The organism is Kocuria sp. CPCC 205263 (genome assembly GCF_040981075.1).
Lineage (GTDB): Bacteria > Actinomycetota > Actinomycetes > Actinomycetales > Micrococcaceae > Kocuria > Kocuria rosea.
This window is the reverse complement of the sequence record NZ_JAVKPV010000005.1, coordinates 1-111,969: the sequence shown is the minus strand read 5'-3', so window position 1 is coordinate 111,969 and position 111,969 is coordinate 1. Positions and strand designations below refer to the sequence as shown.

Here is a 111,969-nt window from a genome sequence, read left to right as displayed (position 1 = left end):
CCACCCGCCGACCGCGACGGCGTCGGGCAGCGCCGCGAGCGCCCGCCGGAAGTCGGCGACCCGCTGGGCGTGCCCGACGCCGGTGCGGGGCAGCGCGGAGCGCCAGCGCACGATGTCCGCGCCGACGAGCTGGGCGGGCCGCAGGGGCATGCCCATGAGGGTCGAGGCGTCGGAGAGGGCCAGGCGGATGAGCTGGTCGTCGGGCAGGGCCACCTCCGGGGGCACGGCGGTGGCGTCGGGCTGGGCGCGCCCGTAGGAGAGCCGCAGCACGTGCCGGCCGGGGCCGGCCGCCTGCCGGACCCAGTCCCACTTGGCGCTCGCGTGGGTGAGGGCCTTGGCGCGCACGCCGCGGGCGTCCTCGCTCACGAGCAGGCCGGTGCCCCGGGGGGCGCCGTCGAGGCGCGGCTCGTCGACCACGAGCGTGGCCAGCGCCACCTGGGGCCCGGACCCGGGGGCGAACCGCTGGAGCCCCTCCTCGTGGCTGGCGAGGAGCCGGACGGCGGTCGTGCCGTCGGTGGCCATCACGAGCAGCTCCCCGCGCGCCACGGCGGTCTTGTGGCCGAAGCGCGGCTGGCGCTGGATGACCATCCAGCCCTCTCGCCGGGGGTCGCGGTCGAGGGCGATGACGTCGTAGCCGGTGACGAGCTTCACGCCCGCCCGCTCGAGGTCGTGCACGAGGGTCTCGGACAGCGCGTTCATGCCGCCGCGCAGCCCGGCCACGTTCGCGCCCGCGGGCGCGGCGCGGCGCAGGGCGCCTGCCGCGGCGCCGAGGGACCCGTGCTCGCGCAGGGCCCGCCGCAGGCCGGGGGCGACGGCGTCGACGTCGAGGTCGTCGGGGTGGGCGGAGTGCACGCCCGTGGCGAACGGCGCGACGAGCCGGTCCAGCACCCGCTCCCCCATCCGCGCCCGGACGAGGCCGCCGAGGGAGCGCTCGGTCATGCCGAAGAAGGCCGGCAGCCGGCGGTCGAGGCTCGCGCGCAGCATGCCGGCCCGGCCGAGGGCCGCCCGCAGCCGGGGGGCGGTCGGGTCGGCGGGGATGCCCAGGATCCCGGAGTCAGGGGCGGGCACGGCGCCCTCCGGCAGGAACAGCCACGAGCCGGAGCGGTTGGGGTGCACCACGCGCTCGCCGAGGCCGAGCTCGTCCAGGAGGTCGGGGACCGCCCGGGAGCGGGTCGCGAAGGACTCGGCGCCCGAGTCCAGGACGAGGCCCGCCACCTGGTGGGCGCCGACGGCTCCCCCGAGGTGGTCCTCGGCCTCGACCAGGGTGACGCGCAGCCCGCGGGCCGCCAGGTCGCGGGCGGCCACGAGCCCGGAGATGCCGCCGCCCACCACGAGGGCGGATCGGGGCGGGGTCCGGCGGGCGGGCCGGCCGTCCTGCTCCGCGCTCACGGCCTGCCGCCGCGCGGGGTCTGCTCCAGCGGCTGGTCGTGGACGAAGGACACGAGGTCCGTCAGCACCTGCGGGTCGGTGCCCGGCGGGACGCCGTGACCGAGGTTCACCACGTGCCCGGGCGCCGTGGCCCCACCGGCCAGCACCTCGCGCACGTGCTCGGCGAGCACGGGCCAGGGGGCGGTGAGCAGGGCCGGGTCGATGTTGCCCTGCAGCACGGTGGACCCGCCGAGCCGCCGGTCGGCCTCGGCCAGCGGGATCCGGTAGTCCACGCCCACCGCGTCCGCGCCGGCGTCCCGCATCGCGGCGAGCAGCTCACCGGTGCCGGTGCCGAAGTGGATCCGGGGCACGGCGAGGTCCTCGACGGCGCGCAGCGCGGCCGCCGAGTGCTCCACCACGTGCGCGGAGTAGTCGGCCAGGGACAGGGAGCCCGCCCAGGAGTCGAAGAGCTGCACGGCGGAGGCGCCGGCCTCGACCTGGGCGCGCAGGAACGCGCCCGAGGTCCGGGCCGCCCACTCGGCGAGCGCCCGCCAGGCCGCCGGGTCGGCGTGCATCATCGTGCGCGGCAGCAGGTGGTCCCGGGAGGGCCCGCCCTCGACCATGTAGGCGGCCACGGTGAACGGTGCCCCGGCGAAGCCGATGAGCGGGGTCGCCCCGAGCTCCGCCACGGTGCGGGCGACGGCCTCGCGGATCGGGTCGAGGGAGCCCTCGGCGAGCTCGGGCAGGGCGGCGACGTCGGCGGCCGTGCGCACGGGGCGCTCCAGGACGGGGCCGCGGCCCGGGACGATCTCGACGTCCACGCCGGCCACGCGCACGGGCACGACGATGTCGGAGAAGAAGATGGCGGCGTCGACGTCGTGCCGGCGCACCGGCTGGAGCGTGATCTCGGCGGCCATCGCGGGGTCCAGGCAGGCGTCGAGCATGGCGGTGCCCTGGCGCAGGGACCGGTACTCCGGCAGCGACCGGCCCGCCTGCCGCATGAACCACACCGGGCGGCGGTCGGGCGCGCGGCCCGTGAGGGACTGCAGCAGCGGGGCGTCCAGCGTGCCGGGGGCCCGCAGCGGATGGCCCTGCGGCAGCGCCCCGAGCGATCCGGTCAGGCGCCGGAACGCCGCCGAGGGGTGGGTGCCGCCCGTGGGGTGCCCGGGAACGGCTGCGGTCGACGTGTCCGGCGTGCTCGCCGTCTCAGGGGTGGTAGGCATAGTGCTCCCATTGTGCCAAGGAACACCGACGTCGTTTACCGACGCAGCGTCACCGGGGTCCGGGAGGGACCGGTCGGTGACGGACGTGAGCGGCCTCTCGGACGTCACCGAGGCGCGGATCCGCGGTGACCGTCTAGTATGAATGCACTGTGGTCCTCTTCGCTCTCGTCGCCTCCCATCAGAACGTCGATCTGAACACCGTTGCGCGTCTCAGCACCGGTGCGCTCGGGCTGTCCGAGGAGATGGTCCGCGGCGGCCCGCTCCGGGGCGCCGTGACCCTCTCGACGTGCAACCGGCTCGAGATCTACGGGGAGCTCGAGGACACGCCGGGCGTCCCGTCCGGGGCGGCGCTGGACCGGGTCCTGGCCGAGCTCGCCGAGCAGATCGGCTCCCGCGCCGGGCTCGACCCCGAGTTCGTGGCCGACTCCCTGCGGGCCTTCACCGACTCCGGCGCCGCACGCCACCTCTTCACCGTGGTCTCCGGGCTGGAGTCCGCCGTGGTGGGCGAGCGCGAGATCACCGGGCAGGTCCGGCGCGCCCTCAACGACGCCCAGCAGGCGGGGACAGTCTCCGGCAAGCTCCAGCGGCTGTTCGAGGCGGCCGCCCGCACCGCCCGCAAGGTGGGCACGCAGACGGCCCTGGGCGAACGCGGCCGATCCATCGTCTCCGTGGCCCTGGACCTCGCCGACGACGTCACGTCCGGCACCTGGACGTCGCGCCGGGCCCTCGTGTTCGGCACGGGCGCCTACGCGGGGGCGACCATGGCGGCCCTGCGCGACCGCGGCTGCGCGGACATCGAGGTGTACTCGGCGTCGGGCCGGGCGGAGCAGTTCACCGAGAACCGCGGCGGCACCCCGGTGGGGACCGCGGAGCTGGCCGCGGCCCTGGAACGCGCCGACGTCGTGATCGGCTGCAGCGGCGGCTCCGCCCCCATGGGCGCCGCCGCGTTCCCCGCCGGGTCCCGCACCGTGGTCGACCTGGCCCTGACCCGCGACTTCGACCCCGCCGTGGCGGACCTGCCCGGCGTCGAGCTCATCACCCTCGAGTCGGTGCGCGTAGCCGCCCCGGACGAGACCCGGGAGTCCGTCGACGCCGCGAGCGGGATCGTCGAGCGCGCCGCCCAGGAGTTCGCCGCGAGCCAGGAGGCCCGGGACATGGACGCCGCGATCGTCGCCCTGCGCAAGCACACCATGGCCGTCCTGGACGCCGAGCTCGAGAAGGTCACCTCCCACCACGGATGCACGGCCGCCCAGGAGCAGATCGAGCTCGCGATGCGGCGCATGGTCCGCTCCCTGCTGCACACCCCCACCGTCCGCGCGCGCGAGCTCGCCGCGCAGGGCCGGCAGGACGAGTACATCACCGGCCTGGCGGCGCTGTACGGCATCGAGGTCCCCGCGCCCGCCGCGGAGGAGAGCGCACCACCGGCGGCCGGGGCGCCGCCGGAGGCCGCCACCCGGTCCCAGGCCGCGGGGTAGGGCAGCATTCGTTCGGCCGGCGCCGCCGGCCGGTTGAGGAGGAACGGTTCATGACTGAGACCAGGAGAGGCCGCCCGGCGCGCCTCCCGCGCGAGGCCCGCCGGCGGCAGCTGCTCGAGACGGCGCTGACCGTGTTCTCCTCGAACGGCTACCACGGGTCGTCCATGGACGACATCGCCGACGCCGCCCAGGTGAGCAAGCCCGTCCTCTACCAGCACTTCCCCGGCAAGCGCGAGCTGTACCTCGCCCTCGTGGACCACTACCTGCAGGAGCTCTCGCTCGGGCTCGTCACGGCCCTGCAGGGCAGCGACGTCAACCGCGAGCGGGTCGAGTCCATGCTGGACGTCTACTTCGGCTTCGTCGAGGCCAATCCGGAGGCCCACCGGCTGATCTTCGAATCCGACCTGCTGGCGGACCCGGAGGTCGCGGAGCGCTTCGAGAGCTTCCACCTCGCCGTGGCGGACTCGATCGCCGGGGTCCTCGGGCCCAACGCGGGGCTGAGCCACCCGCACGCCGTGCTCGTCTCCCGTTCCCTCACCGGCATGGCGCAGACCGCCGCGGTGCACTGGATCCGCAACCCGGGCACCGGCGGCCGGGCCGAGGCCCAGCGCCAGATCTTCCGTTTAGCTTGGGGCGGAATCTCGATCATCGACGAGGACTGGCAGTAGCGCCCTCCTAGACTGGCCGGGACGCATCCCGCAGCCCCGACCAGGAGGAACCATGGAAATCAAGATCGGTGTTCAGCACGTCGCCCGGGAGATCGTCGTCGACTCCGCGCTCGAGGCGCCGGAGGCCGTGGAGCTGATCACCGCGGCCATGTCCTCCGGGTCCCCCCTGACCCTGACGGACACCAAGGGCAACGTGACGGTCGTCCCCGCGGGCGTCATCGGCTACGCCGCCGTCGGCGCGGAGCAGAAGCGGGCGGTCGGCTTCACCCCCTTCACCAAGGACGACTGAGACCCCGTCCGCCCGGCACGGCGGACCCGGCCCGGCGACCGCACGGAGCGTGCACGGTCGTCGGGCTACACTGTTGAGTGCACTGGATGACCGGTCGTACCCGCGATCCCACGAACGACAGACACCTACTCGCCCCCGCTCCCCGCGAACAGGCCCCCACGGCGGCCTCGCGCAGGACCGGACCCGGGCGCCACGCTCCCGTGGCCCGCCCGGTCGAGGCGGCGCACGCTCACGATCGGCTTCCACCCAACGCACGCCCCCCGGCGCCCGCCAGCACGGCGGCCCGGAGGCCGGACCCCGAGGTCCCCTCCCTTCAGCGGGCGTGCCCGAACGAAGGAAACCGACTGTGACCGACCACATCACCGACACCGCACCGGACGCCGCCGCGCCCGACGACGGGACCGTCCTCGACGGCACCCCCGAGGTGGTCGTCGAGACCACCGAGCACCCCGAGCCGCTGCCCCAGGACTTCGCCGAGTTCGGGGTGCGCCAGGACATCGTGGACTCCCTCGCCGCCGAGGGCATCGTCCACCCCTTCCCGATCCAGGCCATGACCCTGCCGGTGGCGCTGTCCGGGCAGGACATCATCGGGCAGGCCAAGACCGGCACGGGCAAGACCCTCGGCTTCGGCATCCCCGTGGTCCAGCGCGTCGTGGGCCGCGGCGACGCGGGGTGGGACCAGCTGAAGAAGCCGGGCGCCCCGCAGGCGCTCATCGTGGTGCCCACCCGCGAGCTCGCCGTCCAGGTCGGCCACGACCTGGCCACCGCCGCGCGGACCCGCGACGCCCGGGTGGCCACCATCTACGGCGGCCGCGCCTACGAGCCCCAGATCGAGCAGCTGCAGGCGGGCGTCGAGGTCGTCGTCGGCACCCCCGGCCGGCTCATCGACCTCAACCGGCAGCGCCACCTCGACCTGTCCGCCGTGCGGGCCGTGGTGCTCGACGAGGCCGACGAGATGCTCGACCTCGGCTTCCTGCCCGACGTCGAGAAGCTGCTCTCGGCCGTGCCCGAGGTCCGGCAGACGATGCTCTTCTCCGCGACGATGCCCGGGCCCGTGGTGGCCATGGCCCGCCGCTACATGACCAAGCCCATGCACATCCGGGCCGCCGCGCCGGACGAGGGCGCCACCAAGAAGGACATCCGCCAGGTGGTCTACCGGGCGCACCACCTCGACAAGGACGAGGTCGTGGCCCGGATCCTGCAGGCCGAGGGCCGGGGGCGCACGATCGTGTTCACCAAGACCAAGCGGGCCGCCGCCAAGCTCGCGGACGAGCTGATCACCCGCGGCTTCGCCGCCGCCCCGCTGCACGGCGACCTGGGCCAGGGCGCCCGCGAGCAGGCGCTGCGCGCGTTCCGCAACAACAAGGTCGACGTGCTCGTGGCCACGGACGTCGCCGCCCGCGGCATCGACGTCGAGGACGTCACGCACGTCATCAACTTCCAGTGCCCCGAGGACGAGAAGACCTACCTGCACCGCACCGGCCGCACCGGCCGCGCGGGCAACAAGGGCACGGCCGTGACGTTCGTGGACTGGGACGACATCCCGCGCTGGCGGCTGATCGACAAGGCCCTGGAGCTCGGCATCCCCGAGCCCCGCGAGACCTACTCCTCCTCCGAGCACCTGTACGAGGAGCTGAGCATCCCGAAGGGCACCAAGGGCCGGCTCCCCCGCTCCAGGCGCACCCACGAGGGGCTCGGCGCCGAGGTCCTCGAGGACCTCGGCGAGCCCGGCGGGCGCAAGAGCGGCCCGCGCGGCGAGGGCCGGGACGGGCGCTCGCGCGACCGCGGCGCCGGCCGCGGCGAGGGGCGCGGCTCCGGTCGCGGCGACCGCGGCGGCTCCGGCCGCGGTGAGGGGCGCGGCGGTCGCGGCCGCCGCGACGACGCCGCGACGTCGTCCGCTCCGCGCGAGGACGCCCGGGCGCCCCGGGCGGCGACGCGCGAGACGGCTCCCGAGGCGCCCCGGGAGACCTCGGTGGAGCGCACCTCGGACGGCACCACCCGGCGCCGCCGGCGCCGCCGCAGCAGCGCGGCGGCGCCGGAGCAGAGCGGCACCGCCGGCGAGTGAGCCCCTTCGCCTTCGACGCCGAGGGCCCCGACGCGGTGGTCGCCGCGGAGAACCTGGATCTCCTGCGGCGGCTGCCCGGCGGGGCCTTCCGCATGATCTACGTGGACCCGCCCTTCAACACGGGCCGCACCCAGCGGCGGCGGGAGTCCACGGTGACCCCGGCCGCCGCCGGGGAGGGCGACCGCACCGGCTTCGCCGGCCGCTCCTACACGACCGTGCTGGGGGCCCTGCGCAGCTACGACGACGCGTTCGCCGACTACTGGGGGTTCCTGGAGCCCCGTCTGCGGGAGGCGTGGCGGGTGCTCGCCGACGACGGGACGCTGTACCTACACCTGGACTACCGGGAGGTGCACTACGCGAAGGTGATGCTGGACGCGATCTTCGGGCGGGAGTGCTTCCTCAACGAGATCATCTGGGCCTACGACTACGGCGGGCGCTCCCGCCGCCGCTGGCCCGCCAAGCACGACAACGTCCTGGTGTACGTCAAGGACCCAGAGCGGTACCTGTTCGACAGCGCCGAGGTCGACCGGGAGCCGTACATGGCCCCGGGCCTGGTGACCCCGGAGAAGGTGCGGCTGGGCAAGCTGCCCACGGACGTGTGGTGGCACACCATCGTCTCCCCCACCGGCCGGGAGAAGACCGGCTACCCCACGCAGAAGCCCGTGGGCCTGGTGCGGCGGATGGTTGCCGCGAGCTCCGCCCCCGGGGACTGGGTCCTGGACTTCTTCGCCGGCTCCGGGACGCTCGGCGCCGCCGCCGGGCAGCTGGATCGGCGGTTCGTGTGCGTGGACCGCAACCCGGAGGCGATCGAGGTCATGCGCGCCCGACTGCCGGGCGCGGCCGTGTGGGACTGAGCACGGGCTCGCCCGGCGGCGGCGGGAGCCTCAGGGATAGCGCACGGGGACGCCGGAGCTGGCCTGCTCCTCGATCCGCACGAGCGACTGGACGGACGTCAGGTTCTCCCCCAGCCGGTTGGGCTTGCCGGCCCCGTGGTAGTCGCTCGAGCCCGTGACCACCAGGTCGTGCTCGGAGGCCATCCGGACGAGCCGGGCCCGGGCGTCGTCGGGGTTGTCCCGGTGCGCGACCTCGAGCCCGCCGAGTCCGGCGTCGATCATGGCCTCGAAGACCTCCGGGCCGACCACCCGGCCGCGGGCCGCGGCGAGCGGGTGGGCGAACACGGGCACGCCGCCGGCGGCCCGGACGAGGCGCACCGCGTGCACCGGGTCCGGGGCGTAGTGGGGGACGTAGTAGCGGGAGCGGCTGTGCAGCACCGACGCGAAGGCGGCGGTGCGGTTCTCCACGACCCCCACGGTGACGAGCGCGTCGGCGATGTGCGGGCGGCCGACGGTCGCGCCCTCGCGCACGTGGTCCAGGACCACGTCCCAGTCGATCGGGTAGTCCTCGGACAGCAGCTCGACCATGCGCTCGGCCCGGGTGCGCCGCGAGCAGCGGGAGGACTCGATCTCGGCGAGCAGCCGCGGCTCCCGCGGGTCGTGCAGGTAGCTCAGCAGGTGCACGGAGATCCCGTCGTCGGTGGTGCAGGAGATCTCCATACCCGGGACGAAGGCGACCCCGAGCGCCACCGCGGCGTCCCCGGCCGCCTGCCACCCGGACGTGGTGTCGTGGTCGGTGAGGGCGAAGACGTCCAGGCCCGCCGCGTGCGCCGCGCGGGCCACGTCCGCAGGGCTCTCCGTGCCGTCGGAGTCGGACGAGTGGGTGTGCAGGTCGATCTTCACCCGCTCCACGATACCGGTCCGGGCCGGACGGCCCGCCGCCTCCCGTGGCACGATGAGACCGACGACGCGAGGAAAGGAATCATGACAGAGCACAGCACCACACCCCAGGACGCGACGCAGCCGCTCTCGGACCGGGTCGAGAACCGGTCCCAGCGCCCCGACTCCGCCGCCTTCCAGCAGTTCATGGCGTCCCAGTGGGCGGAGGCGGAGCCCACCGAGGTGGAGCGGGCCCCGGTCGCGGACTTCGCCGCCGAGCGGCGCAGGCGGATCTCCGAGCGGTTCCCCGGCGAGCGGCTCGTGCTCCCCGCCGGGCCGCTCAAGGTCCGCTCCAACGACACCGACTACCGCTTCCGGCCGCACTCCGCGTTCGCGCACCTCACGGGTCTGGGCGTGGACCACGAGCCCGACGCCGTGCTGGTGCTCGAGCCCGTCCAGGAGGGCGCCGGCGACGACGGGGGCCACCACGAGGCCACCCTGTACTTCCGCCCCATGGCCGGCCGGGACTCGAAGGAGTTCTACGCCGACGCCAAGAACGGCGAGTTCTGGGTGGGCCCCCGCCCCACCCTCGAGGAGCTGGGCGCCGCCTACGGGCTGCGCACCCGGGACCTCGGGGGCCTCGAGGACGCGGTCACCAAGAACGCCGGGCCCACCGCCCTGGGCGGCCTGCGGGTCCGGCTCGTGCGCGAGGTGGACCTGAACGTCGACGCCCTGGTGGACACCTCCCGGATCAACACCGGTGTGGACCTCGAGTCCTCGGACGCCCTCGACGGCGAGCTCGCCGAGGCGCTCTCGGAGCTGCGGCTCGTCAAGGACGCCCACGAGGTTGGGCAGCTGCGAGAGGCCGTGGACGCGACCATCGCGGGCTTCACCGACATCGTGCACGTGCTTCCGGCCGCCGCGGGCCACCGCCACCGCGGCGAGCGCATGGTCGAGGGCGCCTTCTTCGCCCGCGCCCGCACGGACGGCAACGATCTTGGCTACGACACCATCGCGGCGTGCGGCAACAACGCCACGGTCCTGCACTGGATCCGCAACACCGGGAGGGTGATCCCCGGGGAGCTGATCCTCGTGGACGCGGGCGTGGAGGCAGACTCCCTCTACACCGCGGACATCACCCGCACCCTGCCGGTGAACGGCCGCTACTCGGAGGTGCAGCGGCGGATCTACCAGGCGGTCCTGGACGCCGCCGACGCCGCGTTCGACGCCGCGGTGCCCGGCAACCGGTTCCGGGACGTGCACGCCGCCGCCATGGAGGTCCTGGCCCGGCGGCTGGAGAGCTGGGGCCTGCTGCCCGTGCCCGCCGAGGTCTCGCTCTCCGCTGCCGGCCAGCACCACCGGCGGTGGATGCCCCACGGCACGAGCCACCACCTGGGCCTCGACGTGCACGACTGCGCGCAGGCCAAGCGGGAGCTGTACGTGGACGGGGTCATCGAGCCCGGCATGGTGTTCACCATCGAGCCCGGCCTCTACTTCAAGGCGGAGGACCTCGCGGTGCCGGAGGAGTACCGCGGGATCGGCGTGCGGATCGAGGACGACGTCCTGATCACCGAGGACGGCAACGTCAACCTCTCGTCCGGGCTGCCCCGCACCCCGGACGAGGTCGAGGCGTGGATGACCGGTCTGTGGCACGCCCGGGAGGGCGTCGACCCCAGCTGAGCCGGCGGCCGCCGGCCGTCAGCGGGAGGCGTCGGTGGACGTGCTCCCGCCGGTCGTCGGCCCGGACCGCTCCGTGGCCGCGTCCTGACCGGAGGTGCCCTGTCCGGCGGCGTCCCCGTCAGGCTCCTCGGCGGGGAGCCTGATGCCGTACTGGGGCCGGCCGTCGGGCAGGTCCTGGAACATCGCGGAGCGGCCGGGCGCGTCGGCCTGCTCGCCCTGGCCCGTCCCGGGGACCGCCGGCGCGGGACCCGCGGTGCCGCCGGCCGGCTCCGGGGCGGCGCCGTGGGAGGGCCGCTGCCACGGGGCCCCCGCCGGGGGCCGCCCCGGCGTCCCGGGCTGCGGGGGGCCCTGCCGCATCCCCTGCGGGGGGCCCTGCTGCTGGCCCTGCTGCGGAGCGGGCCGCGGCGCGGTCCGCGGCAGGCTCTGCAGCCCGCGCAGCCCCTGGAGCACCTGTTGGGCGCGCTGGGCCACCTCGGGGGCGGCCACGACGTCGTAGGACGTGGCGACGATCTGGTTGGTCGAGGTGAAGTCCCGCTTCCCGCGCTGCATGGCGTAGGTGATGGTGGCGAGCAGCATCCAGAAGGCCCCGCCCATCAGCACCGACACGAGCAGCGTGGACAGCCACTGCTCCCCGCCCAGCAGCGACAGGATCATCCCGAGGAACGCGCCGAAGACCATGCCGTTGAGCGCGCCCTGGCCCGCGACCTTCGGATAGCTCAGCCGGCCGGTCACCTGCTCCACGGACTTCAGGTCGTTGCCGACGATCGCGATCCGGTCCACCTCGAACTGCTCGTCCGCCAGGTGGTCCACGGCCTTCTGCGCGTCGGCGTACGTGGCGTAGCGCCCGATCACCTCCCCGCGGGGCAGACCGCGGACGGCGGGACTGGCGGGGGGCAGGGACCGTGGCGAGCTCATGCCCCCATTCTCCCCCATCCGCTCCCCCCGCCGCGCCCCGACCAGGGCCGCGCCCCGGGAGGGGGCCCGGTGAGCCGGTGGGTAGTCTTGTACGGTGAGCAGCCACATCGACAAGATCTTCATCGCGCGCCTGATCGGCCTCGACGTGTTCGACCCCCTGGGGGACCGTCTGGGGCGGTTGCGCGACGTCGTCGTGCTCATGCGCGGCAGCTCCCGGTACGGCCGCTCCTCCCGCCGGCCCCTCGTGGTCGGCCTCGTGGTGGAGGTCCTCGGCAAGAAGCGGGTGTTCGTGCCGATGACCCGCGTGACCAGCATCGACGCGGAGAAGATCATCAGCACGGGGCTCGTGAACCTGCGCCGCTTCGAGCAGCGCGGCGCGGAGACCCTCGCCGTCGGCGAGGTCTTCGACCGGACCGTGGTGCTGCGCGACGGATCCGGCTCCGCCACGGTCGAGGACATGGCGATGGAGCGCAAGCGCAACACCGGGGACTGGCTGATCACCCAGCTCTTCGTGCGCCGCACCGGCACGGGCGGGGGCCTGATGCGCCGCCGCAACGAGACGCTGATCATCGACTGGGAGGACGCGGGGGACCCCTCCGCCGCGGGCCACCAGCCGGCCACCCAGTGGGTCGCCTCCCACGAGGAGCAGCAGCCCGCCGACCTCGCGGACGAGCTCCACGACATGTCGGCCAAGCGCATGCTCGAGATCGCCCACGAGCTCCAGGACGACCGGCTCGCCGACGTCCTCGAGGAGCTCCCGGAGGAGGACCAGGTCTACATCCTCACCAACATGGAGCCGGACCGCGCGGCCACGGTGCTCGAGGAGATGGAGCCCGACGACGCCGCCGACCTGCTCAACGAGCTGCCCGAGGCCCAGGCCGAGGAGCTGCTCGCGCGGATGCAGCCCGAGGACGCCGAGGACGTCCGGCGCCTGCTGGAGTACGAGGAGGGCACGGCCGGCTCGCTCATGACCCCCGTGCCGATCATCCTGCCGCCGGAGGCCACGGTGGCCGAGGCGCTCGCGCACATCCGCCAGGAGGAGCTCAGCCCCGCGGTGGCGGCGGCCGTGATCGTCTCCCGCCCCCCGCTGGAGACGCCCACCGGCAAGTACCTCGGCATGGTGCACACCCAGAAGCTGCTGCGGTATCCCCCGCCCGAGGCGGTGGGCAACCTCATCGACCGCTCGTTCGAGCCGGTCTCCGACCTCGCCTCCCTGCAGGACGTCGCGCGCGAGCTCGCGACCTACGACCTCACGATCATCCCGGTGGTCAACGACCACGACCGGGTGGTCGGGGCGATCACGATCGACGACGTCCTCGACGCCCTGCTGCCCGAGGACTGGCGCACCGCCGACGACGGGACCCCGATCCGGAAGGTGGGCAAGCGGTATGAGTGAGCGCGAGCCCCGGCGCCCCCGCGTCGGCACCCGCGGCAACGCCCTCGACCAGCCGCGCGAGCACCGGCCCGGACTGCTGGACCGGTTCCGGCCGAACCCCGACGCCTTCGGGCGGATGACCGAGGGCTTCGCCCGGTTCATGGGCACCCCGCAGTTCCTGCTGTGGATGACGGTGTTCGTGGCCCTGTGGCTGGGCTGGAACACCATCGCCCCCCGGGAGCTGCAGTTCGACTCGAAGGACCTCAACTTCACGCTGCTCACGCTGATGCTCTCGCTGCAGGCCTCCTACGCGGCGCCCCTGCTGCTGCTGGCGCAGAACCGGCAGGACGACCGGGACCGGGTGACCCAGGAGGAGGACCGCCGCCGGGCGCAGCAGAACCTCGCCGACACCGAGTACCTGACCCGGGAGATCGCCTCGCTGCGGATCGCACTGCGCGACGTCGCCACCCGCGACTTCGTGCGCTCGGAGCTGCGCTCGGTGCTCGAGGAGATCCTGGACTCCCAGGACGACGCCCCGGACGCCGACGAGCCGGGGGCCCCGCCGCGGCGGGGCCTCCGCCGCAGGAGCAGGAACCCCGACCGCCCCACCGCCCCCGAGACCCGAGGGATCCCCCGTGCCTGAGCCCCGCCCCGACGACGTCCTCGCCCCCGAGACCCTCGACCCCGCCCTGCGCGCGGCGCTCGACCGCGTACTCGACCCCGAGCTGCGCCGGCCCGTGACCGAGCTGGGGATGATCCGCTCCGCCCGCCTCGACGACGCCGGCCACGCCGCGGTGCACGTGCTGCTGACGATCAGCGGCTGCCCCCTCCGCTCGACCATCGAGCGGGACGTCCGGGACGCCGTGGGGACCGTGGCCGGGGTGCGCTCCGTGGACGTCGAGATCGGGGTGATGACCCCCGAGCAGCGCACCGCGCTGAAGGACCGGGTGGGCCACACCCGGACCGTCCCCTTCAACGACCCGTCCTCCCTAACGCGGGTGCACGCGGTGACCAGCGGCAAGGGCGGTGTCGGCAAGTCGACAGTCACCGTGAACCTCGCCGCCGCGCTCGCCGCGCGCGGCCGGTCGGTGGGCATCGTGGACGCCGACGTCCACGGGTTCTCCGTGCCCGGGCTGCTCGGCATCGACCGGGCGCCCACGCAGGTGGGGGACATGATCCTGCCCCCCGTCGTGGACGTCCCCGAGGAGGCGCGGGAGGACTCCGGGCGCCCCGGGGCGCTCAAGGTCATCTCGATCGGGATGTTCGTGGACCCGGACCAGCCGGTGGCCTGGCGCGGGCCGATGCTGCACCGCGCCGTGGAGCAGTTCCTGACGGACGTGCACTTCGGCGACCTGGACCACCTGTTCCTCGACCTCCCGCCGGGCACGGGCGACATCGCGATCTCCGTGGCCCAGCTGCTGCCCTCCGCGGAGGTGCTCGTGGTCTCCACGCCCCAGCAGGCGGCGATCGAGGTCGCCGAGCGCTCCGGGGCGCTTGCGGTGCAGACCGGCCAGAGGGTGGCCGGGGTGGTGGAGAACATGGCGGGCATGCCGATGCCGGACGGCAGCGTGCTCGAGCTCTTCGGCGCCGGCGGGGGCACCCGGATCTCGGAGTCCCTGACCCGGCGGCTGGGCTACGACGTGCCGCTGCTGGGCGCCGTGCCCCTTGACGTCGCCCTGCGCGAGGGCGGGGACGCCGGCCGTCCGGTGGTGTGGTCCGCGCCGGGCTCGCCCGCAGCGGTCGCCCTGCGCGCGGTCGCCGACGCGATGGGCGCCCGCCCGCGCGGGCTCGCCGGACGGCCGCTGGGCCTGGGGCCGCGCTGACGCACCGCCGGCCCCGCGGGTGCGGGGGCCGGCTCAGGTGGCCTCGGTGTCGAAGGGGGCCCGTTCGCCGGGGGCCAGGCGGGTCAGCACCGGGCCGGGGCGTGGCCGGGGTGCGGCGGGCGCCGCCGGCTCGTCGTCCTCCAGGAGGGCCTGGCGCACGATGGTGCGGGGGTCGTACTGGCGGGGGTCGAGCCTGCGCCAGTCGACGTCGGCGATCTCCGGCCCGAGGGTCTCCTTGAGCTCCTCGGTGGCGCCGGTCGCGTAGCGCTTGGCGGCCTTGACCAGCTCCTTGAGCTTCTCCGCGTACTCCGGCAGCCGCTCCGGCCCGATGATGAACAGGGCCAGGAGCACCAGGATGATCGCTTCGCCGCCGTTGATGCCGAGCACAGGAAGTTATTTTACCAGTCCGGGCGCCGGTGGCCGGTCAGCCGAAGATCTCGCGCAGGCCGACCAGCACCGTCTCGACGACGCCGGGGTCCCTCGGGGACGGCTCCACCACGCGCCCCCGCTCATCGGCCACGACGAGACCCACGGTGTGGGCCATCGCGGACGGTCCGGAGTCCCCCGAGACGGTGTAGACGACCTCGTCCCCGACGAGCACCGCCCGCCACGGCGGCCCGGCGTCCACCCACAGCGGCACGCCCTCCACGGCGACGCGCTCGAGGCCCTCGGCGCTCACGGGCAGCCCGGTCAGCCCGTCCATGGGGTTCTCGCGGTCGACCCCCCCGCGCTGCTCCACCACGACGACCTCGTCCTCGCCGCGGTGCAGCCTGACGGCCACGACCGGGTGCCCGGACAGGGTGCCGCGGGTCATCGAGCCCACCCGGTAGCCGTCCGCGGCCAGGGTGGGCAGCGTCCAGCCCTCCGTGCGCAGCAGGTCCGCGGACACCTCGTCCGCGTGCAGCACCCCGTGCGTGCCGTGCCACGCCGAGACCGGCACCCGTTCCTCGGCGCTGTGCGCGGACTGCATCACGACCGTGCGCCCGACCGCGTAGCCGGAGCCCAGGACGAGGGTGAGCACCGCGCTCACGGTGGCCGCGGCCACGGGCACCGCGCTGCTGGGGCGGGCCGGCGCGGTGCGGTCCGGGCGGGGCATCGGTCCTCCTCGTGCGGTGGTCGGGGCGGCGCGGTCCGGGTGGGCCCGTGCCGCCCCGTGCCGCGGTCGGCGTCGGGAGCGGGTGCACGGACAGCTCCGTGAGGAGGCCTGCGAACAGGTCCGTGGAAGACGTCGTGATCGTCTCCATGATCGACCGGGAAGCTGGATGCCGACTGGACGGTGGCCGGACGGACGGGCCCAGCCGGTAGGATGGCGCGCATCCACTACAGCGACGAAGGGCGGACCATGGGCGCGGACAAGACGACGAGCTGGTCGTACGCCGAGGCGTTCGCCGCCGAGGACGAGCTCGCCTACCGCGCCCGGGAGCGGTCCCTCGCCCTGCGCATCCCCCCGGTGACCCCGGGGACGGCCGCCGCCCTGACGGTGCTCGCCGCGGCGGCCCGGCCCGCCACCGTGGTCGAGGTGGGCACGGGGGCCGGGGTGTCCGGTCTCGCGCTGCTGCGCGGTCTGCCCGGCACGTCCGTGCTGACCACGATCGACACCGACATCCGGGCGCTGCGCGCGGCCCGCGACACGTTCCGGGAGGCCGGTATCCCGACGAGCCGGACCCGCACGATCCCCGGCCGCGCGTCCCTCGTGATGCCCCGGCTGAGCGCCGGCGCCTACGACCTCGTGTTCCTCGACGCCGACCCCGAGGGGACCCTCGATTACGCCGAGGAGGCCGTCCGGCTGCTGCGCCCGGGCGGGATGCTCGTGGTCAACGACGCCCTGTCCCAGGACAAGGTGGCGCAGCCGGCCAACCGCGAAGAGAACACCCGGACGATGCGGGCCGTGCACCGGCTGTTCCGGGAGGACGAGCGCTTCAGCACCGCCCTGCTGACGACCGGCTCCGGGCTGCTGCTGGCCGTCCGCCGCTGACCGGCCGGGTCCGGCCGACGGTCCCGCGGACGGCGGGGGCCCGGCACCACGTGGTGCCGGGCCCCCGCCGTCCGCGCCGGTGGTCATTCGGTGACGCCGGCCAGGCACTCCTTGAGCTCCGCGGCCTCGGCCGGCTTCAGCTCGACCACCAGCCGTCCGCCGCCCTCGAGCGGCACCCGCATGATCAGGCTCCGTCCCTCCTTGGTGACCTCCATCGGTCCGTCACCGGTTCTCGGCTTCATGGCCGCCATGTGGGAACTCCTCTTCCTCGATTGGTGTGGCTCCCATCCTATCCGAGCCGCGACCGTGGACCCGGACCACCCCGGCGCCCGGGGGTCCGCGTCGGCGTGGCCGGCGCGGGGTGCGGACGGGATCAGGGCGGGTAGTCCCCGCCCCCGGGCAGCTGCTTCCAGTGCCACAGCCAGCCGACCCAGACGAGCTGGAACAGCGCGCCTGACACCACGCAGGCCACCCGGTAGGCGCGCGAGTCCGAGACCGCGGCCAGCGGCAGGGCGAGGGGGAAGAGCGGCAGCAGCAGCCGGAAGGTGCTGCTCTGGGGGTGCAGGAAGAGGAGCAGGTACACGGCGTAGCTCGCCAGCCACACGCGCGTGAGCAGGTCCAGCCGCTCCCGCACCACGCGGGTGCGCAGCAGCACCGTCCCGCCCGCGACCAGCAGCACGGGCGCGGCGAGCCCGAGCATGGGGCCGAACAGCCCGGCGGCGGCCTCGAACCAGGGCACCACCGGCTCCAGCCCTCCCCCGCCCCGCCACGCCGTCTCGGTGTCGGTGTACGCGGTCGGCTCGCCCGTCACGGCCCACGCGATCGCCGGCCAGGCGAGGGCCGCGCCGCACGCCAGGACCGCGAGGCCGAGCAGCCCGTCGACGGCGTCCGCCGTGCGGCGCAGCTCCCCGGCCCGGTGCCGGCGCACGGAGCGCACGAACCACGTGATCCCGAGGGCCGCCGCGAAGGGGACCCCCGCCGGGCGCGTCAGGCACATCAGGAGCACCACGGGGGCGGCCGTCAGGTGGTTCCCCCGGGCCACCAGCAGCAGGGCGCCCGCGAGCAGCAGCAGGTGCAGCGACTCGGCGTAGGGGACCTGCAGCACCGGCGCGACCGGGCTGAACGCGACGAACGCGACACCCCACAGGGCGGTGGCCGGAGGGGCGAGCCGGAGGAACAGCCGGTGGACGAGCAGGACGGCGCCCAGGCTCGCGGCCAGGGACACGGCCGACGCGGCTGCGTCCCATCCCGCGCCGGTGACCGCCGAGACCGCCCGCACGACCAGCGGGAAGACCGGGTAGAACGCCCAGGCGTTCTCCTGCACCTGCCCGGCCGCGTCCCGGGGCAGGGACGCGGGATAGCCCTCCCGGGCGATGCGCTCGTACCAGTCCGAGTCCCAGGTCCCGGTGAACTCGAGGTAGCCCAGGGCGCCGTCCCCCCACGGACCGGGGCCCTGCTGCCGGCCCACCGTGGTGAACACGGCCCAGGCCCAGAGCCGGGAGGCAGCCCAGACCAGCAGGGCCTGCGCCCACCAGGGGGCCCGGGCCCACCGGAGGGCCACGGCCGTCCGGCCGCTCACGCCCCCGGCACCGGGCGGGACGGCGGGTCCTCCGGCGGCGGCAGCCGGTCCGCGAGGTGGGCCAGCACGGCGTGGACCTCCGCGGGGTCGTAGCCGCGGCGCCGGACGGAGAACGCGATCCGCTCCACGTCCTCCGCCGTCGGGTGCTCGGGCAGCACGAGCGGCGCGCCAGGGGCGCGCGCCACGGCGATCCCGTCCCGGGCGGGCACGACCCGCTCGGCGAGGCGGTCGCGGCCGAGGACCACGACGCCCACGACCGTGAGCAGCAGCACGAGCCCGGACAGCACCACGAGGATCTCGGTCATGCCCTCCAGGCTATGCGCCGCCGGGCGGACCGGGGCGCCGCAACATTTCTACGGACGGGTAAGCAATTAACACGATTGCAACGTGTTCGGCATCACGCAGAACGAATCTGGGATATCTTTCCGGTATGTCACACGCCACTCCGCCGGCCGCCGCTCCGGCCTCCTCCACCGCGGGGACGGCCGAGGTCCTGGTCCGCATGTCGCACGTCAACAAGCACTTCGGGGACCTGCACGTGCTCCGGGACATCAACCTGGAGGTGAAGCGCGGCGAGGTGGTGGTCGTGATCGGCCCCTCCGGCTCCGGCAAGTCCACCCTGTGCCGAGCCATCAACCGGCTCGAGAGCATCGACGACGGCGAGATCCTCATCGACGGGAAGCGGCTGCCCGAGGAGGGCAAGGCCCTCGCGAAGCTGCGCGCCGACGTCGGCATGGTCTTCCAGTCCTTCAACCTCTTCGCCCACAAGTCGGTCCTGCAGAACGTGACCCTGGGGCCCGTCAAGGTGCGGGGCAGGTCGGCGGCCGAGGCGAAGAAGCAGGCCATGGAGCTGCTGACCCGGGTGGGGGTCGACAACCAGGCCGAGAAGCTGCCCGCGCAGCTCTCCGGCGGCCAGCAGCAGCGCGTCGCCATCGCCCGCGCCCTGGCCATGGAGCCGAAGGTGATGCTCTTCGACGAGCCCACCTCCGCGCTGGACCCCGAGATGATCAACGAGGTCCTCGACACCATGGTGGCCCTCGCGAAGCAGGGCATGACAATGATCGTGGTCACCCACGAGATGGGCTTCGCCCGCAAGGCCGCCGACCGCGTGGTGTTCATGGCCGACGGCATGATCGTCGAGGAGAACACCCCCGAGGAGTTCTTCACGAACCCCCGCTCCGAGCGCGCCCAGGACTTCCTCGGCAAGATCCTCGGCCACTGACCGTCCCCCGTCCCTCCGACCCACGCCACCATCTCCACAGCAAGGAGCACACCATGCGCAGCAGCAAGCCCCTCGGACTGGCCGCGATGGCCGCGGCCGCGGCCCTGACCCTCACCGCGTGCGGAGGTGGCGACGACGGCGGGTCCGGTGCGGAAGGCGAGGGCGGCGGCTCGGGCGAGTCCGTGCGGATCGGCATCAAGTTCGACCAGCCGGGCCTCGGCTTCCGCGACGGCAGCGAGTACACCGGCTTCGACGTCGACGTCGCGAAGTACGTCGCCACCGAGCTCGGCTACTCCGAGGACCAGATCGAGTGGGTGGAGTCCCCTTCCGCCAACCGCGAGAACATGCTCGCCAACGACCAGGTGGACATGATCTTCGCGACCTACTCGATCACCGAGGAGCGCGACCAGACCGTGGACTTCGCCGGCCCCTACTTCGTGGCCGGGCAGGACCTGCTGGTGACCGCCGACGAGTCCACGATCGCCGGCCCGGAGGACCTCGAGGGCAAGAACCTGTGCTCGGTGACGGGCTCCACCTCGGCCGCGAACATCCAGGAGGAGGTCCCCGGGGTGAACCTCGTCGAGCAGCCCGGCTACGCCGACTGCCTCACGGCGCTCGAGTCCGGCCAGGTGGACGCCGTGACCACCGACGACATCATCCTCGCGGGCCTCGCCTCGACCGACGCCAACCAGGGCAAGTTCAAGGTGGTCGGCAACACCTTCTCCGAGGAGCGCTACGGCGTGGGCCTGCCCGACGGCTCCGACCAGTGCGAGGCGGTCAACGAGGCCATCACCAAGATGATCGACGAGGGCGCCTGGGAGGAGGCCGTCACGGCCAACACCGAGGGCGCCGACTACACCTACAACGCCGAGCTCAACCCGCCGGAGCCCGAGCCCTGCGGCGAGTGACCCCGGACGCGTGAGCACCCCGTGGCCGGCCGGCGACCGGCCGGCCACGGGACCGCGACCGCGCAGCACGCCGACCGATCCGCGACGAAGGGGCCTTCCGTGACCCAGGACCTGCCCGATCCCCGGGAGCTCCCGTGAACGACTACCTGACCGACTTCGCCAGTCTGTTCGCCCAGTACGACGTGCCGGGCGCGTTCTGGGTCAACCTGCAGCTGACCTTCTGGGCCGCGATCGGCTCGGCGGTCCTCGGCGCCCTGGTCGCCCTGATGCGCATCTCCCCCATCGCGTCCCTGCGGCTGCTCGGCACCACGTACGTGAACCTGTTCCGCAACACGCCGCTGACGATCATCCTCGTGTTCCTGGTCCTGGGCGTGTGGAGCCAGCTCGGCATCAACCTCTCCTCGGACTTCAACCGGAACTTCTTCCTCTACGCCGTGATCGGCCTGAGCCTCTACCACGCGGCCTTCGTCTGCGAGGCCATCCGCTCCGGCGTCAACACGGTGCCGGCCGGGCAGGCCGAGGCGGCCCGGGCCATCGGGCTGAGCTTCCTGCCCGCGGCCCGGCTGATCGTCTTCCCGCAGGCGCTGCGCGGGGCGATCACCCCGCTCGGCAACACCCTGATCGCCCTGACGAAGAACACGACGGTGGCCGCGGCCGCGTCGGTCACCGAGATCTCCTCCCTGATGAAGACCATGATCGAGTTCCGCCCGGACGTGATCATCGCGATCTTCCTGGTGGTGGCGCTCGGCTTCGTCCTCATCGTCGTCCCGGTGGGCCTGCTGACCACCTGGGCCTCCCGGAAGCTGGCGGTGAAGCGCTGATGGCCAAGACCCAGAACGTCCTCTTCGACGTGCAGGGGCCGCGTGCCCGCCGGCTCACGCTGCTCTTCAACGTGGCAGGAGTCCTGCTGATCGCCGCGCTCGCCTGGGTCGTGCTCGGCGCGCTCGCCGAGCAGGGCCAGCTCGACGCCGACCGGTGGACCCCGCTGCTCACCGCCCGGGCCTGGGAGAACTTCCTGCTCCCGGGGCTATGGGAGACCCTGCGGGCCGCGCTGCTGGCGGTGGCCCTCTCGATCGCCTTCGGCCTGGTCTTCGGTCTCGGCCGACTCTCCCAGCTGGCCCCGGTGCGCTTCGTCTGCACCGTGGTGGTCGAGTTCTTCCGGGCCGTGCCCGTGCTGGTGATGATGATCTTCTTCTACCTGGGCATCGGCCGCGCCGGCCTGGTGGAGCCCGCCAACGTGCCGTTCTGGGCCGTGGTGCTGGGCCTCATGTTCTACAACGGGTCGGTCATCGCCGAGCTCATCCGCTCCGGCGTGCACCAGCTGCCCAAGGGCCAGCGCGAGGCGGGCCTGGTCATCGGGCTCACGCCCTCCCGCTCCCTGCGGATGATCGAGCTCCCCCAGGCCCTCACGGCGATGCTGCCCTCGATGGTCAGTCAGTTCGTGGTGATCCTCAAGGACACCGCGCTGGGCTACATCATCACCTACCCGGAGCTGCTCGCGAGCGCCCGCCGCCTGGGCTCCGGGGACGGCAACATCCTGCAGACGCTGTTCGTGGTGGCGCTGGTCTTCGTGCTCATCAACTACCTGCTGACCCTGCTGGCCGCGTGGCTGTCGCGGTTCCTCAGCTTCCGCACCGCGGGCCGGACCAAGCCGGCCGAGGGGCCCATGGCCGCCGAGGAGACGACCGTCTGACGCCGCTCAGGCCGTGAGCCACGCGGCCAGGGCCCGGCAGCACTCCCGGACCGCGGCGGCGCTCACGTGCTCGTCGTCCGTGTGGGCCAGCAGGGCGTCGCCGGGACCGAAGTTCACGGCGGGCACGCCCATCTGCGAGAAGCGGGCCACGTCCGTCCAGCCGTACTTGGGCTTGGGCTCCTGGCCCACCGCGGCCACGAACGCGGCGGCCGCGGGACGGTCCAGGCCGGGGCGCGCCGCCGGGGAGAGGTCCGTGACCTCGATCTCGTAGCCGGCGAACACCTCCCGCACGTGCGCCACGGCGTCCTCGGGGCTCTTGTCCGGGGCGAAGCGGTAGTTGATCTCCACGTGGGCGGTGTCCGGGACCACGTTGCCGGCCACGCCGCCGCCGATCCGGATCGCGTTGAGCCCCTCGCGGTACTCGAGCCCCTCCACCGCCACGGTCCGCGGCTCGTAGGCCGCCAAACGGGCGAGGACATCGGCCTGCTTGTGGATCGCGTTCTCCCCGATCCAGGACCGCCCCGAGTGGGCGGCACGGCCGGTGGTGGTGATGCGGAAGCGCATCGTGCCGTTGCACCCGCCCTCCACGGTCCCGTCGGTGGGCTCGAGCAGCACCGCGAAGTCCGCCTCGAGCAGCTCGGGGGCGTGGCGCTGGAGCCGGCCCAGCCCGCTCGCGTCGGCGTCGACCTCCTCGTGGTCGTAGAAGACGTAGCCGATGTCCCGGTTCGGCGCCGTCAGGGCCGCGGCCAGGACGAGCTGGACGGCCACGCCGCCCTTCATGTCGGTGGCGCCCCGGCCGTAGAGCACCCGGTCGCCGTCGGCCCCCGTCCACGTGGAGGGCACGGTCCCCCGGGCGCCGGGCGCGGTCGGCAGGGGCACGGTGTCGAGGTGGCCGGCGAGCACCACCCGCTCGGCGCGGCCGAGGTCGGTGCGCGCCACCACGGCGTCCCCGTCCCGGTGCACGGTGAGGTGCGGGAGCCGGCGCAGCGCGGCCTCGACGGCGTCGGCGAGGTGGCCCTCCGAGCCCGAGACGGACGCGATGTCGATGAGGGCGGCCGTCAGGTCGGCGGGGTCCGCGGCGAGGTTCAGCTCCGGTGCGATCATGGCTGCCAGCATAACGGGGCGGCCGCAGCCGCCCGTCGGCCCCGCCCCGGCGTCCCCCGTAGGATGGAGGCCATGACTTCTTCCACCTCTCGTCCCGCCTCCGGACTCGGCCTGGCCACCGTCGTGGCCTCGGGCCCCAAGGAGGGCACCGTCCTCGACGTCTGGTACCCCACCCCGTCCCTCTCCGACGCGGTCGACACCTCCCTCGACGCGGACCTGCGGCTCGCGGCCACCGCCGACCCCGACCGCAACGTCCGCAGCGAGATCGTCGAGACCTCGATCGACCTCGACGCCGCGCCCGCCGACGCCGCGGACGCCTACCTGCGCCTGCACCTGCTCTCCCACCGCCTCGTGCGCCCCAACACCCTGAACCTCGACGGCGTGTTCGGTCTGCTCGCCAACGTCGCCTGGACGGACCGCGGGCCCGTGCTCGCCGAGGAGCTGACCTTCGCGCTGCTCCGGATGAAGGCCTCCGGCGGGCACGTGACCGTGCACAGCGTGGACAAGTTCCCGCGGATGGTGGACTACGTGGTCCCCGCGGGCGTGCGGATCGGCGACGCCAGCCGGATCCGGCTCGGCGCCCACCTCGCCGAGGGCACCACGGTGATGCACGAGGGCTTCGTCAACTTCAACGCCGGCACCCTGGGCCAGTCCATGGTCGAGGGCAGGATCAGCGCCGGCGTGGTCGTGGGCGACGCCACGGACGTGGGCGGGGGCGCCTCCATCATGGGCACCCTCTCCGGCGGCGGCAAGGAGCGGATCACCGTGGGCGAGCGCGTGCTGCTCGGCGCCAACTCCGGTGTCGGCATCTCCCTCGGCGACGACTGCGTGGTCGAGGCCGGCCTCTACGTCACCGCCGGCACCCGGGTGAGCGTGCACTCCGACGGCGAGCGGTCCACGGCCAAGGCCTCGGAGCTCTCGGGCCTGTCCAACCTGCTGTTCCGCCGCAACTCCCTCACCGGTGCCGTCGAGGTGCTTCCCCGCGCCGGCGGGACCGTGGAGCTCAACGCGGCGCTGCACGCCAACTGAGCGCGGCGGGCCCCGACCCGCCGCCCGACGCCGCGCAGGACGGGCCCGCCCCGCCCTGCGCGGCGTCGCCCGTCCACCCACCCCTGACCGCCCGTCGCCCCCGCCCGTCGCCCCCGCCCGTCGCCCCCGTCCGTCCTCCCGTCCGTCCAGGAGCGCCCGTGTCCTCCCCCGTCCCCGGCCGCCGCAGCAGGTCGCTGCGGCTGCCGCTGTTCGTGCTCCTGCTCGTCGGCGCCGTGCTCGCGGCGGGGGTCCTCGTGGCCGTCGAGCTGCGCGCGGGGCGACCCTCGGCAGGGGAGCCCCGGTGCGTGGTCGCGAGCACGGACGGGGACGGGCAGCGGCAGCGGCACGCCCTGTCCGCGGAGCAGTCCGCCAACGCCGCCCTGATCACCGCGGAGTCCGTGGCGCGCGGCACCGACCCGTACGCGGCGGTCGTGGCCCTGGCGACCGCGATGCAGGAGTCGCAGCTGGTCAACATCGACTACGGGGACCGGGACTCCGTGGGGCTGTTCCAGCAGCGCCCATCCCAGGGCTGGGGCACGGTCGAGCAGATCATGGACCCGGCCCACGCCACGGCCGCCTTCTACGACGGCCTCGCCGAGCTCGACTACCGGACGATGTCCGTCACCGACGCCGCCCAGGCGGTCCAGCGCTCCGGGCATCCCGAGGCGTACGCGCGGCACGAGGGCCTCGCCCGGGCCTTCGCCGGCAGCCTGACCGGCGCCACGGAGGGCTCGCTCAACTGCGTGCTCCACGACCCCGAGCACCCCGGGGACCCGCGCCGGGCGGCCGACGCCCTCCGCGACGCGTTCCGCACGGCGGTGCCCGCCCCGCGCACGGACGGCGACCGGGTGGTCGTGCCGGCGCCCGGGGAGCCGGCGGGCTGGGCCGCTGCGCACTGGGCGGTCGCGCAGGCGGACGCGCTGGGCGTCGCCGAGGTGTCCTTCGACGGGCGCAGCTGGGTCCGGGCGGACCAGCGCACCGCCCGCTTCGCGCCCGCCCCGGGGTGGGTGGACGCCGCCGAGGCGCACCCGGAGGGCGCTCCCCCGCCCGACGACGTCGTGGTGGTCCTCGCGAGCCGCTGACGGGACCGCCGCGGCCCGGCCGATACGCTGGGGCCATGAAGATTCTCGTCACCGGGGGAACCGGCTACATCGGCTCGCACACCGTCCTCGCCCTGCTGGGGGCCGGGCACGACGTCGTCGTGATGGACAACCTCGCGAACTCCTCGCGGACCTCGCTGGAGCGGGTCGAGGAGCTCGCGGGACGCTCCGTCGAAGCGTTCGAGGAGGTTGACCTCCTCGACCCCGCGGGACTCGACGCCCTGTTCGCGGAGCACCGCCCGGAGGCCGTGATCCACTTCGCCGGGCTCAAGGCCGTCGGCGAGTCGGGCGAGAAGCCACTGTGGTACTACCGCACCAACGTGGCCGGCACCCTCAACCTGCTGGACGCCATGGCGGTCCACGGCTGCCGGTCCGTCGTGTTCTCCTCCTCGGCCACGGTCTACGGCGCCCCCGAGGAGATGCCGCTGACCGAGAAGCAGCCCATGGACGCGCAGAACCCGTACGGGCGGACCAAGGAGCACATCGAGGACATGCTCGTGGACCTCGCCGCGTCGGACCCGTCCTGGAACGTGGCCCTGCTGCGCTACTTCAACCCGGTGGGCGCCCACGAGTCCGGGCGGATCGGCGAGGACCCCACGGGCGTGCCGAACAACCTGCTGCCGTTCATCGCCCAGGTGGCCGTGGGCCGGCGCGAGAAGCTGCGGGTCTTCGGCGCCGACTACCCGACCGCCGACGGGACGGGCGTGCGCGACTACATCCACGTGGTGGACCTCGCCGACGGGCACCTCCGGGCCCTCGACCACATCGCCGAGCACGGCGGGGTGCGCACCTGGAACCTGGGCACGGGCAAGGGCTACTCGGTGCTCGAGGTGCACGCCGCCTTCGAGCGGGCCTCCGGGCGCAGCATCCCCTACGAGATCGCGGACCGGCGGCCCGGCGACGCCGCGGTGTCCTACGCCGATCCGTCGACGGCCCTGGCCGAGCTGGGCTGGTCCGCCGACCGGGACCTCGACACGATGTGCAGGGACCACTGGAACTGGCAGCGGAGCAACCCCGAGGGCTACGCCGCGGGCGCCTGAGCGCCGGTCCGGCCCCGGGGCTCACCAGCCCCGGGGCCGGACCACGTTGGGCGGGGCGTCGGCGAACAGGGCGGCCACCCGCCGCTCGTCGTGGCCGGCGATGCCCGTGCCCACCCGGGTGAGCCAGAACGTCAGCTCGGGGTGCTCCCGGGCGAAGGCCACGAACGCCGCCGCCTCCCGCTCGAGCGCCGGGAGCCCGCTCATGCTGTCGATCGCGTATGAGCGACCCTGCAGGCCGTGCCCCCGGCCCGGGACGGCACCGAAGCGCTCGACGGCCGTGCGCGCCGCGCCCGCGAGGTGGGCGCCCCGGGCGTTGGAGCCGAAGACGAAGACGTCGTCCGGGCCGAGCTCGGTGATCCGGTCCGGGGTGTGCCGCTGCTCGCTCATGCGACCACGCTACCGGGGCGGGGGCCGGCGCGGAACGGCGGACGCCGGGCCCGCGCCCCGCGAAGGGGACGGGCCCGGCGTCCGCCGGTGCCGGGACTGCTCAGCGCTGCGGGTAGTGCCGCTCGCCCTCGCCCACGTAGAGCTGGCGCGGGCGGCCGATCTTGGTCTCCGGGTCCTCGATCATCTCCCGCCACTGGGCGATCCAGCCGGGCAGCCGGCCGATCGCGAAGAGGACGGTGAACATCTTCTCGGGGAAGCCCATCGCCTTGTAGATGAGGCCCGTGTAGAAGTCGACGTTCGGGTAGAGCTTGCGCTCCACGAAGTAGTCGTCGGCGAGGGCCTTCTCCTCGAGCCGCATGGCGATCTCGAGCTGCTGGTCGTTGCCGCCCAGCTTCTCGAGGATCTCGTGGGCGTAGTCCTTGACGATGCGGGCCCGGGGGTCGTAGTTCTTGTAGACCCGGTGGCCGAAGCCCATGAGCCGGGCGCCGGACTCCTTGTTCTTGACCTGCTCCATGAAGTCCTCGGGCGTGACGCCCTGCGTCTCGATCCGGTTGAGCATCGCGAGCACGGCCTCGTTGGCGCCGCCGTGCAGCGGGCCGTAGAGGGCGTTGATGCCGGCGGAGACCGAGGCGAACATGTTGGCGTGGGAGGAGCCCACGAGCCGGACGGTGGAGGTGGAGCAGTTCTGCTCGTGGTCCGCGTGCAGCATCAGCAGCACGTCCAGAGCTTTCGCCATGGCCGGGTCGATCTCGTAGTCCTCGGCGGGCACGCCGAAGCACATGCGCAGGAAGTTCTCCGTGTAGCTGAGGTCGTTCTGCGGGTAGAGCATCGGCTCGCCCTTGGACTTCTTGTACGCGTAGGCGGCCAGGGTGGGCACCTTCGCGAGCAGCCGGATGGTGGAGATCTCCACCTGCTCCTGGTCGAACGGGTCGAGGGAGTCCCCGTAGAACGTGGACAGCGCCGAGACGGCCGAGGACAGCACGGGCATCGGGTGGGCGTTGCGCGGGAACCCGTTGAAGAAGCTCTTGAGGTCCTCGTGGACCATGGTGTGCCGGCGGATCCGGGTGTCGAAGTCCTCGAGCTCGGACGGCGAGGGCAGCTCGCCGTAGATGAGCAGGTAGGCGGTCTCGATGAAGCTGGAGTGCTGGGCGAGCTCCTCGATCGGGTACCCCCGGTACCGGAGGATGCCGTTGTTGCCGTCGATGTAGGTGATGGCGGAGCGCGCGTTCGCCGTGTTCATGAACCCGGGGTCGAAGGCGACGTTGCCGGTCTCCTTGAGCATGTTCGTGATCGCGTAGCCGCGGTTGCCCTCTGTGGCGTCCTGGAGGGGCAGCTCGAGGGGGCTTCCGTTCCCGTAGTCGAGCCGGGCCGTCCCGGTCTTCTGTGCAGACTCAGTCATGTTCGTCCTCCGCGAGTGGATGTCGGTGTCCGGTGCCCGTGGTCGCCGCGCCGGGCGCCACCGTCGGCGCAGCACGGCCGTGTCCCGGGACACAGCGATCGTCAGGGTCCAACCTACCTGCTCCGTCCGCGCCGCGACCAATCCCGGCGCCGCCGGGGACCGTGTCAGGCGCGGCCGAGCCGCTCCGCGGCGGCGTCGATGCGCTCGTCGGTGGCGGTGAGGGCGAGACGAACGTACCCTTCCCCGGCCGTGCCGTAGAACACCCCGGGGCCCACCACGACGCCCCGCTCCGCGAAGCGCTGCACCGTGGTCCAGGTGTCCTCCCCCGCCGTGCACCACAAGTAGAGCCCGGCCTCGGAGTGCTCGACCCGCAGCCCGAAGGCCTCGGCCGCGGGGACGAGCCGCTCGCGGCGGGACCGGTAGAGCGCCTTTTGGGCGGTGACGTGGGCGTCGTCGCCCAGGGCGGCCCGCATGGCCTCCTGGATCGGGGCGGGCACGATCATCCCGGCGTGCTTGCGGGAGTTGACGAGGCTCGCCATGAGCCGGGGGTCACCGGCGAGGAACGCGGCCCGGTAGCCGGCCGCGTTGGACTGCTTCGACAGGGAGTACGCGGACAGCAGCAGGGAGTGGTCCCCGCCGCTGACCCGGGGGTCGAGCACCGACGGGACCGGGGCGCCGCCCTGCTGGACGTCCCAGGCGCCCCAGCCGAGCTCGGCGTAGCACTCGTCGGAGGCGACCACGGCCCCGAGGGCGCGGGCCTGGTCGACCACCCGCCGCAGCGACGCCGCGTCCCGGACGATGCCGGTGGGGTTGGCGGGCGAGTTCAGCCACACCATGCGCACGCGGGAGCGCACGTCGTCGTCGAGCTCGTCGAGGTCGTCCGCCGCCACGGCCTCGGCGCCCGCCAGCTGGGCCCCGATGTCGTAGGTCGGGTAGGCGACCGTGGGCCGCACGACGACGTCGCCGGGTCGCAGGCCGAGCAGCAGCGGCAGCCAGGCGACCAGCTCCTTGGAGCCGACCGTGGGCATGACCGCGGCGGGGTCCAGGCCGGTCACGCCGCGGCGCCGCGCGTACCAGGCGACGACGGCCTCGCGCAGGGCGGGGGTGCCGTGGGTGGTCGGGTAGCCGTGGGCGTCGGCGGCGGCGGCCAGCGCGTCCTGGACGACCAGGGGCGTGGGGTCCACGGGCGTGCCGATGGACAGGTCCACGACCCCGCCGGGGTGCTCCGCGGCGACGGCGCGGTACGGCGCCATCGTGTCCCACGGGTAGTCGGGCAGGGCGAGGCCGAAGGACCGGTCCCCCTGCGTCACAGGGCGACGTCCTGGTTCTGCGGCGGCAGCGCCGCGATCATGGGGTGGTCCGTGTGCGTGTTGCCGAGCTTCGCGGCGCCGCCGGGCGAGCCGAGGTCGTCGAAGAACTCGACGTTCGCCTTGTAGTAGTCGGCCCACTCGTCGGGGGTGTCGTCCTCGTAGTAGATGGCCTCGACGGGGCACACCGGTTCGCAGGCACCGCAGTCCACGCACTCGTCGGGGTGGATGTAGAGCGAGCGCTCCCCCTCGTAGATGCAGTCGACGGGGCACTCCTCGACGCAGGCCTTGTCCTTCACGTCGACACAGGGCTGGGCGATGACGTAGGTCACGGCGGTTCGAACCTTTCTCGTGGGATTGCTCCGACCAGTCTAGCCACGGCGCCCTGGCTAGGATGACAGCCATGAAGCATCCGACATCCGGCTCAACATCGCCGTCCGGGACGTCATCTTCGGCGCTGGGCCTGCTCACCGGCCTGCCCGCTGGTACGCGCGTGAGCGTGCGCTACGCCCTGCCCGCCGACGACGCCTCCGGGCTGCCGCTCACCGACGCGCTGGGCGAGCTGCTGGCCGCGGACGAGGAGTCCGTCACGGTGCGGACCCGCCGGGGGGACGTGCTGATCGGCGCCGGCGGGGTCTGGGCCGCCCGGGTAGTCCCGCCCGCGCCGCCGCGGCGCCGGCCCCGAGGGGCCTGAGGACCGAGCACTGCGCCGTCGGGCGCCGCGGAACTCAGCCCGCGCCGGTCCTCCGCCGCCGGGCGCGCAGCCAACGGGCCGTGACGAGCACGGACAGCAGGGTCGTCGCGAAGACCAGCCCGAACCAGGCGAGGCCCAGGATCCCCACGGGCGTGCCGGGGTCCGTCACGACGATCACGGAGCCGTCCCCGCCGTAGGCGAAAAGCCAGGAGACGAGGTAGCCGGTCAGCCCTGGCACGGCGGCGGCCCACACTCGGCGGGTCGCGGTGCCGACCCACAGGGACACGCTGAGCAGCAGGGCGGTCGCGAAGAGCAGGCCCCACGGGAGCCACCACCCGGCGGGCGCGGACCAGACGGCGCTGTGCAGGACCGTGGCCACGGACGCCGCCACGGCCCCGGCCGCGACGGACGTCACGAGGGCCGAGAGCACGGAGGCCCGGGCGTGACCGGGCGTCTCCTCCTCCGGGGCGACCGCGTCCGGGTCCCCGGCGAGCAGCCGGTAGGTCTCGAGGGCGCTGAAGGGCTGCCACACCCCGTTCGAGAGGGCGAAGCGCGAGCCGTCCCCGGAGAGCACCAGCTGGGTGGCGTGGGCGGCCATGGCGTTCCGCTTGCGCCCGGCGGAGCCGTGCACCGCGGCCTGCGGCCGCGGGTCCTCGGGCCGCGCCTCGCCCTCGACGGCCCACACGAGGGGGGTGCGCCAGGGGTCGACGGGCTCCCCGTCGGCGTCCGCGCCCGGACGGGCGGCGAGCTCGGCGCCGCGCACCGCGACGGCGGAGGTTCGCACGTGGTCGGGGTGGCCGTAGCCACCGTCGACGTCGTAGGTGACGAGGACGTGCGGGCGCACGGCCCGGACCGCGGCGGCGACGTGGGCGGCGGCCTCGTCGGCCGCGGCCGCGGTGAGGCTGTGCGGCGAGGAGTCCTCGGCGGGAGCGGCCCGCCCGTCCGGGCCCCAGGACATGCCGGAGTCGTGGTAGTGGCCCGTGCCGCCGGCGAAGCCCACGGCGGGGTCGAGGGCGGGGGGCTCCCCCGCGAAGAAACGCTCGGACACGCCCAGGCGGGCCGCGGCGTCGTCGAGCTCGCCGACCCGGTGGCGGCCCAGGGCCGTGCCGTCGTCGGTGCACCCCGGCCGGCCGACCTCGAGGGCGTGCAGCGGCTCGGGGATGACCTCGCCGCGCTCGCCGCGGGTCATGGTGAGCAGCACGACCCGCGCGCCGAGCTCCGCGTAGCGGCCCATGGTGGCGCCGGTGGCGATGGACTCGTCGTCGGGGTGGGCGTGCACGAACAGGAGCCGGGCGTCCTCCGGGCGCAGGCCCGGGGGCAGAAGCCCCGGCAGGGCGTCCTCGCGCACGAGGACGCCCTGCTCGGGGTAGTACGGGACGGGCTGGGTCACGGCCGGGCCTGCTGCGCGGTGCTGCTGCGGTCCGGGGTCAGGCGCGGGCCCGGGCCCGGTGCGCCTTCATCCGCTCGTTGGCGTCGAGGATCACCTTGCGGATGCGGATGGCGTCCGGGGTGACCTCCACGCACTCGTCCTCTCGGGCGAACTCGAGGGACTCCTCGAGGGTCAGCTTGCGCGGGGGCGTGAGGTTCTCGAAGGTGTCGGAGGAGGCCGCACGCATGTTGGTGAGCTTCTTCTCCTTCGTGATGTTCACGTCCATGTCGTCGGCACGGGAGTTCTCGCCCACGATCATGCCCTGGTAGACCTCGGAGGTGGGCTCCACGAAGAAGGACCCGCGCTCCTGCAGGTTGATCATGGCGAACGGGGTGACCACGCCGGCGCGGTCGGCGATCATCGAGCCGTTGGTGCGGTACTCGATGTCCCCGGCCCACGGCTCGTAGCCGTCGGCGTAGGAGGACGCGATGCCGGCGCCGCGGGTCTCGGTGAGGAACCGGGTGCGGAAGCCGATCAGCCCGCGGGCGGGGACCTTGAACTCCATCCGCACCCAGCCGGTGCCGTGGTTGGCCATGGCCTCCATGCGGCCCTTGCGCCCGGCCATCAGCTGGGTCACGGCGCCGAGGAACTCGTCGGGGACGTCGATCGTCATGTGCTCGTAGGGCTCGTGCACCTTGCCGTCGACGGTCTTGGTCACGACCTGGGGCTTGCCCGCGGTCAGCTCGAAGCCCTCGCGGCGCATCTGCTCCACCAGGATCGCCAGGGCCAGCTCGCCGCGGCCCTGGACCTCCCAGGCGTCGGGACGCTGGGTGGGGAGCACCTTGAGCGAGACGTTGCCGACGAGCTCCTTGTCGAGGCGGTCCTTGACCTGGCGGGCCGTGACCTTGGTGCCCTTGGTGCGGCCGGCCAGCGGGGAGGTGTTGATGCCGATGGTCATGGAGATCGCGGGGTCGTCCACCGTGATCAGGGGCAGCGGCTGCGGGTCCTCCGGGTCGGTGAGGGTCTCGCCGATGGTGATGTCCTCGATCCCGGCCACGGCCACGATCTCGCCGGGGCCGGCGGAGTCGGCCGGAACGCGGTCCAGGCCCTTGGTGGCCAGCAGCTCGGAGATCCGCACATTCTTGAGCTCGCCGTTCGCGCGCGCCCAGGCCACGGTCTGGCCCTTTTTGAGGGTGCCGTTGAAGATGCGCAGCAGGGCGAGACGGCCCAGGAACGGGGAGGCGTCCAGGTTGGTCACGTGCGCCTGGAGCACGCCCTCGGGGTTGTAGGAGGGCGCGGGGACGTGCTTGATGATCGTCGCGAACAGCGGCTCGAGGTCCTCGTTGTCCGGCAGGCCGCCGTTCTCGGGCTGCGCCAGGGAGGCCCGGCCGTCACGGCCCGCGGCGTAGACCACGGGCACGTCCAGGACGGCGTCCAGGTCCAGGTCCGGCTCGTCCTCGGAGATGTCCGAGGCCAGGCCCAGCAGCAGGTCCATGGACTCGTGCACGACCTCCTCGATCCGGGCGTCCGGGCGGTCGACCTTGTTGACCACGAGGATCACGGGCAGCTTGGCCTCGAGGGCCTTGCGCAGCACGAAGCGGGTCTGTGGCAGCGGGCCCTCGGAGGCGTCCACGAGCAGCACAACGCCGTCGACCATGGACAGGCCGCGCTCGACCTCGCCGCCGAAGTCGGCGTGGCCGGGGGTGTCGATCACGTTGATGGTGATGGTCTCCCCCTCGGCGGAGGGACCGTCGTAGAACACCGTGGTGTTCTTGGCGAGGATCGTGATCCCCTTCTCGCGCTCCAGGTCACCGGAGTCCATCACGCGCTCCTCGACCTCACCGTGGGCGGAGAACGCGTGCGTCTGCTGGAGCATCGCGTCCACGATGGTGGTCTTGCCGTGGTCGACGTGGGCCACGATGGCCACGTTGCGGAGGTCGGCGCGCTGGGCGGTGGTGGAGGTGACAGGCATACGCGTGGGTCTCTCTTCGGGTGGAGATGCGGGGGGAGGTGCAGCCCTCCCGATGGGTGCGGCCGGGGCGCCGCCGCGCACCCGGAGGGACCCGGGCGGGAGCGCCCGCTCAGCGGGCCGTAGATCATTCTACCCCGCGGCGCCGCCCGGGCGGCACCCCGGGCGGCTGTGACCCCGCCGACTCCCCCGTCCGCCCGTCCGGCGCGGCGCCGGCTCCGCGCCGCGCACGGGGCGTCCGGTCACCAGGAGGGCAGCACCGGCAGCGGGCCGTCGGCCTCGACGTTCTCGTCGTCGCCGCGGGCCAGCCACTCGAGCAGGCCCTCCCGGTCGGACTCGACGCGCAGGGCGCCGTCGCCGATCACCCACTCGTCGCGCTCCTCCGTCACCAGCGTCATGCCGGGGGCGCCCTTGGCGCGCATGGTGCGCACGACGGCCTCGAGGGCGTTGAGCAGCGAGTCGGGGTCGGCCTCCTCGATGGTCCAGGCCGTGTCGAGGTCGTGGTGGTGGACGACGACCTCGGCGATGCGCAGCGCCACGATCGAGGTCGCGGGGATCACCTTGCCGTGCAGGTGTACCTCCTCGACCGCGAGTTCCCCGGTCAGCCGCTGGGCCTGCTCGGCGAAGTAGGCGGCCGACTCGCGCGCCTTCTCGACCAGCTCCTGGCGGGGCAGGGCGGCCAGCTCGGCGATGTCCTGGTTCCGGGCCTCCATCGAGGCGTAGGGGGCCTGCTCCTGCCCGGTCACGGCCCAGTCGACGAGCTTGACGAGGGCGCGCCCGTTGGAGGCGAGGTGGGCGACGACGTCGGCGCGGCGCCATCCCTCGCACAGCGAGGGGGCGGCCAGCTCGTCGTCGGACAGGGACGCGGTGGTGGCCAGGAACATCTCGGTCTCGCGGCCGAGGCGGGAGAGGTCCGAGTGCAGGCGGGCGGGGTTGATCATGGCCTCACCCTATCGAGCGCCGGGTGAGCCGGACCACCTCCCGGGCCCCGGGACCCATACCGGCTTCGTCTCGGCTCAGAGCGCCGGCAGCCGCGCGAAGGCCCGCTCGGCGGCCTTGCGGCGGGCCGCCGAGAGCTCCTCGAACGGGTCGAGCACGAGCTCGGCTCCCCCTGCGCGGCGCACGCGCCCCCAGGTCCCCACGATCCGCCCGCCCGCCACGAGGGTGGGCTTGAAGACCCCGTTGCCGCCGGGGACGATCCGGGTCGCGTGGGCCGGGGCCAGCACGTGGGAGCGGTCCCCGTAGCCCAGGACGTACTCGTCGAAGGGCGGCAGCAGGAAGACCCCGGCGGCGCGGCGCCCGCCGGGTGCGGGGCCCTCAAGCACCTCGGGGGCGCACCACAGCTCGCGGCCGGCGCGGTCGTGCACCGCCACGACACCGTCGGCCCCCGTCAGCGCGGCGCGCACCGCGGAGCGCGGCAGGGCCGCCCACCGGGCGGCGTCCGCGACGGAGGCCGGGCCGTGGCCGCGCAGGTACCGGCGCACCCAGCGGGCGACGACGGGCGGGGTGCCGCCGGCGGCCGCCCCGGGCACGGCCGCCTCCTCCCCCGCGGCGGGGACCCAGTCCGCGACGGGCACCACGAGCTGGTCCCGGCCGTCCGCGGTCAGCGGGCCCAGGCACAGGGTCGCGTCCAGGTGCAGGGCGAGCATCAGGTGGTAGGCCCGGCCCGGCTCGCCCAGCAGCCCGGCCTCCTCCCACGCGGCGTGCAGGCGTTCACGGGGCTGCGGGCCGTGGCGCAGCGCGGCGAGGGCGGCCTCCCGGGCCGCGTCGAGCCGCTCGTCGATGCCCAGGGCCCGGCGCCGGGCGGCCGTCGAGGCGACGGTGCGGGGACCCAGGACCGCCAGCCACGCGCGCAGGTCCTCGGCGGGCACCAGGTGCAGGGTCCCGCGCATGGGCCACGTGCGCACGATCCGGCCGTCGTCGAAGGCCTGCCGCAGGCCGTCGGAGCCGCCGGCCCGCCGCAGGCCGACCGACACCAGGGCACCGGGCAGGTCCTGGGCCTGGACGGCCCCGAGGGCGCGCACCACGTCCTCGGGCGCCACGTCCTCCGGGCGCACGAGCCCGTGGGCCGCGAGCCGGGCGAGGCCGATCTCGCGGTCCGTCAGGACGGCCGGGGAGCTCACTGCAGGGCCCGTCCCCGCTGCTCGGGCAGGGCGAACGCGGAGAGGGCGGCCACGAGGAAGGCGGCGCTGAAGACGGCGAAGACGGTGACGACGTCGTATCGCTCCCCGCCGAGCGCGAGCAGCGCCGGCACGGCCAGCGGGGCGAGGATCGAGGCGACGCGGCCGAACGCCGCCGCCGCCCCGGTCCCCGTCCCGCGCAGCGCGGTGGGGTAGAGCTCGGGGCCGATCGCGTACAGGGCCCCCCACGCGCCCAGGTTGAAGAAGGACAGCGCCATGCCGGAGCCGATCACCTGCCACGGGAGCACGATGCTGCCCATCGAGACGATGCCGAAGAGCAGGGCGCTCACCGCGGAGCCCCCGAGGAACACGGCCAGCGTGATCCGGCGGCCCCAGACCTCGATGAGCCAGGCGGCCGCGGCGTAGCCGGGCAGCTGGGCGAGCGTGATGACCAGGACGTAGCCGAAGGAGGTCGTCAGCGTGAGGCCCTGCTGGAGCAGCAGGGTGGGCAGCCAGGTGAACGCCCCGTAGTAGGCGAAGTTGATGCAGAACCAGACGGTCCACAGCGCCGCCGTGCGCCGCCGCAGGGTCGGGGCCCAGATCCCGCTCGCGTCCTCCGCCGGGCGCGGGCCGGCCGCCTCGGCCGCCCGGGCCTGCTCGGGGGTCTCGGCCCGGGAGCGGCCCAGCGGCCGCGCCCGCTCGAACCGGCGCACCGCGGCCTCGGCCTCGTCCGTCCGGCCCCGGTGCTCGAGGAAGCGCACGGACTCCGGCAGGGCCCGGCGCACGACCACGGCGTAGAGGGCCGGCACGAGTCCGACGACGAGCGCCCAGCGCCAGCCGTCCGGGGAGGACGGCACCACGAAGTAGCCCACGAGGGCGGCGAGGATCCAGCCGACGGCCCAGAAGGACTCGAGGACCACCACCACGCGGCCGCGGATCCGCCGGGGGGCGTACTCGGAGACGAGGGTGGAGGCGACGGGCAGCTCGGCGCCGAGGCCGAGGCCCACCACGAACCGCAGGACCACGAGCGCGGCGAGGGACCCGACGAGCGCGGACGCGCCGGTGGCCGTGCCGTAGACCAGCAGGGTCAGGGCGAAGACCTGGCGCCGGCCGAGCCGGTCGGCCAGGAGCCCGCCGAGGCTGGCCCCCACGGCCATCCCCACGAAGCCGATGGAGGCGAGCAGGGACAGCTCCCCGGAGCCCAGGCCCCACTCCTGGGCGAGCGCGGCCATCACGAACGAGATCAGGCCCACGTCCATGGCGTCCAGGGCCCAGCCGACGCCGGAGCCGACGAGCAGCTTCCGGTGCTCGGTGGTGAACGGCAGCCGGTCCAGCCGCTGGGAGCGCGTCGGGGCGGACGCGGCGGCGCCGGGCCGCTGGCTCTCGTGCATGCTCCGGTCCTTCCCTCGCTGCGCTGTGCTGCGACCACTGTAGGCGCTCGGGGCCGCGCCGGCCCCCGGAGGCCCCCGCCCTAGACTGGAGAGGTCACACCACCGGCCGGCGAGGGAGCTGACTGTGTCCACGGTTGCCATCTATCTCGTCGTCGCCTTCGGGGCCGGTGCCCTGGCCGTCCTCGCGCGCCTGCCGCCCCTGATCGGGTTCCTCGCGGCCGGCTTCGTGCTCAACGGCCTGGGCGTGGAGCGGCTCCCCGCCCTCGACCAGCTGGCCGACGTCGGCGTGACCCTCATGCTGTTCGGCATCGGTCTCAAGCTCGACGCCCGGTCGCTGCTGCGCCGGGAGGTCTGGGGGACGGCCGGGATCCACATGGTCCTGAGCACGGCGCTCGGGGCGGGCCTCCTGGGCCTGCTGATGCTGGTGGGGCTGCAGCTGCCGGGCGAGAACCTCCGCGCGCTGCTGCTGGCCGGGTTCGCCCTGTCCTTCTCGAGCACGGTCCTGGTGTTCAAGGTCCTCGAGGAGCGCAGCGAGACGACGTCGCTCTACGGGCGCGTGGCGATCGGCATCCTCATCGTCCAGGACGTCGCCGCCGTCGCGTTCATCACCGTCACCAGCGAGCACCCGCCGAGCCCGTGGGCCCTGGCCCTGGTGCTGCTGCTGCCGGCGGCGTGGGTGTTCCGCCGGATCTGGGACGGCATCGGCCACGGGGAGCTGCAGGCCCTGTTCGGCGTCGCCATGGCCCTGGTCCCCGGCTACATCGCCTTCTCGGCCGTGGGCCTGAAGGGGGACCTGGGGGCGCTGCTCGTCGGCATGCTCCTGGCCTCGCACGCCAACGCGGGCGAGCTGTCCCGCACCCTGTTCACGCTCAAGGACCTCCTGCTGGTCGCGTTCTTCGTCTCGATCGGCTTCCACGGGATGCCGACCCTCGAGATGCTCGCCATGAGCGTGCTGCTCCTGGGCCTCCTGCCGGTCCAGGCGATGCTGTTCGTGCTGCTGCTGTGGATGTTCGGGCTGCGCCGCCGCACGTCGCTGCGGACGGGCCTCGCGCTGGGCAACCACTCGGAGTTCGCCCTCATCGTGGGGGCCATCGGCGTCTCGGCCGGGATGTTCGACGGCGACTGGCTGGTGATGCTCTCCGTGGCGGTCGCCCTGAGCTTCGTGATCTCGGCCCTGGTCAACCGCCGCGGCTCCTCCCTGACCAGCACCCTCGCCCGGCGGCTCCCGGAGCACCCGGACGACCGGCTGCACCCGGAGGACCGTCCCATCGACATCAGCCACGCCACGGTGCTCGTGCTCGGCATGGGCCGGGTGGGGCAGGCGGCCTACCGGGAGCTCTCCGAGGAGCACGGCTTCTCCGTGGTGGGCATCGAGAACGCCACGGACCGCGTGGAGCGGCTGCGGGCGCAGGGGATCGACGTCCAGGAGGCCGACGCGACCGACCAGGAGTTCTGGGAGCGGGTGATCGCGACCGGCCACGTGCAGGTCGCCGTGCTGGCCATGCCCTTCCACGGCTCCAACCTCGTGGCCCTCCAGCAGCTGAGCGCCACGGGCTTCGACGGGGTCGTGGCCGCCGTGGCGCAGTACGACGACGAGGTGCAGGAGCTGCGCGGGCACGGGGTGCGGACGGTCTTCAACCTCTACAGCGGCGCCGGCATCGCCCTGGCCGCCGAGACCGTCGAGGCCCTCGGCCGCCGGCCCGACTGACCGCGCCGGTGCCGGCGGGCACCGGCCCCGTCAGCCCCGGCGCGCCGGGGTCCGGCGGACGAGCTTGTGCAGCTCCTCGACCCACAGGACGAGGGACGCCATGCCCACCGCGACCGCCCAGTGGACGAGGTCCAGGGGTGCGGTGCCGAAGGCGACCTGGAGCACCGGGACGTGCACCACGAGCACCTGCAGGGCGGCGGAGAGGGCCAGGGCACCCCACTGCCAGGGGTTGACGAACAGCCGGTGGAAGGCGCTCGCGAGCTCGGAGCGGGAGTTCAGGGCGTTGAACAGCTGGGCGAGCACGAGCGCGGTGAACCCGGCGGTGCGGGCCACGTCGAGGGAGTCCTGGCCGGGCACCAGCCCGCCGGGGAGGAAGATGTCGATGGTGAGCAGGGTCGAGGCGCCCATCACCAGGCCGAGCAGCGCGATCCGCCCCCACATCGGCGCGTCGAGGATCCGTTCGTCGGGCCGGCGCGGCGGGCGGGCCATGACGTCCTCGATCTCGGGGTCCACGCCCATGGCCAGGGCCGGACCGGAGTCGGTGACGAGGTTGATCCACAGGATCTGGGTGGCCAGCAGGGGCACGGCGAGCGCGCCGTCGGCCGCATCCGTCAGTCCCAGGGCGCCGGCGAGGAGCACGCCGAAGAAGACGTTGGCCACCTCCCCCAGGTTCGAGGACAGCAGGTAGCGCAGGAACTTCGTGATGTTCTCGAAGATGACCCGACCCTACCGGATCGCCACCACGATGGTGGCGAAGTCGTCGTCGCCGAGGATCATCCGCCCGGCCTCCTTGGTGACCTCCGTGCCCGTGATGCCCATGGCCACGCCGATGTCGGCGGCCTTGAGGGCCGGCGCGTCGTTGACGCCGTCCCCGGTCATGGCGACGACGTGGCCCTGGGCCTGCAGGGCGTCGACGCTCCGCAGCTTGTGGCCCGGGGCCACCCGGGCGAAGACCGAGACATCTCGCACGGCGTCGTGGAAGCCGTCCCCGGTGAGCTCGTCCAGCTGCGCCCCGGTGAGCGCGGGCGCTCCCGGGGGCACGATCCCCAGGTCCGCGGCGATCCGGGCGGCCGTCACCGGGTGGTCGCCGGTGATCATGATCTTGCGCACCCCGGCGGCCCGGCCTGCGCCACGGCCGCCGCGGCCTCCTCCCGCGGCGCGTCGAGGATGCCCACCACGCCGAACCAGACGAGGTCCTGTTCCGCCGCCTCGCCGAGCTCCGCGGACTCGCGCTCCCGGACTCGCGCTCCCGGACGCGCCGGCCGGCGACCGCCAGGGTGCGGAACGCCTGCCCGGACAGCTCCTCGACGGCCGCGGCGGCGTCCCGGCGGCGCGCGGCGTCGAACGGCTCGACGGCGTCCCCGACGCGCACCCCGGTGCAGCGGTCCATGAGGACGTCCGGGGCGCCCTTGGTGAACAGGTACCGGTGCCCGGAGTCCGTCTCGATCTCGAGGGGGGACATCATCCGGCGCTCGGAGGTGAACGGCATCTCCAGGGCCCGGGAGAAGTCGTCCGCCCGGTCGGCGGCGCCGTAGAGCTTGTGCACGGCGGTGAGGAACGCCGCCTCGGTGGGGTCGCCCTGCACGGTCCACACGCCGGCGGCCTCGTTGAGCTGGGCGTTGTTGGCGCGCGCCCCGCCCACCAGCACGCCCCGCGCGCCTCCGGCAGGACCTGCGCGGCGGGCGCGCCCCCGGTCACGACCCTGGCCTCGCCCTCCGGGGAGTACCCCGTGCCGGAGAGCTCCACCGTGCCGGACGGGGTCATGAGCACCTTGAGGGTCATCTCGTTGCGGGTGAGCGTGCCGGTCTTGTCGGAGCAGATCACCGAGGCCGCGCCGAGCGTCTCCACGGAGTGCAGGTCCTTGACCACGGCCTGCCGGCGGGCCATCGCCCGCACCCCGATGGCCAGGACGGCGGGCAGGCCCTCCGGGACGGCCGCGACCGCGAGGGAGACGCCCAGCAGCAGGACGGTTACGAGGTCCTGCACGCCGCGCACCCCGCTGACCAGGACGACCGTGGCCATGACCACCACGGCGGCGCCGACCACGATGAGGCCCAGCGACCGGGAGACGGCCGTGATGTCGCGCTGCAGCGGCGAGGGCTCGGCCTCCGTGCGCTCCAGCATCTCGGCGATGGCGCCCACCTGGGTGTCCATGCCCGTGGCCACGACCACGGCGCGGCCCACCCCCGAGGCCACGGCCGTGCCCTTGTAGACCATGTTCCGCCGGTCCCCGAGCGGGGCCGGGGCGGGCAGCACGGCCGGGTCCTTGAGCTCCGCCTCCGACTCCCCGGTCAGGGACGCCTCCTGCACGCGCAGGGAAGCGGCGGAGAGCAGGCGGGCGTCCGCGCCCACCGCGTCGCCCTCGGAGAGGGCCAGGACGTCGCCGGGCACCAGCTGGGCCGAGGGGAACGTGGTCAGGCGCCCGTCGCGCACCACGGTGGAGTTCGCCGCCGTCAGCACGGCCAGCGCCGCGACCGCGTCCTCGGCCCGCCCCTCCTGGACGCGGCCCAGCACCGCGTTGGCCACCACGATCACGGCGATGACCACCGCGTCCACCGGCACCCCGCGGGCGCCCTCCGCAACCCAGGCGACCAGGGACACGGCGATCGCGGTCAGGAGCAGGTAGATCAGCGGGTCCTGGAACTGGGCGAGGACCTTGCGCCACCGCGGCACCCGCGGGGCGGTGCGCAGCTCGTTGGGCCTGCACCGGGCCAGCCGGGCCCGGCCTGCTCCGCGCTCAGCCCGAGGGCGGGCTCCACGTCCAGCTCGGCGAGGAGCTCGCCCGCCGCGCGGAGGGACGGGTCCTGGTGCACGATCTCGGTGGCCACACCCCCGTTCTCGTCCCGCCGGCGGCGCTGCGGGCCCCGTGACGCCGCCCGTCGCGGCCCCCGGACTAGGCTCGCGGCATGAGGGCCCGGATCGACCGCTACCTGCTCAAGGTCGCGGGACCCCGCCGCACGCCCGCTCTCAACCGGCACCTCGCCTACCTGCTCGCCCTGGTGGCCGGGGTGCTCAACTCCGTGGGCTTCGTGGCCGTGGCCGTGTACACCTCCCACATGACGGGGCTCACCGCGATGGTCGCCGACCACCTCGTGCTGGGCGACCTGCGGCTCGTGGCGGTCGGCGTCCTGGCCGTCGTCGCCTTCACGGCCGGGGCCGCGTGCTGCGCGCTGATGTTCAACTGGGCGCGGCGCCGCGGGCTGCACAGCCGCTACGCCAACGTCCTGCTGCTCGAGGGCCTGCTCGTGCTCGTCTTCGGCCTGCTGGCCGAGAGCCTGACCTGGGCGCACCGGGACCTGCTGTTCGTCCCGGTGCTCGCGTTCACCATGGGCCTGCAGAACGCGGTGATCACCAAGATCTCGGGCGCCCAGATCCGCACCACCCACGTGACGGGCATGGTCACGGACATCGGCATCGAGCTCGGCAAGTTCCTCTACCGCAACCGGCTCGCGGACGCAGACCTCGTGACCGGCGGCGCCGGGAAGCTCAGGCTGCTGGCCGCGCTCGTGGGGCTGTTCTTCGCCGGCGGGGTGCTCGGCGCCCTGGGCTACCTGGCCGCGGGCTTCCCGGTCCTCGTGCCCACCGCGCTCACCCTGCTCGTGGCGGCGTGGCGCCCGCTCGCCGCGGACCTGGGCTTTCGCCGCTCCCCCGCCTCCTGAGCCCGGGCGCGAGGACGGCGCCTCAGGCGCCCCGCTGCACGGCCTTGCACAGCTGGACCAGCCGGCTGACCTCGCGGTGCGGGGCGCCGGTGGGGCGGCGCGCCTCGTCCCGGGCCGCCACGGCGCACCGGACGAGCGTCCAGGCCCGGAGGCGCTCCTCGTCGGCGCCGGCCGCCAGGGCGAGGGCCTCCATTCGGTCCGCCAGGGCCGCGGCCAGGGCCCCGCCGTGCCCGGCCTCCTCCGTGCGGTGCCACAGGGCGGGGACCAGCGCGAATTCCGGGGTGCCGACCACCGCGTCGGCGCCGACGGCCAGCCACGGCGCGCGCGCCGACGCGCGGACGGCGCCGTGGTGCAGGTCCTGGTGCACGAGCGCCGCGTCCAGCTCGTCGCGCCGGAGCCGCTCGAGGCTCCTGACGGCCTGGAGCCGGAAGCGGCGCGGGAACCGGGCGTCCAGGTCCACGGCCCCCTCCAGCTCCGCCTGCCATCGTCGGACCGTCTCCGACAGGCGCGGGAACGGGGGCCGCGGCGGCCGGGCGAGGACCCGGGTCAGCTCGCCGAGCACGCGGCAGGCCTCGAGCACCGGCAGCTCGTGCAGGTCCCGGTCGGCGGTGCGCTCGAGCAGCAGCGCCCGGTCCGCCGGCTCCGCCCGGAGCAGCCGCACGGCCCCGCGCCCGGCCCACATGCGCAGGGCCAGGTGCTCGTGCTCGGCGCCGGGCCGCGGCGGGGAGAGCCGCAGCAGGGCCGGCTCCCCGGCGCGGGTGCGCACCGGCAGGACCAGGGCCCCGCCGTCGTCCCGCGCCCGCCCGTCGGGGACCAGCTCCCACGCGGCGGTGTACCGGTCAGCGAGCCCGGCGGGGACACCCGCCGGGCGGCCGCCGGCACCCGGGGCACGCGCGGAGAAGGTCGTCACCGGACCATTCTGGCGCACCGCCGGGCGCACCCGCCGTTCGCTAGACTGCGAGCGCCCACCCCCGCCCAGGAACGGAGCCGACCCGGTCGTGAACGAGCTGCTGTTCGCCTTCGGCCTGACGCTGTTCGCGGGGCTGGCCACGGGTGTGGGCGCGTTCCTCGCCCTGGTCACCCGGCGCACCGATGCCAAGTTCCTCGCGGTGAGCCTCGGCTTCTCGGCCGGCGTGATGATCTACGTGTCCATGATCGAGATCTTCGTCAAGGCCCAGGTGGCCCTGGTCGCGGAGCTCGGGGTGCGCTCGGGGGCGTGGGCCACCGCCGGCGGGTTCTTCGCGGGGATCCTGCTGATCGCGGTGATCGACCGGCTGGTGCCCACGCGCGTCAACCCTCACGAGTACCCGCACGACGACGCCGGGCGGCAGCGCCGGCTCCTGCGGATGGGGACGATGACCGCGGTGGCCATCGCGATCCACAACTTCCCGGAGGGCTTCGCGACCTTCGTGGCCGCGATGCAGGAGCCGTCCGTGGCGATCCCGGTGGTCGTGGCCATCGCACTGCACAACATTCCGGAGGGGATCTCCGTGGCGGTGCCCATCCACCACGCCACGGGCAGCCGCCGGAGGGCGTTCCGCTGGGCGTTCCTCTCGGGTCTGGCGGAGCCCGTCGGCGGGGTGCTCGGCTACCTCGTCCTGCTCCCCTTCCTCGACGACGTCCTCTTCGGCGTCGTGTTCGCGGGCGTGGCCGGGATCATGGTCTTCATCTCCCTGGACAAGCTCCTGCCCACGGCCCAGGAGTACGGCGAGCACCACCTGTCGGTCTACGGTCTGGTCGCCGGGATGGCGGTCATGGCCGTGAGCCTTCTGCTGTTCGTCTGAGGCGGACGCGGCGCCCGTGACCGGGTCACGGCGGTGTCAGGGCGACCGGGAGGCCCGCCGCCAGCCCGACCTCGGCGAACGCGGCGGCGAGGCTCGCCCGGGACGCGTGGGCGTTGAGCCCGCTCGGGCTCGGCAGCGCCCACAGCTGCGCCCCGGCCAGTTCCCGGTCCTGGCGCCCGAGCCGGGCTCCCGGGTCCGCGAAGGCGTGCCGGTAGGCGGTGACCCCGGCGACCGCGACGACGGCGGGGCGCAGCCCGGCGACGAGCTCGGCCAGCCGCTCCCGGCCGGCCACGAACTCGGCGGGGTCCAGCTCGTCGGCCCGGGCAGTCGCCCGGGGCACCAGGTTCGTGATGCCGAGACCCCGGCCCAGGACGTGCTCCCGGTCCTCCGCGCTCATCCCGGCCGCGCAGTCCACGAGCCGGCCGGTGAGCCCGGCATCGTGCAGGGCCGGCCAGAACCGGTTGCCGGGCCGGGCGAAGTGCGCCTGCGTGGCCGCGGCCCACAGGCTCGGGTTGATGCCGCAGATCAGCAGCCGCACGTCCGGGCCGAGCAGGTCGGGCAGGGTCGCGCCCCGGGCGGCCTCGAGGTCCGCCCGGCTCGGCCGGGCGCCGCCGGTCGCGTTCGAGGAGGCCATGACCACATGCTAGGCCGCGCCCCCGCCGCCGGGCACCACGGGCCGGCCGCGGGCGCCCGCCGGGCTACCGTGGTGGCCATGCCCCGACCGACCGAGCTCACCGTGCCCACCGAGAGCGGGCCGGGCCGCCTGCTGGTCTCCCCCGCCGAGCACCCCACCGCGGTGCTGTGGCTCGGGCACGGCGCGGGCGGGGGCGCCGGCGCCCCGGACCTCACCGCCCTCGCCGACGAACTCCCCCTCCACGGCGTCACGGTCGTGCGCCACGAGCAACCGTGGGTGCTCGCCGGCCGGAGGATCGCTCCCCGTCCGGCCGCCCTCGACACCGGGTGGCTGGCCGCCGCCCCGGCCGTGACCGGTCTGGCGGATGGACTGCCCCTGGTCGTCGGGGGCCGCAGCGCCGGGGCCCGCGTGGCGTGCCGGACGTCCGCCGCCGTGGGCGCGTCCGCCGTCGTCTGCCTGGCCTTCCCCCTGCACCCGCCGGGCCGCCCGGAGCGCTCGCGCGCCGAGGAGCTGCTCCGGCCCACGGTCCCCGTGCTCGTGCTGCAGGGCACGCGGGACGCCTTCGGCTCCGCGGACGAGGTCACGGCCGCCGCGGACGGCGCGCCGGCCGTCGACGTCGTCCCGGTGGAGGGCGCCGACCACGCCCTGGCGGTCCGCCGGTCCGGGCCCGTGAGCCAGGAGGACACGCTCGCGCTGGCCGCCGCCGAGGTGCGCCGCTTCCTCCGGCGGACGCGCACGACCCGCTGAGCACCGGCGGGACTTCAACGGCGCGCCGACCGGGACTACCGTGAGAAGCACAGGGTCACCGCGACCCGTCCGCGACCAGGGAGAGAACCGTCATGGCCCGCACCCCAGCATCCTCCGACCCGCTCCGGCCCGATCCCGCCCCCGGGGACGAGCCGCGGATCCCCACCGCGGACGCGTCTGCCGCAGACCGGCCGGCGCCCGGCCGGGAGCCGGCCGTCCGGCAGCAGACGGCCACGGACCCCGCCCTGGACGGGCACCAGAAGCAGGGCGTCTCGGGCGCCGCGTGGACGGCCTTGATCCTCGGCCTGCTGATCCTGATCCTGCTGCTGGTCTTCATCCTGCAGAACAACGTCCCGGCGGACTTCAACTACCTGGGCTGGCAGTTCAGCCTCCCCCTCGGCGTCGCCATGCTGCTCGCGGCGGTCGCCGGCGCCCTCATCATGGGTCTCGTCGGCTCCGTCCGGCTCTTCAAGCTGGGCCACCGGGTGCGCAAGCTCGAGAAGGAGCGCGCCGACATCAAGCGCGCCCTGCGCTGACCCCCGCCGCCTCGCCGGCCCAGGCCGTCCCCGGCGGGCGTCGCGCCCCCGCACGGGACCGCGCGGCGCCCCGGAGGTGTCTCATGACGTCAGTACCGGGTCGGCCCATTGCGCGGGCGGCAACAGGCAGTAGCCTGACAGCACCCCGAACGACAGGACGATTCCCATGAGCTCCCCCGCACTCCCCGACGACCGCCCAGCCCCCGAGGCCCTCGAGGTGGTCGCCCCCGCGACCGTCGTCGACCTCACCAGCGGCACCGCCCAGATCACGCCCGTGCTGGTCGACGGCGAGGCGCGCTACGCCGTGGACCTGCCCGACCAGCCCCTGGACGACGACGACGTGGCGAGCCTCGCCGTCGCGCTGCAGGCGGCGCAGGCCGGCCCCGCCGTGCTCGTGGACGTCGAGGACTACCTCGAGGCGGCAGCACCGCCCGAGGACGCCGCCGAGACCCCGCGGTAAGGGCCCGGTTCGGTCCGCCGGCACGACGAAGACCTCCGACCGCGACGTCGAGAACGCCTCGACGTCGCGGTCGGAGGTCTTCTCCGTGCCCGGAGGAATGACGTGCCGCACTGCGTGCGAGTCGCACCCGGGCGGACCACTCCGCATTCCCTAAAGTGATGAACGGATCCCCCGCCCCCACCGGAGAGACGGCCATGTCACCGAACCCCCCGCAGAACGTCCACCAGAAGTCGGCCATCGGGCGACTGGGACTGGTCGCCCTGTCCCTGGCACTGGTCACCGGGTGCACCACCCCCGACAGCGGCGGGCCCGACGAGCCCGACGCGTCTCCCAGCGCCTCCCCCTCCCCGACGACCGGGGCCACCGGCAGCGCGGAGGCGACGCAGCCGGCCTCGCCGACCCCGTCGACGACCCCCGGGGCCACCCCGCCGCCCATGCCCGGGGCGCTGCCGGACCAGGACTTCACCTACGACGAGGCCTACGCGGCCTGGCAGGACGGGATGCCCTACTACGACGCCTTCTGCATCCACTACGAACCCACCACACCGGCCGGGGTGTCGCAGTGCGAGGGCATCGAGAACGGCACCGTCGACAGCAACACCGGTGAGCCCCTCGGGCAGTAGTCAGGACGTGCCGGGCTGCGCGCCGAACCGCCATTGCGGCCGATTGGCGCGCCCGGCCGCAGACCTCGCCCGAGCAGCCGGAGATCCCCCACCGAGACCGAATGAAATGTGTCGCGTCGCCGGTGCGGGACAATCGTCGTGTGGACGATCTGCACGTGCCCCCGGGCCCCGGCGCGCCCCACGGCCTCAGGGTGCCGGCGGGTGAGCTGGTCGAGCAGTTCTCCCACGCCTCCGGGCCGGGCGGTCAGGGCGTCAACACTACCGACTCCCGCGTGCAGCTCTCGCTCGATCTGGCCACGACGACAGCCCTGAGCGACGCGCAGCGCGACCGCGCCCTCGATCAGCTCGCCGGCAGACTCTCGGGCACCGTGCTGACCGTCAGCGCCGCCGAGCACCGCTCCCAGCGACAGAATCGCACCGCGGCCAGACATCGCCTCGCCGCGCTCCTGCGCGGTGCCGTGGTTCCCCCGGTCGTCCGGCGAGCGACCCGGCCCACCCACGGCTCGCGCCGTCGTCGGCTCGAAGGAAAACGCAGGCGCTCCGAGACCAAACAGAATCGCAGGCGCCCCGGGCCCGAGTGACCGGCGCTCCGGCACGAATCACCGGACCCGCTCAGACGTTGAAGCGGAACTCCACCACGTCGCCGTCGCGCATGACGTAGTCCTTGCCCTCGATCCGGACCTTGCCGGCGGCCTTCGCGTCGGCCATGGACCCGGCGGCGTCGAGGTCCTCGAAGGAGACGATCTCGGCCTTGATGAAGCCGCGCTCGAAGTCGGTGTGGATGACGCCGGCGGCCTGCGGGGCGGTGGCGCCCACGGGGATGGTCCAGGCGCGCGACTCCTTGGGCCCAGCGGTGAGATAGGTCTGCAGCCCGAGGGTGTGGAACCCCGTGCGGGCGAGCTTGTCGAGACCGGCCTCGTCCTGCCCGGACATCTCCAGCATTTCCTTCGCCTCCTCCTCGTCGAGCTCCACGAGCTCGGACTCGAGCTTCGCGTCGAGGAAGACGGCGTCGGCGGGCGCCACGAGATCGCGCAGCTCCTGCTGCTTGGCCTCGTCGCCGAGCACCCCGTCGTCGGCGTTGAAGACGTAGATGAACGGCTTGGCGGTGAGCAGGCTGAGGTCGCGCAGCTGGTCGACGTCCAGCTTCTCCTTCTCGGCCGCCCCGAAGATGGTGTCCCCGCGCTCGAGGATCGTCTGCGCCTGCTGCATGGCGGCGAGCTTGGCGGGATCGGCCTTCTTGATCTTCACCTGCTTCTCGAGGCGCGGGATCGCGTTCTCGAGGGTCTGCAGGTCGGCGAGGATCAGCTCGGTGTTGATGGTCTCCATGTCCGAGGCGGGGTTGATCTCGCCGTCGACGTGGATGACGTCCGGGTCGTCGAAGGCGCGCACCACCTGGGCGATCGCGTGCGCCTCGCGGATGTTGGCGAGGAACTGGTTGCCCAGGCCCTCCCCCTCGGACGCGCCCTTGACGATGCCGGCGATGTCCACGAAGGACACGGTCGCGGGCAGGATCCGGTCCGAGCCGTGGATCTCCGCGAGCCGGTCCAGCCGCGGGTCCGGCAGGTTGACCACGCCGATGTTCGGCTCGATGGTCGCGAACGGGTAGTTCGCCGCCAGGACGGTGTTGCGGGTCAGCGCGTTGAACAGGGTGGACTTGCCGACGTTGGGCAGTCCGACGATTCCGATAGTAAGAGCCACGGGAGACCATCCTACCGGGCACGCGGCCGGCACGCCGTGCCGCCCCCGGGGCCCATGGCCGAGGTCGTGGGCGTGTCGTGGCCCGCGGAGCTTCCGGGACGGCGCGCGATGGAGCAGAGTCGGAGCATGACGTCCTCCCCGGCCTCCCGCACATCGCCGCACACGAGCCCCGCCGACCCGACGGCCGGTTCCCCGGCCGTCGACGTCTCCGGCGTCCGCAAGGGCTTCGGGCGCGGCGAGCAGCGCGTCCGCGCCGTGGACGGCGTGAGCATGCGCATCGAGCGCGGCGAGGTCGTCGCGCTGCTCGGGCCCAACGGCGCCGGCAAGACCACCCTCCTCGACATGGTCCTGGGCTTCACCGACCCCGACGACGGCACCGTGCGCACCCTCGGCGCCGCCCCGCGCGAGAGCGTGCGGGCAGGGCGGATCGGCGCGGTCCTGCAGACCGGGGGGCTGCTCGACGACCTGTCCGTGCGCGAGACGGTCGCGATGGTCGCGACACTGCACCGGGACCCGCTGCCCGTGGACGAGGCCCTGGGCCGGGCGGGGGCCGCCGGGTTCGCGCGGCGCAAGGTCTCCAAGTGCTCGGGCGGCGAGCAGCAGCGGCTGCGCTTCGCGCTGGCCCTGCTGCCCGAGCCGGACCTGCTGGTCCTCGACGAGCCGACCGCGGGCATGGACGTCGGCGCCCGGCGGGAGTTCTGGGCCGCGATGCACGCCGAGGCGGAGCGCGGCCGGACGGTCGTGTTCGCCACCCACTACCTCGACGAGGCCGAGGAGTTCGCCGCCCGCACCGTGGTGCTCAAGGGCGGGCGGGTGGTCGCCGATGCCCCCACCGCCGAGGTCCAGGCCCTGGCGGGCCACCGCGTGGTCAGCTTCCGCTGGGAGGGGCCCGGGCCCGTCGTCGTCCCGGGGGCGACCCCGCTGGAGCCCGCCGGCGGACGCCGGCGGCTCACGGGCCCCGACACGGACGCCATCGCCCGCCACCTGCTGACGACCACGGGCGCGAGCGAGCTCGAGATCACCCACGCCGGACTCGAGGAGGCCTTCTTGGGCCTCACCGCCGACTGACCCGGTCCGCCGGCCCCGTCCCGACTCCCCGCCCCTATTCCCCCGTCCCCGGAGGACCAGCACCATGAGCATCGCCTACGCCGCCCACGACCTGCGCCGCAACGTGCGCCTGGTCGAGAACACCTTCTTCATCGTGGTCCTGCCCGCCGTGCTCTACGTGATGTTCACGGCGCTGGGGGACTTCTCCGACCTCCCGGTGGGCCACGGCAACGCCGGCGGGTACAACATGATCTCGATGGCGGTCTACGGGGCGGTCACCGCGACCACCTCGATCGCCGGCTCCGCCGCCGTGGAGCAGGCCCGCGGGTGGGGCCGGCAGATCGGACTCACCCCAGCGCCGCGGCACGGGTACGTGCTGTCCAAGGTGGCCGTGGCCCTGGCCATGGCCGTGCTGCCCGTCCTCGTGGTCTACGCCGTGGGCGCCCTGACCGGTGCCGAGCTGGGCGGCTGGCGCTGGCCCGCCACCGCGGCGATCGTCGTGGCCGGCTCCTCGGTGTTCGCCCTCTACGGCCTGGCGGCCGGGCTGCTGTTCCGCTCCGAGTCCGCCGTGGGGGCGGCCTCCGGGATGCTCGTGGTGCTCAGCTTCTTCGGCAATCTCTTCGTCCCGCTCACCGGCGTGATGCTCGACATCGCGCGGTTCACCCCGCTCTACGGCCTGGCCGGGCTCGCCCGGTATCCGCTCGTGGAGGGCGACGTCGTGGCGACCAGCGGACCGCCGGTGGAGTCCGACCCCCTGTGGGCGCTGCTGCTGAACACCGGTCTCTGGACGGTGGTCTTCGCGGCCGTGGTGCTGCTCGCCGTGCGCCGGACCACGGTCCGGCGCTGACCGGGTGACGCTCCGGGGAGCGGGGCGGTGAGCGCCGCTGCCGTGCGGTGTCCGGGTGGCGTGCCACACTGCTGGGCATGACCGTCAGTCTCGTCGTCCTCCTCGTCCTGCTCGCCCTGCTGGTGGGCGCCCTCCTGGGCACCGCCGTGGCGCGGGCCCGAGCCGCCAGGGACGCCCGGGCGGCGGAGGAGGAGCGGGCCGGGCTGCAGGCCGAGCTCGCCGCCGTCCAGGACCGGCTCGTGGACCTGGCCTCCGAGCGGGCGGCGGCCGTCGAGGCGCGCGCCCAGCTCGAGGACCGGCTGCGGGACGCCGACGCCCGCTCCGTGCAGGACAACAACGTCCTGCGGGCCCTGGCGCCGGTCGCCCACCAGCTGCGCTCGGTCGAGGAGCACGTGACGGCGCTCGAGCGGGACCGCGCCGAGCAGTACGGGGGCATCACCCAGGCGCTCGCCCACACCCGAGAGGTGGGCGACCACCTGCGCACCGCGACCACCTCCCTGTCCTCCGCGCTGCGCTCGGGCTCCGCGCGCGGCCTGTGGGGCGAGGTGCAGCTGCGCCGCGTGGTCGAGTCCGCGGGGATGACCGCGCACGTCGACTTCCGGGAGCAGGTCGCCTCCAACGGCACCACCGCGGACGGCGAGCGCAGCGCGATCCGCCCGGACATGGTGGTGCACCTGCCGGGGGGCCGCGACATCGTCCTGGACGCCAAGGCGCCCATGACCGCCTACCTGCGCGCCCAGGACGCCGAGGACGACGCCGGGCGCCGGGCGCAGCTGGCCGGTCACGCGAAGGCCGTGCGCGGGCACGTGGACGCGCTGGCGTCGAAGAAATACTGGGAGGCGCGGGACGCCTCCCCCGAGCTGGTGCTGTGCTTCCTGCCCGCCGAGTCGGCGCTCTCCGCGGCCCTGGACGCGGACCCGACCCTGCTGGACCACGCCGCGAGCCGCAACGTGGCGCTCGTGTCGCCGGTCTCGCTGCTCGCCTCGCTCAAGGCCGTGGCCTTCACGTGGCGGCAGAACGGGCTGACGGAGAACGCCAAGGAGCTCTTCGACCTCTCCCGCCAGCTCTACGAGCGGCTGGGCACGGTCGGCAAGCACCTCGACGACATGGGCCGGTCGCTGCAGAAGTCGGTGGAGACCTACAACCGGCTGACGGGCTCCGTGGAGACCCGGGTGTTCCCCACGGCCCGGCGGATCAGCGACCTCGACCCCACGCTCGCGGAGGACGATCGGCTCACCACTCGTCCGCTCGTGGTGGCGCCGCGCCCGCTCACGGCGCCGGAGTTCACCGAGGCGGCCCAGCTGCTGCCGGCGCCGGAGGCGGCGCAGCTCCCGGAGACGGCCGAGCGCCCGGGCCGCACCGAACCGGGGGGCGGCGTGCCGGAGCAGCTCGACGAGCGCGCGGCGGGCTGAGCGAGCGGGTCCGCCCGCGGCTCAGCGGGTGGGGCGGGCCCCTCGGCCGCCGAGCCGGTGGGAGGTGTCCCCGGCTGCGGTGAGCCGGGCGCGCAACTCCTTGGGCAGGGAGAACAGCACGTCCTCCTCGGCGGTGACGACCTCCTCGACCTCGCCGTAGCCGTAGTCCGCGAGCAGGCGCAGCACGTCCTTGACGAGGACCTCCGGCACGGAGGCGCCGCTGGTGACGCCCACGGTGGCGACGCCCTCGAACCAGGACTCGTCCACCTGGTTCGCGAAGTCCACGCGCTCGGCGCGGCGGGCGCCGTACTCGAGGGCGACCTCCTTGAGGCGCACGGAGTTCGAGGAGTTCGCCGAGCCCACGACGATCACGAGGTCCGCGTCCGGGGCGATCTTCTTGATCGCGGTCTGCCGGTTGGAGGTGGCGTAGCAGATGTCGTCGCTGGGCGGGTCCTGCAGGGAGGGGAAGCGCTCGCGCAGCTTCTGCACGGTCTCCAGGGTCTCGTCCACGCTGAGGGTGGTCTGGGAGAGCCAGACGACCTTGTCCGGGTCGCGGACCACGACCTGGCCGACCTCGTCGGGGCTGTTCACCACCTGGATGTGCTCGGGGGCCTCGCCGGCGGTGCCCTCGACCTCCTCGTGGCCGTCGTGGCCGATCAGGAGGATGTCGTAGTCGCTCTTCGCGAAGCGCACGGCCTCGCGGTGGACCTTGGTGACCAGCGGGCACGTGGCGTCGATGGTGCGCAGCTCGCGGGACTTCGCGGACTCCACCACGGCCGGGGAGACGCCGTGGGCGGAGAAGATCAGCAGGGACCCCTCGGGGACCTCGTCGGTCTCCTCGACGAACACGGCGCCCTGCTCCTCGAGGGTGCTCACCACGAACTTGTTGTGCACGATCTCCTTGCGCACGTACACGGGGGCGCCGTAGTGCTCGAGCGCCTTCTCCACGGCGATGACCGCGCGGTCGACGCCGGCGCAGTAGCCGCGGGGGGACGCGAGCAGGACCTTCTTCGGTCCGGCCACGGGAGCGGCGGCGGCCACGTCCTCCGGCGAGCGCCGGGAACGGGGGACGGTGGGCATGGAGAGCGCAACGGTGGTCGGCATGGCCTCCATGCTACGCGGTGGGGCGGGGCCCGCGCCGTGATCCGCCCGACACGAGGATGGCCCCGACGAGGCCCACGACGCCCGTGATCCCGGCGGCCCAGGCGGCCGTGACCATCTGCTCGCCGAGGGAGTCGGTGAGCAGGAGGACGGCCCGGTCGGCGGCGAGCCGGACCACGGGGTCGCCGCCGAGCATGCCGGAGGCCCGCTGCACGCCCTGCTCCACGAGCAGCAACACGACGCCCAGTCCGGCCAGGGTCCCCAGCCCCAGCACGGCGAGCACGGCGAAGCGGTGCCGGGTCACGAGCAGCGCGAGCACGGCGAGCACCGCGGCGGTCCACGTGAGCGGGACGGCCAGGTCGGTGACTCGGGTCCCCGCCTCGATCAGGCGCCCGGTGTTCGACCCCGGGACGGTGATCCGGCTCTCGCGCTCCGCCAGGCCGACGTCCACGCCGACGGCCCGCTGCACGGCGGCGTCGACCTCCTGGAGGACGGGGGCGATGTCCAGCACGAGGTCCTTCGGCGGCTCCTCTACCGCGCCGTCCACGGGGACGTTGGCCTCGTGGGTGCGGGTGAGCGCCTCCGTCCACGCGCGCTGGTAGGCGGGGTCGGAGGTGAGGTCCGCGGCGACGTCGGCCGCCCGGCGGGCGGCGTCCTCGAGCATCCGGTCGAGGAACCCGACGCCGGTCGCCCGCTCTCCCACGATCCGGTCGGCCACCTGCCCCACCGCGGTGCGGGCCAGCTCCTCCTGGAACGGCCGGTCCTCGGCGAGGGTGCCCACCACTCGGGTGAAGCCGTCGCGGGAGACCAGGGTGTCCTGGGCCCAGTGCAGGGGCACGAGCAGCGCCACGAGGGACGCGGCGGCGAGGCCGAGGACGGTGCCGAGGCCGGTGCGCAGGACGGTCGTGGCGCGTCGTCGGGAGCGGGGTGCGGAGCGGTGTCCGGGGGCGGGGGGTGCTGAGAGGCTCACGGAACCACTGTACGCATGGGTGGAGCGCGTGCACGGCTGTCCCCGTCGGGTGGTAAGCATGAGGCATGACGTATCTGGAGCCGCAGCAGGACGCCCCGGCGGGCGGCGAGCGGGAGCTGCCGCAGCGGGCGGACCGGACCACCCCGGAGAACCCGTGGCCGCTGCGGATGCTCTCCGAGAACCTGCACGCCTACATCGCCCGCTGCGCGCCCACGTGGGTCGAGGGGCAGATCATCGAGCTCAACCGGCGCGCCCGCGTCACCTACGTGACCCTGCGGGACGTCGACGCCGAGATCTCCGTGCCCGTGACCCTCTTCGCCAACGAGACCGCCCACCTGGACCGTCCCCTGGAGAAGGGGATGCGGGTGGTCGCCCAGCTCAAACCGGACTTCTGGGCCAAGACCGGCCGGCTGTCCATGCTGGGCCGCGGCATCCGCCCGGTGGGCCTGGGCGACCTGCTGGAACGGCTCGAGCGGCTGCGGCGCGCCCTCGCCGAGGAGGGGCTCTTCGACGCCGCCCGGAAGAAGCCCCTGCCCCTGCTCCCCCGCCGGGTCGGCCTCGTCACGGGGCGCAACTCGGACGCCGAGAAGGACGTCATTCGCAACGCGTCCCTGCGCTGGCCGGCCGTGGACTTCGAGGTGCGGGAGGTCGCGGTCCAGGGCTCCGGCGCGGTGCGCGCCGTGACCCAGGCGCTGCGCGAGCTCGATGCCATGGCCGAGGTGGACGTCATCGTGATCGCCCGCGGCGGCGGCTCCTTCGAGGACCTCCTGGCCTTCAGCGACGAGTCCCTGATCCGCGCCGTGGCGGCCGCCCGCACCCCGGTGGTCAGTGCCATCGGGCACGAGAACGACCAGCCGCTGCTCGACTGGGTGGCCGACCTGCGGGCCTCGACCCCCACGGACGCCGGCAAGCGGATCGTCCCCGACGTCGTCGAGGAGCGCGCCGGGGTGGCCCGGGCCCGGGCGGGCCTGGACCGCGCCGTGCGGGGCTTCCTGGACCGGGAGGCCGCCGGTCTGACCGCCGTGCGCACCCGGCCCGTCCTGGCCCAGCCGGAGGACATGATCCTGCTCCGGGAGGAGGACGTGGACCGGTGGCGCACCCGGGCGCTGTCCGCCGTGGACTCCCGGACGCTGCGGGAGCGGGACGCCGTGCGCTCCCTGCGCGCCCGGGTGCGGGCGCTGTCCCCCCAGGAGACCCTGCAGCGCGGCTACTCCGTGGTCCTGGACGCCTCCGGCGCCGTGGTCACAGACGCCGCCGCCGTGCGCGCCGGGGACCTGCTGGGGGTGCGCCTGGCCGTGGGCGAGCTCGGCGTGCGCACCGAGACCGTCTCCGCCCGGCACCCGGGCGAGCACCCCGGCGAGCACCCCGGCTCCCCCTGACCCACCGCGGCACCGGCACCCCCGCCGTCCCCGACCGTTCCGAACGAGAGGCGCCACCCATGGCGAGCACCGACCACCCCGCAGCACCCGACCTGTCCGACATCGCCGGCCTGGGCTATGAGCAGGCCCGCGAGGAGCTCGTGCAGGTCGTCTCCCGGCTCGAGGCCGGGGGCACGTCCCTCGAGGAGTCCCTCGCGCTCTGGGAGCGCGGCGAGGCCCTCGCCACCCGCTGCGAGCAGTGGCTCGACGGCGCCCGCGAGCGGCTCGACGCGGCCCGGAGCCGGCGCGCGGACGCCGACGGGGGCGACGGCGAGGAGGGCGCCGGGCGCGGCTGAGCCAGCCCCGCCCGGCCCGCCGTGGCGCGGGTCAGAGCTCGGAGAGGCGCCGGCGCGCGTCCTCGACGTCGTAGCCGGGGTCCGGCCATTCGAGCCGCAGGCCCGAGAGCGCCGAGATCAGCAGGTCCTGGACCACGGCCCGGGCGTACCACTTCCGGTCGGTGGGCACCACGTACCAGGGCGCGTGGTCGGCGTCGGTCGCGTCGATGGCCCGTTCGTACGCGGCCATGTAGGTCTCCCACCGGCTGCGCGCCTCGAGGTCCGAGGGGTCGAACTTCCACTGCTTCGTCCGGTCGCTCATGCGGGCGAGGAGGTTCTCGCGCTGCTCGTCCAGGCCCAGGTGCAGGAAGACCTTGACGACCACCACCCCGTCGTCGGCGAGCTCTTGCTCGAAGTGCCGGATCTCGGTGTAGCGCCGCTCGAGCTGCCGGTCGTCGAGCACGTCGTGCACGACGGGCACGAGCACGTCCTCGTAGTGGGACCGGTCGAACGCGCCGATCACCCCGGGCCTGGGCAGCTGGCGCCGCACCCGCTGGAGGAAGTGCTGGGCGGCCTCCTCCTCGGTGGGCCGGCCGAAGCCGTGGGTGTGCACGCCGTGCGGGCTGAGCCCGCCCAGGACGTGCTGGATGACGCCGCCCTTCCCGGAGGTGTCCATGCCCTGCAGCACGAGCAGCACCCGGTGCCGGGCGCCCACCGTGGCGTTGGCGTAGATCTGGCGCTGCAGCCGGGACAGCTCGGCGTCCCGGGCGGCCCGCAGCGCGGTGCCCTGCTGCTTCTTCCCCCGGAACCCGGGGGTGGAGCCGGTGTCCACCGCGTCCAGGGACAGGCCCGCCCGGGCGCGCAGCAGGGGCCGCACGTCCTGCTCGAACCCGGTGCCGGGGCTCTGGTCGGCTGCGCTCATGCGGGACCTCCTGGGAGTGCGGGGCGGGCCGCGGAGCGCGGCCCGCCGGTCACTGGCGGTAGTTGCCGAGGAACTCCTCGATCCGGTCCAGCGCCGTGGCCAGCATCTCCACGGACGGCAGGGTGACGAGGCGGAAGTGGTCGGGCTCCGGCCAGTTGAACGCCCGGCCGTGGCTGACGAGGATCTTCTGCTCCTTGAGCAGGTCGAGGGCGAACTTCTCGTCGTCGACGATGTTGAACTTCTCCACGTCGAGCTTCGGGAACAGGTACAGGGCGCCGTCGGCCTGCCGGCAGGACACGCCGTCGATCTCGTTGAGCCGCCGGTGGGCGAGGTCGCGCTGGGCCTTGAGCCGCCCGCCGGGGAGGATGAGGTCGTTGATCGACTGGTAGCCGCCGAGCGCGGTCTGGATCGCGTGCTGGGCCGGGACGTTGGCGCACATGCGCATGTTGGCGAGCAGCTTGATGCCCTCGATGAAGCTCTCGGCCTTCCAGTTGGGCCCGGTGATCGCCAGCCACCCGGCGCGGTACCCGGCCACCCGGTAGGCCTTGGAGAGCCCGGAGAAGGTCAGGCACAGCACGTCCTCGCCGGTGAGGGTCGCGGTGTTGATCATCTCGGCGTCGTCGTAGGTGATCTTCTCGTAGATCTCGTCCGAGAACAGGATCAGCTCGTGCTCGGCGGCGAGGTCAACGATGGTCTGCAGCACCTCGCGGGAGTAGACCGCGCCGGTGGGGTTGTTCGGGTTGATGATCACGATGCCCTTGGTGTTGGGGGTGATCTTCGCCGCGAGGTCCTCGAGGTCCGGGTTCCAGTCGTTGTCCTCGTCGCACCGGTAGTGCACGGGGGTGCCTCCGGACAGGGCCACCGACGCCGTCCACAGCGGGTAGTCGGGGGACGGGATGAGGATCTCGTCGCCCGGGTTGCACAGCGCCTGCAGCGTCATGGTGATGAGCTCGGAGACGCCGTTGCCCAGGTAGACGTCGTCGGTGTCGAGGTTCATGATCCCGCGCGTCTGGTAGTACTGCACCACGGCCGTGCGGGCCGAGTAGATGCCGCGGGAGTCCGAGTAGCCCTGCGCGTGGGGCAGGTTCTTGATCATGTCCACGAGGATCGCATCGGGTGCCTCGAAGCCGAACGGCGCGGGGTTGCCGATGTTGAGCTTGAGGATCCGGTGGCCCTCCGCCTCCATGTGCTCCGCCTGCTCCAGCACGGGGCCGCGGATGTCGTAGAGGACGTTCTTGAGCTTGTCGGACTGCTTCACCACTGACATGCGGTACACCTTACCCCCGGGTCGCACGCCGTCCGGGGCACCCATCGGTGCGCCGATCAGGTGTCGTCGCCGCCCTCGAGCCAGTACCGCGCGGCCTCCTCGGGCGTGTACGGGTCGCGGGCGGAGGTCATCCGGGTCATCAGCACGAGGTCCTCGGTGCCGATCTGCGCGGAGACCCCGTCGACGACGTCCGCGGCGGCGTCCGGCAGGTCCTCGGCGGCCACGGGGACCACCCGCTGCGGGACGAAGTTGTTGAGCGGGTCGGCCAGGACCACGAGGGCGTTGTCCTCGATGGCGGGCGAGGCCGTGAACAGGGCCGCGGCCTGCACCCGGTCCTCGAGCAGCGCGTCCACGAGGTCGTCCTGGTCGCCGAACGGCACGAACCTGCCGGGCACGCACTCGTAGGCGTCCTCCAGTCCCTCCGGGCCGTAGGAGCGGCCCGCGAAGTCGAGGTCGGTGCCCAGCGCCAGCTCGTCGCACACCGGGCCCAGGTCCTCCAGATCGGTGAGCTCGTGCTCCACGGCGGTCGGCCGGGTCACGACGACCGCCACCGTGTTCTCCGCCGGGGCCGGCTCGAGGGTCCGCAGGTCCTCGGGCAGCACGTCCTGCACCCCGGCCAGCACGTCGTCGTCGTCCGCGCGCTCCTCCCCAAGTCCCAGCAGCTCGGAGAGGTCCTCGGCGAGCCCGCCGTCCTCGGCGTCCGGGGACGGCGTGGGGGTGGGCGTCGCCTCGTCCGCGGGCGCCGCGGAGGCCGGGCCCACCGGCGCCCGGCCGCGCAGGTGCAGGTAGAGGTTGCCGGAGTAGTCCGCGGCGACCTCCACCTCCCCCCGCTCGAGGGCCCCGAGGTAGTCGGCGCGCTCGGTCCCGGCGTCGACCACGCTCGCGTCGAAGCCCGCCTCCCGCAGCCGCCCGGCGTAGACGTGGGCGAGCACGGCCGTCTGCCCGGTGGGTCCCACCGCGATCCGGACCGGCTCCGCAGCGGGGGACGCCGCGGTGGCAGGCGGCTGCTCCGGGGCCGCGCCGCCGCACCCGGTGAGCGCGGCGACGGCGAGCAGGCCCGCGGCGGCACGACGGCGGCTCACCGGCCCTCCCCCGGTCCCGCCGGGCCCGCGGCCACGAGCCCGGCCAGCTCGAGGCCCACGGGCACGAGGCTGACCAGGGGCAGCTGCGGCAGCGCCGCCAGGGGGAACCAGCGGGCCTCGTCGGAGGAGCCGTCCTGCTCCGACGTGAGCGTCCCGCCGGTGATGTGGGCGCGGTAGATCACGCGCAGGGCGTGGAAGGGCCGGTCCCGGCCGTCCAGCCGCTCGCTGGCGTCCATGTGGCGGCTGTGCACGCCGAGCAGCTGGTCGAGCTCCACGGTGAAGCCGGTCTCCTCGTGCACCTCCCGCAGCGCGGTCTGCGCGGGCTGCTCCCCGATCTCCATGCCGCCGCCGGGCAGGCTCCACGCCCCCCGTAGCGTGGGGTGGCGCGGGTTCCAGTGGCTGAGCAGCACCGCCCCGTCCTGGACGATCACGGCGTAGGCACCCACCCGGGTGTCCATGGGGAAACTCATGCCCCCATTCTAGGAACGCCCGGGACGGGGCGCCGACAGCGCGCGGCGGGCGGGCCGGTGGATCGGCCCCCGGGGACAATGGGCGCGTGAGCATCGTCGACAACGCCGTCTACCGGGGCGGGCAGCGCATCGCGTCCCCCGCCACGCTCGAGGAGACCTACCGGCTGCTCGCCCGGCTGCGGGCCGAGGACCCCCGCCGCACCGAGGCCGGGGAGCACTGCGTCCTCGTCTGGATCGGCCTGTGCCGGCCCTCCGCGGACGAGCTCGACTCCCTGGCCGAGCAGTTCGGCCTGCACGAGCTCGCCGTGGAGGACATCCGGCAGGCCGAGCAGCGACCCAAGCTCGACCGCTACGGGAGCACCCTGTTCACGGTGCTGCGCCCCGCCTTCTACCAGGACGCCACCGAGACGGTCGACTTCGGGCAGATCCACATCGTCACGGGACCCGGCTTCGTGATCACCGTCCGGCAGTCCGAGCACGGGCGGGTCGGGCGGGTCCGGGCCCGGGTGGAGTCGCAGCCCGCCCTGCTGGTGACCGGCGCGGAGGCCGTCCTCTACGCGGTGCTCGACCAGACCGTGGACGACTACGACCCGGTGGTCGAGGGGCTCGAGAACGACATCGACGAGATCTCGGACGCCCTGGACTCCACGCAGCTCGCCGCCCGGCCGAACGAGGCCGCGATCGAGCAGAACGAGCAGATGAAGCGGATCTCCTCCTGGGCGGCGATCCTGTTCGCGCCCTCGATCATCGGCTCCGTGTACGGGATGAACTTCCGGTTCATGCCGGAGCTGTCCTGGGTGTGGGGCTACCCCATGGCGCTGGGGCTGATGCTCGTGACGGGCGTGGTGCTCTACGTCGTGTTCCAGTTCAAACGGTGGCTGTGACCGCCGCGGTCACAGCTGCCCGCGCTCGCGGCGGGCCGAGTCGGACAAGCCCCGGCGGTTGCGCAGCACCCGTTTGAGCACCCACCACGCGATCAGGACCGCCACGGTGACGACCACGATCCGGGAGAAGGTCCCGGCGTACTGCTCGGCGACGTGCCAGTTCTCGCCGAGGTAGAACCCGGCGAGCACGAAGATGGTGTTCCAGATCAGGGAGCCCGCCGTGGTGAGCAGGACGAACGCGCCGAAGGACATCCGCTCGATGCCGGCGGGGACCGAGATCAGCGACCGGAAGACGGGGATCATGCGCCCGAAGAAGACGGCGGCCTTCCCATGCCGCTCGAACCACGCCTCGGTGCGGTCGAGGTCGTGCAGGTCGACCAGGGGCATCCGGTCCACGATCGCCCGCAGCCGGCGGCGGCCGAGCGCGGCACCGATCCAGTAGAGGGCCACGGCGCCGACCACCGAGCCCAGGGTTGTCCAGAAGACCGCCCCGCCCAGCGAGAAGCTGCCCTGGCTCGCGGTGAACCCGGCCAGCGGGAGGATCACCTCGGACGGCAGCGGCGGGAAGAGGTTCTCGAGGGCGACGAGCAGCCCGGCGCCCGGGGCGCCGATGGCCTCCATGACGCCGACGGCCCAGTCGGCGATCCCGCCCAGCGTCTCGGCGCCGGAGTCCCGGGCCCCGGTGATCCGGGCGGCCAGGACGGCCGCGTCCGGGGCGGCGGTCAGGTCGGGGGCGGCGGTCAGGGCGGGGCTGGGTGCAGTCATGGGTCCTCGGCGGTGGGCGGGGCGGGGCGGAGGCCCGGCGGGTGCGACCACCATTGTGCCCGACGCACCTCCGGGTCGGCTGGACGGCTGACGGGTCGCGGACGTCGTTCGTTACGCTTCCTCCATGCTCCTCCCCGTCCCCCTCCTCCTGTCCACCCCCGTGCCGGCCCTGGACCCGGTGTGGGAGTTCTGGCTCGACAAGCCGCTGCGGATCCTGCTGGTGCTGCTGGGTGCCTCGATCCTGGCCGCCGTGGTGCGGCTGCTGATCCGCCGGGTCACCGGGGGGATCGCGAAGGGCACCCGGTCGCGGATCGTGCGCCGGATGGAGCGGGGCAGGCCGCGCTGGGTCGAGGACGCGGGCCTGGCCGGCGCGCGGCAGTCCCAGCGCGCCCACACCATCGGCTCGGTGCTCTCGTCCGTGGGGACGGTGGTGATCTGGGCCGTGGCCCTGGTGATGATCATCTCGGAGCTCGACTACGACATCGGCCCGGTCCTGGCCTCCGCCGGCATCGCCGGCGTGGCCCTGAGCTTCGGGGCGCAGTCCCTGGTGAAGGACTACCTGTCCGGGATCTTCATGGTCGCCGAGGACCAGCTCGGCATCGGGGACGTCGTCGACCTCGGCGAGGCGAGCGGGACCGTGGAGTCCGTGGGGCTGCGCGTGACGCAGGTCCGGGACGTCAACGGCACCCTGTGGCACGTGCGCAACGGGGAGATCCTGCGCGTGGGCAACCAGTCCCAGGGCTGGGCCCGCTGCGTGCTGGACCTGCCGGTGCCCTACGACACGAACATCGAGCTGGTCACGGAGCTGATCCTGCACGAGGCGGGGCTGCTGCGGGACGACCCGAAGGTCGGCGAGTACATCACCGAGGACCCGGAGGTGTGGGGCGTGGAGGCCGTAACCGGGGAGTCCGTCACCGTGCGAGTGGCCGTCCGCACGGTCCCCCTCAAGCAGTGGGACGTGGCCCGGGCGCTGCGGCTGCGGATCAAGAAGATGCTCGACCGCGAGGGCCTGCACGTGCCCCTGCTGAACCAGACCGTGATCCGGCAGGCCGATGCCGGGGTCGCGGCGCCCGGTCCGCCGGAGACGGGACAGGTCCGGTCGGTCCGGCGCGATGTGCCAGGATCGGACGCATGAGCATCGTCAAGATCAACGCCATCACCGTCCCGGCCGACTCCGGCGACGAGCTGGGCCGGCGCTTCGCCGCCCACAGCGGCTCCATGGCCGAGGTCGCGGGCTTCGAGCTGCTGCGGCCCACGGACGGGCGCTCGCAGTGGCTCGTGCTCACCCGGTGGGCCGACGAGGACTCCTACGACGCCTGGCGGTCTTCGCAGGATTTCGCCCGGTCCCACGGCGGACCCGCCGGGGAGGGCGAGCGCCCCCGGCCCGTGGGCACCGCCTCGGAGCTGTGGTCCTACACGGTGGCCGTCGAGCAGCAGTCCTCCGGACAGCGGTAGGCGCCCTCAGCGCCGGCCGCGGCCGCCGGACCGGCGGCCGCCCTTGGGCCCACCGCGACCGGACCGCGCCCCGCCCACCCGCCGTGCCCCCTGCGGGGGCTGTCCCCCACGGCGCGACGACGGCGCCCGGGCCGGTCCCGCCTTGGCGGCCGGCCGGTCCTCCGCGGCCGGGGACGCCGGTGCGGGAGCGCCCCGGGAGCTGTTGAGCCCCCTGCCGCGGACGACGCCCACGAAGTCCTGCACGAGCTCTTCCTGCTCCTCCGGCAGGTCCTGCGGCCACACCAGCGCCACGGGGACCGTGGCGGCATCGGGCACCACGCGGTGGACAAGGTCCTTGCGGTGGTGCAGCCGGGCGAGCGACATGGGCACGACCACCAGCCCCAGCCCCGCGGCGACGAGCTCGACGGCGTCCCGGGAGTGGCGCATCGGGGGCAGCGGCGCGTCCGCGGCGACCGCCTCCGGGGACCGCAGCCGGTGGCGCTCGGGCAGGGTCGCCGGCTCCTGCAGCAGCACCTCGTCCACGAGCTCCGCGACCGGCACCTCGTCGAGCAGGGTCAGCTCGTGGTCCCGGGGCAGCACCACGACCTGCTGCTCCGCGTAGAGCTCCACAGCCCGGTACTCCTCGCGCAGCGTGGCGAGGTCGTCGATCCCGGGGCGCGGGTGCGCGGGCAGCCGTACGAAGCACGCGTGGGCGCGCCTCGCTCCCAGCTCCTCCTGCCACGCGTCCGTCTCGAGCGGGCGCTCGGCGAGGACGCGGCCGGGGTTGCGGTCCCGCCACCGGAAGAACCACTTGCCGGGCATCACGCCGGGAACGAAGGCGACCGCCAGGTCTGCCGTCTCGCCGGCCTCGTCGGCTGCGGGGTCGTGGGATCCGGGCGCGTCGTCCATGCCGGTCAATCTACCCACTGCCGGCCCTGCTCCCCGACCACCGGCGGGGACCGCGCCGGACGCGCCGGGGGCCCGAGATGCGAAACCGGCGCGGGATGTATACGATGGAACGGTTGCTCCGGGGCTATAGCTCAGTTGGTAGAGCGTTTCGTTCGCAATGAAAAGGTCAGGGGTTCGATTCCCCTTAGCTCCACCGGTGAAAGTGGCCCCCACCAGACAAGACGTCTGGTGGGGGCCACTTGCATTTCCAGCTGCAAGCGCCCAAGTCCCCGCTTAATCCCCGGATTCGTCTAGACATACCCCTTCAGGCGCGGCAGAGAAGCGCCGTAGCTCCCCTCTCCATAGACTCGAATGCATGGACCCTGGACAGCGCGATTTCATGACCAAGTGGCTCAGCGAGTGGATCCGGGCCGTTGACGAGTACACGAGTGGCCACGGCATTGAGCGTCAGGCCGCCGAGGATCGAGCCCTAGAACTGGTGCCCCGCGTGCTGGCCATCATCCAGCGGGAACGCCCCGACATTGAGACGTTGTATGAGATCAGTTCCTTCGGCGGCACTCTGGATTTCCGGAGCGGACGACGGGTGGCCATGGAAGTCCGCGGCGCGGTCCGCACAAAAGAATTGACGGAACTCCACCTGGGAAACAGCGCCCCTAGACTGTCCGCTGACGGCCTACACCCCCGGGTTTGGGAAGCAGCACGGGCCTTCTGGAAGAACGGCCACCGCACCACCGCAGTGCAGACCGCTTGCACAGCGATCAACGAGTGGGTTCAGGATCGAGTCGGGCGTAAGGACGTTTCGGACAGCGGCCTCATGGCACAGGCATTCAGCAGCGATCCCCCCAAGCCCAATTCTCCCCGCCTTCGGTGGCCCGGGAATCCCTCGGACACCACCGTCCGGTCCATGAACGACGGGATCCGTCAGTACGCCGTCGGATGCTTCAAAGCGATCAGAAACACGAGCACGCACACGACAGACGAGATGGACGAGATGGAGGCCCTGTCTAAGCTCACGTCCATCAGCCTGCTCGCCACATGGATAGAGGAGTGCGAGCTGGAGACCTTGGAGGAGCCGCCCCCGTTCTAACCCCGGCGGCTGTCCCCCGACTCACTTCCCCGCGAACTGCTCCAGGACGGCCGACAGGTCGGGGGCCAGCGCCGCCCGCTCCACGTAGTGCCGGGACGTGACCGCTGTGCCATTGTGGCCGAGCTGAGCGGCGGCATCTTCCGTGGACGTGTGCCGGTCGATCAGCGTGGCCACCGCCCGCCGAAGCGTGTGCGGGGTCACCCACTCGAAACCTTCACCCCGGGCCTCCCGGAGCTGGCGGCGCAGGTTGTGCGGGGACCGCAGGGTCAGCGCGGCGGACGGGAACGCCAGGCCTGAGTCGTCGCCCTCCCGGACCGCCACGGACCGGCGCAGGAGGACCGCCACGACGAAAGCCGGTAGCACGACAGTCCGGTGCCCGGCATCCGTTTTCGGCATCGGCTGGCGAACCAGCCCCCGACCCTTCACTTGCACGACCGTCCCGGTGACCGTCAGGGTCGGCCGCTCTATCTCCAAGTCCACGTCCACCCATCGCAGGGCGCACAGCTCACCGATCCGCAGCCCGGTGCCGGCGAGCACGTCCAGGGCGTCCAGAAGATCAGGAGTCCTAGGCCGTCCCGTGTCCGCCGGGTGCAACTGCCAGGCCCTCACGTTGTCCCGCAGGGTCCGAAACTGCTCAGGAGTGAGCGCCCGTGGCGGTTTCTTGGGCACGCGGGGCAGGCGGGTGTCCCGCACTAGGTTGCGCTCCAGGGCGTCGTGCCGGACGGCGTAGCCAAACATTTCGGACAGCACGACCTTGGTATTCCGTGCTTTGGCCGGGGTGTCCGCCGCGAGCGCCGACAGGAACCGCTGGAGCTTTCCCACGGTGACCTCTCGCAACAGCAATCCCCCGAGAGCGGGGACAATAGTGCTTTCCACGGTGGCCCGGTACTCGGCCCGGGTCCGGTCACGCCGGTCAGATGCGTCCAGCTCAGTCAGCCACGCCCTCGCGGCCTCGGTCACGGAACTGGTTGGCTTCAGATCCTGACCAACATCCCGAACGCGCTCGCGAATCGTGGCCTCCAGGGCCCTCCGAGCGGCCGCCTGAGACGTACCGGTGGCCTGGGCGTAGCGTTCCCGGCCCGCGGCGTCCCGAAATCTCGCACGGGCCCGGACCTTCCGAGGTCCACCCGTGCTGTAGCTGACTTCCCCGTGTTCGCCGACCTCCAACCGCGCCCTCGGCATGACCTCTCCTACCCTCGTGTTTGCTTTCCGCAACCCTACCGGCAGGTAGTGGCCAACGGCACTGTTGGTTTTCCGGGAGAATTGATGACGAATGCAAACCAATGCACAACAGGAGGACACCGTGGGAACCCACTCACAAACCACCGTCGCGCTTCCCCGCCTGCTCGGCATGAAGGATCTTGCCGACTACCTTGGGGTTCCGCTCCAAACCGTGCGCCGGTGGCGGGTGGACGACTACGGCCCCGCCGGCTTCACTGTCGGCCGGTATGTGAAGTATCGGACTGAGGACGTCGAGGCGTGGATCCGCGAGCGACTGGGGGAGGCCGCGTGAGCAGAGAGCAGGCCAAGACGTCCCCAGCAGGTAGCAGCTCCGCGCACGGGGCGCAGCGGACGAGCCAACATCAAGACTCCGCAGGGAATTCCTGGGTAGATATGGCCCCACGAGTGCCCCCTCGCCAATCGTCAGGCACCCCAAGAAACGCCGAGTGGTGGGCCACATTCAACGCCATTGCACGCACTCAGATGAACAACGACACCCGTGCCGTGCTACTGGCGCTACTTTCCTATGCCAACGGCCCCGGGCACGCCCAAATCCTCAATGAAGCCCGGCCGGGTATGAAGCGACTGAGGATTGCGACAGGACTGGGCCGATCCACGGTGAGCCGCAAGTTGTCGGAGCTTGTGGCCGACGGATGGCTTGTCGTGATCCGTCAGGGCGGTGGGTCTTCCGCCACGACGTACAGGGTGACTGTCCCGAAAGTGTCCCGGGGGGAGTCCCACGGGGACAATCTCGGGACAGCCCGTCCCGCCAGCGGGACCACCCCCGTCCCGCCAATGGGACCGCCCCCGTCCCGCCGGCGGGCCCCTACCGACGCAGTACCTGCTCATGCACCTGTTCATTCCTTTGCCGAGACGGACGTCTCGCGGAACACGGTGGAGGAGACGGAAGCGCTCTCCCACACTTACCAAGCTGTTGAGATCTGGGCCAGAGCTGCGGTTGGGGCAGATGCCGATGCCAAGACAGATGCCTTTGAACATCTGATCCACGTCGTAGACGCCAATCATGGGACCGAGGTCATGGATTGGGCCACTGAGTACTTCCGGCTGGACAAGGCCCGAGCCCGGGAAGTCGTGGTGCATCCAAAGGGCCCACGGTATGGGGCCGCGCGCCTCGGCCGCACCTTGCTCAACTCCGCACATGTCAATGGACTCGCGGACGTCGTGAACATGCCGACTAGCGAGAGGTCCTCGATGTGAACACCGATCGAATTCTGCCCAAAACCGACTCACTCTCTTGCCCTTGACCCTGAAGGCCCTGTCTCATGTCGCCGCGCTCACCGAGAAGGCAACCGGCGGTAGCCCCGGGAGATCCATGGACTTGAAGAGAAGCCGCCCGCGGGGATATTTCTTGGAACGCGGGAAAACCATGGGCGAGAAAAAAGCCGCAGGAGTCACCACTGACTCCCTCAGAGCAGCGGGGCCCACGGGAAGCTCGGGTGGGCTGGCTTGTTGTGGACGGCCATGGAATCCAGCGCGCTATTTTCTGTCGTGAACTGGATCGGCTACTGGCCGAATCCGGCTCGCCGTCGGCCCGGTGCTTGTCTACCCCGCCGACAAGTGGAGCCGGCAATCTGACGAAAACCCGGTCGACTCATGTGTCCTGTGGACCCAGAGGCCAGCGGGTATCTCTGGCCCCGATGTTCGCCTGCCCGGGCGAGCATGTCAGCGGACTAGTTTGGCGTAGACAACATAGTTGTCGTTGAACGTGCCCGTCGCGGGGTCGTAGCCGTCGCAGGTGATGACGCGCAGTTCGGATCCCGAGGTATTGCCGTACACATCCATGGTGGGGAACGCGTTCTGGGAGTATTGCTCGCCGCGTTCCACCATGAATACAGCAGTCGTCCCGTCTTCACGCTCGACTTCGATGTGGTCCCCGGGGTTGAGTCCACGCAGACGGGCGAAGACACCTGGGCCTCCGTCCGTGGCGTTGACGTGCCCCAACAGGACAGATGGCCCTCGTTCGCCTGGAGTCGGTGAGCCTGTGTACCAGGCAGCCGGTGCCCCGGGGTCGCCCGGAGGCACATCGAGGGAACCGTTGGCGCGAAGTCCGAGGTGCAGTAGGTGAGATTGGGTCCCTGTGGAAGGGATGCGCATGGCCACGGGCTTGGATTCCACCATCACCGGAGGCAGACCCCCGGTTGTTGGTGATGCCGATGGTGAAGCCGATTTTTCGGGTGACGGCCGGGCTATTAGTGTCGCGGATGCTGTTGGTGTCGCAGACACCGATGGGGTTGTCGTGTTGCTGTAGGTCGCCGTTGCCGGACTGGTGTCAGCCGAACAGCCAGTCATGAGCATGAGCGCGACCGCCGCAGGAGCTAGAAGGCCCCTACGGCGGTCGCACACAGAACTCATCACGGAATAGAACCTATCCGATGGGTTTCAGCGGTCGCTTCGACTACGCCTGAGCGGTGCGGCGGCGAACCACAACAGCGGCACCGGCGGCCACAGCCAGGCCGAGGCCACCGGCGACGGCGATACCGCCCGCGTTGGAGGACTCCTCGACGGCCACGCCGGTCTCCGCACCGCCAACCGGAACGCCGACAACCTGGGACTCATGGGTGCCCGTGACGACTTCCTGCTCGGGCTGGTTGTAAACCTCGGGCTGGTTGTTGACCTCGGGCTGCGGTTCAGAGACCACGTTGCCGCTCTCGCAACCGATGCCGTCGAGGTCGCTGTCCAGGTGCTCACCGTAAGCGGGGTCGCCAACCGGAATGTCGAAACGGCCAGCCGCTTCCGCCGCCGAGCAGTTGGGGAACGGGACTGCCATAGCCGGGGTCGCGGTCAGGGCCGAGAATCCAACGGCGGCCACGATAGCCGCACCTGCTGCCATTTTCTTCATAGCTATTCCTCCTGGTGGGGGGTGAGGGGGGACACTTGACTGTATGCATGTTGATGAATCCTCATTCCCACAAGCGCCTCCCCCGGCGTGTCGGCAAGGCCGACAGAACGCTCGACTCTGGACCACCGTCGCGAGTGTCCCGCTTGTCCCGGACAGCCTGGCCCCTGGACCAGATGCACCCCCGGGGAGTCGACGCTCATAAGCGCAGAAATCTAGGGAACCGATCCCAGGCGGTGACTTGAAGGCCCGACATGACCTGCGGCCACCCTGAGCTGGTTGGAATTCCCTCCCGGTGCACGGGCCGCGAGCGTCGCTCTGACGGATGTTCATGACTTCCCATGAGTGGAAACGTCCGGGACGTGGTCCCAGGGCTTCTCAGGACCGCCTACGACTCCCCTGGCGCTCGCCATCCAAGGCCAGGGTCTCGGCGGCCACCAGTCGGGTGATCCGGTCCAGGTTCTAGCGCCTGGCTCAGTCGTCCTAGGCGTACAGCAGACCCAGCCTTGCGCCCACGTGGTCGCCGTCCTGGGCCACGTCCAGGCCCGGGCACGGTTGCCGAGGATCCCGCCGTCGTGCAAGTCCCCACCCGAGCCGACAGGGGCTCCGACTCGTCACCGGCCGCCAGCCACAGCCCGCGCACGATCGCGGCCGCCACGATCTCGGGGCCGTGGCCCGCGAGCGCAGCTGGACCCAGCTCGACCGTCCCGGCACCGGCAGGGCACCCAGGGTTCACGACAAGGGTGTCGGCATGGGTGCGGGACGGGCAGAGGGCTGCGAAGGCAGGAGCAGCGGTCATGTGTCCACTTCAGAAGAAGGCCGGACGCTCTCATAGGCGGGGCGCAGAAGCACGGAAGGTACTTCCGGGTCGGGTTCAGACGGGGCCGGTGGGACTCCGTCCGGACTCCGTCTGGAGTCCCACAGGGTGTCCCAGTGGGACAACCGACTCAGGCCGGCAGATCTAGTTGAGGGCCCTGGCCAAGACGACCTCGTCGGGCGAGTCCCCGACTATGACCTCCTGGTTCAGCTCTAAGAACTGCTCCACCCTCCGCGCCTTCCCTCTGCCCGCATGCAGGGCGATGGAGACCCCGCCACGACCGCCCTGACCATGCTCGCTCGGGAGAAGCTCGGGAATGTGCTCGACCTCCACGAGCGTCCCGCGCTCGGCGTCCTCGGACCCCCCGAGGATGACCCACTGTCCAATGTTGGTTTTGCTCAGCTCGGATGCCTTCACAGAACGCATGTTCACCCTTCGTTTCCTCAACGTCGCGCATGGCTTTCCATGCACCCGGATAGTCCCATTCAGTGCCGAGAGGATATGTGCATTCCCTCCTCACCGGCGATCCCGGTGGAGCCCTTTCACTGCAACCGAAGCCCGGCGATTTCCGTAGATCAGTATTCCGCGCACTCCCCGAACTGATTGGTGGCGAAAGTCGTCCCATCGGTCTCCTGAACGCGTACGGTCTTGTCGTCACCGACCACCCGTTCAGTCGAGGAGCACACCGTCGCCGCCACCATCCCTTCCGCAGAAGACTCCTGGCGCGGGTCCACGAGAGTGGTGTCTACGACGACGAGCTGGCCGTCCGTGCTGACTCCGGTTACGACGCCGCGCCACTCCGGGGCTACGTAGTCGGCTAGGTCGGTGTTCACTTCCGCCGCGAGGTCTTGGGTCGGCTCGGGGGTCGGCTCGGGGGTCGGCTCGGGGGTCGGCTCGGGGGTCGGCTCCGGGGTCGGCTCCGGGGTCGGCTCCGGGGTCGGCTCCGCTGTGGTCGATTCGGAGGACGGGGTCGAGGACTCAGTCGCCATCGGCGCCGCTGCTTCCTCCGGCTCCCACCCGGTGGCCGTGAGATACAACCCGAAGGCAATCCACGCCACAATGAAAATGCCGAGACCGATGGCTATCTTGCGAAGGGTTCTCCGGCGGGGTTTGGAGGAGGTCGTGGACACTGGGAGGCCTTTCTGTGGGGGTCATCTCACGTTAACTGGCGCAAACAACCGGGGTTGGAGCCGCGCCGAGCCGGCCGCACTATGACCTACCTCCGAGTGCACAAGGCACCTCTTACATGACCCGCACTAGCTACTTCTGCACATGGGTGCCCCGAGAGTCTCCCGGGGAAAAGGCGAAGCAGGCGATCAGATCAAACGGCAGGGCTGCACCAGGCCCGCAATGCCCTGGATTGATCCCCGAATAGTCCCCGGATTGGTCGCCTGTCCCCGGAATGCGACGACATGCCACTAGTGCCTGGAACCCCCGTTGTCGCCTGTGATTCCGGGAAATATGGCTACTCAATGCCATGCACCGGAATGCGTGAACCCCTGTGAAAAGGTCAGGGGTTCGATTCCCCTTAGCTCCACCGGAGACGAAGGCCCCCGTTCGGCAGGACACCGAACGGGGGCCTTCGTCGTGCGCGGGCCTTCGTGGTGCGGGCCGGTGCGGCCGGCCCGTGGGTCCGCCGCGACGTCCCCGCGGTCCTCCGAGGGACCTCGTCCGCACGGCGCCGGAGGACCGGGAGTCGCTCGCTAGTTCCCGTAGAGGACGTGCTCGAAGTTCCACCCGTTGCCGATCCTGCGCCCGGTGCCGTTGTTGGCCCAGCGCGGCGTGCCGTTGCCGCGTCCCTCGTGGCGGTACCAGAACAGGTCGCCGTCGAACGCCACCGCGTAGACGATCCCGCCTCCACCGCCGAAGACGTGGGCGAAGTCCCACCCGCTGCCGATCTTGCGCCCGCGGCCGTTGTTGGCCCAGCGCGCCGTGCCGTCGCCGCGTCCCTCGTGGCGGTACCACAGCAGGTCCCCGTCGTGCTCCACCGCGTAGACGATCCCGTCGCCGCCGGAGAAGACGTGGGCGAAGTCCCACCCGCTGCCGATCTTGCGCCCGCGGCCGTTGTTGGCCCAGCGCGCCGTGCCGTTGCTGCGCCCCTCGTGGCGGTACCAGAACAGGTCACCGTTGCCCTGCACCGCGTAGAGGACTCCGCCGCCGCCGGAGAAGACGTGGGTGAAGTCCCACCCGCTGCCGACCTTGCGCCCGCGGCCCCGGTTGGCCCAGCGCGCCGTGCCGTCGGTCGCGCCCTCGTGGCGGTACCACAGCAGGTCCCCGTCGTGCTCGACCCCGTAGACGACCCCGGCGCCGCCGGCGAAGACGTGGGCGAAGTCCCACCCGCTGCCGACCTTGCGCCCGGTGCCGTTGTTGGCCCAGCGCGGCGTGCCGTTGCTGCGGCCCTCGTGGCGGTACCACAGCAGGTCCTTGTCGTCCTCGATCCCGTAGATGACGCCGTTGGTGTCGGGGGCGGCGGCCGCCGTCGTCGGCACGGCTCCGACGGCGACGGCGGAGGCCACCGCGGTGCCGGCCGTCAGCAGACCGCGGCGGGACATCACCAGGGAGATCCCGGACGGGGTCGGCCCGTCCGGCTGGGTGTGCTCGGTCATCACGCACTCCTCGGGTGCTGGAAGCCGTCCCGGCGGCCGTCCTCACCGGCCGACCGGGCAGTCGACTCCGGGCCGGAGTACGCGCGAGAACGCGAACAGCCCGTCGACTGCGACCATCGTCCCCCTGTCCCCGTGACCCGGGCATGACTACTGCGACGGAACCGGACAGGCCCGCCCCGGCGGCCTGCCGCCCGCGGGTGCGGACGGAGCCGAGGCGGCTCCGGTGTGTCGGGGCGCTCCCCGGCCGAGCCTCTCGGGAGGCGTCAGCGCGGTGGCTTTCGCGCGATGGCGTCCGGAGCCCGCCGGGAGGTGCCCGCGCGGTGGCGTCCGGAGCACCGCTCAGGCGAGGTCCTCCCGCAACTGGGACAGGAGCACCCCCACCACGTCCGTCCCGCCGTCGGTCCCGGCCCGCAGCCGGAGGACCTCGGCGCCGTGCAGCGCCCCCACGGCGTAACGGTCCGCACCGGAGCGACCGAGGGCGGCCGCCGTGCCCGCGAGCCACCGCTCCACCACCGCGGCGTCCATGATCCGGCCCAGCTCGTCCTGGTAGTCCTCCGCGTCCCGGGCCGCACGCCGCAGCTGCTTGCCCGGCCGGTGCCCGGTCCGGCCGAGGACGGCGTCGACGTAGCGCACGCGCTTGACGGCCTTGCGGACGTCGTGCAGGTGCTCCAGCTGCCCCTCGCCGTCCGGGCCGCCGGCCTGCTCCGCCTCGGCCACGCGCACCACCTTCCGCAGGGCCCGGTGCACCACTGCGTCGGCGACCTCTCGCCCCGAGAGCCGGGTGCACTCCTCGGTCAGCGGCGGATGGGCGGCGAAGTCCTGGACGTCCGCCAGGAGCCGCAGGTGCTCCCGGCCCGTGACGTGTCGGCCCACCTTCGCGGCCGCCGTCCCTGCCTGCTCCTCGGCCCGCTGCCGCAGGATCTCCGCCGCGGCCGGCCCCACCCGGCCCTCGAGCGCCTCCACGCGCCCGGCCAGCAGCTCCGCCGTGACCTCCGCGTCCCGCGCCGCGGACAGCGTCCGGGCGAGCTCCCGCAGCCGGGCATCCAGCTCCTCCGCCGCCGCGCCGTCGAAGAACGGCTCGGCCGCCCTGAGCACGCTGCGCAGGGAACGGGACGTCACGCGCATCTGGTGCACCGCGTCCGGGACGTCGAGGCGGACCCTGAAGTCCCAGAGCACCAGCTGTTCGGCGAGCTCCCCGAGCACCGCGCGCAGCACGTCCGGCCCGCCCGCCGGCTTCCCCTTCTTTCCCGCCTTCTTGTTCTTGTTCTTCCTGTTCTTCTTGTTCTTCGTGCCGTTCCCGGCCGTCTTCCCGCTCTCGCTCTCCGGCTGCTTCTCGTCCTGCTCCCGGCCGGGCCCCGCCGCGGCGTCGTCGTCCTCGCCGAGCGCACGGGCGATCTTCGCCCGGGAGGTGGACGGCTTCCCGCCGGCCGCGAAGACCACGGCCTCGACCGCGGCGAAGATCTGCTCCTGGCGCTCCTCGGGCACCGTGCCGTCGAGGAGCTCGACCTCCCACTCCGACCAGGACCGCGCCGTTCCCGTGCGCTCGTCGACGGCCTCCACGACGTCCACGGCGAGCTCCGCGACCGCCGCCCCCGTGCTGTCGCTGATCCGGTGCACCTGCCGGACGGTGCGCAGGGTCGCCACCGGCCGCAGCTCCTGTCCCCCGGTCAGCCCGGCGAGAAGGTTCCGCACGGACGCGGGCATCCGGTCCGGGGAGCGCAGCAGCGGCACCTGCAGCTCGTGGCGTCCGTCCGCGCCCTGGAACTTCACGTGCCACCCGTCGTCGGCCCCGCCCCGGCGGCGGCGCAGCGCGACCAGGCGCCGCCCCAGGGCCATGTCCTCGGTGTCGTGGTAGACGGCCTCCATGCGGTGCTCCACGGGCTCCGCCGAGACGGTGCACCCCTCCAGTGTGCTCCAGTCCACCCGGGCCTCGGCGCCCTCGGGGAACTCGTACTTGCGCTCGACCTCGCGGTGGGCGACGGCGGTCATGGGTGTCCTCCTGGTCGGGGCCACCGGTCGCCGGAACCGGCGACCGGTCGTTGCGGCGATGATACCGGGGCCGTGCACGGCCCCCGGGAACGCGAACCGCCGCGCGCCCCGGCGGGGGCGTGCGGCGGTGCGTGCGGCCCGGTCGACCGGGCCGGGTGGCGCGTGGGCTCAGGCGCGGCGCCGCTTGAGGACGTCGTCGAGATCGAGGGCGGCGCGGCCCTGCTCCTCGCCCGTGCGCACGGCGTCCTTCAGGCTCGCGGAGCGGGCAGCGGGCTGCTCCGGCACCGGCAGCGGCTCCGGCTCCGGGCGCTGGACCACGGGGGCCTCGGCGTAGGTCGGACGCGGCACGGGCACCGGCTCCCACGTCCGGGCCGGGGCCGTCGGCGCGGACTCTCGGGCCACGCGGAGCGCCTCGGCCCGCAGCTCCTCGACCGTGAAGGCGGCCGGTGCGGGCATCCGGGGCTGCTCCTCGGGGGTGGGCAGGTCGAGGTCCTCGGCCGCCTGGCGCGACTGCTCGCGGACCTCCTCCGCCACGGCGTGCTCGTTGTCGAACAGGGCGACGTCCTCGCGGGGGGCGTGCGGCTCCGCCTCCGTCTCCTGCGCCCGGACCGCGGGGCGCGACGCGCGGCGGACGGCCCGGTCCTGGACGGCCAGGTAGCGCAGGGACAGGACGGAGCCGATGCCCAGCAGCAGCAGGAACACGGGCCACGGCCAGCTCACCGCGGCGGAGAACGGTGCGACCACGGCGGTGACGAGTGCGGCCAGGAGGGCGGCGCACCCGGCGAGGAGGATCACGGCGCGGTCCCGCCTGATGCGCAGGTGCCCTCTGCCGGTGCGTCCGGGGTCGCCGTCGGCGGGCCGGGGGACGGTGTCGGTGGTCGCCATGATGTTCCTTCGTCGGCGGGACGCGGGTGGGGGCTGCTCGATCGACGCGGGGAGACCGTCGGGGCCGACCGTCTCGGCCGGCGCCTCGACGGGGAGATCCCGGCGGCGCTGCAGTCGCGGCAGGACCCAGAACAGCGACAGCGCGCACACCACGGCCAGCACGGCCGAGCTGCTCACCCAGATCATGGTCGCGGTCCTGCCTTCGTGGTCGCCGGATCGAGCGGACAGGAGACGCCGGCGCGCTGCGCCGGCGTGTCCGGGGCCCGGGCTCGGGCCGTGAGGAACAGCCTACTACCGCGGGGGCGCGCCTGTGGGTATCCCTGTGGACACGCCCGGCCGGGTCACTGCCACACGGCGGGGCGGTCCGATCCCGTGAACCGGCGGACGAGTCCCTCGGGTGCCTCGGGCGCGGTGAGCGCGAAGCTGCGGTGGTCCGTCCAGCGCCCGTCGATGTGCAGGAAGTCCTTGCGCAGCCCCTCGTCCCGGAACCCGAGCTTCTCCACCACCCGCAGGGACTTGGCGTTCTCCGGCCGGATGTTGATCTCGATCCGGTGCAGCCCGAGGCCCTGGAAGCAGTAGTCGGTGGCCATGGCCACCGCCATGGGGGCCACGCCGCGTCCCGCCTGGTCCCGGTCCACCCAGTACCCCAGGGTCGCGGACAGGAACGACCCCCACGAGATCCCGGAGACGGTCAGCTGGCCGACGAGACCGAACCGCTCCGTCCCCGGGACCCGCTCCGTGATGAGGAAGGGCAGGGCAGTGCCCTGCCGGGCCTGCTGGTCGAGGGTGCGCACGAACTGCCCGAACGTGGGCGGGACCCCGCCGGGTGCGGGGTTCGTGGCCTCCCACGGGTCGAGCCAGTCCCGGTTGCGGGCGCGCACGACGTCCCACTCCCGGCGGTCCCCCCGGGCCAGCGGACGCAGCCGGAGGTCCCCCCAGGAGACGGTGACGGGCCACCGGAACTGTCCGGCCACGGGAGCGCGGTCTCTCAGCCGACCGGCAGGGTCCGGGTGTACTCCCTGAGCCACTCGCACAGCTCGGGCCCGAGGTCCTCGCGCTCCGAGGCCAGGATGATGTTGGCCTTGAGATAGCTGAGCTTGTCGCCGGTGTCGTAGCGACGGCCCTTGAAGACCACCCCGTACACCCCGCCGCCCTCGCCCTCTCGCTGGGCGAGGGTCTGCAGCGCGTCGGTGAGCTGGATCTCGTTGCCGCGCCCGGGGGCGGTGTTCTCGAGCACCTCGAACACCTCCGGCACCAGCACGTAGCGGCCGATCACGGCCAGGTTGGAGGGAGCCTCCTCCGGGGCCGGCTTCTCCACCAGCCCGTTGATCCGCACGTAGTCCTCCCCCGCCACCGCGGTGACGTCCGCGCAGCCGTAGGCGCTGATCTGCTCCTGCGGGACCTCCATCAGCGCGACCACGGAGCCGCCGGTGCGCTCCTGCACGGCGATCATCTCGGTGAGCAGCTCGTCCCGGGCGTCGATCAGGTCGTCGCCCAGCAGCACCGCGAAGGGCTCGTCACCGATGTGGATTTTCGCCCGCAGCACCGCGTGCCCCAGGCCCTTGGGGTCCGCCTGGCGCAGGTAGTGGATCTCGCCGAGCTCGGAGGCGTGCTCGACCGCCCGCAGCAGATCGGTCTTGCCCGACTCCTCGAGCTGGTGCTCCAGGGCCGGCACACGGTCGAAGTGGTCCTCCAGCGCCCGCTTCGAGCGCCCGGTGATCATGAGGACGTCCTGGAGGCCGGCGTCGACCGCCTCCTGGACCACGTACTGGATGGCCGGTCGGTCCACGACCGGCAGCATCTCCTTGGGCATGGCCTTCGTCGCGGGGAGGAACCGGGTGCCGAGCCCGGCGGCAGGAATGACGGCCTTCCGGACCGTCCGGGGGTTGCTGTTTCCACTCATGCGCTCAGGCTAACGGATCGGGGGCTCCCACCAGCGGATTCCCGTCCGGGCACGCTTGCCCGCCGCGGTGGTGCGCGGCTAGCCTCGCACCACCGGCCCGGCAGGGCCGGCGCGTCCGGGCGCCTCCCGGGCCGAGCATCGGACGAGGAGCGGACACGACGATGACCGACCCCCGCGGTCCCGCCGAGGCCAAGGCCCGGTTGCGCCGGCAGCTGGTGGCGGCGCGGGCGCGGCGCTCCCGCGCCGCTCGCGAGCACGCCGCCGTGGCGTTCGACCGGCACCTGGCGGAGCTGCTGGCCGACCGCCCGCACCTCGACGTCGCCGCGTACCTGCCGCTGGCCACGGAGCCGCCCCTCGAGCCCGCCCTCGTCACGGCCCACCACCGCGGTCACCGGATCTGGGTGCCCGTGTGCGAGCCCGGGCGCCGGCTCTCGTGGGCGCGGTGGACACCGGACACCCCCGAGCGGTCCGGCGGCGCGGGCGGACTGCGCGAGCCCGTGGGCGCCCGCCACGGCGCGGAGGTGATGCACACGGTGGGTCTGCTGCTGGTGCCCGCGCTCGCCGTGGCGCCCGGCGGCGCGCGGCTGGGCTTCGGCGGCGGCTACTACGACCGCTTCCTCGCCACGCTGCCGCGCACGGCGCACCCGGAGCTGCGCACCGTGGTGTGCGTCTTCGCCGACGAGGTCCTCCCGGCCGGGTCCGTGCCGGTCGAGGAGCTCGACGCCCCCGTGCCGCTGGCCCTCACGGAGAACGGGACCGTGCGGCTGGAGGGGCCCGCCGGTCCGGCGCGGAGAACACGGTAGAATCGGCAGTCGACCCCTTCGAGTGCCAGCGAGCGCGCTCGTCGACCCTTCCCAGGAGGACCCATGCCCGTCTACGCCTACGCCTGCAAGGACTGCGGCCACGCGTTCGACATCCGCCAGTCGTTCAGCGAGGACGCCCTGACCGTCTGCCCGGAGTGCGACGGGGGCCTGCGCAAGAAGTTCAACACGGTGGGCGTGGTGTTCAAGGGCTCCGGCTTCTACCGCAACGACTCGCGCTCCGGCGGCGCGGACTCGGGCGCCTCCACGTCCTCCGCGTCCTCCACCGCCGAGCCGGCGGCGGCTCCTGCGAAGTCCGCGAGCCCGGCGACCGCCGGCGCGGGCGCGTCCTCCTCGTCTGCCTCCGCGACCGCGGGCGGGTCCTCCGACTGAGCCGGTCCCCGGACGCCGCCCCGGCGTCCGCACTGCACGGGAGGCTCCTCCCGGGCGGCGCCGCCCGCCCCTCCCCAGGCGGCTCCGGAACGGCGGGCTCCCGGGCGCCCGCCCCGTAGCGTGCCCGGCATGAGCCGCCGCCCCCGAACCGTCCGACGCCGCTACCCGCTGTCCCTGCACCTGCGCTCGGCGCTGTCCCGGCGCCGCCGGCTGGTGGCCGCGCTGCTCCTCGGGCTCGCGGCGGGCCTGGTGGTCCTGCGGCTCGGCCCGCCCCAGACCAGGACGGTGCCGGTGGTCACCGCCGCCGAGGCGCTGCCCGCGGGCACGGTGGTCTCCCCGGAGCGGCTCGCGGTGGCCGCCTATCCCCACGGGCTGGCGCCGGAGGGCGCCGTGGCCGACCCCGCGGAGCTGTCCGGGCGCGTCCTGGCGGGCGCCGCGGGCCCCGGGCAGCCGCTGACGGAGACCGCGCTCGTGGGCCCGGGCCTGCTGACGGGACAGGGCGGGGGCGTCACGGCGGTGACACTGCGCATCGACGACCCAGGTGTGCTGCGGCACGTGCGCGCGGGCGACCACGTGGACGTCGTCCACCTGCCCGACGGCGCCGCGCCGGGCGGGCGTCAGGTCCTGGGCCGGGGCCTGCCCGTGCTGTGGGTCTCCTCCGCGGGCCCCGGCGGGGACGGCGGTCTGCTCGCTGGGCCCGACGCCTCCGAGGAGGAGGGACTGCTGGTGGTGGGGGCCCCGCACGAGGGCGCCGCGCAGCTCGCGGGGGCGGGCGGCACCGGGCGCACCACCGTGGTCCTCGTCCCGGCGCCGGTCAGTCCCAGTGCGGAGGCCGCTGGGCCCTGAGCCAGTCCTCGTGGGCCCGATCGGAGGCCTCGTCCGCCCGGTCCTCGTCCGTCCCGGGCGCCCGCCCGTCCAGGCCGGGCAGGCGCGGCTCCGCCCCGGTGACCGTGCCGTCGGTGAACGTGCCCCCGGTGGCACGCCGCGGCCCGCGCCTGCGGGGGCGCGGGGCGGCGGGCACGTCCCGCCCGGGGGCGCGGTCCGGCTCGGCGGGCCCAGGAGCCCCGCCGGACGCCGGGCCCGGCTCAGCCGGCACGGTCACCCCGCTGCGGGGCGGCGGGCAGGCCGAGATAGCGCCGGATCAGCTCGGCGACGGTGTCCGGGTCGGTGAAGACCTCGATGGTCCACAGCGTGAGGTAGTTCCAGCCGGTGCGCTCGAGCTGCTGGGGCCGCAGCCGCGAGCGCTCCCGCACGGACAGGGCGGCGTTCTCCGGCGACCCGTCGGACTGCCCGGCCACGGGGATCCGCAGCGGCCGGTCCTCGGCACGGGCGCGGCCCAGGACCACGGCCCCCGCGGACAGCGACTCCGTGCCGGCCCAGGCGACCAGGTCGAGGACGCCCGCGTAGTCCAGCCGCACCGAGGCCCCGCGCTCCACCAGCCGGCGGGCGAGGTCGACCACCAGGGCGTCGTCGTGGGTGTCCCGGGCCTCCTCCTCCCCCGGCGGCGGGCCGCCGAGGTGCGCGGCGAGCACGCGGGCGAAGTCCCGCGCGCCGTGCTGGAGGCCCTTGCCCTCCATCTCCCCCGGGTGCAGGGAGGTCACGATGCGGGTGCTGTGGCGGGCCCGGGTCATGCCGAGCACGAAGTGCTGGCGGCCGTGCCGCTCCGACAGCGCCCCGAGGTACGGCACGGTGCGCCCGTTGGCCGTCTTGCCGAAGCCCAGCGAGAAGATGACGGTGTCCCGCACGATGCCCGCCGCCCGGTGCAGGTCGACCACCCGGAAGGACTCGGGGCCCGGGGCGAAGAAGGCCGCGGCGGCGGGCTCCTCGCGCATCCGCTGCCGGACGGCCTGCGCGATCCGCGCGGCGTGCACCGCGCTGGCCGTGACCACGGCCAGCGACCGGCGCGGGTGGCGCGCGGCGTGCTCGAAGACGAGCTCCACGACGCGCCGCACCTCGGCGGCGGGCGCCTGGATGCCCTCGATCCCGGCGGTCAGGGCGCCCACACCGTCCGGGACGTACTCGACGTCGAGGACGGGGGTGGCCCCGGTGACGGACTCGCCGTGCGGAAGCCTGCTCAGGCGCCCGCCGTAGAACTGCTCGTTGAGGTGGCGGAAGACCTGCTCGTCCATGGACCGGTACACGGTCCGCAGCGTCCGCTCCGGCACCACGCGGGAGAGGGCGTCGAAGGCGCTGTCCACCTCGACCACCGGCTGGGCGCCCGGGGCGGGCACCGCGGTGGGCGCCACCGTGAACGGCTGCGGGCGGCCCAGGTGCGGGTCCCCGAACGCGATGACCTGCCGGCACCGGGTCAGCGCCGGCAGCACCGCCGCGAGCGGGGAGCTCTCGGCGTCCAGCACCACCACGGCGTCGAAGTCGTGGTCCTCGGGCAGCGCCGCGGAGAGCACCAGGGGGCTGGCCGTCCAGACGGGCACCAGCGAGCCGATCAGCTCGCCCGCCGAGGCGCTGATCTCCTCGAGCGGAGCGGCCCCGGCGCGGAGCATGCGGCGCAGGGCGGCCGCCGCGCGCGGGGAGCGCCGGACGGTGCGCTGCCAGCGGTCGGCGAGCTCCCAGAGGAGCCGGCCGGCCCCGGAGGCCACGTGCGCCGTGTCGGCGCGGCGGAACACGGACTCCACCTTGCGCAGGGTGTGCCCCTCCGGCATCGCCAGGAAGTCGTCGCCGGTGATCATGGCCTCGAGCGTGGACTGCCACCACGCGAGGTCGAACTCCCCGGGGACCTCCGCGCGGGGCACGGTGCGCCGGACGAGGTCGTCCACGAGCTCGCCGAGGCCCTGGCCGCGCAGCTCGTCGAGCAGGACGGTGCGCTCGGGCAGCACGGCGAGGTTCTCCTCGTCGTTGATGAGCCCGTCCAGGGTCTCGCGCAGCCGGTCGATCGGCTGTCCCAGGAGGTCGGCGCCGGTGGACGAGCCCTCGAGGGCGATGGCCAGGCCCTCGAGGTCCTCCACGAAGCGGGCCTGCACGGCCGCGAGCTCCTCGACCCGCTCGGAGACGACCGGGTGCGTGGACGAGGTGGCCCACTCCCGCCACCGCTCCCGCTCCGACTGCACGCGCAGCAGGGCGGCGTGCAGGTCCGAGAGGTGCACCCCGTGCCGGATGTACTCCTTCGCGGCTTTGCGCAGCCGTGAGCGCTGCAGCCCGGTCATCTCGATCCCGTGCTCCCGCCGCCAGCCGGACCCGGCGGTCGCCGCGACCAGGTCCGTCACGGGCCGGTCGTAGATGTCGGGCGTGAAGCGGGTGAGGGAGTCCTGGACCTCCTGCAGCAGTCGCAGCTGCCGGCCCCACTCGGGCACGGTCGTGCCGCCGCGCAGCCCGCTGGTGGCCAGGACGTGCCGCATCCCGGTCTCGAGGGTGGTGAGCTCCAGGAGGAGGGACTGGGCCAGCCGGTGCGCCTGCCGGGCCTCGTCCTCGTTGACCAGGCGCGCCCCGGTCCAGGGCCCGGCCAGGGTCCCGGCGTCGAACGCCCCGAGCTCGGCGGCGCGCTCGAGCCGGGCGACGGCGTCGCCGCGCTCCGTGACGGCGTCGAGCACGGAGCGCGGGAACCGCACGGCCGTGGCGGGCGCCGGCCGGCGGGAGGTCAGCTCGGCGAGCGCCTGCACGGCCCGGTACGGGGAGACGGACCACCGGGGCCGCACGGTGTGCAGGGACCGCACGTGCTCGGCGAGCTGGTCCCGGCTGGTGCGCAGCGTCTCGTGCAGCTCGGCGAGGTCCGGGCGCTCGGCGCGCTCGTTGCGGGCCACCGCCCGGACGAGCTGCTGGGCCACGTCGGCGTCGCTGAGCTGGGAGGACAGCGGCAGGACGGCGGTGCCCAGGCCCAGCCCGTCCATCCGCCGCCCGAACGCGGCGAGCGTGGTGCGCCGCTCGCCCAGGACCAGGACGGTCCGGCCGGCGGCCACGAGGGTGCCCACCGTGTTGACGGCGGTGTCGAGCTGCCCGGTGCCGGGGGCCGCGGTCACCACGAAGGAGTGGCCCTGGGCGGCGAGGTCGAGGACCTCCTGCTGGGGGCCGTCGGCGTCGAGCAGGAGGAGCTCGTCGGCGGGGTCGCGCTGGTCCAGCGGGGGCGCGTCGTCCGTGATCTCCTCGACCTGGGGGATCCGTCCGACCGCGGAGTCCTTGAGCCGGGCGAGGTCCCGGACCACCGCGGTGCGGGCCACGACCGACAGGTCGGCGGGCCGGTCGTGCAGATCGGCGAACGTGGAGACGAGCAGCTTGTGCTCGACGTGCATCCCGGGCACCGCCCCGGCGAGGGTGCGCAGGGTCTCGAGGGCGGGGGCCGGGTCGAGCCGCCGGGTGCCGTAGGCGAGGCGGGCGAGCTCGCCGGAGGTCAGGTCCACGCCGTGGTCCGCGGCCAGCCGGCGGACCATGGCGGGGTTGAGCCGGGCGGGGCCGACGAGCTGGAGCTCGAAGTCGTCGAGGTCCGGGCGCGGCTTCAGGGCGAGGGGCGCGAGCAGGACGGGGGCGATCCAGCGGCGCTGTCCGGCGCCGGTCGGGTCGGAGCCCCGGGGCCGGGCGAGCCAGGACGCGGTGCCGGCGGCGAGGTACGCGGCGTCCAGCCCGTGGTTGACCGACAGCTCGTGGGTCTTGGTGCGCAGGGACCGGGCCGCGCGCACGGCGTGCCCGTAGGCCTCGGGGTCGTGCACTATCGTGGACAGGCGGGTGGGGCGGCCCATGAGCAGCTGCGCCTGCCCCGAGGAGTTCGCCTCGGTGAGGTCGATGCAGACGTTGTCGACCTGGTTGAAGTCCAGCAGCGTGTCCGGGCCGGTGTAGGCGTCCATCTGGCGGGTCCAGGGCTGCAGCGAGACGCGCGGGGGCTGCGCCCGGGAGGTGTCCGACTCCTGGGGGGTGCGGTCGGCTCCGATCGACATGGTTCTCCTCCTGCGCCTCGGCCCGGGGGCCGGGCACCGCTCACGCACGGGTCGAGCGGTCCGTGCGGACCGCTCGACCCCGGCTGCTCGTGTACCGCCCGTGCGGGGCGGGCCCTGGGCCCGCCCCCGGGCCTACTCCCACTCGATGGTGCCCGGGGGCTTGGACGTGACGTCCAGGACCACCCGGTTGACCTCTTCGACCTCGTTGGTGATGCGGTTGGAGACGCGGGCCAGCAGGTCGTAGGGCAGGCGCGACCAGTCGGCGGTCATCGCGTCCTCGCTGGACACGGGACGCAGCACGATGGGGTGCCCGTACGTGCGGCCGTCGCCCTGCACGCCCACCGAGCGCACGTCCGCCAGGAGCACGACCGGCATCTGCCACACCTCGTCGTCGAGCCCGGCGCGGGTCAGCTCCTCGCGGGCGATGGCGTCGGCGCGGCGCAGGACCGCGAGGTTGGCCTCGGTGACCTCCCCGATGATGCGGATGCCCAGCCCGGGGCCGGGGAACGGCTGGCGGCCCACGATTTCGTGGGGCAGGCCGAGCTCGCGCCCCACGGCGCGGACCTCGTCCTTGAACAGTGTGCGCAGCGGCTCCACGAGCTCGAACTGCAGGTCCTCGGGCAGCCCGCCCACGTTGTGGTGGCTCTTGATGTTGGCGGCGCCCTCCCCGCCGCCGGACTCCACGACGTCGGGGTAGAGGGTGCCCTGGACGAGGAAGCGCACGGGCTCGCCCTCCTGGGCGGCGGTCTTGGCGACCTCCTCCGCGGCGGCCTCGAAAGAGCGGATGAACTCCCGGCCGATGATCTTGCGCTTCTGCTCGGGGTCGGTGACGCCGGCGAGCGCGGTGAGGAAGCGCCCCTTCTCCTCGGCCACGTAGAGGTTGACGCCGGTCGCGGCCACGAAGTCCTGCTCGACCTGCTCGGCCTCGCCCTCGCGCAGCAGCCCGTGGTCCACGAACACGCAGGTGAGCTGGTCGCCCACGGCCCGCTGGACCAGGGCGGCGGCGACGGCGGAGTCCACGCCGCCGGAAAGACCGCAGATCACGGACGCGGAGCCGACCTGCGCGCGGATCCGCTGGACGTGCTCCTCGATGATGTTGCCGGTCGACCAGGTGGGCTCGACCTGGGCGCCGTCGAAGAGGAAGTGCTCGAGCACCTGCTGCCCGTGCACGGAGTGCTTCACCTCCGGGTGCCACTGCACGCCGTAGAGCCGGCGGGTGTCGTCGGCGAACGCGGCCACCGGGGTGGTCTCCGTGGAGGCGAGCACCTCGAAGCCAGCGGGGGCCTCGACGACCGAGTCGCCGTGGCTCATCCACACGGTCTGGGTGCCCGGGGAGCCCTCCAGGATGGAGGCCGTGGGGCCGCCGACGGCGGTCGCGGTGGTCGCCCCGTACTCGCGGGCGCCGGTGTGCGCGACGGTCCCGCCGAGGGCCTGCGCCATGGCCTGGAAGCCGTAGCAGATGCCCAGGACGGGCACCCCGGCCTCGAAGAGCGCCGCGTCCTGCTGCGGCGCGTCCTCGGCGTAGACGGAGGAGGGGCCGCCCGAGAGGATGATCGCCGCCGGGTTCTTGGCGAGGATCTGCTCGGTCGACCAGGTGTGGGGGACGATCTCGGAATAGACACTGGCCTCGCGGACCCGGCGGGCGATCAGCTGCGCGTACTGCGCGCCGTAGTCGACCACCAGGACCGGGCGCTGCTCCAGATCGGTGCGGGTCTCAGCTGTTTCGGTCACGCCCTCCATCCTAGGCCAGGCGCGGGGAGGGCTCAGTACCGCTTCGCGGCCTTCGGGTTGGCGCGCAGCTCGGCGGTGGTGGAGGCGTCGATCTTGCGCTCCACCACGAAGGACAGGAACGGCACCACGCCGCCCAGGGCCATCACCACGAGCTGCGGGAAGGGCCAGCGCATGAGCGTCCAGATCCGGAAGCAGGAGATGAGGTAGACCACGTAGAACCAGCCGTGCACGATGAGGATCCACGTGGAGATGTTGACCCCGCCCGCGAGGTTCTCGAGCTCGAGGTCCTGCCAGCCGAGGGCCACGGTCTCCCCCGTGGCCCGGTCGGTGCCGCCCGCGACGAGGTCGTAGCCCAGTCCGTAGCGGGTGATCATCTCGGCCACGAGCAGCAGCAGGAAGGTCCCGGAGATCCACGCGCAGACCATGTAGAAGCCCAGGGCCCCGCGGATCTGCGCCTCGGTGCCCCCGAAGCGGCGGCGCGGCTGCAGGGCGGCCGCCCGGCGCGGGACGCGACCCGGGGACGCCGCCTCCGCGGGGCGGGCGTCCGGCGGGAGGGAGACCCGCACCCCGTCGGTGCGGTCCTTCGGGGCGGGGGTCGGCTGCGTGGGTTCAGTCATGGTGGGCTCCGGTCCTGTCCTGGGTCCTGTCGTGGGTGCTGGGCTCGCCCGCCCGGGCGCCGGGCTGGTCGTCGAACCAGTAGTACTCCCCCGCCTCGGGGTCGTAGTAGTAGTAGCGCCCGGCCACCTCGTCGTAGTAGTACTCGCCCTCGAAGTAGAAGTACTCCTCGGGGTTCTGCTCGCGCTGCCACTCGTCGCGCACGAACCGCCACCAGATGTAGAGGGCGAACCCGGCGAAGACCACCCACTCGACCGCGTAGAAGAGGTTGAGCAGGTTCACGGACTCGTCCGTGGGCTGCTGGTCGATGTCGAGCCGGGACAGCCCCGGGCCCAGCAGCGCGGCGTCCGGGGCGAGGGTCCCGTCCCCAGCGAGCTGGAACGGCGCGGACGCGGGGTTCTCGGCGAAGGCGGCCAGGTACCCGGACCACAGCGGGGCGTCCCAGCGGTTGGTGAGCTGCGCCGGGGACACCGTGCCCACCTGCCCCGCGGGCAGGTCCGCGCCGGGCACCGGGCCCTCGGCGGGCAGGTACCGGCCGACGACGTCGACGGCGCCCGCCGGCTCCTCCGGCACGGTGGCGGGGTCGGCGGTCCAGCCGCGGGCCACCGCGAGGGTGAGCTCCCCGCCGGCGTCGGGCCACAGCTGCCGGGTGTCCGGGACGTCGAGGGCGGTGACGGCCCACCAGCCCTCCGTCCCGTCCTGCAGCCGGCCCGGGACCAGGACGGTGGACCCGTCCCGGTAGTCGCCGGTGACGGTGACGAGCTGGTCGGCCTGCGCGGCGGTCACGGGGGCGCCGGCCTCGACGGCCTCGGTGAGCGGGACGGCCACGTCCTTCGCGGGGTCCGCGACCGTGCGGGACTGCTCGCTGGACTCCAGCTGCCACTGGCTCAGCAGCACGAATCCCACGGCCAGCCCGAGGCTCACGATCAGGGCGAGGATCGAACGGGGGCGCAGGGCGGTCGTGAGCACCCGTCAAGGCTAGTGCGCCTTCCTGGGCGTTCGCCAGTTGCGGCGGGGGCCCGTGCCGGGCCAGCGGGGCGCGGCACGGGCCCCGCGGGGCGGTCACGGGTCAGCCGCGGATGACCACCTCGGCGCGCTGGAACTCCTTGAGCTCCAGGTACCCGGTGGTGGCCATCGATCGGCGCAGCGCGCCCACGAGGTTGGAGGTGCCGTCCACGTGGCGGGACGGCCCGAAGAGCACCTCCTCGAGGGGGCCCACGGTGCCCACGCGGGTGCGGAGCCCGCGCGGCAGCTGCCCGTGGTGCGCCTCCGCGCCCCAGTGCCAGCCCTGCCCGGGCGCCTCCTCCGTGCGGGCCAGCGCGGTGCCGAGCATCACGGCGTCCGCGCCCATGGCGAGCGCCTTCACGATGTCCCCGGAGACCCCCACGCCGCCGTCGGCGATGACGTGGACGTAGCGCCCGCCGGACTCGTCGAGGTAGTCCCGGCGGGCGGCCGCGACGTCGGAGATCGCCGTGGCCATGGCCGCATAGATCCCCAAGGTGTTCTGGATGCGCATGGACGCGCCGCCGCCGAAGCCCACGAGCACGCCGGCCGCGCCCGTGCGCATGAGGTGCAGCGCCGGCGTGTAGCCCGCGGCGCCGCCCACGATGACCGGGACGTCGAGGTCGTAGATGAACTTCTTGAGGTCCAGCGGCTCCTGGTTGCGGGAGACGTGCTCCGCGGAGACCGTGGTCCCGCGGATCACGAAGACGTCCACGCCGGCGTCCAGGACGGTGCGGTAGTGCTCCACCGTGCGCTGCGGCGTCAGGGACCCCGCGACGATGACGCCCGCCTCGCGGATCTGCGCCAGCCGGGCCGTGATCAGCTCCGGCTGGACGGGCGCCTCGTAGAGCTCCTGCATCCGGCGCGTGGACGCCGGGGCGTCCTCGCCGGAGAGCGCCGCGATCTCGTCGAGCACCGGCTGCGGGTCCTCGTAGCGGGTCCACAGCCCCTCGAGGTCCAGCACGCCCAGTCCCCCGGCGCGGCCGAGGGCGATGGCCGTCTCCGGGGACGTCGCCGAGTCCATCGGGGCGCCCAGGAACGGGATGGAGAACCGGTAGGCGTCGATCTTCCAGTCCGTGGACACGTCCCGGGGGTCGCGGGTGCGGCGGGAGGGGACGAGGGCGATCTCGTCCAGGGAGAAGGTGCGGCGGGCGCGTTTGGAGCGGCCGATCTCGATGTCGTAGCTCATGGTGTCCTTTCCGAACGGTGCTGCGGACGGTCGCTCAGCGCTGGTAGTTGGGTGCCTCGACGGTCATCGTGATGTCGTGCGGGTGGGACTCCTTGAGCCCGGCCGGCGTGATCCGCACGAACCGGCCCTGGTGCTTGAGCTCCTCGACGGTGTGGGCGCCCACGTAGAACATCGTCTGGCGCAGGCCGCCGTCGAGCTGGTGGACCACGGCCGAGAGCGGGCCGCGGTACGGGACCTGGCCCTCGATGCCCTCGGGGATGAGCTTCTCGTCGCTGGCGACGTCGGCCTGGAAGTAGCGGTCCTTGGAGTAGGAGGTGTTCTTGCCGCGGGACTGCATGGCCCCCAGCGAGCCCATCCCCCGGTAGGTCTTGAACTGCTTGCCGTTGACGAAGATCAGCTCGCCCGGGGACTCGTCGCAGCCCGCGAGCAGGGACCCGACCATCACGGAGTCCGCGCCGGCCACGAGCGCCTTGCCGATGTCGCCGGAGTACTGCAGGCCGCCGTCGGCGATCAGGGGCACGCCCGCCGGGATCGCCGCCTTCGCCGCCTCGTTGACGGCGGTGATCTGGGGGACGCCCACGCCGGCGATGATGCGAGTGGTGCAGATCGAGCCGGGGCCCACGCCCACCTTCACGGCGTCCGCGCCGGCGTCCACGATGGCCTGCGCGCCGTGGCGGGTGGCCGCCTGCCCGCCGATGACGTCCACGTGCGCGGCGGCGGTCTCCGCCTTGAGCCGGGCGATCATGTCCAGCACGCCCTGGGAGTGCCCGTTGGCAGTGTCGATGAACAGGGCGTCCACGCCGGCCTCGACGAGGGTCATGGCCCGCTCGAAGCCGTCGCCGAAGAAGCCGACGGCGGCGCCGACGCGCAGCCGGCCCTCCTCGTCCTTGGTCGCGTGGGGGTACTGCTCGGCCTTGGTGAAGTCCTTGATCGTGATCAGGCCGGTGAGCCGGCCGGCGTCGTCGACGAGCGGCAGCTTCTCGATCTTGTTGGTCGCCAGGAGCCGGTGCGCGTCGTCCTTCGCCATCCCGACCTTGCCGGTGATCAGCGGCATGGGCGTCATGATCTCGTGCACCCGGCGCCGCGGGAACTCGCTCTCCGGCAGGTACCGGGTGTCGCGGTTGGTGATGATCCCCAGCAGCTTCTGCCCGGCGTCCACGACGGGCAGCCCCGAGACCCGGTAGTAGCCGCAGAGCCGGTCCAGCTCCTCGAGGGTCGCCTCCGGGGAGATGGTGACGGGGTCGGTGATCATCCCGGACTCGCTGCGCTTCACCCGGTCCACGTGCTCGGCCTGGTCCTGGACCGAGAGGTTGCGGTGGATCACGCCGATGCCGCCCTGGCGGGCCATCGCGATCGCCATCGAGGACTCGGTGACGGTGTCCATGGCGGCGGACAGCAGCGGCACCTCCAGGTCGATGCGCCGGGACAGGCGGGTGCGCGTCGATGCCTCGGACGGGATGACGTCCGTGTTGCCGGGCAGCAGCAGCACGTCGTCGTAGGTCAGCCCGGTGAACCCGAACGGGTCCTCGGACAGGGCGGTGGGGACGGCGGTATCCGACACGGTGGGGCCTTTCAGCTTCGAGGGAGTCGCGATCATTCTACGGGCCGAGTCCCGGCCGGCGGACGGCTGTGGCCGTGCTCACGACCCGGCGAGGAACCCTGCCCCGTCCGCGCGCAGGGCCTCCTCGACGCGCTCCGCGAACAGGGGCGCCAGGCTCCGCACGTACTCGACGGTGAGGTGGTTGTTGTCCCAGTACGTGAACACGTTGCCGATGACCGGGACGCAGGTGCCGTCCGGGCAGATGAGGTCCCCCATGTCGACCATCGTGACCCGCGGCAGCTCGGCCACCGGGGCCAGCGGGCTGTCCGGGCCCAGGATCACGTGGGAGGCGGCGCACTCGGGGGCGTCGGCGCCGTGGTCCGCGGCGCAGCGCGCGGGGACGAAGTCGAAGCGGGCGTTGTCGCGCAGGCCGAGGACCTGGATGCCGCGCTCCGCCAGCCCGCGGATGCGCTGCTCCATCCCGGGGGTGAACTGCTCCTGGTCCTCGTCCGTGCTGCGGGTGCCCTGCACCAGCACCAGGTCCGGGTCCACGGCCTCCACCACGGGGTCGGCGCCCTCGAGCCAGCGCGCGCACGCCTCGTGGTCGGCCACCTGCTCCTCCGGCAGGGCGTACAGGCAGTTGCCGCGGATGTAGGTGACCACCCGCCAGTCGTTGCGCTCGGCCAGGAGCTCGACGGCCGGGATCCACTGGTGCACATGGCTGTTGCCGATCACCAGCATCGTGGCGGCGGGCTCAGGGTTCGGGACGGTGTCGAAGCACCACTGCCGGAAGCGCTCGCCGACCCCCGTGCCGGGCGGGCAGGGCTCGCCGAGCGACGGCTTGGCGTACGGCTCCCCGGTGATCACGGGGACGGTCTCGGCGTCCGGGTCGCCCTCGTACCGGAAGCCCGGAAGCAGTGCCGCCGCCCCGGGGTTGTTGCGGTCGGCCGACGCCGCGATCTCCACCGCCCGCCGCTCCTCGGCCACCCGGGCCGCGGTCACCGGGACCGCGACCGCCGCCAGGCACACCACGATCACCGCGGCCAGCCGCAGCCGGGACCGCTCGGGCCAGGTCCAGCGCTTGAGCGGGTCCTCGACCAGCCGGGTGGCCAGCACCGCGAGCACCAGGCAGACCACCACGATCACGACCCCCGACCGCGGCCCGGCCATGGGCCGGTCCCGCAGCACGAGGTAGGTGACCAGCAGCGGCCAGTGGATCAGGTACAGCGCGTAGGCCGAGTCCCCCAGCCGCACCAGCGGCGCCGAGGCGAGGATCCGGTCCAGCCCGAAGCGCGACCCGGACTGCCCGGCCACGATGATCGCCGCGGCCGAGAGGAGCGGCCACAGCGCGATCCACCCGGGGAACGCCCCCTGCACGTCGACCAGCACCCCCACCGAGACCATGCTCACCAGCCCGGCCCAGCCCAGGACCACGCGCATCCTGCGGCCGGGCCGCAACCAGGGCACCGCGAGGGCCAGCAGGGACCCGAGGGCGAACTCCCACAGCCGGGTGCGGGTGTCGAAGTAGGCGAACTCCTGCTGGACGGCCGTGCTGTGCACCGACCACGCCAGGGAGGCCGCGAAGACCAGGCCGAAGACGACCGCCAGCACCGGCACGGGGCTCCACCGGGTCCGCCGCGAGATCAGCCAGGCCGCGGCGAAGACCAGCGGCCACAGCAGGAACACCTGTCCCTGCACGGACAGGGACCAGAAGTGCTGGAACGGCGAGGCGGTCGAGTGGTCGGCGGCGTAGTAGTCCACCGCGTTGAGCGCCAGCGCCCAGTTCTCCGCGTAGAACACCGAGGCCAGCGCCTCGGCGCGCCACTGCCCGGCGTCGTAGCCCGGGTAGAACAGCTCCACCAGCACCAGGGTGCCCAGAATCGTGAGCACCGCCAGGGGCAGCAGCCGCTTGAACACGTGCAGCCAGTACCGCCCCAGGGCCAGGGGCCGGCCGGCCTCGAGCTTGCGCACGAAGGACAGGGTGAGGAAGAAGGCGGAGATCAGCAGGAACACGTCCACGCCCCCGGAGACCCGGCCGAGGAACACGTGGTAGACCACCACCAGCAGCACCGCCACCGCGCGCAGGCCCTGGACCTCGGGCCGGAAGCCCGAGTACCGTCCTGTCCGCCGCCGGGCCGCGTCCCCGCGGTCGGTGGTCCCGGTGGACGGTTGCGGAGCGGCGGCGTGCACGGTGGCCACGGGGGCACCTCCAGGAGGGAGCGTCCCGGACGCGGCCGCGGGGCGGCGCCGGGAGGGGAGCGGGGGGATGCGGAGCGAGGGGGATGCGGAGCGAGGGGGATGCGGAGCAAGGGGGCGGGGCCGGGGGCGCCCGTCGCGACCCTATCGCACGACCGGCGCCGCGCGGGGCACCCGGCGCCGGTCGCCCGGCGCCGGGGGTGCCGGCGGCTGCGGACAGGCGGTCGTCAGGGACGGAGGCCGTCGGTGGCGAGGGCCTCCCGGAACCGCTCGCCGAAGACCGGGGCGGCGCTCTCGGAGTAGACCCGGCTGAGGTGGTCGTCGTCCCAGTACACGTAGACGTTGCCGACGACCGGCGGGCACCGCCCGGCCGGGCAGATCAGGTCGGTGAGGTCCAGGGTCGAGTAGAGCGGCAACTCGCGGGCGAGCGGGAGCGCGGGATCAGCCGTGCCCACCATGGGGTGCGCGAAGGTGCACCGGGGGTCGTCCTCCCCGTTCGCCACCGCGCACTCGGCCGGCGCCTCCGGGAAGCGGGGGGTGTCGCGGATCCCGACCACGGGGATCCCGCGGTCGGTGAGCTCGCGGATCCGCTGCTCCAGCCCGGGCCGGAGGAACTCCCCCTCCAGGTCGGTGAAGGTCGACTGGACGACGACGAGGTCGGGGTCGGCGGTGCCGATCATCCGCTCGGCGCCCTCGAACCACGCCCGGCAGCTCTCCGAGCCCGGCTGGTCCTCGGCGGCGGCGTAGAAGCAGCCCGGCTGGATCCAGGTCAGCACCCGCCACCGCTCGGCCTCCGCCAGGGGCCGCAGCGCGGGGAGCCAGTGCTGCAGGTGGCTGTTGCCGAGCACGAGCACCGTCCGTTCGGGGGCCTCCTGCGCCACGCTCTCGTGGCAGAAGCGAAGGAGCTCCTCCGGCAGGTCGAGGTCCTCGGGGCAGGCCTCGCCGAGGGAGGCCGGCTGCCTCGGCAGGTCCTCCGGCAGGGGCAGGGTCGGGGCGTCCGGGTCGCCGCGGAACTCGAAGCCGGGCTCGAGGACGGCGGCCCCGGGGTTGTTCCGGACGGCCTCGGCCTGGATCCGGTCGGCACGCCGGTCCTCAACCTGCTGCCAGACGAGCACGGGGGCTGTGACCAGGGCGAGGCAGAGCACCACGACCCCGGCGAGGCGCCGCTTGTTCTGCTCGGGCCAGGCCCACTTCTTGAACCGGTCCTCGACCAGCCGGGTGGCCAGCACGGCGAGCACCAGGGCGACGACGATGATCACCACCCCCGACCGCGGCCCGGCCATGGGCCGGTCCCGCAGCACGAGGTAGGTGATCAGCACGGGCCAGTGGATCAGGTACAGGGCATAGGCCGAGTCCCCCAGCCGCACCAGGGGGCGCGAGGCGAGGATCCGGTCCAGTCCGAACGGGGACCCGGAGCGGCCGGCCACGATGATCGCCGCGGCCGAGAGCAGCGGCCACAGCGCGATCCACCCGGGGAAGGCGCCCTGCACGTCGACCAGCACCCCCACCGAGACCATGCTGAGCAGCCCGGCCCAGCCCAGGGCCACGCGCGCGGTCCGCGGCGGCTTCAGGTAGGGCAGGGCGAGGGCCAGCAGCGACCCGAGGGCGAACTCCCACAGCCGGGTGCGGGTGTCGAAGTAGGCGAACTCCTGCTGGACGGCCGTGCTGTGCACGGACCACGCCAGGGAGGCCAGGAACACGGTGCCGAACATCGCGACCAGGACGGGGACCGGCCGGAGGCGCCCCCGCCGCGTGAGCAGCCAGGCGGCGGCGAAGACCAGCGGCCACAGCAGGAACACCTGCCCCTGGACCGACAGGGACCAGAAGTGCTGGAACGGCGAGGCGGTGGAGTGGTCGGCGGCGTAGTAGTCGACGGAGCTCAGCGCGAGCGCCCAGTTCTCCGCGTAGAGCACCGAAGCGAGCGCCTCGGTGCGCCACTGCCCGGCGTCGGAGCCGGGGTAGACGGCGGCCACCAGGACGAGGGTGCCGAGGATGGTGAGCACCGCCAGGGGCAGCAGCCGCTTGAACACGTGCAGCCAGTACCGCCCCAGCGCCAGCGGCCTCCCCGCCTCGAGCTTGCGCACGAAGGACAGCGTGAGGAAGAAGGCGGAGATCAGCAGGAACACGTCCACGCCCCCGGAGACCCGGCCGAGGAACACGTGGTAGACCACCACCAGCAGCACCGCGACGAACCGCAGCCCCTGCACCTCGGGGCGGAACCCCGAATACCGGGCCACCCGCCAGGCCGTGTCCGGCTCGACGCCCCCGGGGCCGGCCGGGGAGGTGGCCCCCGGGTCCGGGCGCGGGGCGCCGGCCTGCACCGTGCTCACGAGGACACCTCCTGGAGGAGCGTGCCGGGGAGCCGGGTCTCGAGGGCCGGCGCCATCGTCCGCGCGTAGGTCCACGTGAGGTGGTGCGGGTCGAAGAAGACGTGCACGTTGCCCACCACGGGACGGCACAGTCCCTCCGGGCAGATGAGGTCGGTGAGGTCGAGCGAGGAGAAGCCGTTCCGGTCCAGGAGGGCGTCGGCCGGGTTGACGGGCGCCAGGACCTGCTCGACGGGCACGCGGCACCGGTCGGCGTCCTGGCCGTGGCGCACGGCGCACTCGTAGGGGTTGAAGTCGAACCGGGGGTTGTCCCGGAAGCCGACGACGTCGATGCCCTGGCCCGTGAGGCGGTCGACCAGCTCCGGGAACCCCCCGACGAGGGCCTCGGCGGGACCGTCCATCCGGGCCGCGTAGGTCGAGGTCGTCATGACCGCGTCCGGGGCGAGCCGCTCCACGTACTCGATCGCCGCGTCGTTGCCCTCGTGGCACGCATCCCCCTCCGGGCGCACCGCGAAGGCGCAGCCCGGCTGCAGCACGGCGACGAGCTGCCAGTTGCGCTCCTCCGCGAGAGGGATCACCGCGCCCATGAACTGCTCCATGTGGGAGTTGCCGACCACCGCGATCGTCCGCTCGGGGTCCGGCAGGGCCGGGGTCTGGCGGCAGTACTGCTCGAGGACCTCCTGCTCGGGGGCGAACGCCCCCGAGCAGGGCTCGGGCAGCCCGACCCACTCGTCGCCCAGCGCGGAGGCCAGGGGCAGCGTGGGGGCGTCCGGGTCGCCCCGGAACTCGAAGCCCGGGTCCAGCACCGCCGCCCCGGGGTTGTTGCGGGCGGCGTCCTCCGCCAGCTCGGCCGCCCGCCGTGCATCGGCCTGCTGCCACACCAGCACCGGCACCGCCACGAGCGCCAGGCTCACCGCCACCGACGCGGCCAGCCGCCGCTTGTCCCGCTCCGGCCACACCCACCGCTGGAACGGGCGCTCCACCAGCTTCGTGGCGGCCACCGCCAGCACCAGGGAGACCAGGATGATCGCGACCCCCGACCGCGGCCCGGCCACGGGCCGGTCCCGCAGCACCAGGTAGGTGATCAGCAGCGGCCAGTGCACCAGGTACAGCGCGTAGGAGGCGTCCCCGAGCCGCACCAGGGGCCGGGAGGCGAGGATCCGGTCCAGGCCGAAGGGCGAGCCGGAGTGCCCGGCCACGATGATCGCCGCCGCCGAGAGCAGCGGCCACAGGGCGATCCAGCCGGGGAAGGCGCCCTGCACGTCGATCAGCACCCCGACCGAGACCATGCTGAGCATCCCGGCCCAGCCCAGCACCACCCGCGCCGCCCGCGGCGGGTGCAGGTACGGCACCGCGAGGGCCAGCAGGGACCCGAGGGCGAACTCCCACAGCCGGGCCCGGGTGTCGAAGTAGGCGAACGCCTGGTCCGTGGCGGTCGTGTGCACCGACCAGGCGAGGGAGGCCGCGAAGACCAGCCCGAAGAGCACCGCCAGCACGGGCACCGGCCGCCACCGCCCGCCCCGGCACACGAGCCACGCCGCCCCGAACACCAGCGGCCACAGCAGGAACACCTGTCCCTGCACCGACAGGGACCAGAAGTGCTGGAACGGGGAGGCCGTGGAGTCGTCGGCGGCGTAGTAGTCCACCTCGGCCAGCGCCAGCGCCCAGTTCTCCACGTAGAGGACCGAGGCCAGCGCCTCCGTGCGCACCCGGTCGATCCGCGCCTCCGGGAAGAACCACCACGCCAGCACCAGGGTGCCCAGGATCGTGAGCACCGCCAGCGGCAGCAGCCGCTTGAACACGTGCAGCCAGTACCGCCCCAGCGCCAGCGGCCTCCCGGCCTCGAGCTTGCGCACGAAGGACAGCGTGAGGAAGAAGGCGGAGATCAGCAGGAAGATGTCCACTCCCCCAGACACCCGGTCCAGGAACACGTGGTAGACCACCACGAGCAGCACCGCGACGAAGCGCAGCCCCTGCACCTCCGGACGGAACCCGGCGTAGCGGGCCACCCGCCGGGCCGTGTCCGGCTCGACGCCGGTGGGCGTGCGCTGCGCGCCGAGGGTCGTCATGGGCATCTCCTGGGAACACCGTGCCGCCGGGGGCGCGGCAGTGGTCGTGCGGACCCCCGCACTCTACCGGAGGCGCCGGGGCGGCCCCCGGAGACGGCGACGGACCCGCCCCACCGGTGGTGGGACGGGTCCGCGGGGCGAGCCGGCTCGGCGCCGGCCGTCAGTGCCGGCCGTCAGTGCTGGTGGCCGTGGCCGTGCCCCTCGTCGTCGGCGGGCTTGTCCGTCACGAGCGTCTCGGTGGTCAGCACGAGCGCCGCGATGGACGCGGCGTTCTGCAGCGCCGAGCGGGTGACCTTGACGGGGTCGATGATGCCCGCGCCGACCATCTCGACGTACTCGTCGGTGGCGGCGTCGTAGCCGTGCCCGGCCTCGAGCTCGGCGACGCGGGAGGCGACCACGGCCCCGTCCTGACCGGCGTTCTGGGCGATCCAGTACAGCGGCTGCCGCAGCGCGCGGCGGACGATGCCGAGCGCGGTCGCGGCGTCCCCGGTGAGCCCGAGGTCGGACTCGTCGAGGACCTTCGCGGCCTGCACGAGGGCGGTGCCGCCACCGGCGACGATGCCCTCCTCGAGGGCCGCGCGGGTCGCGGAGACGGCGTCCTCGATGCGGTGCTTGCGCTCCTTGGCCTCGACCTCGGTGGCGGCGCCGACCTTGATCACGGAGACGCCGCCGGCCAGGCGGGCGAGCCGCTCCTGGAGCTTCTCGCGGTCCCACTCGGAGTCGGTGCGCTCCACCTCGGCGCGGATCGTGGCGACCCGGTCCTGGATCTCGGCCGGGGTGCCCCCGCCGTCGACCAGGGTGGTGGTGTTCTTGGTGACCGTGACGCGCCGGGCGGTGCCCAGCTGCTCCAGGGTGACCTGGTCGAGGCTGATGCCCAGCTCGCTGGTGATGAGCTGGCCGCCGGTGAGGACGGCGAGGTCCTGCATGATCGCCTTGCGGCGGTCGCCGAAGCCGGGGGCCTTGAGGGCCACGACGTCGAGGGTGCCGCGCAGCCGGTTGACCACGAGGGTGGACAGGGCCTCGCCCTCGACGTCCTCCGCGATGATGGTCAGCGGCTTCTTGGCCTGGAGGACCTTCTCCAGCACGGGCATGAGCTCCGGCACCGAGGAGATCTTGCCCTGGTACAGCAGCACCAGGGAGTTCTCCATGACCGCTTCCTGGCGTTCGGCGTCGGTCACGAAGGACGGGGACAGGTAGCCCTTGTCGAACTGCATGCCCTCGGTGACGTCGAGCTCGACCTCGGTGCTCGAGCCGTCCTCGATCGTGATGACGCCGTCCTTGCCGACGGTCTCGAAGGCCCGGGCGATGAGCTCGCCGATCGCCGGGTCCTGCGCCGAGATGGTCGCCACGTGGGCGACGTTGGTGCCCTCCACCGGGCGGGCGTTCTCGAGCAGGCGCTCGGAGACGGCCTCGACGGCCTTCTCGATGCCGCGCTTGAGGCTCAGCGGGTCGGCGCCGGCGGCCACGTTGCGCAGGCCCTCCTTGACGAGCGCCTGGGCGAGCACGGTGGCGGTGGTGGTGCCGTCGCCGGCGACGTCGTTGGTCTTGGTCGCCACCTCCTTGGCGAGCTGGGCGCCGAGGTTCTCGTACGGGTCGTCGAGCTCGACCTCGCGGGCGATGGTCACGCCGTCGTTGGTGATCGTGGGGGCGCCCCACTTCTTGTCGAGCACCACGTTGCGCCCGCGCGGGCCGAGGGTGACCTTGACGGTGTCGGCGAGCTTGTTGACGCCGTTCTCGAGGGACTTGCGGGCGGCGTCGTCGAACGCCAGCTGCTTGGCCATGGGCGAAGAGCTCCTTCTGGGGTGGCTGGGGTCGCCAGCGGGTTTCGGGGTCTGGATCGGCGAAGGGTGCCCGCCGCGGGCCCGCCGGAACAGCGGGGCGTGCGGCGGGCACCCTTCGTCAGGACTGCGCGGTCTGCGCCGGGTCGGTGCGGCCCGGTCTACTTGACGACGACGGCGAGCACGTCGCGGGCCGGGAGGACCAGGTACTCCTCGCCGTTGTACTTGACCTCGGTGCCGCCGTACTTCGAGAAGATCACGACGTCGCCCTCCTGGACGTCGACCGGGATGCGGTTGCCGGAGTCGTCGACACGACCGGGGCCGACCGCCAGGACCTTGCCCTCCTGGGGCTTCTCCTTGGCGGTGTCCGGGATGACGAGACCGGACGCGGTGGTCTGCTCAGCGGCGAGCGGCTGGACGACGATGCGATCCTCGAGAGGCTTGATGGAGACCGACACGATCTCTCCTTGTCTGTAGGGGTGGAAAACGGTGGGCGACCGCGGGCGGAGCCCGCCGTCGCGCTTCGGGCCGATCGGCGCACCGACCGTCGTCGCGGTGCCGGTCGATCGCCTGGCCCTTAGCACCCTCACCCGGAGAGTGCCAAGGCCAACTGTAGGAGCGGGCTGGCAGTCGGTCAAGGCGAGTGCCAGCGCACCGACCCTCGCGGGAGCGTCCGACAGGAATTAGGTCACGCCGGTGTTCGCCAATGATTTGCCTCACGCCCGCCCGACCCTCTAGGTTGAGCGGTAAGGCAACCCTTACCTCGGCCGAGCAGCGGTGCCCTCCTCGACGTCCCGGCGCATCCGTGCGCAGGTGCGTCGCGCCCATCGGATCCCGCCGGCGTCCTCCACCCCGGAGCACGCCGGCGTCCTCTGCACGAAGGAAGACCATGAACCGCACCCAGCACCCGGTTGCCCTCCTGGCCGTCGCCGGTGTCCTCACCCTCACCGCCTGCGGCACGGCCCAGGGCGACGAGGCCGCCTCCGCGGAGTCGTCCGCCCCCTCCGCCGCCACGGTCGAGGTCGAGGACAACTACGGCACGCAGACGGTCGAGGCCCCGCCGGCGTCCGTCGTCGCCACCGACAACCGCACCTTCGAGACGCTCGCCGAGTGGGACGTCGAACTGGCGGCGGCCCCGCGCGCCCTCATGCCGGACACCATCGCCTACGCCGACGACGAGTCCGTCGTCGACCTCGGCAACCACCGCGAGCCCGACCTCGAGGCCGTCGTCGCCGCGGACCCCGACCTCATCGTCAACGGCCAGCGCTTCGCCGACTACCGCGAGGACTTCGCCGACCTGGTGCCGGAGGCCACCATCGTCGAGCTGGACCCGCGGGAGGACGAGCCCTTCGACGAGGAGCTGAAGCGGCAGACCTCCGTCCTGGGCCAGATCTTCGACCGCGAGGACGAGGCCGAGCAGATCAACGGCGACTTCGACGCGGCGATGCAGCGCGTCGTCGACGGCTACCGGCCCGGCGACACAGTCATGGCCGTCACCGTCTCCGGCGGCGAGATCGGCTTCATCGCCCCGGGCAACGGACGCACCCTGGGCCCGCTGTTCGAGATCTTCGACTTCGCACCGGCCCTCGAGGTCGAGGGCGCCAGCGACGACCACCAGGGCGACGACATCTCCGTGGAGGCGATCGCCGACTCGAACCCCGACTGGATCCTCGTGCTGGACCGCGACGCCGCGATCTCCGCCGAGGACCCGGAGTACACCCCGGCGCAGGAGGTCATCGAGAACGCCGCGGCTCTGCAGAACGTCACCGCGGTGCAGGAGGGCCAGGTCGTCTACATGCCCCGGGACACCTACACCAACGAGGGCATCCAGACCTACACCGAGTTCTTCGACACCCTGGCCGACGCCATGGGCGCGCAGGACTGACCCATCGTCCGGACGGCGGTGGCGGGGTCCGCCCCACCACCGCCGTCCGCCGGGCACGAGGCCGGAGGAAGGACTGACCCCATGTCGACGATCGTGTCGAAACCCCCCGCGGCGAGCAAGGGCTCGCTGTTCGACTGGAAGCTGCTGCTCGGTGCGCTCGGCGTCCTCGCGCTGCTGGCCGCGTCCCTCCTCACGGGGGTCTACGACGTCTTCGGCGCCGAGGACGGCGACGAAATGTTCGCGATCACGCGGATCCCCCGCACCATCGCCCTGGTGCTCGCCGGCGCCGCCATGTCCATGTCCGGCCTGGTGATGCAGCTGCTCACGCAGAACCGCTTCGTGGAGCCCACCACGACGGGCACCACCGAGTGGGCGGGGCTCGGGCTGCTGCTCGTCATGCTCCTGGTGCCCACCGCCACGGTCCTCACCCGGATGCTCGGCGCCGTGACCGCGGCCTTCATCGGGACCATGGTCTTCTTCCTCTTCCTGCGCCGCGTCTCCCTGCGCTCCTCCCTCATCGTGCCCATCGTCGGCATCATGCTGGGCGCGGTGGTCGGGTCCGTCTCGACGTTCCTGGCGCTGCAGACGGACATGCTGCAGAACCTCGGGGTCTGGTTCGCCGGCAGCTTCACCTCGGTGCTGCGCGGTCAGTACGAGGTGCTGTGGATCGTGCTCCTGGTCGGGATCGCGGTGTTCCTCGTGGCGGACCGGCTCACCGTCGCCGGGCTCGGCGAGGACGTCGCCACCAATGTCGGGCTGAACTACCACCGCACCGTCCTGCTCGGGACCGGGCTGATCGCGGTGGCCACCGGCGTCGTCACCGTCGTCGTCGGCAACCTGCCCTTCCTGGGCCTCATCGTGCCGAACATCGTCTCGATGGTCCGCGGCGACGACCTGCGCAGCAACCTGCCGTGGGTGTGCCTGCTCGGCATCGCCATCGTGACGCTGTGTGACCTCCTCGGAAGGATCATCATCATGCCGTTCGAGATCCCCGTGTCCGTGATCCTCGGGATCGTCGGCGCCGTGGTGTTCGTCTGCCTGCTCCTGAGGCAGCGTCGTCGTGTCTGAGGCCGTGCTCAGCACTCCCGTACCCGCACCGGCCGCGGCGCCGGCGGCCCCCGCCGCACGGGGCCGCGCCGGGGCCTTCCCCACCCCGCGGGCCCGGCGGCGGTACTGGACGGTCGTCGCCGTGCTGGCCCTCGCCTCCGCGGGCTTCGCCTTCGGCCTGCTGGCCTGGGACAACCCGATGCCGGTCGGCTCGGACGGCTTCTGGCGGATCGCGGACCGCCGGGTGACGAGCGTGGTCATCATGGCGGTCGTGGCCTTCTGCCAGGCGATCGCGACCGTGAGCTTCCAGACGGCCACGAACAACCGGATCATCACCCCGTCGATCATGGGCTTTGAGTCCCTCTACGTGGCGATCCAGACGTCCACGGTCTACTTCATGGGCGCCGCGGGGATCCTCCTCCTGCAGGGCGTGCCGCAGTTCCTGCTGCAGGTGGCACTCATGGTCGCGCTCTCCCTCGCGCTCTACGGCTGGCTGCTCTCCGGCCGGTACGGGAACCTGCAGGTGATGCTGCTCGTGGGCATCATCATCGGCGGGGGCCTCGGCTCCGTCTCGACCTTCATGCAGCGCCTGCTGTCCCCCGGCGAGTTCGACGTGCTCTCCGCCCGGCTGTTCGGCTCCGTGACGAACGCCCAGGCCGACTACCTGCCGGTGGCGGTCCCGCTGTGCCTGCTGGCCGGCGGCGCCCTGTGGCTGAGGTCCTCGCGCCTGAACGTGGTCGCCCTCGGACGGGACGTGAGCCTGAACCTCGGCCTGCGGCACCGCGCCGAGATCATGGGCACCCTGTTCCTCGTCTCCGTCCTGATGGCCGTCTCCACCGCCCTGGTGGGCCCCATGACGTTCCTCGGCTTCCTGGTGGCGACGCTCGCCTACCAGTTCGCCGACACGTACGACCACCGCCACCTCTTCCCCGTGGCGGTCTTCACCGGGTTCCTCGTCCTGACGGGCGCCTACTTCGTCCTGAACAACGTCTTCTACGCCCAGGGCGTCGTCTCGATCATCATCGAGCTCGTCGGCGGCTCCGTCTTCCTCTACGTCATCCTCCGAAAGGGCCGGCTGTGATCACCCTGACCAACGTGCGCAAGGACTACGGCGGTGAGGTCACGGTCGGGCCCGTCGACCTCGAGATCCCGTCGGCCGGCATGACCGCCCTGGTCGGCCCCAACGGTGCGGGCAAGTCCACGCTGCTGACGATGATCGGACGCCTGCTCGGCCTCGACGACGGCAGCATCGACATCGCCGGCTACGACGTGGCCCGGACCCGGTCCAAGGACCTCGCCCGGATCGTCTCCGTCCTGCGCCAGGAGAACCACTACATCACCCGGCTCACCGTGCGGCAGCTGGTGGGCTTCGGCCGCTTCCCCCACAGCCGCGGCCGGCTCACCGCCGTGGACGACGAGATCATCGGCAGGTACATCGACTTCCTCGGCCTGGCGCCGCTGGAGCACCGCTATCTCGACCAGCTGTCGGGCGGCCAGCGCCAGCGCGCGTACGTCGCCATGGTCCTCGCACAGGAGACCGACCACGTGCTGCTGGACGAGCCCCTCAACAACCTGGACATGCGGCACGCCGTGTCGATGATGCAGCACCTGCGGCGGGCCTGCGACGAGATGGGGCGCACCATCGTCATCGTGCTCCACGACATCAACTTCGCCAGCCACTACGCGGACCGGATCTGCGCCGTCAAGGACGGCCGGGTCGCCGAGTTCGGCGAGCCGCACGAGATCATGGACGGCGCGGTCCTCACCCGGGTCTTCGAGACCCCGGTGACCGTCGTCGACGGCCCCCGGGGCCGTCTCGCCGCGTTCTACTGACCGGTGCCCGTCCGGACGGGCGGGCCGGATAGGGTGGACCGATGCAGAACGAGGCGACCGACATGGCACCCCTGCTCACCGCCGAGGGGAGTCGCCTGCTGGAGGCCGTGGGCCCCTACGACGCCGACGACGCCCTGGGGGCCGCGACCCGCCTGCGCGCCGCGGGGCACGATCCCCGGCTCGTCTCCGCGGTGCTCACCCAGGCCCGGCTCCGCGCCAGGGCGCGGGAGAAGTTCGGCGACTTCGCCGACCGCATGCTCTTCACCCGGGCCGGCCTCGAGCAGGCCACCCGGCTGCGGGTGGCCGCCCTGCACGCCCGGCGGTTCGCCGACGCGGACCTGGTGCACGTGGCCGACCTCGGCTGCGGCATCGGCGCGGACGCGCTCGCGCTGGCCTCCCTGGACCGCCGGGTCACCGCCGTGGAGCTCGACGAGACCACGGCCGCGGTGGCCACGCTCAACCTCCTCCCCTTCCCCGAGGCCACGGTGCTGCAGGCCGACGTCGAGCGGCTGGACCTCACCGCCCTGCCCGGCGGACCGCCGGACGGGGTGTGGCTGGACCCGGCCCGGCGCACGACGTCGTCGTCGGGCACCCGCCGGATCTTCGACCCCGAGGCGTTCTCCCCGCCCCTGTCCTTCGTCGAGGCGCTGGCCGGGCGCGGCCTGCCCGTCGGGGTGAAGCTGGGGCCGGGCATCCCGCACGAGGCGGTCCCCGCCGGGTGCGAGGCGCAGTGGGTCTCCGACCGGGGCGACGTGGTCGAGGCCGTGCTGTGGTTCAACGCGGTGGCCCGCCCCGGCGTGCGGCGGGCGGCGCTCGTGCTCTCCGAGCACGGGTCCGCGGAGCTCACCAGCCCCCAGGACAACGACCCCGCCCACGCCGACGCCGTGGTCGGACCCGTGGGCGCGTACCTCTACGAACCGGACGGCGCGGTGATCCGGGCGGGGCTCGTCACGGACCTCGCCCGGCAGCTGGGCGCACGGCTGATCCACCCCCGGATCGCCTACCTCACCTCCGACGAGCTCGTGCGCACCCCGCTGGCCCGTGCGTACCGCGTGCGGGAGGTGCTGCCGCACACCGTCAAGGTGCTCAAGCGGTGGGTCCGGGAGCACGAGGTCGGCACGCTCGAGATCAAGAAGCGCGGCACGGACGTCACCCCGGAGGAGCTGCGCCGCCGGCTCGCGCCGATGGGCCCCGGACGGGCCACGCTCGTGGTCACCCGGACGGCCCCGGGCCCCGGTCCGGGGGGCCCGGGACGGGGCGGCGCGGGCCCCGCGGAGCAGCGCGTCGTGATCGTCGTGGAAACCGTAGACTGATGGCTCCGCGGGCCGACCGGCCCGCCCCCAGAGCACGGAGGACCTGCCGCGTGGAGATCTCGTTCGCCCGCTCCCACCAGTCGACGCTGGGCGTCGAGTGGGAGATCGCCCTCGTGGACGGCACCACCGGGGATCTCGTCCCCCGGGGCCGGGAGACGTTCGAGGCGGTCCTGGACGCCCACCCCGCCTGGGGCACGGACGGCGACCACCCGCACCTGACCGGAGAGTTCCTGCTCAACACCGTCGAGCTGGTCACCGGGGTGTGCCGGGACGTCGCCCACTCCACGGAGCAGCTGTCCACCATGCTGGACGAGATCCGCAAGGTCACCGACCCGCAGGGCCTCGAGGTCTTCGCCGCCGGCACCCACCCGTTCGCCCGCTGGCAGGACCAGCAGGTCACCGACAAGCAGCGCTACCACAAGCTCGTGGACCGCACCCAGTACTGGGGCCGGCAGATGGTCATCTACGGGGTGCACGTGCACGTAGGCCTCGACTCCCGGGCGAAGGCGCTGCCCGTGCTCGACGGGTTGCTGACCTACTACCCGCACCTGCTGGCGCTGTCCGCGAACTCGCCCTTCTGGGCGGGCGAGGACACCGGCTACGCGTCCCAGCGCTCCATGATCTTCCAGCAGCTGTCCACGGCGGGGCTGCCGTACCACTTCCCGTCCTGGGACGCGTACGAGCAGTGCATCACGGACATGATCGCCACCGGCATCATCGAGGAGATGAGCGAGGCCCGCTGGGACGTGCGCCCCGTGCCGCGACTGGGCACCGACGAGGTGCGCTTCTGCGACGGGCTCTCGACCCTGTGGGAGGTCGGGGCGCTCACGGCGCTCACCCAGTGCCTCGCGGAGTCCATCTCCCGGGACGTGGAGGCGGGCCGGCCCCCCGCCCGCCTGAAGCCCTGGCACATCCAGGAGAACAAGTGGCGCGCCGCCCGCTACGGCCTCGACGCCGAGGTCATCACCGACCCGCGCAACATCGAGCGGGACCTGCGCACGGACCTGACCGCGCTGCTCGACCGGCTGGAGCCCGTGGCCGCGCAGCTGGGCTGCTCCCGGGAGCTCGCCGACGTGGAGCGGATCCTGGAGCAGGGCGCCGGCTACCAGCGCCAGCGCGCGGTCGCCCGGGCCCACGACGGGGACCTGCACGCCGTCGCCCTCGACATCGTCCGCCGCACCCGGGAGAACGACTGACCCGCCCGCCCGGCACGCCCCGCTGTACGCGGGGACCTGTTCGTCCCTAGGTTGCAGGCATGACGAACACGACCGGCACCGGTCCGGACCCCTCCGCCCGCCACGCCCCGCAGGACCACGGGGTGCTGCAGCTCGGCGCCCTGCACCCCCTGCTGGAGGAGGCGCTGGCCGCCGAGTTCTCCGCCCTGCGCCTGCCCGAGGACCCCGCCGAGCAGGACCGCTTCCTCGAGCGGCACGCCGGCGACGTCAGGGTGGCGGTCGGCTCCGGGCGCACCGGCGTGGGCGCGGACCTGATGCGGCGGCTGCCTCGGCTCGAGGCCGTCGTCCACTTCGGCGTGGGCTACGACGGCACGGACGCCGCCGGGGCCGCCGCGCGCGGCATCGTGATGAGCAACACCCCCGACGTCCTGACCGACGCCGTGGCGGACACCGCGCTGGCCCTCTACCTGGACGTGCTGCGTCGCTTCTCCGCGGCGGACCGCTACGTCCGGCGCGGGCAGTGGGAGAGCACGGGGAACTTCCCGCTGGGCCGGCACGCCTCCGGACGGCGGGTGGGCGTGCTGGGCCTCGGCAGGATCGGCCGGGCGGTCGCCGTCCGGCTGGAGGCGCTGGGCTGCGAGATCCACTACCACAACCGGCGCCCGGCCACCGGCAGCGGGTACGCCTACCACGGGTCCGCGGCGGAGCTGGCGGCCGCCGTCGACGTGCTCGTGGTCGCCGTCCCCGGCGGCCCGGACTCCGCCGGGACGGTCGACGCGGAGGTGCTGGACGCCCTCGGACCGGACGGGTTCCTCGTCAACGTGGCCCGCGGCTCGGTCGTCGACGAGCGGGCCCTGGTGGCGGCGCTGCAGGAGGGCCGGCTCGGCGGGGCCGGCCTGGACGTCTTCGCCGACGAGCCCCGGGTGCCGGCCGCCCTGCGCGAGCTCGACACGGTGGTGCTCCTCCCGCACGTGGGCAGCGCGACCGTGGAGACCCGGCGGGAGATGGCCGAGCTCACCCTGCGCAACCTCCGCAGCTGGCTGGCCGACGGCACCCTGGTCACCCCCGTGCCGTGAGCGGCCCCGGCCGGCTCAGACGGAGACGGTGGTGACCGGCAGCGAGGAGTCGGCGGCGAAGTCCAGCCCGGAGGGCGCACGGCCCTCGGCCACGACCCGGGCGGCCAGCGCGGCGACCATCGCCCCGTTGTCCGTGCACAGCGGCAGCCGGGGGATCACCAGTTCGATCCCGTGCGCGGCGCAGCGCTCGGCGGTGAGCTCGCGCAGCCGGGAGTTCGCGGCCACTCCCCCGCCGAGCAGCAGCGTCCCGAGCCCCTGCTCGGTGCACGCGAGCACGGCCTTGCGGGTGACCACGTCGGCCACCGACTCCTGGAAGGACGCCGCGACGTCGGCGACCGGCACCGGCTCGCCCCGCGCCTCGTAGCCCTCGACGACCCGGGCCACGGCGGTCTTGAGCCCGGAGAAGGAGAAGTCGTAGCGGTGCGGGCCGGGCCGCTCGGCGGAGCCCATGTACTTGCCCGCGCTCAGCCCGCGGGGCAGGCGGAAGGCGGTGGGGTCCCCGTTCCGGGCGGCGGCGTCGATGGCCGGGCCGCCGGGGTAGTCGAGGCCCAGGACGCGGGCCACCTTGTCGTAGGCCTCACCGGCCGCGTCGTCGATCGTGGCCCCGAGCAGGCGCACGTCCCGGGAGAGGTCCTCGACGGCGAGGATCTCGGTGTGCCCTCCGGAGACCAGCAGCGCCCCGAGGCCGGGCGGCAGGCCGTCGCCGAAGTCGCCCTGGAAGCCCTCGATCCCCGAGTCCTCGAGCAGACCCACGCTGACGTGCGCCACGAGGTGGTTGATCGCGTAGAGGGGCTTGCCCGTGGCCACGGCGAGGGCCTTCGCGGCGGCCGTTCCCACCATGAGGGCCCCGGCCAGGCCGGGCCCGGAGGTCACCGCGAGCGCGTCGAGGTCCGCCAGGCCCACGCCCGCCCGGTCCAGGGCCTCGCGCAGGGCGGGGACGATCGCGTCGAGGTGGGCGCGGGAGGCGATCTCGGGGATCACGCCGCCGAAGCGCACGTGCTCGTCCATCGAGGAGGACACCACGTTGGCGAGCAGGGTGCGTCCCCGCACGATCCCCACGCCGGTCTCGTCGCACGAGGACTCGATGCCCAGCACGAGGGGTCCGTCGGTCATGGGGTCTCCTCCGTCGGGGCGGCCGGGGTGTCGGTGGCGGTGAGGTCGAGGCGCATGATCAGCGCGTCGGCGCCGTCCCGGTAGTAGCGGGGGCGGGTGTGGATCTGCTCGTAGCCGAAGCGGCGGTAGAGCTGCTGGGCGCGCGGGTTGTCGGCGCGGACCTCGAGCAGCACCTCGGTGGCCCCGAGCTCCCGGGCCTGCGCGTGCAGGGTGCGCAGCAGGGCGGAGCCGATCCCGCGTCCCTCGTGCTCGGGGACCACGGCGATGGTCTGCACGTCGCCCACGGGGCGGAGGCACATGAGCCCCGCGTAGCCGACGATCACGCCGTCCTGCTCGGCGACCCAGTACCAGCACACGGGCTGGGCGAGCTCCGCGAAGAACATCTCGAGCGGCCAGGCGTCGACCGGGAAGAGCCGCCGCTCGAGCGCGTGCACCGCCGCGACGTCCGCGGGGACCATCCGGCGCAGCGTCCAGGAGCCGGGGGCGGGGCTCACGCGCCCGCCCGCTTCCGGGGACCGGGGACCTTCGCGTCGGACTCGCGCAGGTACAGGGGGGTCGTGTCCGGGGACAGCGCCTCCCCGCGGGCCGTGCGACGCGCGGCGGCGAGGCCCAGGGACGACGCCGTGGGCTGCGCCGCGGCGAACTCCGGCACGGGCCGGGCCAGGCGGTCCGCGTAGATCCCCGCCCCGCGGCCGTAGGCGGGCAGCTCCGGGAGCTGCTCGGCGGCGGCCACGCCAGGCCCCCCGGTGCGCCGCGGGCCGTCCTCGGTCGCGGCGAAGCGGGCCCAGTAGACCTCCCGGCGCCGGGCGTCGGTGAGCACGAGGAACTCCTCGTGCCCGGCCGCCCGGGCGGGGCCGGCCGCGTCCTGGGCGAGGGCCTCGAGGCTCATGAGACCGTGCAGCGGCACGTCCCATGCGAAGGCGAGCGCCCGCGCCGTCGCGATCCCCGCCCGCAGGCCAGTGAAGGGCCCGGGGCCGGTGCCGACGAGGACGCCGTCGAGGTCGGCGCCGGTGACGCCGCGGCCGGCCAGCAGGTCGCGGACCGCGGGGGCCAGGACCTCGGCGTGGGAGCGGGTGTCCGGGCTCGCGTAGGAGCCGAGGACCTCGCCCGCACCGGTGACGAGGGCGGCGGAGGCGACGGCGGAGGAGTCCAGGCACAGGAGGAGCACCCGACCAGTGTAGTGCCCGCCCCCGGGGGCGCCTCCCGGCTCAGTCGAGCCGCGGGGGCCCGTCCACCCAGCGCGGGCCGATCCCCGTGAGGGTGATGCGGCGGGGCTCGTCGTCCTCGTCCGGGTCCTCGTCCCCGGCCGTGCCGGGGACGAGGGGGTCGGCGCCCACGGCGCGCTCCAGCACGATCTCGAGGCGGGAGTCGGCCAGGTGCTCGACCTTCCCGGCCCCCCACTCGACCACGGTGACGGCGGTGTCCGCCGTGTCCTCCAAGTCGATGTCGTCGACCTCCGCCGCGGAGCCCAGCCGGTAGGCGTCGACGTGCACCAGGTCCGGGCCGCCGGGCCGGGGACCGTCCGGGACGTTGGGGTGCCGGCGGACCAGCACGAACGTGGGCGAGATGATCCCCGCGCGCACCCCCAGGCCCCGGCCCAGCCCCTGGGTGAACGTGGTCTTGCCCGCGCCGAGCTCGCCGGTGAGGACCAGCAGGTCCCCGGCGCGCAGCTGGGCGCCCAGCCGCTCGGCCAGGGCCTGGGTGCGCCCGGGCCCGTCCACGGTCACGGTCCGGGTCCACTCGCTCATGCCTGCTCCTCCGCCGCGCTCGCCGGGTCCTCCGCCGCGTGCAGGTGCACCCGGGGCACGCGGGGCGAGACGCGGGTGACGATCTCGTAGTTGATCGTGCCGGCGGCGTCCGCCCATGCGCTCGCCGAGGGGTTCTCCCCCGCCCCGAACAGCACGGCCTCCGCCCCGAGCAGCCCGTGCTCGGGGGCGGAGCATCCCGGCGCGCCGAGGTCGACCACGATCTGGTCCATCGCGACCCGGCCGACCTCCGGGTAGGTGCGGCCCTGGATCCGCACGGGTCCGCCCGTGCCGGAGCGCGGGACGCCGTCCGCGTAGCCGAGCGGGACGAGCGCCAGGGTGGTGGGGCGGTCGGTGACGTAGCTCAGCCCGTAGGAGACGCCCTGGCCCGCCGGCACCTCCTTGACCGCGCTGACCGTGCTCCGCAGCGTCATGGCGGGCACGAGACCGAGCTGCTCCGGGGTGCGGTCCGCGAACGGGGAGAGCCCGTAGAGGGACACCCCCACCCGGACCATGTCCAGGAGCATGTCCCCGGGGCGCTCGAGCCCGGCGGCGGAGAGGAGACCGGGCGAGTTCGCTGCGTGCCGCAGCCCGGGCCGGAGCCCGGCGGCCCGCGCCGTGGCCACGGCCGCGCGGAAGCGCTCGAGCTGCTCCCGGGTCTCGGGCCGGGACGGCTCGTCGGCGACGGCGAGGTGGGTGAAGACGCCGACCACCCGCACGAGCCCCTCGGTCTCGGCCTGCGCGGCGGCCCGCACGAGCTCGGGCCAGAGGGCCTCCGGCGCGCCGTTGCGGCCCAGGCCGGTGTCGATCTTGAGGTGGATCCGGGCGGTGGTCCTGAGCGCGCGGGCGGCCTCCGCGATCGGGGCGAGCTCCCAGCCGCTGACGCCCAGCTCGACGTCGGAGGCGAGCGCCGCCCGGAAGTCCGTGTCGACGGTGTGCAGCCACGCGAGCACGGGCGCCCCGATCCCCGCGGCGCGCAGGGCGAGGGCCTCGCCGACGTGGGCGACGCCCAGGGCTTGGGCGCCGGCCTCGAGGGCCGCCCGGGCCACGGGCACCGCACCGTGGCCGTAGGCGTCGGCCTTGACCACGGCCATGAGCCGGGCGGGGGCGGCGAGGGCCCGGAGCCGGCGCACGTTGGCGCGGACGGCGGCGAGGTCGACCACGGCGCTGCGCTCGCACCGGGGCGGAGGGGGGAGGGCGGATCCGGACGGGGCGGCCGGGACGGGGTCTGGACGGTTCACGGCTCCCATTGTGGCACCGCCGCCCCCGGGCCCGGACCGGGGCCCCGGGCCCGGCGGCTAGAGTTGAACCGTGTCCGCCGCGCCCCGCCACGTCCTGCTGATCAGCCTGCACACCTGTCCCCTCGAGCAACCGGGGTCGGGGGATGCGGGCGGGATGAACGTCTACGTCCGCCACCTCGCCGAGGCCCTCGTGGACGCCGGCCACACCGTGGACATGGCCACCCTCGACCGGGGCCACGGCGCCCCTGCTGTTGCCGGCGTGCGGCGCACCCGCATCCGCGAGGGGCTGCGGCTGCTCACCGTCTCGCTGCCGGGTGCCGCCGGGGCGAGCAAGGAGGACCTGCCCGGGTTCACCGCGGCCTTCGCGGAGGTGCTCCGCGCGGAGGCCGACCGGCCCGACGTCGTGCACGCCCACTACTGGCTCTCCGGCGCCGCGGGCCGGGAGCTCGCCGACGGCTGGGGCGTCCCCCTCGTCCTGACCCTGCACACCACGGCGCTCGGGAAGAACCTGCGCGCCCGGACCGGGGAGGGCCTCGAGCCGGCCTCCCGCGCCGAGGCCGAGGCCGAGCTGATCGCCCGGGCCGAGGCCACGGTGGTGAACACCCGGACCGAGGCGCTGCAGATGATCGAGCTCTACGACGCCGACGCGGGGCGCCTGACCGTGATCACCCCCGGCGTCGACCTCTCGGCCTTCTCCCCGGACCCCGCCCCCGGCGAGCCGCGCCGCACCGACGAGCCGCCACCCGGCTCGCCGGGGCGCCCGATGCGGATCCTGTTCGCCGGGCGCCTGCAGGCGCTCAAGGGCCCGCACGTGCTCGTCGACGCGCTCGCGCGGATCCGGCGGACCGACCCCGGCCTGCCCGTGGAACTGGACGTCGTCGGGGTCGGCACCCGGGGCTTCACGGCCGCGCTCCGGGAGCGCGTGCGGGAGCTGGGGATGGAGGACGTCGTGCGCTTCGGGCCCGCCCTGCCGGCCCCGCAGCTCGCCGCCCGGATGCGCCGGGCCGACCTCGTGGCCGTCCCGTCCTCCTCCGAGACGTTCGGCCTCGTGGCCCTGGAGGCGCAGGCCTGCGGCACGCCGGTGCTCGCCACGGACGTGGACGGGCTGCGCACCGCGGTGCTCGACGGGCACACCGGCCGGCTCGTGCCCGACCGCGACCCCGGCTCGTGGGCGCGGGCCGTGGTCGAGCTCGCCGGCGACCCGGCCGCCCTGGAGCGCATGGGCGGGGCCGCCGCCCGGCGCGCCGAGGGCCACTCCTGGGACCGCACGGCCCTGGCCACCGCGGAGGTCTACGCCCGGGTCCGCACCCGGGCGGGGGTACGCGACGGTAGCGGCCGGCGCCTGAATACACTCGAACGGTGACGACCTCCCCCCTCTCCCCCGCAGACCTCGCCCGCCACCTCGACGACCACCGCATCACCGGAGCGGTGGCGACCCCCCGGGAGGCGAACCTGCGCAACATCCAGGGCTTCCTCGAAGGCGACCAGCACCAGCACATGGGCGTGGTGCGCACCCGGGAGTGGAGCTTCGACGACGTGTTCGCGCTGATGCGCGACCGCGTCGGCATCTCCCCCGACCGGGCGCACGCCGAGGGCCAGGACACGATCTCCGCGGAGCTGGCCGTCGCCGGGCTGGAGCGCTACGCGCGGGTCCTCGGCGAGGTGGTCGTCGCCGGCGGGCGCGTGCTCTTCGCCACCGGCCACCCGGCCGGCCTGTTCCCGGTCTACGCGCAGCTGGCCCGGGTGGCCCGCCGCGCCGGCGCGCACGTGGTGCAGGTCCCGGACGGCTTCCCGTTCGAGGACGGCGACGTCCGGCAGATCGAGAGCGTCGTGATGGTCGAGCAGTACGGCGGGCTGCGGCACACCCACTTCCCCGGGCCGATGTCCCTGACCCTGGAGAAGCTGCGCCGCGACGGGCAGAACCCGCCCGACCTTGTGGTCGCCGACCACGGCCTCGCCGGGGCCGCCGGGTCCCGGGGGCTGCGGACCATCGCGGTCGCCGACTGCAACGACCCGGGCGTGTTCGTGGCGGAGGCGCAGGGCCAGGTCGAGGTCGCCGTGCCGCTCGATGACAACCTCCCGCCGCGCGTCTACGAGCCGGTCACGGCGTTCGTGCTCCACCGCG

107 protein-coding genes, 1 tRNA gene and 2 pseudogenes (1 of these 110 only partly in view) are annotated in these 111,969 nt (G+C 73.6%); 49 read left to right on the top strand and 61 right to left on the bottom strand.

Translation table 11 applies throughout. The features are described 5' to 3' along the window. Positions 1-1,389 carry the 5' portion of a protoporphyrinogen oxidase gene (gene hemG, locus RF647_RS09385; protein ID WP_368811498.1) on the bottom strand. The gene continues 150 nt to the left of window position 1, outside the view, so the window shows 1,389 of its 1,539 coding nt (coding positions 1-1,389); the start codon lies at positions 1,387-1,389; its stop codon lies off the left edge, out of view. Next, positions 1,386-2,591, bottom strand: a complete 1,206-nt coding sequence (hemE, locus tag RF647_RS09380; RefSeq protein WP_368811497.1) for a uroporphyrinogen decarboxylase — start codon at positions 2,589-2,591, stop codon at positions 1,386-1,388. Before hemE ends, hemG begins: the two co-directional genes overlap by 4 nt. A 149-nt stretch (positions 2,592-2,740) precedes the next feature. Here hemE and RF647_RS09375 point away from each other — a divergent pair, with 149 nt between their 5' ends. The 5 genes from RF647_RS09375 (at position 2,741) to RF647_RS09355 (ending at position 7,942) form a co-directional block, all read left to right on the top strand. Continuing rightward, on the top strand, positions 2,741-4,066 hold the full coding sequence (locus RF647_RS09375; protein WP_368811496.1) for a glutamyl-tRNA reductase: 1,326 nt from the start codon (positions 2,741-2,743) through the stop codon (positions 4,064-4,066). Positions 4,067-4,116: 50 nt separating this feature from the next. Then, positions 4,117-4,734: a TetR/AcrR family transcriptional regulator gene (locus RF647_RS09370; protein ID WP_017833430.1), complete on the top strand. Its 618-nt coding sequence runs from the start codon at positions 4,117-4,119 to the stop codon at positions 4,732-4,734. Positions 4,735-4,786: 52 nt separating this feature from the next. Then, entirely contained in the window at positions 4,787-5,023 is a 237-nt protein-coding gene (locus tag RF647_RS09365) for a DUF3107 domain-containing protein (RefSeq protein WP_133411316.1), read from the top strand. 424 nt (positions 5,024-5,447) lie between these two features. After that, complete coding sequence (locus tag RF647_RS09360; RefSeq protein ID WP_368811659.1) at positions 5,448-7,088, top strand: DEAD/DEAH box helicase; 1,641 nt, start codon at positions 5,448-5,450, stop codon at positions 7,086-7,088. Further along, positions 7,085-7,942 carry a site-specific DNA-methyltransferase gene (locus tag RF647_RS09355; RefSeq protein WP_368811495.1) on the top strand — a complete coding sequence of 286 codons (858 nt, stop codon included), beginning with the start codon at positions 7,085-7,087 and terminating at the stop codon, positions 7,940-7,942. The genes RF647_RS09360 and RF647_RS09355 overlap by 4 nt, the downstream gene beginning before the upstream one ends. 30 nt (positions 7,943-7,972) lie before the next feature. Here the strand turns inward: RF647_RS09355 and RF647_RS09350 are convergent, their stop codons facing one another. Next, positions 7,973-8,824 carry a PHP domain-containing protein gene (locus tag RF647_RS09350; RefSeq protein ID WP_368811494.1) on the bottom strand — a complete coding sequence of 284 codons (852 nt, stop codon included), beginning with the start codon at positions 8,822-8,824 and terminating at the stop codon, positions 7,973-7,975. Positions 8,825-8,905: 81 nt separating this feature from the next. Here RF647_RS09350 and RF647_RS09345 point away from each other — a divergent pair, with 81 nt between their 5' ends. After that, complete coding sequence (locus RF647_RS09345; protein ID WP_368811493.1) at positions 8,906-10,480, top strand: aminopeptidase P family protein; 1,575 nt, start codon at positions 8,906-8,908, stop codon at positions 10,478-10,480. 18 nt (positions 10,481-10,498) lie between these two features. On the opposite strand, the gene RF647_RS09340 is transcribed toward RF647_RS09345, so the two are convergent. Then, the gene (locus RF647_RS09340) at positions 10,499-11,395 is read right to left on the bottom strand and encodes a general stress protein (protein ID WP_368811492.1); all 897 of its coding nucleotides are present in this window, start codon (positions 11,393-11,395) and stop codon (positions 10,499-10,501) included. Positions 11,396-11,489: 94 nt separating this feature from the next. Between RF647_RS09340 and RF647_RS09335 the strand changes: the two genes are divergently transcribed. Genes RF647_RS09335 through RF647_RS09325 form a run of 3 tightly spaced genes read left to right on the top strand, consistent with a single transcriptional unit; the run spans position 11,490 to position 14,593 of the window. Next, entirely contained in the window at positions 11,490-12,791 is a 1,302-nt protein-coding gene (locus RF647_RS09335; protein WP_368811491.1) for a CBS domain-containing protein, read from the top strand. Beyond that, positions 12,784-13,413 (top strand): DUF1003 domain-containing protein, encoded by a 630-nt coding sequence (locus RF647_RS09330; protein WP_368811490.1) that lies wholly within the window; start codon positions 12,784-12,786, stop codon positions 13,411-13,413. The genes RF647_RS09335 and RF647_RS09330 overlap by 8 nt, the downstream gene beginning before the upstream one ends. Further along, complete coding sequence (locus RF647_RS09325; RefSeq protein ID WP_368811489.1) at positions 13,406-14,593, top strand: Mrp/NBP35 family ATP-binding protein; 1,188 nt, start codon at positions 13,406-13,408, stop codon at positions 14,591-14,593. The genes RF647_RS09330 and RF647_RS09325 overlap by 8 nt, the downstream gene beginning before the upstream one ends. Before the next feature lie 33 nt (positions 14,594-14,626). On the opposite strand, the gene RF647_RS09320 is transcribed toward RF647_RS09325, so the two are convergent. Further along, positions 14,627-14,980 (bottom strand): hypothetical protein, encoded by a 354-nt coding sequence (locus RF647_RS09320; protein WP_017833419.1) that lies wholly within the window; start codon positions 14,978-14,980, stop codon positions 14,627-14,629. A gap of 37 nt (positions 14,981-15,017) precedes the next feature. After that, on the bottom strand, positions 15,018-15,689 hold the full coding sequence (locus RF647_RS09315; RefSeq protein WP_368811488.1) for a hypothetical protein: 672 nt from the start codon (positions 15,687-15,689) through the stop codon (positions 15,018-15,020). A 246-nt stretch (positions 15,690-15,935) separates the two neighbouring features. On the opposite strand from RF647_RS09315, the gene RF647_RS09310 reads away from it, so the two are divergent. Further along, positions 15,936-16,568: an O-methyltransferase gene (locus RF647_RS09310; RefSeq protein WP_031283004.1), complete on the top strand. Its 633-nt coding sequence runs from the start codon at positions 15,936-15,938 to the stop codon at positions 16,566-16,568. An 83-nt stretch (positions 16,569-16,651) separates the two neighbouring features. On the opposite strand, the gene RF647_RS09305 is transcribed toward RF647_RS09310, so the two are convergent. The 3 genes from RF647_RS09305 to RF647_RS09295 all read right to left on the bottom strand — a co-directional run bounded on the left by RF647_RS09305 (position 16,652) and on the right by RF647_RS09295 (position 18,452). Next, on the bottom strand, positions 16,652-16,819 hold the full coding sequence (locus RF647_RS09305; protein WP_017833415.1) for a DUF3117 domain-containing protein: 168 nt from the start codon (positions 16,817-16,819) through the stop codon (positions 16,652-16,654). A 122-nt stretch (positions 16,820-16,941) separates the two neighbouring features. Further along, positions 16,942-18,147: a hypothetical protein gene (locus RF647_RS09300; protein WP_368811487.1), complete on the bottom strand. Its 1,206-nt coding sequence runs from the start codon at positions 18,145-18,147 to the stop codon at positions 16,942-16,944. Continuing rightward, positions 18,144-18,452, bottom strand: coding sequence for a DivIVA domain-containing protein (locus RF647_RS09295; RefSeq protein ID WP_035927412.1), 309 nt, complete (start codon positions 18,450-18,452; stop codon positions 18,144-18,146). Before RF647_RS09295 ends, RF647_RS09300 begins: the two co-directional genes overlap by 4 nt. A gap of 188 nt (positions 18,453-18,640) precedes the next feature. Here RF647_RS09295 and RF647_RS09290 point away from each other — a divergent pair, with 188 nt between their 5' ends. The 4 genes from RF647_RS09290 (at position 18,641) to RF647_RS09275 (ending at position 21,970) form a co-directional block, all read left to right on the top strand. After that, complete coding sequence (locus RF647_RS09290) at positions 18,641-19,369, top strand: amino acid ABC transporter ATP-binding protein (protein WP_206064071.1); 729 nt, start codon at positions 18,641-18,643, stop codon at positions 19,367-19,369. Between the two features lie 53 nt (positions 19,370-19,422). Further along, a complete protein-coding gene (locus tag RF647_RS09285) occupies positions 19,423-20,277 on the top strand; it encodes a glutamate ABC transporter substrate-binding protein (RefSeq protein WP_368811486.1) in 855 nt (284 codons plus the stop codon). 134 nt (positions 20,278-20,411) lie between these two features. After that, on the top strand, positions 20,412-21,098 hold the full coding sequence (locus RF647_RS09280; protein WP_035927416.1) for an amino acid ABC transporter permease: 687 nt from the start codon (positions 20,412-20,414) through the stop codon (positions 21,096-21,098). Beyond that, on the top strand, positions 21,098-21,970 hold the full coding sequence (locus tag RF647_RS09275) for an amino acid ABC transporter permease (protein WP_017833409.1): 873 nt from the start codon (positions 21,098-21,100) through the stop codon (positions 21,968-21,970). Before RF647_RS09280 ends, RF647_RS09275 begins: the two co-directional genes overlap by 1 nt. Before the next feature lie 6 nt (positions 21,971-21,976). On the opposite strand, the gene dapE is transcribed toward RF647_RS09275, so the two are convergent. Then, the gene (gene dapE / locus RF647_RS09270) at positions 21,977-23,086 is read right to left on the bottom strand and encodes a succinyl-diaminopimelate desuccinylase (protein ID WP_368811485.1); all 1,110 of its coding nucleotides are present in this window, start codon (positions 23,084-23,086) and stop codon (positions 21,977-21,979) included. Positions 23,087-23,137: 51 nt separating this feature from the next. On the opposite strand from dapE, the gene dapD reads away from it, so the two are divergent. The 3 genes from dapD to galE all read left to right on the top strand — a co-directional run bounded on the left by dapD (position 23,138) and on the right by galE (position 26,243). Then, on the top strand, positions 23,138-24,103 hold the full coding sequence (dapD, locus tag RF647_RS09265) for a 2,3,4,5-tetrahydropyridine-2,6-dicarboxylate N-succinyltransferase (RefSeq protein WP_133411330.1): 966 nt from the start codon (positions 23,138-23,140) through the stop codon (positions 24,101-24,103). Between the two features lie 158 nt (positions 24,104-24,261). Beyond that, positions 24,262-25,185 (top strand): hypothetical protein, encoded by a 924-nt coding sequence (locus RF647_RS09260; protein ID WP_017833406.1) that lies wholly within the window; start codon positions 24,262-24,264, stop codon positions 25,183-25,185. A gap of 35 nt (positions 25,186-25,220) precedes the next feature. Continuing rightward, complete coding sequence (gene galE, locus RF647_RS09255) at positions 25,221-26,243, top strand: UDP-glucose 4-epimerase GalE (RefSeq protein WP_368811484.1); 1,023 nt, start codon at positions 25,221-25,223, stop codon at positions 26,241-26,243. A 21-nt stretch (positions 26,244-26,264) separates the two neighbouring features. Here the strand turns inward: galE and RF647_RS09250 are convergent, their stop codons facing one another. From RF647_RS09250 to fdxA, 4 genes are all read right to left on the bottom strand, one after another. After that, positions 26,265-26,630, bottom strand: a complete 366-nt coding sequence (locus RF647_RS09250; RefSeq protein WP_133411333.1) for a hypothetical protein — start codon at positions 26,628-26,630, stop codon at positions 26,265-26,267. A 100-nt stretch (positions 26,631-26,730) separates the two neighbouring features. Continuing rightward, the gene (locus RF647_RS09245) at positions 26,731-28,029 is read right to left on the bottom strand and encodes a citrate synthase (RefSeq protein WP_017833403.1); all 1,299 of its coding nucleotides are present in this window, start codon (positions 28,027-28,029) and stop codon (positions 26,731-26,733) included. A gap of 164 nt (positions 28,030-28,193) precedes the next feature. Beyond that, complete coding sequence (gene dapC / locus RF647_RS09240) at positions 28,194-29,339, bottom strand: succinyldiaminopimelate transaminase (protein WP_368811483.1); 1,146 nt, start codon at positions 29,337-29,339, stop codon at positions 28,194-28,196. Then, the gene (fdxA, locus tag RF647_RS09235; protein ID WP_058872613.1) at positions 29,336-29,668 is read right to left on the bottom strand and encodes a ferredoxin; all 333 of its coding nucleotides are present in this window, start codon (positions 29,666-29,668) and stop codon (positions 29,336-29,338) included. Before fdxA ends, dapC begins: the two co-directional genes overlap by 4 nt. A gap of 71 nt (positions 29,669-29,739) precedes the next feature. Here fdxA and RF647_RS09230 point away from each other — a divergent pair, with 71 nt between their 5' ends. Then, positions 29,740-30,030: a hypothetical protein gene (locus tag RF647_RS09230; protein ID WP_368811482.1), complete on the top strand. Its 291-nt coding sequence runs from the start codon at positions 29,740-29,742 to the stop codon at positions 30,028-30,030. A gap of 34 nt (positions 30,031-30,064) precedes the next feature. On the opposite strand, the gene RF647_RS09225 is transcribed toward RF647_RS09230, so the two are convergent. From RF647_RS09225 to RF647_RS09205, 5 genes are all read right to left on the bottom strand, one after another. Further along, entirely contained in the window at positions 30,065-31,420 is a 1,356-nt protein-coding gene (locus RF647_RS09225) for a PIG-L family deacetylase (RefSeq protein WP_368811481.1), read from the bottom strand. Between the two features lie 37 nt (positions 31,421-31,457). After that, entirely contained in the window at positions 31,458-33,371 is a 1,914-nt protein-coding gene (gene typA / locus RF647_RS09220; RefSeq protein ID WP_368811480.1) for a translational GTPase TypA, read from the bottom strand. Positions 33,372-33,610: 239 nt separating this feature from the next. Beyond that, positions 33,611-34,309: a maleylpyruvate isomerase family mycothiol-dependent enzyme gene (locus RF647_RS09215; RefSeq protein ID WP_368811479.1), complete on the bottom strand. Its 699-nt coding sequence runs from the start codon at positions 34,307-34,309 to the stop codon at positions 33,611-33,613. Between the two features lie 75 nt (positions 34,310-34,384). Further along, positions 34,385-35,491: a winged helix DNA-binding domain-containing protein gene (locus tag RF647_RS09210; protein ID WP_368811478.1), complete on the bottom strand. Its 1,107-nt coding sequence runs from the start codon at positions 35,489-35,491 to the stop codon at positions 34,385-34,387. Next, positions 35,488-36,879, bottom strand: coding sequence for an MFS transporter (locus RF647_RS09205; protein ID WP_368811477.1), 1,392 nt, complete (start codon positions 36,877-36,879; stop codon positions 35,488-35,490). The genes RF647_RS09210 and RF647_RS09205 overlap by 4 nt, the downstream gene beginning before the upstream one ends. Before the next feature lie 124 nt (positions 36,880-37,003). Between RF647_RS09205 and RF647_RS09200 the strand changes: the two genes are divergently transcribed. Then, entirely contained in the window at positions 37,004-38,587 is a 1,584-nt protein-coding gene (locus RF647_RS09200) for a cation:proton antiporter (protein ID WP_368811476.1), read from the top strand. A 30-nt stretch (positions 38,588-38,617) separates the two neighbouring features. On the opposite strand, the gene RF647_RS09195 is transcribed toward RF647_RS09200, so the two are convergent. The 4 genes and pseudogenes from RF647_RS09195 to RF647_RS09180 all read right to left on the bottom strand — a co-directional run. Further along, on the bottom strand, positions 38,618-39,247 hold the full coding sequence (locus RF647_RS09195) for a cation transporting ATPase C-terminal domain-containing protein (RefSeq protein WP_368811475.1): 630 nt from the start codon (positions 39,245-39,247) through the stop codon (positions 38,618-38,620). Between the two features lie 66 nt (positions 39,248-39,313). Continuing rightward, positions 39,314-39,685 (bottom strand): HAD-IC family P-type ATPase, encoded by a 372-nt coding sequence (locus tag RF647_RS09190; RefSeq protein WP_368811474.1) that lies wholly within the window; start codon positions 39,683-39,685, stop codon positions 39,314-39,316. Positions 39,686-40,019: 334 nt separating this feature from the next. Further along, a pseudogene (locus RF647_RS09185) lies at positions 40,020-40,172 on the bottom strand (hypothetical protein); the annotation flags it as partial. A gap of 233 nt (positions 40,173-40,405) precedes the next feature. Then, a pseudogene (locus RF647_RS09180) lies at positions 40,406-41,260 on the bottom strand (HAD-IC family P-type ATPase); the annotation flags it as partial. A 233-nt stretch (positions 41,261-41,493) separates the two neighbouring features. Here RF647_RS09180 and RF647_RS09175 point away from each other — a divergent pair. Beyond that, positions 41,494-42,246 carry a YoaK family protein gene (locus RF647_RS09175; protein WP_368811473.1) on the top strand — a complete coding sequence of 251 codons (753 nt, stop codon included), beginning with the start codon at positions 41,494-41,496 and terminating at the stop codon, positions 42,244-42,246. A 22-nt stretch (positions 42,247-42,268) separates the two neighbouring features. Here the strand turns inward: RF647_RS09175 and RF647_RS09170 are convergent, their stop codons facing one another. After that, on the bottom strand, positions 42,269-43,156 hold the full coding sequence (locus tag RF647_RS09170; RefSeq protein ID WP_368811472.1) for an aminoglycoside phosphotransferase family protein: 888 nt from the start codon (positions 43,154-43,156) through the stop codon (positions 42,269-42,271). An 88-nt stretch (positions 43,157-43,244) separates the two neighbouring features. Here RF647_RS09170 and zupT point away from each other — a divergent pair, with 88 nt between their 5' ends. Continuing rightward, positions 43,245-44,030: a zinc transporter ZupT gene (gene zupT / locus RF647_RS09165; protein ID WP_368811471.1), complete on the top strand. Its 786-nt coding sequence runs from the start codon at positions 43,245-43,247 to the stop codon at positions 44,028-44,030. 25 nt (positions 44,031-44,055) lie between these two features. On the opposite strand, the gene RF647_RS09160 is transcribed toward zupT, so the two are convergent. Beyond that, the gene (locus tag RF647_RS09160) at positions 44,056-44,664 is read right to left on the bottom strand and encodes a mismatch-specific DNA-glycosylase (protein ID WP_368811470.1); all 609 of its coding nucleotides are present in this window, start codon (positions 44,662-44,664) and stop codon (positions 44,056-44,058) included. Positions 44,665-44,742: 78 nt separating this feature from the next. Here RF647_RS09160 and RF647_RS09155 point away from each other — a divergent pair, with 78 nt between their 5' ends. The 5 genes from RF647_RS09155 (at position 44,743) to arfB (ending at position 47,611) form a co-directional block, all read left to right on the top strand. Then, complete coding sequence (locus tag RF647_RS09155; RefSeq protein ID WP_368811468.1) at positions 44,743-45,411, top strand: alpha/beta family hydrolase; 669 nt, start codon at positions 44,743-44,745, stop codon at positions 45,409-45,411. Between the two features lie 92 nt (positions 45,412-45,503). After that, positions 45,504-45,947 carry a lipopolysaccharide assembly LapA domain-containing protein gene (locus RF647_RS09150; protein ID WP_368811467.1) on the top strand — a complete coding sequence of 148 codons (444 nt, stop codon included), beginning with the start codon at positions 45,504-45,506 and terminating at the stop codon, positions 45,945-45,947. A 166-nt stretch (positions 45,948-46,113) separates the two neighbouring features. Further along, complete coding sequence (locus tag RF647_RS09145; RefSeq protein ID WP_284563530.1) at positions 46,114-46,407, top strand: hypothetical protein; 294 nt, start codon at positions 46,114-46,116, stop codon at positions 46,405-46,407. A 194-nt stretch (positions 46,408-46,601) separates the two neighbouring features. Further along, on the top strand, positions 46,602-47,030 hold the full coding sequence (locus RF647_RS09140) for a hypothetical protein (protein ID WP_368811466.1): 429 nt from the start codon (positions 46,602-46,604) through the stop codon (positions 47,028-47,030). 140 nt (positions 47,031-47,170) lie between these two features. Then, positions 47,171-47,611 carry an alternative ribosome rescue aminoacyl-tRNA hydrolase ArfB gene (gene arfB, locus RF647_RS09135; RefSeq protein ID WP_368811464.1) on the top strand — a complete coding sequence of 147 codons (441 nt, stop codon included), beginning with the start codon at positions 47,171-47,173 and terminating at the stop codon, positions 47,609-47,611. A 31-nt stretch (positions 47,612-47,642) separates the two neighbouring features. Here arfB and ychF read toward each other — a convergent pair whose 3' ends face one another. Beyond that, on the bottom strand, positions 47,643-48,728 hold the full coding sequence (gene ychF / locus RF647_RS09130; RefSeq protein WP_368811463.1) for a redox-regulated ATPase YchF: 1,086 nt from the start codon (positions 48,726-48,728) through the stop codon (positions 47,643-47,645). A 126-nt stretch (positions 48,729-48,854) separates the two neighbouring features. Here ychF and RF647_RS09125 point away from each other — a divergent pair, with 126 nt between their 5' ends. The 3 genes from RF647_RS09125 (at position 48,855) to RF647_RS09115 (ending at position 52,034) form a co-directional block, all read left to right on the top strand. Then, on the top strand, positions 48,855-49,796 hold the full coding sequence (locus RF647_RS09125) for an ABC transporter ATP-binding protein (protein ID WP_368811462.1): 942 nt from the start codon (positions 48,855-48,857) through the stop codon (positions 49,794-49,796). A gap of 64 nt (positions 49,797-49,860) precedes the next feature. After that, the gene (locus RF647_RS09120) at positions 49,861-50,622 is read left to right on the top strand and encodes an ABC transporter permease (RefSeq protein WP_368811461.1); all 762 of its coding nucleotides are present in this window, start codon (positions 49,861-49,863) and stop codon (positions 50,620-50,622) included. A gap of 77 nt (positions 50,623-50,699) precedes the next feature. Then, positions 50,700-52,034, top strand: coding sequence for a DNA recombination protein RmuC (locus RF647_RS09115; protein ID WP_368811459.1), 1,335 nt, complete (start codon positions 50,700-50,702; stop codon positions 52,032-52,034). Positions 52,035-52,055: 21 nt separating this feature from the next. Here RF647_RS09115 and RF647_RS09110 read toward each other — a convergent pair whose 3' ends face one another. Both RF647_RS09110 and RF647_RS09105 read right to left on the bottom strand, forming a co-directional pair. Further along, on the bottom strand, positions 52,056-53,138 hold the full coding sequence (locus RF647_RS09110) for a 4-hydroxy-3-methylbut-2-enyl diphosphate reductase (protein WP_133411350.1): 1,083 nt from the start codon (positions 53,136-53,138) through the stop codon (positions 52,056-52,058). 10 nt (positions 53,139-53,148) lie between these two features. Then, the gene (locus tag RF647_RS09105) at positions 53,149-54,105 is read right to left on the bottom strand and encodes a hypothetical protein (RefSeq protein WP_368811458.1); all 957 of its coding nucleotides are present in this window, start codon (positions 54,103-54,105) and stop codon (positions 53,149-53,151) included. Positions 54,106-54,170: 65 nt separating this feature from the next. On the opposite strand from RF647_RS09105, the gene xseA reads away from it, so the two are divergent. Beyond that, entirely contained in the window at positions 54,171-55,484 is a 1,314-nt protein-coding gene (xseA, locus tag RF647_RS09100) for an exodeoxyribonuclease VII large subunit (RefSeq protein WP_368811457.1), read from the top strand. Between the two features lie 59 nt (positions 55,485-55,543). Continuing rightward, the gene (locus RF647_RS09095) at positions 55,544-55,819 is read left to right on the top strand and encodes an exodeoxyribonuclease VII small subunit (protein WP_035927490.1); all 276 of its coding nucleotides are present in this window, start codon (positions 55,544-55,546) and stop codon (positions 55,817-55,819) included. Between the two features lie 31 nt (positions 55,820-55,850). Here the strand turns inward: RF647_RS09095 and RF647_RS09090 are convergent, their stop codons facing one another. Genes RF647_RS09090 through RF647_RS09075 form a run of 4 tightly spaced genes read right to left on the bottom strand, consistent with a single transcriptional unit; the run spans position 55,851 to position 59,539 of the window. Further along, a complete protein-coding gene (locus RF647_RS09090) occupies positions 55,851-56,720 on the bottom strand; it encodes a PPK2 family polyphosphate kinase (RefSeq protein WP_368811456.1) in 870 nt (289 codons plus the stop codon). Between the two features lie 49 nt (positions 56,721-56,769). Beyond that, positions 56,770-57,987 carry a pyridoxal phosphate-dependent aminotransferase gene (locus tag RF647_RS09085; RefSeq protein ID WP_284563489.1) on the bottom strand — a complete coding sequence of 406 codons (1,218 nt, stop codon included), beginning with the start codon at positions 57,985-57,987 and terminating at the stop codon, positions 56,770-56,772. A 56-nt stretch (positions 57,988-58,043) separates the two neighbouring features. Beyond that, positions 58,044-59,069, bottom strand: coding sequence for a glycine betaine ABC transporter substrate-binding protein (locus RF647_RS09080; RefSeq protein WP_368811455.1), 1,026 nt, complete (start codon positions 59,067-59,069; stop codon positions 58,044-58,046). Further along, positions 59,066-59,539, bottom strand: coding sequence for an NUDIX hydrolase (locus RF647_RS09075; RefSeq protein ID WP_368811454.1), 474 nt, complete (start codon positions 59,537-59,539; stop codon positions 59,066-59,068). The genes RF647_RS09080 and RF647_RS09075 overlap by 4 nt, the downstream gene beginning before the upstream one ends. Before the next feature lie 86 nt (positions 59,540-59,625). Between RF647_RS09075 and RF647_RS09070 the strand changes: the two genes are divergently transcribed. After that, positions 59,626-60,423 carry a magnesium and cobalt transport protein CorA gene (locus RF647_RS09070; RefSeq protein WP_368811452.1) on the top strand — a complete coding sequence of 266 codons (798 nt, stop codon included), beginning with the start codon at positions 59,626-59,628 and terminating at the stop codon, positions 60,421-60,423. A gap of 9 nt (positions 60,424-60,432) precedes the next feature. Here RF647_RS09070 and RF647_RS09065 read toward each other — a convergent pair whose 3' ends face one another. Beyond that, entirely contained in the window at positions 60,433-61,188 is a 756-nt protein-coding gene (locus RF647_RS09065) for a DedA family protein (protein WP_368811451.1), read from the bottom strand. A gap of 124 nt (positions 61,189-61,312) precedes the next feature. On the opposite strand from RF647_RS09065, the gene RF647_RS09060 reads away from it, so the two are divergent. Then, on the top strand, positions 61,313-62,323 hold the full coding sequence (locus RF647_RS09060; protein WP_368811450.1) for a mechanosensitive ion channel family protein: 1,011 nt from the start codon (positions 61,313-61,315) through the stop codon (positions 62,321-62,323). Further along, positions 62,320-62,643, top strand: a complete 324-nt coding sequence (locus RF647_RS09055) for an antibiotic biosynthesis monooxygenase (protein WP_368811449.1) — start codon at positions 62,320-62,322, stop codon at positions 62,641-62,643. Before RF647_RS09060 ends, RF647_RS09055 begins: the two co-directional genes overlap by 4 nt. A gap of 6 nt (positions 62,644-62,649) precedes the next feature. On the opposite strand, the gene RF647_RS09050 is transcribed toward RF647_RS09055, so the two are convergent. Next, on the bottom strand, positions 62,650-63,531 hold the full coding sequence (locus tag RF647_RS09050; protein WP_368811448.1) for a LysR family transcriptional regulator substrate-binding protein: 882 nt from the start codon (positions 63,529-63,531) through the stop codon (positions 62,650-62,652). A gap of 120 nt (positions 63,532-63,651) precedes the next feature. Between RF647_RS09050 and RF647_RS09045 the strand changes: the two genes are divergently transcribed. Then, positions 63,652-63,724: transfer RNA gene (locus RF647_RS09045), tRNA-Ala, on the top strand. Positions 63,725-63,886: 162 nt separating this feature from the next. Then, positions 63,887-64,618, top strand: a complete 732-nt coding sequence (locus RF647_RS09040) for a TIGR02391 family protein (RefSeq protein ID WP_368811447.1) — start codon at positions 63,887-63,889, stop codon at positions 64,616-64,618. A 21-nt stretch (positions 64,619-64,639) separates the two neighbouring features. Here the strand turns inward: RF647_RS09040 and xerC are convergent, their stop codons facing one another. Then, entirely contained in the window at positions 64,640-65,578 is a 939-nt protein-coding gene (gene xerC, locus RF647_RS09035) for a tyrosine recombinase XerC (RefSeq protein WP_368811446.1), read from the bottom strand. A gap of 313 nt (positions 65,579-65,891) precedes the next feature. Here xerC and RF647_RS09030 point away from each other — a divergent pair, with 313 nt between their 5' ends. Next, positions 65,892-66,131, top strand: coding sequence for a helix-turn-helix transcriptional regulator (locus tag RF647_RS09030; RefSeq protein WP_368811445.1), 240 nt, complete (start codon positions 65,892-65,894; stop codon positions 66,129-66,131). 1,391 nt (positions 66,132-67,522) lie between these two features. On the opposite strand, the gene RF647_RS09025 is transcribed toward RF647_RS09030, so the two are convergent. The 9 genes from RF647_RS09025 to galU all read right to left on the bottom strand — a co-directional run bounded on the left by RF647_RS09025 (position 67,523) and on the right by galU (position 76,896). Beyond that, positions 67,523-67,954, bottom strand: coding sequence for a sortase (locus tag RF647_RS09025; RefSeq protein WP_368811658.1), 432 nt, complete (start codon positions 67,952-67,954; stop codon positions 67,523-67,525). A 301-nt stretch (positions 67,955-68,255) separates the two neighbouring features. Then, the gene (locus RF647_RS09020) at positions 68,256-68,699 is read right to left on the bottom strand and encodes an excalibur calcium-binding domain-containing protein (protein WP_368811444.1); all 444 of its coding nucleotides are present in this window, start codon (positions 68,697-68,699) and stop codon (positions 68,256-68,258) included. 958 nt (positions 68,700-69,657) lie between these two features. Next, on the bottom strand, positions 69,658-69,930 hold the full coding sequence (locus RF647_RS09015; protein ID WP_368811443.1) for a hypothetical protein: 273 nt from the start codon (positions 69,928-69,930) through the stop codon (positions 69,658-69,660). 158 nt (positions 69,931-70,088) lie between these two features. Continuing rightward, complete coding sequence (locus RF647_RS09010) at positions 70,089-70,643, bottom strand: hypothetical protein (RefSeq protein ID WP_368811442.1); 555 nt, start codon at positions 70,641-70,643, stop codon at positions 70,089-70,091. 573 nt (positions 70,644-71,216) lie between these two features. Continuing rightward, on the bottom strand, positions 71,217-72,119 hold the full coding sequence (locus tag RF647_RS09005; RefSeq protein ID WP_368811440.1) for a tachylectin-related carbohydrate-binding protein: 903 nt from the start codon (positions 72,117-72,119) through the stop codon (positions 71,217-71,219). Between the two features lie 339 nt (positions 72,120-72,458). Beyond that, on the bottom strand, positions 72,459-74,108 hold the full coding sequence (locus RF647_RS09000; protein WP_368811439.1) for a CHAD domain-containing protein: 1,650 nt from the start codon (positions 74,106-74,108) through the stop codon (positions 72,459-72,461). Between the two features lie 168 nt (positions 74,109-74,276). Continuing rightward, entirely contained in the window at positions 74,277-75,179 is a 903-nt protein-coding gene (locus RF647_RS08995) for a hypothetical protein (protein WP_368811438.1), read from the bottom strand. A 155-nt stretch (positions 75,180-75,334) separates the two neighbouring features. Next, complete coding sequence (locus tag RF647_RS08990) at positions 75,335-75,967, bottom strand: GNAT family N-acetyltransferase (RefSeq protein WP_368811437.1); 633 nt, start codon at positions 75,965-75,967, stop codon at positions 75,335-75,337. Positions 75,968-75,981: 14 nt separating this feature from the next. Next, complete coding sequence (gene galU, locus RF647_RS08985; RefSeq protein ID WP_368811436.1) at positions 75,982-76,896, bottom strand: UTP--glucose-1-phosphate uridylyltransferase GalU; 915 nt, start codon at positions 76,894-76,896, stop codon at positions 75,982-75,984. A gap of 161 nt (positions 76,897-77,057) precedes the next feature. On the opposite strand from galU, the gene RF647_RS08980 reads away from it, so the two are divergent. From RF647_RS08980 to RF647_RS08970, 3 genes are all read left to right on the top strand, one after another. Further along, on the top strand, positions 77,058-77,699 hold the full coding sequence (locus tag RF647_RS08980; RefSeq protein WP_368811435.1) for a 5-formyltetrahydrofolate cyclo-ligase: 642 nt from the start codon (positions 77,058-77,060) through the stop codon (positions 77,697-77,699). Positions 77,700-77,762: 63 nt separating this feature from the next. Next, complete coding sequence (locus RF647_RS08975) at positions 77,763-78,089, top strand: FmdB family zinc ribbon protein (RefSeq protein ID WP_368811434.1); 327 nt, start codon at positions 77,763-77,765, stop codon at positions 78,087-78,089. A gap of 129 nt (positions 78,090-78,218) precedes the next feature. After that, positions 78,219-78,935 (top strand): SAF domain-containing protein, encoded by a 717-nt coding sequence (locus tag RF647_RS08970; protein ID WP_368811433.1) that lies wholly within the window; start codon positions 78,219-78,221, stop codon positions 78,933-78,935. On the opposite strand, the gene RF647_RS08965 is transcribed toward RF647_RS08970, so the two are convergent. The 12 genes from RF647_RS08965 to groES form a co-directional block, all read right to left on the bottom strand. Then, entirely contained in the window at positions 78,904-79,185 is a 282-nt protein-coding gene (locus RF647_RS08965; RefSeq protein ID WP_368811432.1) for a hypothetical protein, read from the bottom strand. The genes RF647_RS08970 and RF647_RS08965 overlap by 32 nt on opposite strands. Then, positions 79,175-82,969, bottom strand: coding sequence for a hypothetical protein (locus tag RF647_RS08960; protein WP_368811431.1), 3,795 nt, complete (start codon positions 82,967-82,969; stop codon positions 79,175-79,177). The genes RF647_RS08965 and RF647_RS08960 overlap by 11 nt, the downstream gene beginning before the upstream one ends. Positions 82,970-83,101: 132 nt before the next feature. Next, the gene (gene guaA, locus RF647_RS08955; protein WP_368811429.1) at positions 83,102-84,709 is read right to left on the bottom strand and encodes a glutamine-hydrolyzing GMP synthase; all 1,608 of its coding nucleotides are present in this window, start codon (positions 84,707-84,709) and stop codon (positions 83,102-83,104) included. 23 nt (positions 84,710-84,732) lie between these two features. After that, complete coding sequence (locus RF647_RS08950) at positions 84,733-85,317, bottom strand: DUF3817 domain-containing protein (protein ID WP_368811428.1); 585 nt, start codon at positions 85,315-85,317, stop codon at positions 84,733-84,735. Beyond that, positions 85,310-86,284 (bottom strand): SURF1 family protein, encoded by a 975-nt coding sequence (locus RF647_RS08945; RefSeq protein ID WP_368811427.1) that lies wholly within the window; start codon positions 86,282-86,284, stop codon positions 85,310-85,312. The genes RF647_RS08950 and RF647_RS08945 overlap by 8 nt, the downstream gene beginning before the upstream one ends. A 100-nt stretch (positions 86,285-86,384) precedes the next feature. Beyond that, positions 86,385-87,506, bottom strand: a complete 1,122-nt coding sequence (locus RF647_RS08940; RefSeq protein WP_368811426.1) for a GuaB3 family IMP dehydrogenase-related protein — start codon at positions 87,504-87,506, stop codon at positions 86,385-86,387. A 34-nt stretch (positions 87,507-87,540) separates the two neighbouring features. Continuing rightward, positions 87,541-89,103: an IMP dehydrogenase gene (guaB, locus tag RF647_RS08935; RefSeq protein ID WP_368811425.1), complete on the bottom strand. Its 1,563-nt coding sequence runs from the start codon at positions 89,101-89,103 to the stop codon at positions 87,541-87,543. Positions 89,104-89,145: 42 nt separating this feature from the next. Then, positions 89,146-91,245 carry an acyltransferase family protein gene (locus tag RF647_RS08930; protein WP_368811423.1) on the bottom strand — a complete coding sequence of 700 codons (2,100 nt, stop codon included), beginning with the start codon at positions 91,243-91,245 and terminating at the stop codon, positions 89,146-89,148. A gap of 224 nt (positions 91,246-91,469) precedes the next feature. Next, positions 91,470-93,572 (bottom strand): acyltransferase family protein, encoded by a 2,103-nt coding sequence (locus RF647_RS08925; protein WP_368811422.1) that lies wholly within the window; start codon positions 93,570-93,572, stop codon positions 91,470-91,472. Beyond that, positions 93,569-95,638, bottom strand: coding sequence for an acyltransferase family protein (locus RF647_RS08920; RefSeq protein ID WP_368811421.1), 2,070 nt, complete (start codon positions 95,636-95,638; stop codon positions 93,569-93,571). The genes RF647_RS08925 and RF647_RS08920 overlap by 4 nt, the downstream gene beginning before the upstream one ends. Positions 95,639-95,811: 173 nt before the next feature. Further along, positions 95,812-97,419: a chaperonin GroEL gene (gene groL / locus RF647_RS08915; RefSeq protein WP_368811420.1), complete on the bottom strand. Its 1,608-nt coding sequence runs from the start codon at positions 97,417-97,419 to the stop codon at positions 95,812-95,814. 158 nt (positions 97,420-97,577) lie between these two features. Next, positions 97,578-97,874 carry a co-chaperone GroES gene (groES, locus tag RF647_RS08910; protein WP_017834525.1) on the bottom strand — a complete coding sequence of 99 codons (297 nt, stop codon included), beginning with the start codon at positions 97,872-97,874 and terminating at the stop codon, positions 97,578-97,580. A 431-nt stretch (positions 97,875-98,305) separates the two neighbouring features. Between groES and RF647_RS08905 the strand changes: the two genes are divergently transcribed. The 7 genes from RF647_RS08905 to RF647_RS08875 all read left to right on the top strand — a co-directional run bounded on the left by RF647_RS08905 (position 98,306) and on the right by RF647_RS08875 (position 105,745). Next, entirely contained in the window at positions 98,306-99,301 is a 996-nt protein-coding gene (locus RF647_RS08905; protein WP_368811418.1) for a siderophore ABC transporter substrate-binding protein, read from the top strand. Between the two features lie 81 nt (positions 99,302-99,382). Continuing rightward, positions 99,383-100,369, top strand: a complete 987-nt coding sequence (locus RF647_RS08900) for an ABC transporter permease (protein WP_368811417.1) — start codon at positions 99,383-99,385, stop codon at positions 100,367-100,369. Further along, the gene (locus RF647_RS08895) at positions 100,362-101,429 is read left to right on the top strand and encodes an iron chelate uptake ABC transporter family permease subunit (protein WP_368811416.1); all 1,068 of its coding nucleotides are present in this window, start codon (positions 100,362-100,364) and stop codon (positions 101,427-101,429) included. Before RF647_RS08900 ends, RF647_RS08895 begins: the two co-directional genes overlap by 8 nt. After that, a complete protein-coding gene (locus tag RF647_RS08890; protein WP_368811415.1) occupies positions 101,426-102,181 on the top strand; it encodes an ABC transporter ATP-binding protein in 756 nt (251 codons plus the stop codon). The genes RF647_RS08895 and RF647_RS08890 overlap by 4 nt, the downstream gene beginning before the upstream one ends. 41 nt (positions 102,182-102,222) lie before the next feature. Further along, positions 102,223-103,494 carry an SAM-dependent methyltransferase gene (locus RF647_RS08885; RefSeq protein ID WP_368811413.1) on the top strand — a complete coding sequence of 424 codons (1,272 nt, stop codon included), beginning with the start codon at positions 102,223-102,225 and terminating at the stop codon, positions 103,492-103,494. Between the two features lie 50 nt (positions 103,495-103,544). After that, positions 103,545-104,690 (top strand): glutamate--cysteine ligase, encoded by a 1,146-nt coding sequence (locus tag RF647_RS08880; protein WP_133409362.1) that lies wholly within the window; start codon positions 103,545-103,547, stop codon positions 104,688-104,690. 59 nt (positions 104,691-104,749) lie between these two features. Beyond that, on the top strand, positions 104,750-105,745 hold the full coding sequence (locus RF647_RS08875; protein ID WP_368811412.1) for a 2-hydroxyacid dehydrogenase: 996 nt from the start codon (positions 104,750-104,752) through the stop codon (positions 105,743-105,745). A 15-nt stretch (positions 105,746-105,760) separates the two neighbouring features. On the opposite strand, the gene tsaD is transcribed toward RF647_RS08875, so the two are convergent. Genes tsaD through alr form a run of 5 tightly spaced genes read right to left on the bottom strand, consistent with a single transcriptional unit; the run spans position 105,761 to position 109,844 of the window. Continuing rightward, positions 105,761-106,858, bottom strand: a complete 1,098-nt coding sequence (gene tsaD, locus RF647_RS08870) for a tRNA (adenosine(37)-N6)-threonylcarbamoyltransferase complex transferase subunit TsaD (RefSeq protein WP_368811411.1) — start codon at positions 106,856-106,858, stop codon at positions 105,761-105,763. Next, positions 106,855-107,316: a ribosomal protein S18-alanine N-acetyltransferase gene (gene rimI, locus RF647_RS08865; RefSeq protein WP_368811657.1), complete on the bottom strand. Its 462-nt coding sequence runs from the start codon at positions 107,314-107,316 to the stop codon at positions 106,855-106,857. The genes tsaD and rimI overlap by 4 nt, the downstream gene beginning before the upstream one ends. 32 nt (positions 107,317-107,348) lie before the next feature. After that, positions 107,349-108,026 (bottom strand): tRNA (adenosine(37)-N6)-threonylcarbamoyltransferase complex dimerization subunit type 1 TsaB, encoded by a 678-nt coding sequence (gene tsaB / locus RF647_RS08860; protein WP_017833347.1) that lies wholly within the window; start codon positions 108,024-108,026, stop codon positions 107,349-107,351. A 40-nt stretch (positions 108,027-108,066) separates the two neighbouring features. Continuing rightward, a complete protein-coding gene (tsaE, locus tag RF647_RS08855) occupies positions 108,067-108,606 on the bottom strand; it encodes a tRNA (adenosine(37)-N6)-threonylcarbamoyltransferase complex ATPase subunit type 1 TsaE (protein WP_368811410.1) in 540 nt (179 codons plus the stop codon). After that, positions 108,603-109,844: an alanine racemase gene (gene alr, locus RF647_RS08850; RefSeq protein WP_368811409.1), complete on the bottom strand. Its 1,242-nt coding sequence runs from the start codon at positions 109,842-109,844 to the stop codon at positions 108,603-108,605. The genes tsaE and alr overlap by 4 nt, the downstream gene beginning before the upstream one ends. Positions 109,845-109,914: 70 nt before the next feature. Between alr and RF647_RS08845 the strand changes: the two genes are divergently transcribed. Both RF647_RS08845 and RF647_RS08840 read left to right on the top strand, forming a co-directional pair. Further along, positions 109,915-111,207 (top strand): glycosyltransferase, encoded by a 1,293-nt coding sequence (locus RF647_RS08845; protein WP_368811408.1) that lies wholly within the window; start codon positions 109,915-109,917, stop codon positions 111,205-111,207. Next, the coding region (locus RF647_RS08840; RefSeq protein WP_368811407.1) for a phosphatase at positions 111,204-111,969 on the top strand (766 nt) is incomplete at its 3' end. The genes RF647_RS08845 and RF647_RS08840, both read left to right, overlap by 4 nt.

What these genes read in the sequence shown, in the direction of transcription:
- RF647_RS08950 (WP_368811428.1), bottom strand. Translation starts at nt 85,317, where the DNA reads ATGACTGAACCCACGCAGCCGACCCCCGCCCCGAAGGACCGCACCGAC.
- guaB (WP_368811425.1), bottom strand. Translation starts at nt 89,103, where the DNA reads ATGATCGCGACTCCCTCGAAGCTGAAAGGCCCCACCGTGTCGGATACC.
- RF647_RS09075 (WP_368811454.1), bottom strand. Translation starts at nt 59,539, where the DNA reads ATGAGTTTCCCCATGGACACCCGGGTGGGTGCCTACGCCGTGATCGTC.
- RF647_RS08970 (WP_368811433.1), top strand. Translation starts at nt 78,219, where the DNA reads ATGAGCCGCCGCCCCCGAACCGTCCGACGCCGCTACCCGCTGTCCCTG.
- dapE (WP_368811485.1), bottom strand. Translation starts at nt 23,086, where the DNA reads ATGCTGGCAGCCATGATCGCACCGGAGCTGAACCTCGCCGCGGACCCC.
- guaA (WP_368811429.1), bottom strand. Translation starts at nt 84,709, where the DNA reads ATGGAGGGCGTGACCGAAACAGCTGAGACCCGCACCGATCTGGAGCAG.
- RF647_RS09120 (WP_368811461.1), top strand. Translation starts at nt 49,861, where the DNA reads ATGAGCATCGCCTACGCCGCCCACGACCTGCGCCGCAACGTGCGCCTG.
- RF647_RS09030 (WP_368811445.1), top strand. Translation starts at nt 65,892, where the DNA reads ATGCAAACCAATGCACAACAGGAGGACACCGTGGGAACCCACTCACAA.
- RF647_RS09025 (WP_368811658.1), bottom strand. Translation starts at nt 67,954, where the DNA reads ATGCGCATCCCTTCCACAGGGACCCAATCTCACCTACTGCACCTCGGA.
- hemE (WP_368811497.1), bottom strand. Translation starts at nt 2,591, where the DNA reads ATGCCTACCACCCCTGAGACGGCGAGCACGCCGGACACGTCGACCGCA.
- xseA (WP_368811457.1), top strand. Translation starts at nt 54,171, where the DNA reads ATGACGTATCTGGAGCCGCAGCAGGACGCCCCGGCGGGCGGCGAGCGG.
- tsaE (WP_368811410.1), bottom strand. Translation starts at nt 108,606, where the DNA reads ATGAGCGAGTGGACCCGGACCGTGACCGTGGACGGGCCCGGGCGCACC.
- RF647_RS09005 (WP_368811440.1), bottom strand. Translation starts at nt 72,119, where the DNA reads ATGACCGAGCACACCCAGCCGGACGGGCCGACCCCGTCCGGGATCTCC.
- RF647_RS09110 (WP_133411350.1), bottom strand. Translation starts at nt 53,138, where the DNA reads ATGCCGACCACCGTTGCGCTCTCCATGCCCACCGTCCCCCGTTCCCGG.
- RF647_RS09310 (WP_031283004.1), top strand. Translation starts at nt 15,936, where the DNA reads ATGGGCGCGGACAAGACGACGAGCTGGTCGTACGCCGAGGCGTTCGCC.
- RF647_RS08905 (WP_368811418.1), top strand. Translation starts at nt 98,306, where the DNA reads ATGAACCGCACCCAGCACCCGGTTGCCCTCCTGGCCGTCGCCGGTGTC.
- RF647_RS08940 (WP_368811426.1), bottom strand. Translation starts at nt 87,506, where the DNA reads ATGAGCTACGACATCGAGATCGGCCGCTCCAAACGCGCCCGCCGCACC.
- RF647_RS09250 (WP_133411333.1), bottom strand. Translation starts at nt 26,630, where the DNA reads ATGAGCGAGCAGCGGCACACCCCGGACCGGATCACCGAGCTCGGCCCG.
- RF647_RS09365 (WP_133411316.1), top strand. Translation starts at nt 4,787, where the DNA reads ATGGAAATCAAGATCGGTGTTCAGCACGTCGCCCGGGAGATCGTCGTC.
- RF647_RS09000 (WP_368811439.1), bottom strand. Translation starts at nt 74,108, where the DNA reads ATGACCGCCGTCGCCCACCGCGAGGTCGAGCGCAAGTACGAGTTCCCC.
- RF647_RS09060 (WP_368811450.1), top strand. Translation starts at nt 61,313, where the DNA reads ATGCTCCTCCCCGTCCCCCTCCTCCTGTCCACCCCCGTGCCGGCCCTG.
- RF647_RS09175 (WP_368811473.1), top strand. Translation starts at nt 41,494, where the DNA reads ATGAGGGCCCGGATCGACCGCTACCTGCTCAAGGTCGCGGGACCCCGC.
- galE (WP_368811484.1), top strand. Translation starts at nt 25,221, where the DNA reads ATGAAGATTCTCGTCACCGGGGGAACCGGCTACATCGGCTCGCACACC.
- RF647_RS09145 (WP_284563530.1), top strand. Translation starts at nt 46,114, where the DNA reads ATGAGCTCCCCCGCACTCCCCGACGACCGCCCAGCCCCCGAGGCCCTC.
- RF647_RS09190 (WP_368811474.1), bottom strand. Translation starts at nt 39,685, where the DNA reads ATGATCACCGGCGACCACCCGGTGACGGCCGCCCGGATCGCCGCGGAC.
- RF647_RS08960 (WP_368811431.1), bottom strand. Translation starts at nt 82,969, where the DNA reads ATGTCGATCGGAGCCGACCGCACCCCCCAGGAGTCGGACACCTCCCGG.
- RF647_RS09090 (WP_368811456.1), bottom strand. Translation starts at nt 56,720, where the DNA reads ATGAGCGCAGCCGACCAGAGCCCCGGCACCGGGTTCGAGCAGGACGTG.
- dapD (WP_133411330.1), top strand. Translation starts at nt 23,138, where the DNA reads ATGGAGGCCATGACTTCTTCCACCTCTCGTCCCGCCTCCGGACTCGGC.
- typA (WP_368811480.1), bottom strand. Translation starts at nt 33,371, where the DNA reads ATGCCTGTCACCTCCACCACCGCCCAGCGCGCCGACCTCCGCAACGTG.
- RF647_RS09215 (WP_368811479.1), bottom strand. Translation starts at nt 34,309, where the DNA reads ATGATCAACCCCGCCCGCCTGCACTCGGACCTCTCCCGCCTCGGCCGC.
- RF647_RS09370 (WP_017833430.1), top strand. Translation starts at nt 4,117, where the DNA reads ATGACTGAGACCAGGAGAGGCCGCCCGGCGCGCCTCCCGCGCGAGGCC.
- RF647_RS09160 (WP_368811470.1), bottom strand. Translation starts at nt 44,664, where the DNA reads ATGGCCTCCTCGAACGCGACCGGCGGCGCCCGGCCGAGCCGGGCGGAC.
- RF647_RS08975 (WP_368811434.1), top strand. Translation starts at nt 77,763, where the DNA reads ATGCCCGTCTACGCCTACGCCTGCAAGGACTGCGGCCACGCGTTCGAC.
- RF647_RS09140 (WP_368811466.1), top strand. Translation starts at nt 46,602, where the DNA reads ATGTCACCGAACCCCCCGCAGAACGTCCACCAGAAGTCGGCCATCGGG.
- RF647_RS09285 (WP_368811486.1), top strand. Translation starts at nt 19,423, where the DNA reads ATGCGCAGCAGCAAGCCCCTCGGACTGGCCGCGATGGCCGCGGCCGCG.
- RF647_RS09295 (WP_035927412.1), bottom strand. Translation starts at nt 18,452, where the DNA reads ATGACCGAGATCCTCGTGGTGCTGTCCGGGCTCGTGCTGCTGCTCACG.
- RF647_RS09040 (WP_368811447.1), top strand. Translation starts at nt 63,887, where the DNA reads ATGGACCCTGGACAGCGCGATTTCATGACCAAGTGGCTCAGCGAGTGG.
- RF647_RS08900 (WP_368811417.1), top strand. Translation starts at nt 99,383, where the DNA reads ATGTCGACGATCGTGTCGAAACCCCCCGCGGCGAGCAAGGGCTCGCTG.
- RF647_RS08885 (WP_368811413.1), top strand. Translation starts at nt 102,223, where the DNA reads ATGCAGAACGAGGCGACCGACATGGCACCCCTGCTCACCGCCGAGGGG.
- RF647_RS09340 (WP_368811492.1), bottom strand. Translation starts at nt 11,395, where the DNA reads ATGAGCTCGCCACGGTCCCTGCCCCCCGCCAGTCCCGCCGTCCGCGGT.
- RF647_RS09050 (WP_368811448.1), bottom strand. Translation starts at nt 63,531, where the DNA reads ATGGACGACGCGCCCGGATCCCACGACCCCGCAGCCGACGAGGCCGGC.
- RF647_RS09305 (WP_017833415.1), bottom strand. Translation starts at nt 16,819, where the DNA reads ATGGCGGCCATGAAGCCGAGAACCGGTGACGGACCGATGGAGGTCACC.
- RF647_RS08920 (WP_368811421.1), bottom strand. Translation starts at nt 95,638, where the DNA reads ATGACGACCCTCGGCGCGCAGCGCACGCCCACCGGCGTCGAGCCGGAC.
- RF647_RS09315 (WP_368811488.1), bottom strand. Translation starts at nt 15,689, where the DNA reads ATGCCCCGCCCGGACCGCACCGCGCCGGCCCGCCCCAGCAGCGCGGTG.
- RF647_RS09245 (WP_017833403.1), bottom strand. Translation starts at nt 28,029, where the DNA reads ATGACTGAGTCTGCACAGAAGACCGGGACGGCCCGGCTCGACTACGGG.
- RF647_RS08995 (WP_368811438.1), bottom strand. Translation starts at nt 75,179, where the DNA reads ATGATCTGGGTGAGCAGCTCGGCCGTGCTGGCCGTGGTGTGCGCGCTG.
- groL (WP_368811420.1), bottom strand. Translation starts at nt 97,419, where the DNA reads ATGGCCAAGCAGCTGGCGTTCGACGACGCCGCCCGCAAGTCCCTCGAG.
- RF647_RS09275 (WP_017833409.1), top strand. Translation starts at nt 21,098, where the DNA reads ATGGCCAAGACCCAGAACGTCCTCTTCGACGTGCAGGGGCCGCGTGCC.
- RF647_RS09205 (WP_368811477.1), bottom strand. Translation starts at nt 36,879, where the DNA reads ATGCACGAGAGCCAGCGGCCCGGCGCCGCCGCGTCCGCCCCGACGCGC.
- RF647_RS09155 (WP_368811468.1), top strand. Translation starts at nt 44,743, where the DNA reads ATGCCCCGACCGACCGAGCTCACCGTGCCCACCGAGAGCGGGCCGGGC.
- RF647_RS09345 (WP_368811493.1), top strand. Translation starts at nt 8,906, where the DNA reads ATGACAGAGCACAGCACCACACCCCAGGACGCGACGCAGCCGCTCTCG.
- RF647_RS09330 (WP_368811490.1), top strand. Translation starts at nt 12,784, where the DNA reads ATGAGTGAGCGCGAGCCCCGGCGCCCCCGCGTCGGCACCCGCGGCAAC.
- RF647_RS09085 (WP_284563489.1), bottom strand. Translation starts at nt 57,987, where the DNA reads ATGTCAGTGGTGAAGCAGTCCGACAAGCTCAAGAACGTCCTCTACGAC.
- RF647_RS09065 (WP_368811451.1), bottom strand. Translation starts at nt 61,188, where the DNA reads ATGACTGCACCCAGCCCCGCCCTGACCGCCGCCCCCGACCTGACCGCC.
- RF647_RS09150 (WP_368811467.1), top strand. Translation starts at nt 45,504, where the DNA reads ATGGCCCGCACCCCAGCATCCTCCGACCCGCTCCGGCCCGATCCCGCC.
- RF647_RS09020 (WP_368811444.1), bottom strand. Translation starts at nt 68,699, where the DNA reads ATGAAGAAAATGGCAGCAGGTGCGGCTATCGTGGCCGCCGTTGGATTC.
- tsaD (WP_368811411.1), bottom strand. Translation starts at nt 106,858, where the DNA reads ATGACCGACGGACCCCTCGTGCTGGGCATCGAGTCCTCGTGCGACGAG.
- RF647_RS09115 (WP_368811459.1), top strand. Translation starts at nt 50,700, where the DNA reads ATGACCGTCAGTCTCGTCGTCCTCCTCGTCCTGCTCGCCCTGCTGGTG.
- RF647_RS09230 (WP_368811482.1), top strand. Translation starts at nt 29,740, where the DNA reads ATGAAGCATCCGACATCCGGCTCAACATCGCCGTCCGGGACGTCATCT.
- RF647_RS09055 (WP_368811449.1), top strand. Translation starts at nt 62,320, where the DNA reads ATGAGCATCGTCAAGATCAACGCCATCACCGTCCCGGCCGACTCCGGC.
- RF647_RS09095 (WP_035927490.1), top strand. Translation starts at nt 55,544, where the DNA reads ATGGCGAGCACCGACCACCCCGCAGCACCCGACCTGTCCGACATCGCC.
- RF647_RS08980 (WP_368811435.1), top strand. Translation starts at nt 77,058, where the DNA reads ATGACCGACCCCCGCGGTCCCGCCGAGGCCAAGGCCCGGTTGCGCCGG.
- RF647_RS09125 (WP_368811462.1), top strand. Translation starts at nt 48,855, where the DNA reads ATGACGTCCTCCCCGGCCTCCCGCACATCGCCGCACACGAGCCCCGCC.
- galU (WP_368811436.1), bottom strand. Translation starts at nt 76,896, where the DNA reads ATGAGTGGAAACAGCAACCCCCGGACGGTCCGGAAGGCCGTCATTCCT.
- rimI (WP_368811657.1), bottom strand. Translation starts at nt 107,316, where the DNA reads ATGGTCCCCGCGGACGTCGCGGCGGTGCACGCGCTCGAGCGGCGGCTC.
- RF647_RS08875 (WP_368811412.1), top strand. Translation starts at nt 104,750, where the DNA reads ATGACGAACACGACCGGCACCGGTCCGGACCCCTCCGCCCGCCACGCC.